This is a genomic window from Streptomyces cadmiisoli (assembly GCF_003261055.1).
Taxonomy (GTDB): Bacteria; Actinomycetota; Actinomycetes; order Streptomycetales; family Streptomycetaceae; genus Streptomyces; species Streptomyces cadmiisoli.
Window position 1 is genome coordinate 4,590,854 of record NZ_CP030073.1, and the last position, 115,343, is coordinate 4,706,196.

The 115,343-nt window shown below is 69.7% G+C and carries 101 protein-coding genes and 2 tRNA genes (1 of these 103 cut by a window edge); 44 read left to right on the forward strand and 59 right to left on the reverse strand.

Features of this window, described 5'->3' with window-relative positions; translation table 11 throughout:
* The 7 genes from gyrA to dnaA form a co-directional block, all read right to left on the reverse strand.
* On the reverse strand, positions 1–300 hold the start of the coding sequence (gene gyrA / locus DN051_RS19750) for a DNA gyrase subunit A (RefSeq protein ID WP_112439196.1). Its footprint begins 2,289 nt before the window's first position; the window shows 300 of its 2,589 coding nt (coding positions 1–300); its start codon is at positions 298–300; the stop codon falls past the left edge of the window.
* Positions 301–342: 42 nt separating this feature from the next.
* Complete coding sequence (gyrB, locus tag DN051_RS19755) at positions 343–2,403, reverse strand: DNA topoisomerase (ATP-hydrolyzing) subunit B (protein WP_199314958.1); 2,061 nt, start codon at positions 2,401–2,403, stop codon at positions 343–345.
* Between the two features lie 437 nt (positions 2,404–2,840).
* Positions 2,841–3,368 (reverse strand): DciA family protein, encoded by a 528-nt coding sequence (locus tag DN051_RS19760; RefSeq protein ID WP_053762771.1) that lies wholly within the window; start codon positions 3,366–3,368, stop codon positions 2,841–2,843.
* A complete protein-coding gene (recF, locus tag DN051_RS19765) occupies positions 3,365–4,486 on the reverse strand; it encodes a DNA replication/repair protein RecF (protein WP_053762772.1) in 1,122 nt (373 codons plus the stop codon). The genes DN051_RS19760 and recF overlap by 4 nt, the downstream gene beginning before the upstream one ends.
* Positions 4,487–4,548: 62 nt before the next feature.
* Positions 4,549–5,424: a phosphogluconate dehydrogenase (NAD(+)-dependent, decarboxylating) gene (gene gnd / locus DN051_RS19770; RefSeq protein WP_112439197.1), complete on the reverse strand. Its 876-nt coding sequence runs from the start codon at positions 5,422–5,424 to the stop codon at positions 4,549–4,551.
* Between the two features lie 200 nt (positions 5,425–5,624).
* Positions 5,625–6,755, reverse strand: a complete 1,131-nt coding sequence (dnaN, locus tag DN051_RS19775; RefSeq protein ID WP_053762773.1) for a DNA polymerase III subunit beta — start codon at positions 6,753–6,755, stop codon at positions 5,625–5,627.
* Between the two features lie 858 nt (positions 6,756–7,613).
* Complete coding sequence (gene dnaA / locus DN051_RS19785) at positions 7,614–9,602, reverse strand: chromosomal replication initiator protein DnaA (RefSeq protein WP_079001791.1); 1,989 nt, start codon at positions 9,600–9,602, stop codon at positions 7,614–7,616.
* A 376-nt stretch (positions 9,603–9,978) separates the two neighbouring features.
* Here dnaA and rpmH point away from each other — a divergent pair, with 376 nt between their 5' ends.
* From rpmH to DN051_RS19830, 9 genes are all read left to right on the forward strand, one after another.
* A complete protein-coding gene (rpmH, locus tag DN051_RS19790; RefSeq protein WP_003956500.1) occupies positions 9,979–10,116 on the forward strand; it encodes a 50S ribosomal protein L34 in 138 nt (45 codons plus the stop codon).
* A 21-nt stretch (positions 10,117–10,137) separates the two neighbouring features.
* Positions 10,138–10,509: a ribonuclease P protein component gene (gene rnpA, locus DN051_RS19795; protein ID WP_079001793.1), complete on the forward strand. Its 372-nt coding sequence runs from the start codon at positions 10,138–10,140 to the stop codon at positions 10,507–10,509.
* The gene (gene yidD, locus DN051_RS19800; RefSeq protein ID WP_053762775.1) at positions 10,506–10,859 is read left to right on the forward strand and encodes a membrane protein insertion efficiency factor YidD; all 354 of its coding nucleotides are present in this window, start codon (positions 10,506–10,508) and stop codon (positions 10,857–10,859) included. The genes rnpA and yidD overlap by 4 nt, the downstream gene beginning before the upstream one ends.
* 3 nt (positions 10,860–10,862) lie before the next feature.
* A complete protein-coding gene (gene yidC, locus DN051_RS19805) occupies positions 10,863–12,176 on the forward strand; it encodes a membrane protein insertase YidC (RefSeq protein WP_053762776.1) in 1,314 nt (437 codons plus the stop codon).
* A 15-nt stretch (positions 12,177–12,191) separates the two neighbouring features.
* A complete protein-coding gene (locus DN051_RS19810) occupies positions 12,192–12,704 on the forward strand; it encodes a Jag family protein (RefSeq protein WP_053762777.1) in 513 nt (170 codons plus the stop codon).
* Positions 12,705–12,812: 108 nt separating this feature from the next.
* The gene (gene rsmG, locus DN051_RS19815; protein WP_053762778.1) at positions 12,813–13,529 is read left to right on the forward strand and encodes a 16S rRNA (guanine(527)-N(7))-methyltransferase RsmG; all 717 of its coding nucleotides are present in this window, start codon (positions 12,813–12,815) and stop codon (positions 13,527–13,529) included.
* 307 nt (positions 13,530–13,836) lie between these two features.
* Positions 13,837–14,910, forward strand: coding sequence for a ParA family protein (locus tag DN051_RS19820; protein WP_079001797.1), 1,074 nt, complete (start codon positions 13,837–13,839; stop codon positions 14,908–14,910).
* Positions 14,907–16,010, forward strand: coding sequence for a ParB/RepB/Spo0J family partition protein (locus DN051_RS19825; protein WP_112439198.1), 1,104 nt, complete (start codon positions 14,907–14,909; stop codon positions 16,008–16,010). Before DN051_RS19820 ends, DN051_RS19825 begins: the two co-directional genes overlap by 4 nt.
* A gap of 320 nt (positions 16,011–16,330) precedes the next feature.
* On the forward strand, positions 16,331–16,948 hold the full coding sequence (locus DN051_RS19830; RefSeq protein ID WP_112439199.1) for a GNAT family N-acetyltransferase: 618 nt from the start codon (positions 16,331–16,333) through the stop codon (positions 16,946–16,948).
* A gap of 92 nt (positions 16,949–17,040) precedes the next feature.
* Here DN051_RS19830 and trxA read toward each other — a convergent pair whose 3' ends face one another.
* The 7 genes from trxA to DN051_RS19865 all read right to left on the reverse strand — a co-directional run bounded on the left by trxA (position 17,041) and on the right by DN051_RS19865 (position 26,917).
* Positions 17,041–17,373, reverse strand: a complete 333-nt coding sequence (trxA, locus tag DN051_RS19835; protein ID WP_003991504.1) for a thioredoxin — start codon at positions 17,371–17,373, stop codon at positions 17,041–17,043.
* Between the two features lie 42 nt (positions 17,374–17,415).
* Positions 17,416–18,384, reverse strand: a complete 969-nt coding sequence (trxB, locus tag DN051_RS19840; protein WP_112439200.1) for a thioredoxin-disulfide reductase — start codon at positions 18,382–18,384, stop codon at positions 17,416–17,418.
* Between the two features lie 182 nt (positions 18,385–18,566).
* Complete coding sequence (locus tag DN051_RS19845) at positions 18,567–19,535, reverse strand: anti-sigma factor family protein (protein ID WP_112439201.1); 969 nt, start codon at positions 19,533–19,535, stop codon at positions 18,567–18,569.
* Positions 19,532–20,257 (reverse strand): RNA polymerase sigma factor SigM, encoded by a 726-nt coding sequence (gene sigM, locus DN051_RS19850; RefSeq protein ID WP_112439202.1) that lies wholly within the window; start codon positions 20,255–20,257, stop codon positions 19,532–19,534. The genes DN051_RS19845 and sigM overlap by 4 nt, the downstream gene beginning before the upstream one ends.
* A gap of 28 nt (positions 20,258–20,285) precedes the next feature.
* Positions 20,286–22,007: a protein kinase family protein gene (locus DN051_RS19855; protein WP_112439203.1), complete on the reverse strand. Its 1,722-nt coding sequence runs from the start codon at positions 22,005–22,007 to the stop codon at positions 20,286–20,288.
* 139 nt (positions 22,008–22,146) lie between these two features.
* Positions 22,147–24,465 (reverse strand): murein biosynthesis integral membrane protein MurJ, encoded by a 2,319-nt coding sequence (gene murJ / locus DN051_RS19860; protein ID WP_053762786.1) that lies wholly within the window; start codon positions 24,463–24,465, stop codon positions 22,147–22,149.
* A gap of 43 nt (positions 24,466–24,508) precedes the next feature.
* Positions 24,509–26,917: a DUF6049 family protein gene (locus DN051_RS19865; RefSeq protein WP_112439204.1), complete on the reverse strand. Its 2,409-nt coding sequence runs from the start codon at positions 26,915–26,917 to the stop codon at positions 24,509–24,511.
* A 254-nt stretch (positions 26,918–27,171) separates the two neighbouring features.
* On the opposite strand from DN051_RS19865, the gene DN051_RS19870 reads away from it, so the two are divergent.
* Positions 27,172–28,611, forward strand: a complete 1,440-nt coding sequence (locus DN051_RS19870) for a CCA tRNA nucleotidyltransferase (protein ID WP_112439205.1) — start codon at positions 27,172–27,174, stop codon at positions 28,609–28,611.
* Positions 28,612–28,750: 139 nt separating this feature from the next.
* Here the strand turns inward: DN051_RS19870 and DN051_RS19875 are convergent, their stop codons facing one another.
* From DN051_RS19875 to DN051_RS19890, 4 genes are all read right to left on the reverse strand, one after another.
* On the reverse strand, positions 28,751–29,212 hold the full coding sequence (locus DN051_RS19875) for an LppU/SCO3897 family protein (protein ID WP_053762789.1): 462 nt from the start codon (positions 29,210–29,212) through the stop codon (positions 28,751–28,753).
* A gap of 124 nt (positions 29,213–29,336) precedes the next feature.
* Positions 29,337–30,599 carry an MFS transporter gene (locus DN051_RS19880; protein WP_053762790.1) on the reverse strand — a complete coding sequence of 421 codons (1,263 nt, stop codon included), beginning with the start codon at positions 30,597–30,599 and terminating at the stop codon, positions 29,337–29,339.
* A gap of 79 nt (positions 30,600–30,678) precedes the next feature.
* On the reverse strand, positions 30,679–31,761 hold the full coding sequence (locus DN051_RS19885; RefSeq protein WP_053762791.1) for an inositol-3-phosphate synthase: 1,083 nt from the start codon (positions 31,759–31,761) through the stop codon (positions 30,679–30,681).
* Between the two features lie 45 nt (positions 31,762–31,806).
* Positions 31,807–32,490: a PadR family transcriptional regulator gene (locus DN051_RS19890; RefSeq protein ID WP_053762792.1), complete on the reverse strand. Its 684-nt coding sequence runs from the start codon at positions 32,488–32,490 to the stop codon at positions 31,807–31,809.
* A 374-nt stretch (positions 32,491–32,864) separates the two neighbouring features.
* Here DN051_RS19890 and DN051_RS19895 point away from each other — a divergent pair, with 374 nt between their 5' ends.
* On the forward strand, positions 32,865–35,606 hold the full coding sequence (locus DN051_RS19895) for a transglycosylase domain-containing protein (protein ID WP_112439206.1): 2,742 nt from the start codon (positions 32,865–32,867) through the stop codon (positions 35,604–35,606).
* Between the two features lie 108 nt (positions 35,607–35,714).
* Positions 35,715–37,214, forward strand: coding sequence for a glycosyltransferase family 87 protein (locus DN051_RS19900; RefSeq protein WP_199314959.1), 1,500 nt, complete (start codon positions 35,715–35,717; stop codon positions 37,212–37,214).
* 117 nt (positions 37,215–37,331) lie between these two features.
* Here DN051_RS19900 and DN051_RS19905 read toward each other — a convergent pair whose 3' ends face one another.
* The 3 genes from DN051_RS19905 to DN051_RS19915 all read right to left on the reverse strand — a co-directional run bounded on the left by DN051_RS19905 (position 37,332) and on the right by DN051_RS19915 (position 40,061).
* Positions 37,332–38,363, reverse strand: coding sequence for an alanine racemase (locus tag DN051_RS19905; protein ID WP_053762794.1), 1,032 nt, complete (start codon positions 38,361–38,363; stop codon positions 37,332–37,334).
* Between the two features lie 74 nt (positions 38,364–38,437).
* The gene (locus DN051_RS19910) at positions 38,438–39,559 is read right to left on the reverse strand and encodes a lipid II:glycine glycyltransferase FemX (RefSeq protein ID WP_053762795.1); all 1,122 of its coding nucleotides are present in this window, start codon (positions 39,557–39,559) and stop codon (positions 38,438–38,440) included.
* A 190-nt stretch (positions 39,560–39,749) separates the two neighbouring features.
* Positions 39,750–40,061, reverse strand: a complete 312-nt coding sequence (locus tag DN051_RS19915) for a hypothetical protein (RefSeq protein ID WP_053762796.1) — start codon at positions 40,059–40,061, stop codon at positions 39,750–39,752.
* Positions 40,062–40,322: 261 nt separating this feature from the next.
* Here DN051_RS19915 and rpsF point away from each other — a divergent pair, with 261 nt between their 5' ends.
* The 4 genes from rpsF (at position 40,323) to rplI (ending at position 42,044) form a co-directional block, all read left to right on the forward strand.
* Complete coding sequence (gene rpsF, locus DN051_RS19920; protein ID WP_004985983.1) at positions 40,323–40,613, forward strand: 30S ribosomal protein S6; 291 nt, start codon at positions 40,323–40,325, stop codon at positions 40,611–40,613.
* Between the two features lie 77 nt (positions 40,614–40,690).
* Positions 40,691–41,284 (forward strand): single-stranded DNA-binding protein, encoded by a 594-nt coding sequence (locus tag DN051_RS19925; protein WP_112439208.1) that lies wholly within the window; start codon positions 40,691–40,693, stop codon positions 41,282–41,284.
* A 58-nt stretch (positions 41,285–41,342) separates the two neighbouring features.
* Positions 41,343–41,579 carry a 30S ribosomal protein S18 gene (gene rpsR, locus DN051_RS19930; RefSeq protein ID WP_003949403.1) on the forward strand — a complete coding sequence of 79 codons (237 nt, stop codon included), beginning with the start codon at positions 41,343–41,345 and terminating at the stop codon, positions 41,577–41,579.
* 18 nt (positions 41,580–41,597) lie between these two features.
* The gene (gene rplI / locus DN051_RS19935) at positions 41,598–42,044 is read left to right on the forward strand and encodes a 50S ribosomal protein L9 (protein WP_112439209.1); all 447 of its coding nucleotides are present in this window, start codon (positions 41,598–41,600) and stop codon (positions 42,042–42,044) included.
* Positions 42,045–42,279: 235 nt separating this feature from the next.
* On the opposite strand, the gene DN051_RS19940 is transcribed toward rplI, so the two are convergent.
* Complete coding sequence (locus tag DN051_RS19940; RefSeq protein ID WP_112439210.1) at positions 42,280–43,617, reverse strand: MATE family efflux transporter; 1,338 nt, start codon at positions 43,615–43,617, stop codon at positions 42,280–42,282.
* Between the two features lie 460 nt (positions 43,618–44,077).
* On the opposite strand from DN051_RS19940, the gene dnaB reads away from it, so the two are divergent.
* A complete protein-coding gene (dnaB, locus tag DN051_RS19945) occupies positions 44,078–45,553 on the forward strand; it encodes a replicative DNA helicase (RefSeq protein WP_053762800.1) in 1,476 nt (491 codons plus the stop codon).
* A gap of 76 nt (positions 45,554–45,629) precedes the next feature.
* Positions 45,630–47,015 (forward strand): serine hydrolase domain-containing protein, encoded by a 1,386-nt coding sequence (locus DN051_RS19950; protein WP_112439211.1) that lies wholly within the window; start codon positions 45,630–45,632, stop codon positions 47,013–47,015.
* Positions 47,016–47,190: 175 nt separating this feature from the next.
* Here DN051_RS19950 and DN051_RS19955 read toward each other — a convergent pair whose 3' ends face one another.
* Positions 47,191–47,643, reverse strand: coding sequence for a GNAT family N-acetyltransferase (locus tag DN051_RS19955; protein ID WP_112439212.1), 453 nt, complete (start codon positions 47,641–47,643; stop codon positions 47,191–47,193).
* Positions 47,644–47,652: 9 nt separating this feature from the next.
* On the reverse strand, positions 47,653–48,111 hold the full coding sequence (locus tag DN051_RS19960; protein ID WP_053762803.1) for a MarR family winged helix-turn-helix transcriptional regulator: 459 nt from the start codon (positions 48,109–48,111) through the stop codon (positions 47,653–47,655).
* Between the two features lie 138 nt (positions 48,112–48,249).
* Here DN051_RS19960 and DN051_RS19965 point away from each other — a divergent pair, with 138 nt between their 5' ends.
* Both DN051_RS19965 and DN051_RS19970 read left to right on the forward strand, forming a co-directional pair.
* Positions 48,250–49,458 (forward strand): MFS transporter, encoded by a 1,209-nt coding sequence (locus tag DN051_RS19965; RefSeq protein WP_112439213.1) that lies wholly within the window; start codon positions 48,250–48,252, stop codon positions 49,456–49,458.
* 168 nt (positions 49,459–49,626) lie between these two features.
* The gene (locus tag DN051_RS19970; RefSeq protein WP_112439214.1) at positions 49,627–50,049 is read left to right on the forward strand and encodes a GlcG/HbpS family heme-binding protein; all 423 of its coding nucleotides are present in this window, start codon (positions 49,627–49,629) and stop codon (positions 50,047–50,049) included.
* Between the two features lie 72 nt (positions 50,050–50,121).
* Here the strand turns inward: DN051_RS19970 and DN051_RS19975 are convergent, their stop codons facing one another.
* Positions 50,122–50,988 carry a GNAT family N-acetyltransferase gene (locus DN051_RS19975; protein ID WP_112439215.1) on the reverse strand — a complete coding sequence of 289 codons (867 nt, stop codon included), beginning with the start codon at positions 50,986–50,988 and terminating at the stop codon, positions 50,122–50,124.
* A 1,581-nt stretch (positions 50,989–52,569) separates the two neighbouring features.
* Between DN051_RS19975 and DN051_RS19980 the strand changes: the two genes are divergently transcribed.
* Positions 52,570–53,970 (forward strand): globin domain-containing protein, encoded by a 1,401-nt coding sequence (locus DN051_RS19980; protein WP_425471786.1) that lies wholly within the window; start codon positions 52,570–52,572, stop codon positions 53,968–53,970.
* Between the two features lie 89 nt (positions 53,971–54,059).
* Here the strand turns inward: DN051_RS19980 and DN051_RS19985 are convergent, their stop codons facing one another.
* The 5 genes from DN051_RS19985 to DN051_RS20005 all read right to left on the reverse strand — a co-directional run bounded on the left by DN051_RS19985 (position 54,060) and on the right by DN051_RS20005 (position 57,793).
* The gene (locus tag DN051_RS19985; protein ID WP_053759314.1) at positions 54,060–54,542 is read right to left on the reverse strand and encodes an NUDIX domain-containing protein; all 483 of its coding nucleotides are present in this window, start codon (positions 54,540–54,542) and stop codon (positions 54,060–54,062) included.
* Positions 54,543–54,631: 89 nt separating this feature from the next.
* Positions 54,632–55,537: a LysR family transcriptional regulator gene (locus tag DN051_RS19990; RefSeq protein ID WP_053759315.1), complete on the reverse strand. Its 906-nt coding sequence runs from the start codon at positions 55,535–55,537 to the stop codon at positions 54,632–54,634.
* Between the two features lie 227 nt (positions 55,538–55,764).
* Positions 55,765–56,922 (reverse strand): cystathionine gamma-lyase, encoded by a 1,158-nt coding sequence (locus DN051_RS19995; protein ID WP_112439216.1) that lies wholly within the window; start codon positions 56,920–56,922, stop codon positions 55,765–55,767.
* Positions 56,919–57,410 (reverse strand): low molecular weight protein-tyrosine-phosphatase, encoded by a 492-nt coding sequence (locus tag DN051_RS20000; RefSeq protein ID WP_112439217.1) that lies wholly within the window; start codon positions 57,408–57,410, stop codon positions 56,919–56,921. Before DN051_RS20000 ends, DN051_RS19995 begins: the two co-directional genes overlap by 4 nt.
* 5 nt (positions 57,411–57,415) lie before the next feature.
* Positions 57,416–57,793, reverse strand: a complete 378-nt coding sequence (locus DN051_RS20005) for a phage holin family protein (RefSeq protein WP_112439218.1) — start codon at positions 57,791–57,793, stop codon at positions 57,416–57,418.
* Between the two features lie 59 nt (positions 57,794–57,852).
* Between DN051_RS20005 and DN051_RS20010 the strand changes: the two genes are divergently transcribed.
* The 4 genes from DN051_RS20010 to DN051_RS20025 all read left to right on the forward strand — a co-directional run bounded on the left by DN051_RS20010 (position 57,853) and on the right by DN051_RS20025 (position 60,293).
* Entirely contained in the window at positions 57,853–58,170 is a 318-nt protein-coding gene (locus tag DN051_RS20010; protein ID WP_112439219.1) for a cupin domain-containing protein, read from the forward strand.
* Between the two features lie 179 nt (positions 58,171–58,349).
* A complete protein-coding gene (locus DN051_RS20015; RefSeq protein ID WP_053759319.1) occupies positions 58,350–58,562 on the forward strand; it encodes a DUF5326 family protein in 213 nt (70 codons plus the stop codon).
* 469 nt (positions 58,563–59,031) lie between these two features.
* On the forward strand, positions 59,032–59,757 hold the full coding sequence (locus tag DN051_RS20020) for an IclR family transcriptional regulator (RefSeq protein ID WP_112439220.1): 726 nt from the start codon (positions 59,032–59,034) through the stop codon (positions 59,755–59,757).
* Positions 59,758–59,855: 98 nt separating this feature from the next.
* Positions 59,856–60,293, forward strand: a complete 438-nt coding sequence (locus tag DN051_RS20025; RefSeq protein ID WP_053759321.1) for an SsgA family sporulation/cell division regulator — start codon at positions 59,856–59,858, stop codon at positions 60,291–60,293.
* A 383-nt stretch (positions 60,294–60,676) separates the two neighbouring features.
* Here the strand turns inward: DN051_RS20025 and DN051_RS20030 are convergent, their stop codons facing one another.
* The gene (locus DN051_RS20030; protein ID WP_053759322.1) at positions 60,677–61,936 is read right to left on the reverse strand and encodes a YibE/F family protein; all 1,260 of its coding nucleotides are present in this window, start codon (positions 61,934–61,936) and stop codon (positions 60,677–60,679) included.
* 931 nt (positions 61,937–62,867) lie between these two features.
* Here DN051_RS20030 and thiC point away from each other — a divergent pair.
* Positions 62,868–64,679: a phosphomethylpyrimidine synthase ThiC gene (thiC, locus tag DN051_RS20035; protein WP_053759323.1), complete on the forward strand. Its 1,812-nt coding sequence runs from the start codon at positions 62,868–62,870 to the stop codon at positions 64,677–64,679.
* 309 nt (positions 64,680–64,988) lie between these two features.
* On the forward strand, positions 64,989–66,491 hold the full coding sequence (locus tag DN051_RS20040; protein WP_112439221.1) for a VWA domain-containing protein: 1,503 nt from the start codon (positions 64,989–64,991) through the stop codon (positions 66,489–66,491).
* 182 nt (positions 66,492–66,673) lie between these two features.
* Here the strand turns inward: DN051_RS20040 and DN051_RS20045 are convergent, their stop codons facing one another.
* From DN051_RS20045 to DN051_RS20055, 3 genes are all read right to left on the reverse strand, one after another.
* Entirely contained in the window at positions 66,674–67,540 is an 867-nt protein-coding gene (locus tag DN051_RS20045; RefSeq protein ID WP_053759325.1) for a hypothetical protein, read from the reverse strand.
* Between the two features lie 194 nt (positions 67,541–67,734).
* Positions 67,735–68,844: a metallophosphoesterase gene (locus tag DN051_RS20050; protein ID WP_107093936.1), complete on the reverse strand. Its 1,110-nt coding sequence runs from the start codon at positions 68,842–68,844 to the stop codon at positions 67,735–67,737.
* A gap of 301 nt (positions 68,845–69,145) precedes the next feature.
* Positions 69,146–70,258: a LacI family DNA-binding transcriptional regulator gene (locus tag DN051_RS20055; protein WP_053759327.1), complete on the reverse strand. Its 1,113-nt coding sequence runs from the start codon at positions 70,256–70,258 to the stop codon at positions 69,146–69,148.
* A gap of 487 nt (positions 70,259–70,745) precedes the next feature.
* On the opposite strand from DN051_RS20055, the gene hisC reads away from it, so the two are divergent.
* The 5 genes from hisC to DN051_RS20080 all read left to right on the forward strand — a co-directional run bounded on the left by hisC (position 70,746) and on the right by DN051_RS20080 (position 79,713).
* Positions 70,746–71,825, forward strand: a complete 1,080-nt coding sequence (gene hisC / locus DN051_RS20060) for a histidinol-phosphate transaminase (protein ID WP_053759328.1) — start codon at positions 70,746–70,748, stop codon at positions 71,823–71,825.
* A gap of 440 nt (positions 71,826–72,265) precedes the next feature.
* Entirely contained in the window at positions 72,266–73,771 is a 1,506-nt protein-coding gene (locus DN051_RS20065; protein ID WP_112439222.1) for a cytochrome ubiquinol oxidase subunit I, read from the forward strand.
* Positions 73,772–73,791: 20 nt separating this feature from the next.
* The gene (gene cydB, locus DN051_RS20070; protein WP_112439223.1) at positions 73,792–74,811 is read left to right on the forward strand and encodes a cytochrome d ubiquinol oxidase subunit II; all 1,020 of its coding nucleotides are present in this window, start codon (positions 73,792–73,794) and stop codon (positions 74,809–74,811) included.
* An 88-nt stretch (positions 74,812–74,899) separates the two neighbouring features.
* Positions 74,900–78,490: a thiol reductant ABC exporter subunit CydD gene (cydD, locus tag DN051_RS20075; RefSeq protein WP_112439224.1), complete on the forward strand. Its 3,591-nt coding sequence runs from the start codon at positions 74,900–74,902 to the stop codon at positions 78,488–78,490.
* A 158-nt stretch (positions 78,491–78,648) separates the two neighbouring features.
* Positions 78,649–79,713, forward strand: a complete 1,065-nt coding sequence (locus DN051_RS20080; protein ID WP_053759331.1) for a M23 family metallopeptidase — start codon at positions 78,649–78,651, stop codon at positions 79,711–79,713.
* 136 nt (positions 79,714–79,849) lie between these two features.
* On the opposite strand, the gene DN051_RS20085 is transcribed toward DN051_RS20080, so the two are convergent.
* From DN051_RS20085 to DN051_RS20115, 7 genes are all read right to left on the reverse strand, one after another.
* Complete coding sequence (locus tag DN051_RS20085) at positions 79,850–80,737, reverse strand: HAD hydrolase family protein (protein ID WP_199314622.1); 888 nt, start codon at positions 80,735–80,737, stop codon at positions 79,850–79,852.
* Between the two features lie 254 nt (positions 80,738–80,991).
* Complete coding sequence (locus tag DN051_RS20090) at positions 80,992–81,894, reverse strand: LLM class flavin-dependent oxidoreductase (protein ID WP_053759332.1); 903 nt, start codon at positions 81,892–81,894, stop codon at positions 80,992–80,994.
* Positions 81,895–81,936: 42 nt separating this feature from the next.
* Complete coding sequence (locus DN051_RS20095; protein ID WP_053759333.1) at positions 81,937–82,395, reverse strand: hypothetical protein; 459 nt, start codon at positions 82,393–82,395, stop codon at positions 81,937–81,939.
* 6 nt (positions 82,396–82,401) lie between these two features.
* The gene (locus DN051_RS20100; RefSeq protein WP_053759334.1) at positions 82,402–82,950 is read right to left on the reverse strand and encodes an RNA 2'-phosphotransferase; all 549 of its coding nucleotides are present in this window, start codon (positions 82,948–82,950) and stop codon (positions 82,402–82,404) included.
* A gap of 120 nt (positions 82,951–83,070) precedes the next feature.
* Entirely contained in the window at positions 83,071–84,018 is a 948-nt protein-coding gene (locus tag DN051_RS20105; protein ID WP_112439225.1) for a MerR family transcriptional regulator, read from the reverse strand.
* Between the two features lie 13 nt (positions 84,019–84,031).
* On the reverse strand, positions 84,032–85,789 hold the full coding sequence (locus DN051_RS20110) for an SDR family oxidoreductase (RefSeq protein ID WP_112439226.1): 1,758 nt from the start codon (positions 85,787–85,789) through the stop codon (positions 84,032–84,034).
* Positions 85,786–86,628, reverse strand: a complete 843-nt coding sequence (locus tag DN051_RS20115; protein WP_112439227.1) for a M24 family metallopeptidase — start codon at positions 86,626–86,628, stop codon at positions 85,786–85,788. Before DN051_RS20115 ends, DN051_RS20110 begins: the two co-directional genes overlap by 4 nt.
* A gap of 248 nt (positions 86,629–86,876) precedes the next feature.
* Between DN051_RS20115 and DN051_RS20120 the strand changes: the two genes are divergently transcribed.
* The 6 genes from DN051_RS20120 (at position 86,877) to DN051_RS20145 (ending at position 91,103) form a co-directional block, all read left to right on the forward strand.
* Positions 86,877–87,866, forward strand: coding sequence for an ABC transporter ATP-binding protein (locus DN051_RS20120; RefSeq protein ID WP_053759427.1), 990 nt, complete (start codon positions 86,877–86,879; stop codon positions 87,864–87,866).
* Entirely contained in the window at positions 87,856–88,773 is a 918-nt protein-coding gene (locus DN051_RS20125) for an ABC transporter permease (protein ID WP_053759338.1), read from the forward strand. The genes DN051_RS20120 and DN051_RS20125 overlap by 11 nt, the downstream gene beginning before the upstream one ends.
* On the forward strand, positions 88,770–89,681 hold the full coding sequence (locus DN051_RS20130) for an ABC transporter ATP-binding protein (protein ID WP_053759339.1): 912 nt from the start codon (positions 88,770–88,772) through the stop codon (positions 89,679–89,681). The genes DN051_RS20125 and DN051_RS20130 overlap by 4 nt, the downstream gene beginning before the upstream one ends.
* A 10-nt stretch (positions 89,682–89,691) precedes the next feature.
* Entirely contained in the window at positions 89,692–90,411 is a 720-nt protein-coding gene (locus DN051_RS20135; protein ID WP_053759340.1) for an ABC transporter permease subunit, read from the forward strand.
* A 95-nt stretch (positions 90,412–90,506) separates the two neighbouring features.
* Entirely contained in the window at positions 90,507–90,752 is a 246-nt protein-coding gene (locus tag DN051_RS20140; RefSeq protein WP_053759341.1) for an SGM_3592 family protein, read from the forward strand.
* 264 nt (positions 90,753–91,016) lie between these two features.
* Positions 91,017–91,103: transfer RNA gene (locus DN051_RS20145), tRNA-Ser, on the forward strand.
* Positions 91,104–91,343: 240 nt separating this feature from the next.
* Here the strand turns inward: DN051_RS20145 and DN051_RS20150 are convergent.
* The 9 genes from DN051_RS20150 to DN051_RS20190 all read right to left on the reverse strand — a co-directional run bounded on the left by DN051_RS20150 (position 91,344) and on the right by DN051_RS20190 (position 101,334).
* A complete protein-coding gene (locus tag DN051_RS20150; protein WP_053759342.1) occupies positions 91,344–92,168 on the reverse strand; it encodes an HAD family hydrolase in 825 nt (274 codons plus the stop codon).
* A complete protein-coding gene (gene serS / locus DN051_RS20155; RefSeq protein ID WP_112439228.1) occupies positions 92,165–93,442 on the reverse strand; it encodes a serine--tRNA ligase in 1,278 nt (425 codons plus the stop codon). Before serS ends, DN051_RS20150 begins: the two co-directional genes overlap by 4 nt.
* Before the next feature lie 546 nt (positions 93,443–93,988).
* Entirely contained in the window at positions 93,989–94,921 is a 933-nt protein-coding gene (pheA, locus tag DN051_RS20160; protein ID WP_053759344.1) for a prephenate dehydratase, read from the reverse strand.
* 93 nt (positions 94,922–95,014) lie between these two features.
* Positions 95,015–96,325, reverse strand: a complete 1,311-nt coding sequence (gene efeB, locus DN051_RS20165; RefSeq protein WP_053759345.1) for an iron uptake transporter deferrochelatase/peroxidase subunit — start codon at positions 96,323–96,325, stop codon at positions 95,015–95,017.
* Positions 96,326–96,333: 8 nt separating this feature from the next.
* A complete protein-coding gene (locus DN051_RS20170; protein ID WP_112439229.1) occupies positions 96,334–98,304 on the reverse strand; it encodes a copper resistance CopC/CopD family protein in 1,971 nt (656 codons plus the stop codon).
* Between the two features lie 13 nt (positions 98,305–98,317).
* A complete protein-coding gene (locus tag DN051_RS20175; protein ID WP_053759347.1) occupies positions 98,318–98,773 on the reverse strand; it encodes a copper chaperone PCu(A)C in 456 nt (151 codons plus the stop codon).
* Positions 98,770–99,420, reverse strand: coding sequence for an SCO family protein (locus tag DN051_RS20180; RefSeq protein ID WP_053759348.1), 651 nt, complete (start codon positions 99,418–99,420; stop codon positions 98,770–98,772). The genes DN051_RS20175 and DN051_RS20180 overlap by 4 nt, the downstream gene beginning before the upstream one ends.
* Before the next feature lie 111 nt (positions 99,421–99,531).
* Complete coding sequence (locus DN051_RS20185) at positions 99,532–100,290, reverse strand: YcnI family copper-binding membrane protein (protein WP_112439230.1); 759 nt, start codon at positions 100,288–100,290, stop codon at positions 99,532–99,534.
* A 234-nt stretch (positions 100,291–100,524) separates the two neighbouring features.
* Entirely contained in the window at positions 100,525–101,334 is an 810-nt protein-coding gene (locus DN051_RS20190) for a hypothetical protein (protein WP_053759350.1), read from the reverse strand.
* Positions 101,335–101,600: 266 nt separating this feature from the next.
* Between DN051_RS20190 and DN051_RS20195 the strand changes: the two genes are divergently transcribed.
* The gene (locus DN051_RS20195) at positions 101,601–102,053 is read left to right on the forward strand and encodes an ATP-binding protein (protein WP_053759351.1); all 453 of its coding nucleotides are present in this window, start codon (positions 101,601–101,603) and stop codon (positions 102,051–102,053) included.
* A 167-nt stretch (positions 102,054–102,220) separates the two neighbouring features.
* Here DN051_RS20195 and DN051_RS20200 read toward each other — a convergent pair whose 3' ends face one another.
* The gene (locus tag DN051_RS20200) at positions 102,221–103,696 is read right to left on the reverse strand and encodes an aminopeptidase P family protein (protein WP_053759352.1); all 1,476 of its coding nucleotides are present in this window, start codon (positions 103,694–103,696) and stop codon (positions 102,221–102,223) included.
* A 77-nt stretch (positions 103,697–103,773) separates the two neighbouring features.
* Complete coding sequence (locus DN051_RS20205; protein ID WP_079000941.1) at positions 103,774–105,282, reverse strand: PP2C family protein-serine/threonine phosphatase; 1,509 nt, start codon at positions 105,280–105,282, stop codon at positions 103,774–103,776.
* Between the two features lie 501 nt (positions 105,283–105,783).
* On the opposite strand from DN051_RS20205, the gene DN051_RS20210 reads away from it, so the two are divergent.
* Together DN051_RS20210 and DN051_RS20215 are read left to right on the forward strand one after the other, a co-directional pair.
* Positions 105,784–106,449: a bifunctional DNA primase/polymerase gene (locus DN051_RS20210; protein WP_053759354.1), complete on the forward strand. Its 666-nt coding sequence runs from the start codon at positions 105,784–105,786 to the stop codon at positions 106,447–106,449.
* A gap of 55 nt (positions 106,450–106,504) precedes the next feature.
* The gene (locus DN051_RS20215; RefSeq protein WP_053759355.1) at positions 106,505–107,077 is read left to right on the forward strand and encodes a hypothetical protein; all 573 of its coding nucleotides are present in this window, start codon (positions 106,505–106,507) and stop codon (positions 107,075–107,077) included.
* A gap of 250 nt (positions 107,078–107,327) precedes the next feature.
* Here DN051_RS20215 and DN051_RS20220 read toward each other — a convergent pair whose 3' ends face one another.
* The 3 genes from DN051_RS20220 to DN051_RS20230 all read right to left on the reverse strand — a co-directional run bounded on the left by DN051_RS20220 (position 107,328) and on the right by DN051_RS20230 (position 110,120).
* Complete coding sequence (locus DN051_RS20220; RefSeq protein ID WP_053759356.1) at positions 107,328–108,293, reverse strand: DUF5926 family protein; 966 nt, start codon at positions 108,291–108,293, stop codon at positions 107,328–107,330.
* A 221-nt stretch (positions 108,294–108,514) separates the two neighbouring features.
* Positions 108,515–109,153 carry an ATP-binding protein gene (locus DN051_RS20225; protein ID WP_112439231.1) on the reverse strand — a complete coding sequence of 213 codons (639 nt, stop codon included), beginning with the start codon at positions 109,151–109,153 and terminating at the stop codon, positions 108,515–108,517.
* A 139-nt stretch (positions 109,154–109,292) separates the two neighbouring features.
* Positions 109,293–110,120: a glycerophosphodiester phosphodiesterase gene (locus DN051_RS20230; protein ID WP_053759358.1), complete on the reverse strand. Its 828-nt coding sequence runs from the start codon at positions 110,118–110,120 to the stop codon at positions 109,293–109,295.
* Between the two features lie 256 nt (positions 110,121–110,376).
* Here DN051_RS20230 and DN051_RS20235 point away from each other — a divergent pair, with 256 nt between their 5' ends.
* Positions 110,377–111,855, forward strand: coding sequence for a S1C family serine protease (locus tag DN051_RS20235; protein ID WP_053759359.1), 1,479 nt, complete (start codon positions 110,377–110,379; stop codon positions 111,853–111,855).
* A gap of 61 nt (positions 111,856–111,916) precedes the next feature.
* Positions 111,917–112,004: transfer RNA gene (locus DN051_RS20240), tRNA-Ser, on the forward strand.
* 116 nt (positions 112,005–112,120) lie between these two features.
* Here DN051_RS20240 and DN051_RS47290 read toward each other — a convergent pair.
* Both DN051_RS47290 and DN051_RS20250 read right to left on the reverse strand, forming a co-directional pair.
* On the reverse strand, positions 112,121–112,246 hold the full coding sequence (locus tag DN051_RS47290; protein ID WP_281289022.1) for a hypothetical protein: 126 nt from the start codon (positions 112,244–112,246) through the stop codon (positions 112,121–112,123).
* A 113-nt stretch (positions 112,247–112,359) separates the two neighbouring features.
* On the reverse strand, positions 112,360–113,094 hold the full coding sequence (locus tag DN051_RS20250; RefSeq protein WP_112439233.1) for a GntR family transcriptional regulator: 735 nt from the start codon (positions 113,092–113,094) through the stop codon (positions 112,360–112,362).
* Between the two features lie 319 nt (positions 113,095–113,413).
* On the opposite strand from DN051_RS20250, the gene DN051_RS20255 reads away from it, so the two are divergent.
* Complete coding sequence (locus tag DN051_RS20255; RefSeq protein ID WP_112439234.1) at positions 113,414–113,605, forward strand: hypothetical protein; 192 nt, start codon at positions 113,414–113,416, stop codon at positions 113,603–113,605.
* Between the two features lie 148 nt (positions 113,606–113,753).
* On the opposite strand, the gene DN051_RS20260 is transcribed toward DN051_RS20255, so the two are convergent.
* Entirely contained in the window at positions 113,754–114,485 is a 732-nt protein-coding gene (locus tag DN051_RS20260; protein ID WP_112439235.1) for a hypothetical protein, read from the reverse strand.
* Between the two features lie 200 nt (positions 114,486–114,685).
* Positions 114,686–114,961 (reverse strand): hypothetical protein, encoded by a 276-nt coding sequence (locus DN051_RS20265; protein WP_199314624.1) that lies wholly within the window; start codon positions 114,959–114,961, stop codon positions 114,686–114,688.
* Between the last annotated feature and the right edge of the window lie 382 nt (positions 114,962–115,343).

Sequence of the window (115,343 nt, forward strand, 5' to 3'; positions counted from 1 at the left end):
CAGCGCGTCGTAGATCGAGGAGTCGCCGTGCGGGTGGTAGTTGCCCATGACGTCGCCGACCACACGGGCGCACTTGTAGAAGCCGCGCTCGGGGCGGTAGCCGCCGTCGTACATCGCGTACAGCACACGGCGGTGGACGGGCTTGAGGCCGTCCCGGACGTCCGGCAGCGCTCGGGAGACGATGACGGACATCGCGTAGTCGAGGTAGGAGCGCTGCATCTCCGTTTCGAGCCCGACGGGCTCGACGCGGAGGGTCTGGCCCTCGTCCTCAGGCGTGACAGGAGTGTTCTCGTCGGCCATTGCTGGTGAAGATCCTTCCTGATGCGGTCAGCTGAGACCGACTCAGATGTCGAGGAAGCGGACGTCCTTGGCGTTGCGCTGGATGAACTGGCGGCGCGCCTCCACGTCCTCACCCATGAGGACCGAGAACAGCTCGTCGGCCTGGGCGGCGTCGTCGAGGGTGACCTGGCCGAGGACCCGGTGCTCCTGGTCCATCGTGGTGATGCGCAGCTCCTCGGCGTTCATCTCGCCGAGGCCCTTGAAGCGCTGGATCGAGTCCTCCCTGATGCGCTTGCCGCGCTGGCGGCCCATCTCCAGCAGCGCGTCGCGCTCGCGGTCGGAGTAGGCGTACTCGATGTCCTCGCGGCCCCACTTGATCTTGTACAGCGGGGGGCGGGACAGGAACACGTGGCCCGCCTCGACCAGCGGCCGCATGAACCGGAACAGGAAGGTCAGCAGCAGCGTGTTGATGTGCTGGCCGTCGACGTCGGCGTCGGCCATGAGGATGATCTTGTGATACCGGAGCTTCTCGATGTCGAAGTCCTCGTGGACCCCGGTACCGAAGGCGGAGATCAGCGCCTGGATCTCCTGGTTCTGCAGGATCTTGTCGATCCGCGCCTTCTCGACGTTGAGGATCTTGCCTCGGATGGGCAGGATCGCCTGGTACTCCGGGTTGCGGCCGGACTTGGCGGAACCGCCGGCGGAGTCACCCTCGACGATGAAGATCTCGCACTTGATGGGGTCGTTCGACTGGCAGTCGGACAGCTTGCCCGGCAGCGAGGCGCTCTCCAGCAGGCCCTTGCGGCGGGTCAGGTCGCGGGCCTTGCGGGCCGCCACGCGCGCGGTGGCCGCCTGGATGCCCTTGCGGACGATCTCCGCGGCCTCGTTCGGGTTGCGGTCCAGCCAGTCGTTGAGGTGCTCGTAGACCGCCTTCTGGACGAAGGTCTTCGCCTCCGTGTTGCCCAGCTTGGTCTTGGTCTGGCCCTCGAACTGGGGCTCGCTGAGCTTGACCGAGATGATCGCCGTCAGGCCCTCGCGAATGTCGTCACCCGTGAGGTTGTCGTCCTTCTCACGCAGCAGCTTCTTGTCGCGCGCGTACTTGTTGATCAAGTTGGTCAGCGCGGCGCGGAAGCCCTCTTCGTGCGTACCGCCCTCGTGGGTGTGGATGATGTTGGCGAACGAGTACACGCCCTCCGTGTAGCCGATGTTCCACTGCATCGCGACCTCGAGGGACAGGCTCTTGTCCCGGTCCTCGGCCTCAAGGTCGATGACGGTGGGGTGCACCACGTCTCCCTTGCGGGAGTTGAGGTACTTCACGAAGTCGACGATGCCGCCCTCGTAGTGGTACGTGACGGTCTTGGGCTCCTGCTTCTCGTCCGCGCCCGCCTCGTCCGCGCCGGCCGTCGCCTTGGCCGACTCGCGCTCATCGGTGAGTTTGATCGTCAAACCCTTGTTGAGGAACGCCATCTCCTGGAAGCGCCGCGAGAGCGTCTCGAAGGAGTAGTCGGTGGTCTCGAAGATGTCGGGGTCGGCCCAGAAGGTCACCGAGGTGCCGGTGTCGTCGGTCTCTTCGTGCTTGGCCAGGGGAGCCGTCGGGACGCCCAGCTTGTAGTCCTGCGTCCAGCGGAAGCCGTCGCGCTTGATCTCGACGGAGATCTTGTTCGACAGGGCGTTGACCACGGAGACGCCGACACCGTGCAGACCGCCGGAGACGGCGTAGCCGCCACCGCCGAACTTGCCGCCGGCGTGCAGCACGGTCAGCACGATCTCGACGGCGGGCTTCTTCTCGACCGGGTGGATGTCCACCGGGATGCCGCGACCGTTGTCGATCACGCGCACACCGCCGTCGGGCAGGATCGTGACGTCGATCGTGTCCGCGTGGCCGGCCAGCGCCTCGTCGACCGCGTTGTCGACGACCTCGTACACGAGGTGGTGCAGTCCGCGCTCACCGGTCGAGCCGATGTACATACCGGGTCGCTTGCGGACCGCGTCCAGCCCTTCGAGCACGGTGATGGCGCTGGCGTCGTACGAGGCCGTCACCTCCCCGTTGGGGGTCTTGGCCGCGCCGGTCACGCCGGTGTCGGTGGACGGGATGTTCTCGTTGGGGTTGCCGGAATCGGCCACGAAGCGCCCTTTCTGGCACAGCACGAGCCGGGCTCGTCGGCGGGTTGCCGGAGCGGCTGCGGCATGTTGCGTTGGTAAGCCCTGATCAGCGTTGCTCAGCTTTTCCCGGGCGGTCCCCACGATTGGGGCGGGATTACGTTCCAGTCTACCGGTAGCGCCGACAGTGATGGGGGTTTGCCGGTACCTGAGTCCGCATGTGCCGCCCTGAACCATCCTCTTCCGGGTACCGATATGCGGAAGGGGGCTCCAAGAGGCTCACAGCGGCACTCAGCGCTTCCGGGTGTCAACCCTTCGCTACTCCGCGGTCAGGTCGATATTCGCAACTGTGTCCGTTCTGGGGGTGCGGAGTGGCCCGCGGTCGCGCGAATGCGGGTACGACGGGTCCACCGACCCCTCAGAAGTGATGTCGGTCACCTTTTGGCAGGCGGGCCCGCCGGTCAGCCGTAGGTGTCGCCGGGACCGGTGCTGCCGGGGGCGCGCAGAGATCCGTAACGGCGGACGGGACCGCTCGGCCCGAACACCTTGATCTGCTTGACCGCGCCATGACCGAGGTCCTCGTTGAGGCGCGCGACCAGCGTCGGCGCGAGGAGACGCAGGTTCGTCGCCCAGGCCGTGGAGTCGCAGCGCACGATCAGGACCCGCTCGTCCTCGTCGTACCTCTCCGGGACGCAGTGCTTGGCCACGTCCTCGCCCACGATCTGCGGCCAGCGGCCCATCACGCCGCCCACCGCGGCGGGGGCCTCCCAGCCGCGCTCGCTGATCAGCCGGTTGATCGCCGCGCCCAACGCCATGGGGTCACGGCCGTCGGCTCGCGCGCCGGAGCGCAGTCCGCCGCGCCGTGCCTGCTTCTTCTGCTGCGCGGCGTCCCCACGCGCGCGTGCCGCCTCCTTGGCCGCCCGCAGCGCCACGCGCGCGAGGTCGACTCCGGAGGGCCGCTCCCCGGGCGCCTGCCCGTCGCCGCTCATACGCGCTCCACCGCCCCGTCGGCCACCGCGTACCGGGCGCCCGTCAGCACGTGCGGTACGTCGTCGTCGACCGCGGCGGTCACCAGGACCTGCTCACCGGGCGCGACCAGTTCGGCCAGCCGCTCACGGCGGCGGGTGTCCAGCTCGGCGAAGACGTCGTCGAGGATCAGCACCGGCTCGTTGCCCTCGGCCCGCAGCAGGTCGTACGACGCGAGTCGCAGCGCCAGCGCGTAGGACCAGGACTCGCCGTGGGAGGCGTATCCCTTGGCCGGCAGCTGACCGAGTTTGAGATTCATATCGTCCCGATGGGGACCGACGAGGGTCACGCCCCGTTCGATCTCCTGCTTGCGGGCGTCCGCCAGCGCGGCCATCACCTGCTCGTACAGGGCCTCGCGCGTGTGGGCGTCACCGGGCGACGACGGCTTGTACTCCAGGGCGACGGGTCCGCCGCCCGGCGCCAGCTGCTCGTACGCCTTGTCGGCGAGCGGCTGGAGCGCCGCGATCAGGTCCAGACGGTGGGCCAGCAGTTCGGCACCGGCCCGCGCGAGGTGCTGGTCCCACACGTCGAGGGTGGACAGGTCCATCGCCCGGCCCCCGTGGCGGCGGGCCAGCGCGGTCGACTTCAGCAGGGTGTTGCGCTGCTTGAGGACCCGGTCGTAGTCGGAGCGGACGGCGGCCATGCGCGGGGAGCGGGCGGTGATCAGCTCGTCGAGGAAGCGGCGCCGCTCGCCGGGGTCGCCCTTGACCAGGGCGAGGTCCTCCGGCGCGAACAGCACGGTACGCACGATGCCGAGCACGTCACGCGGTCTGACCTGCGACGACCGGTTGATGCGGGCGCGGTTGGCCTTGCCCGGGTTCAGCTCCAGCTCGACCAGCTGCTGCCGGTCGCCCTGGCGGACCTGCGCCCGGACGACCGCGCGGTCGGCGCCCATACGGACGAGCGGGGCGTCGGAGGAGACGCGGTGGCTGCCCAGGGTGGCCAGGTAGCCGACGGCCTCGACGAGGTTCGTCTTGCCCTGTCCGTTGGGGCCGACGAAGGCCGTGACACCCGGGTCGAGCGGGACCTCGGCCCGGGTGTACGAGCGGAAGTCGGCCAGCGACAGATGCGTGACGTGCATGGTCGGTCGCCGACCTCCCGCGGCGTTGTGGATCCCGGCCTCGTGGCCTGTGGATCTGTGGATTACTTCTTCTCGACCGCGTGGCCGCCGAACTGGTTCCGCAGCGCCGCGATCATCTTCATCTGCGGGGAGTCCTCCTGTCGCGAGGCGAACCGCGCGAAGAGGGAGGCCGTGATCGCGGGCAGCGGCACGGCGTTGTCGATGGCGGCTTCCACAGTCCAGCGGCCCTCGCCGGAGTCCTGTGCATAACCCTTGAGCCCGTCCAGGTGCTCGTCCTCGTCGAGGGCGTTGACCGCGAGGTCGAGGAGCCAGGAGCGGATGACGGTGCCCTCCTGCCAGGAGCGGAAGACCTCCCGGACGTCGGTCACCGAGTCGACCTTCTCCAGCAGCTCCCAGCCCTCGGCGTAGGCCTGCATCATGGCGTACTCGATGCCGTTGTGGACCATCTTCGCGAAGTGGCCCGCGCCGACCTTGCCCGCGTGCACCGCGCCGAAGTCGCCCTCCGGCTTGAGCGCGTCGAAGAACGGCTGCACCTTGGCGACGTTCTCCGCGTCGCCGCCGTACATCAGCGCGTAGCCGTTCTCCAGGCCCCAGACACCGCCGGAGACGCCGCAGTCGACGAAACCTATGCCCTTGGCGGCCAGCTCACCGGCGTGCTTCTCGTCGTCGGTCCAGCGCGAGTTCCCGCCGTCCACGACGACGTCGCCCGGCTCCAGGAGCTCGGCCAGCTCGTCGATGGTCGACTGGGTGGGCGCCCCGGCGGGGACCATCACCCACACCACCCGCGGGCCGGGGAGCTTGCCCACAAGCTCCTCCAGGCTGTGGACATCGGCGAGATCCGCGTTGCGGTCGTATCCGATGACGGTGTGGCCTGCGCGGCGGATCCGCTCGCGCATGTTGCCGCCCATCTTGCCGAGGCCGACGAGACCGAGCTCCATCAGTTGTGTTCCTTAAGTGCGACTGGTTTGCGACGTGGCGTGAGGCACTCTCGTACCCGTGTCCGAGCCTAAACCCGGACTCTCGCGCACAGCTGTGGGCACAGGCGCTCAAACGTACGCCCTCACCTGCGGCTTCGCCCGCCCCGTGATCCACAGGACCCGGAGGCCTGTGGATCACCGGGACCGTCGCGCGCCCGGCGTCAGCCGCTGAGCCGCACCGGCATGATCAGGTACTTGTAGGCCTCGTCCGCCTCGGCGTCCAGCGCCGGCTTGCCGCTGAGCAGCGCGGGCTTGGTGGACGTCGTGAAGGACAGCTGGGCCACCGGCGAGTCGATGGCGCTCAGGCCGTCCAGCAGGAACGTCGGGTTGAAGGCGATGGAGATGTCGTCGCCCTCCAGCTGGGCGTCGACCCTTTCCACAGCCTGTGCGTCGTCGCTGGAGCCGGCCTCCAGGATCAGCACGCCCTGCTCGAAGCTGAGCCGCACCGGGGTGTTCCGCTCCGCGACCAGGGCCACGCGCTTGACCGCCTCGACGAACGGCGCGGTCTCGATCACGGCGACGCTGTTGAACTCCGTCGGGAACAGCGTGCGGTACTTCGGGAGGTCGCCCTCCAGCAGGCGGGTCGTGGTGCGTCGCCCCGCGCCCTCGAAGCCGATCAGGCCCTCGCCCGCACCCGAGCCGGACAGCGCCAGCGTGACGCTGTCGCCGCTGGTGAGCGCCTTGGCGGTGTCCAGGAGCGTCTTGGCGGGCACCAGGGCGACCGCGGAGGCGTCCGGGTTCTCCGGCTTCCACAGGAACTCGCGGACCGCGAAGCGGTACCGGTCGGTGGAGGCGAGCGTGACCCGGTCGCCCTCGATCTCGATGCGCACACCGGTGAGGACGGGCAGCGTGTCGTCACGGCCGGCCGCGATGGCGACCTGGGAGGCCGCGGCGGCGAAGACCTCGCCGGGGACGGTGCCCGTGGCGTTCGGCATCTGCGGCAGTGCCGGGTACTCCTCCACAGGCAGGGTGTGGAGTGTGAATCGCGAGGAGCCGCAGACCACCGTCGCCCGTACACCGTCTGTGGAAATCTCCACCGGGCGGTTGGGGAGGGCGCGGGAGATGTCGGCGAGCAGCCGGCCGGAGACGAGGACCGTGCCCTCCTCCTCGACCTCCGCCTCGACCGAGACCCGGGCGGAGACCTCGTAGTCGAAGCTGGACAGGCTCAGCTGGCCGTCCTCCGCCTTCAGCAGCAGGCCGGCGAGGACAGGCGCCGGCGGACGGGCCGGAAGGCTGCGTGCCGCCCAGGCCACTGCCTCCGCGAGTACGTCGCGTTCCACCCGGATCTTCACTGTTGCCGCCTCCTGCTGTTGCCGGCGCTTCTCGCCCTGCCTGGCTTCGTCGTCTGTCTCGGTGTCGTCGTCCCCGGCGAGGGGAAGGCCACCGGGGAACAGTCTGACGCACCGCACTGACAGTAGGTGCCTCTCGGGGTCAAGTCGTGACGAGGGGCAGCCGGGCGCCGAAGAGCGAGTTGTGCACAGGACCCACTTCGAAACGGATTCTTCGCTCTTACTGGTCGGGAGTAGTAGTAGGGGCTGTGGATACCGTGGATAACTACGTTTTCCCAGCTCAGAGCGGAAATTTTGTCCACTGGCCCTGTGGGCGACGGCGGTGGACAACCGGGGCCCGCTGTGGAGAACGGAAAGTTCTGCACACCCCGTGCACAGGGAGAGGCGACTTCTCCCCAGCGCTGTCCCCAGCTTTACCCACCTTTCCCACAGGCCAACCCGGCACCTTGGTGTGACGCCTTTCACTCGACCCGGTGACGAGGCGCGTCGCGTTGCCGAACAGTGGACAGAGATGTGGAGAAGACCGCGATCGCTGGGGACAACCCGGCTCAACCTGTGGGTTGGTGGTGGACAACTCGGTGCACAGGTTGTGGATCACCGCGCTGTCCACAGTCTGTGGAGATCCTTCGTCCACCAATCCACAACCACCTGACCTGGTCTGATGGTCTTTCAACCGGGGCGGCTGTGGAAATTATCTGGACAACTTCCCGGTCCCCAGGATGTGGACGGCAGAAACTCACCGAATCTGTGGAGAGCGGCCGTAACCCGGCACGTATTCGAACAGCGGGTGGCGGCGGGACGACGAAGGGCGCCCCGGGGATCCGTCCCCCGGGGCGCCCTGACGCCGTGACTGCGGCTCGGTCAGCCGTTCTTGATGCGGTTGGTCAGCTCGGTGACCTGGTTGTAGATGGAGCGCCGCTCGGCCATCAGATTGCGGATCTTGCGGTCGGCGTGCATCACCGTCGTGTGGTCGCGGCCGCCGAACAGCGCGCCGATCTTCGGCAGCGACAGGTCCGTCAGCTCGCGGCACAGGTACATCGCGATCTGCCGGGCCGTCACGAGCGCCCGCCCGCGCGAGGTTCCACACAGGTCTTCCACCGTCAGACCGAAGTAGTCGGCCGTCGCGCCCATGATGGCCGTCGAGGTGATCTCGGGCGCCGAGTCCTCACCCCCGGGGATCAGGTCCTTCAGGACGATCTCCGTCAGACCCAGGTCGACCGGCTGCCGGTTGAGCGACGCGAACGCCGTCACACGGATCAGCGCGCCCTCCAGCTCGCGGATGTTGCGCGAGATCCGGGAGGCGATGAACTCCAGCACCTCCGGCGGGGCGTTGAGCTGCTCCTGCACCGCCTTCTTGCGCAGGATCGCGATCCGGGTCTCCAGCTCGGGCGGCTGGACGTCCGTGATCAGGCCCCACTCGAAGCGGTTCCGCAGCCGGTCCTCGAGCGTCACCAGCTGCTTGGGCGGCCGGTCGCTGGACAGGACGATCTGCTTGTTCGCGTTGTGGAGCGTGTTGAAGGTGTGGAAGAACTCCTCCTGCGTCGACTCCTTGTCCGCCAGGAACTGGATGTCGTCGACGAGCAGGATGTCCATCTCGCGGTAGCGCTTGCGGAAGCTGTCGCCCTTGCCGTCGCGGATGGAGTTGATGAACTCGTTGGTGAACTCCTCCGAGCTCACGTAGCGCACGCGCGTGCCGGGGTACAGGCTGCGCGCGTAGTGCCCGATCGCGTGCAGCAGGTGCGTCTTGCCGAGTCCCGACTCCCCGTAGATGAACAGGGGGTTGTACGCCTTCGCAGGCGCCTCGGCGACGGCGACCGCGGCCGCGTGCGCGAAGCGGTTCGAGGCGCCGATGACGAACGTGTCGAAGAGGTACTTCGGGTTCAGCCGCGCGGTCGGCTCGCCGGGGCCGCTCGCCGGCGCGGGCTTCGCGGCCAGCGGTCCCGGGGCACCGCTCGACGCGGGCAGTGAGGCGCCGACCGGACCACCGCGATGCGCCTGCGCGCCGCCCGACGGCGGGTCGGGCAGCTCGCGCCGGGTGTCGCGCTGGTCGTAATCGCCGTGCCCCGGGTCGTAGTCGGAGCGCTGCTGGTCGTACGGGGGGCGCTCGCCGCCCTGCGGGCGGTAGTCCTGCGCGGGCGGCCCGTAGGAGTCCTGGCCCGCGGACCCGTAGGAGTCGCGGGGCGGTGCGCCGTACGAGTCCTGCGGTCGGTTGCCGTAGGAGTCCTGCGCGTGTGATCCGTAGGACTCCGGTCCGTGTGATCCGTAGGAGTCCTGCGGGCGGGAGCCGTACGCGTCCTGCGGCGGGGTGGCGTAGGGGTCCCGCTCCGGGAAGCCGAGGCGCGGCTGCTGCCAGCCGTACTCGTCCTGCGTCGGCCGCGGCCAGGCGCCCGGCTCCGGCCGCTGGTACTCCGACGGGTAGGCGGGACGGGGCGTGGGCAGCTGGTCACCGGACGGGCCCGGGTGCTGTTCGGCGCGGTGCCGTCCGTAGCCGTCGTACTGGCCGGCCGGCGGCGAGGGGAGCTCCGGCTCCTCGTAGCGCTGCTGGGGCGGGACGGTCGGGGCCGGAGGCTCGCCGGCGGAGTCGTCGACGGTGATCGCGATCCGGATCGGGCGGCCGCACTCACGGCTCAGCGTCTCGCTCACGATCGGCGCGAGCCGGCCTTCGAGCACGCCCTTCGCAAACTCGTTCGGTACGGCGAGCAGGGCGGTGTCGGCGACCAGCGCGAGCGGCTGGCAGCGCCGGATCCAGTGCTCGTCCTTCGCCTCCACACCCTGTGCGCGGCCCTCACCGAGGAGCTGCTCGAGAACTCGTGGCCACACTGCGGCAAGATCGGCAGGTACGTCAGCCACAGGGCACGCTCTCTCACGGGTCCCACGAACGTGTGGTTGTGGGACGGGTCGGGATGTAAATCGGGTTCCGCAGGGATATGGGAACGAATCGGAGTCCAGCCACGGTAGTCAGGGCGACGGGTACGGTTCAAGTTGTTGTCCCCAGCCTGTGGACAGTGTCTCCCCGGCACCGCTGGTTTGACCGGATGGCGTAGCCGCGCGTACCGTAACCAGGTCGAGTTGTCGATGGCTGCTGCCGCCTGCCTCCGATGGGCACAGATCGCGTTCAAGGTGATCGGAAAGCGGTGCACTCGGGCGTTACTGCGAGCTACTCGTGGGCGCACGGTGACAGCCAGGACGGCACCCCGCCACCTTCGATTTCTTCTGGAGCCCCCGAGTGAGCAAGCGCACCTTCCAGCCGAACAACCGTCGTCGCGCGAAGACCCACGGCTTCCGGCTGCGTATGCGCACCCGTGCCGGCCGCGCGATTCTCGCGTCCCGCCGTAGCAAGGGTCGCGCCCGTCTGTCCGCCTGATTCCGATCAGGTCATGACGTCGTGCTGCCCACCGAGAACCGGCTGAGGCGGCGCGAGGACTTCGCGACCGCGGTGCGGCGAGGACGCCGGGCAGGACGCCCACTCCTCGTCGTCCACCTTCGTAGCGGTGCCACGGACCCGCACGCGCCTGGGGAGAGCGCTCCCCCGGTGCGTGCGGGTTTCGTCGTGAGCAAAGCTGTGGGCGGCGCGGTGATACGCAACAAAGTGAAGCGCAGACTGCGTCATCTGATGCGCGAACGAGTCGACCTACTGCCCCCCGGTAGCCTGGTAGTCGTACGAGCGCTGCCCGGTGCGGGCGACGCCGACCACGCAGAGCTGGCCCGAGACCTGGATGCCGCTCTACAGCGGCTGCTGGGAGGGGGCGCGCGATGAAGTACCCACTGCTGGCGCTGATCAAGCTGTACCAGTGGACCATCAGCCCGCTGCTCGGGCCGGTGTGCAAGTACTACCCGTCGTGTTCCCACTACGGCTACACGGCCATAGACCGGCACGGGGCCCTCAAGGGCACCGCACTCACGGCCTGGCGCATCCTGCGTTGCAATCCGTGGTCGCTGGGCGGCGTGGACCATGTCCCGCCGCGCAAGCGTCCGCGGTGGCACGAAATGCTGCGCAACACATGGCGCGCACGCAAGGGCGGGCCCTCCGCCGCCGAACCGGCCACCGACGGGCACGGCCCGTCAAGCCCGGCCGCAGAGACCCCGTCCCATGCCCAAGGAGCATGATTAGTGGACACGATTGCCAGCCTCTTCAGCTTTATCACCACACCCGTCTCGTGGGTCATCGTCCAGTTCCACTCGCTGTACGGTGCGATCTTCGGCCCTGACACGGGCTGGGCCTGGGGCCTGTCCATCGTGTCCCTCGTGGTGCTGATCCGTATCTGCCTGATCCCTCTCTTCGTGAAGCAGATCAAGGCGACTCGGGCGATGCAGACGCTCCAGCCCGAGATGAAGAAGATCCAGGAGCGCTACAAGAACGACAAGCAGCGTCAGTCCGAAGAGATGATGAAGCTGTACAAGGAGACGGGCACCAACCCGCTCTCCTCGTGCCTTCCCATCCTGGCGCAGTCGCCGTTCTTCTTCGCCCTCTACCACGTGCTCAACAGCATCGCGTCGAACGACACCATCGGCGTGATCAACGAGCGCCTGCTGGCGAGCGCGCAGAAGGCCCACATCGTCGGCGCTCCGCTCGCCTCGAAGTTCACGGACAGCGCCAGCACGGTCGAGGCGCTCGGCTCCACGATCACCGATGTCCGGGTCGTCACCGCCGTCATGATCGTTCTGATGTCGCTGTCGCAGTTCTACACGCAGCGCCAGCTGATGACGAAGAACGTCGACACCTCGGTGAAGACGCCGTTCATGCAGCAGCAGAAGATGCTCATGTACATCTTCCCGGTGATCTTTGCCGTCTTCGGCATCAACTTCCCGGTCGGTGTCCTCGTCTACTGGCTGACCACCAACGTGTGGACCATGGGCCAGCAGATGTACGTCATCCACAACAACCCGACCCCGGGTTCCAAGGCCCAGGCCTCCTACCTCGACCGCCTGTACAAGCACGTCACGAGCAACGGCAAGACCCGTGGCCGGCGTGAGCGGGCCATCGTCAAGGCCATCGTCGCCAAGGGCCGGGACCGCAACGACTACGAGCGCAAGTTCATCAACGGTCTGAACAAGGCCGGGCTCGCCGCCCAGGCCGACGGCTCCGTCGTCAAGAGCGAGGGCGCAGTGGCCACCGCCGAGGACGGGACGTCGACGTCCACGTCGACCGCCACCGCTGCCAAGCGACAGCAGCCCAAGCGGCAGAGCAAGTCCCAGCGCCAGTCCGGACCGAAGGCCGCGGGTGGCGCGGAGACCTCTTCGTCGGCCATCTCGCTGAGCAAGTCCGACGAACCGGAGGACGCGAAGCCGTCCGGGTCCGCCGACGCCAAGCCGTCCGGGTCCACCGGAAAGGCGGCTTCCAAGTCCGGAGGCGGCTCTCGCAGCCGGGCCCAGTCCGGTCAGCGCAAGGGTCCGCAGCGGCCCAAGTCCCCGTCCAAGAAGTAAGAAGGAGTCCATCCCGTGACGGAAGGCACCACCTCCGCCGCTGCCGAGGGCGCAGAAACCGTGAACCGCTTGGAGCAGGAGGGCGACATCGCGGCGGACTACCTCGAGGGTCTGCTGGACATCGCCGATCTCGACGGTGACATCGACATGGACGTCGAGGGCGACCGCGCCGCTGTCTCGATCATCAGTGACGCGGGCAGCCGTGACCTGCAGAAGCTGGTCGGCCGGGACGGTGAGGTGCTGGAGGCGCTCCAGGAGCTCACGCGTCTGGCAGTGCACCGGGAGACCGGTGACCGCAGCCGGCTGATGCTGGACATCGCGGGATACCGGGCCAAGAAGCGCACGGAACTCTCCGAGCTCGGCGCCAAGGCCGCAGCCGAAGCCAAGAGCAGCGGCGAGCCCGTGAAGCTCGACCCGATGACACCGTTCGAGCGCAAGGTCGTGCACGACGCGGTCAAGGCCGCCGGTCTGCGCAGTGAGTCCGAGGGCGAGGAGCCGCAGCGCTTCGTCGTCGTGCTGCCTGCTTGATCGGTTTCTACGCTCCACCGGCCCCGTCTGTTGCGCAGACGGGGCCGATCTTTGTCAGCCTGGTGGTCAGCGCCCAGTGCGCTGTTGCGGTACGGAAGGACGGTCCCCGTGACGGAGGCAGCGGAGCTCCCCCCTGCGCCCGAGCAGGCACGCGAGGTGTTCGGTGATCGCTTCGCGGATGCGGTGAGGTACGCAGAACTCCTGGCCGAGACGGGAGTGCAGCGTGGGCTGATCGGCCCACGCGAGGTGCCCCGACTCTGGGAGCGGCATCTGCTGAACTGCGCCGTGCTCTCGGAGGTCGTCCCCGAGAGCGTGACCGTGTGCGATGTGGGCTCGGGTGCCGGTCTGCCCGGCATCCCCCTGGCGCTGGTACGGGACGACCTGAAGATCACCCTCCTTGAGCCATTGCTTCGGCGTACGAACTTCCTGACGGAGGTCGTCGAACTTCTCGGGCTCGACCATGTGACGGTCGTCCGTGGGCGGGCCGAGGAGGTCATGGGCAAGCTTCCGCCGGTCCATGTGGTGACCGCACGAGCCGTGGCCCCGCTGGACCGACTGGCCACCTGGGGCATCCCCCTGCTGCGGCCCTACGGCGAGATGCTGGCTCTGAAGGGCGACACCGCCGAGGAGGAGCTGAAGAGTGCCGCCACGGCGCTGACCAAGCTCGGCGCGGTCCAGACATCCATCCTCCATGTGGGCGAAGGAGTCGTGGATCCGATGTCCACGGTCGTACGGGTGGAGGTCGGGGAGAGCCCGGGCGGCGTCCGCTTCGCAGCCAAGCGGGCGAAGGCGGCCCGGACGGGACGGACGCGGCGACGCCGCTGATCCGTCCTGCGGACGAGACGTACTCCACACAAGCTGCCAAACCTACGTAGGCCGGAGTGTCGCGACGTTCCGGTCCCGGCCGGTGGGCATCGTGTTTCACGTGAAACGTCGCTCACTGCTCCACGGCATCATCAGTCGCGGCCGGGCCGCAGCTGAACCCCGCGACCGTAAGCCTCTCGGGGCTCTCGATGAGGAGGTTCCTACCGCTTCCGATGACACTCCGTCCCCTCTTCGGGGCACGGAGCTGTCCACAGAGGTGGATTTCTCCACAGAACACCAGGCCTCACTGGTTCACGACCCCGAAGACATGGGAGGCTCTGTTCATTGCGAGCCTGAAGTCGAGGAGAGTGAATCCTTGCGGTCCGACGCCAACATCGCGGGACCGATGACCGATCCGGTCCCCGGTCCCCGTACCGAGTCGCCAGGGGACGATGTTTCACGTGAAACACCGCCTCCTATGGACGACACTCCCATCGGTCGTGCTGCCCAATTGGCGGTCGAGGCCCTGGGCCGGGCCGGTGAGGGACTGCCACGACCCGAGCAGACCAGGGTCATGGTGGTCGCCAACCAGAAGGGCGGTGTGGGCAAGACCACGACAACCGTCAATCTGGCCGCTTCCCTGGCTCTGCACGGTGCCCGTGTCCTGGTGATCGACCTCGACCCGCAGGGCAACGCGTCCACCGCGTTGGGGATCGATCACCACGCGGAGGTCCCTTCGATCTACGACGTGTTGGTCGAGAGCAAGCCCCTCTCCGAGGTGGTTCAGCCGGTCCCCGATGTTGAGGGTCTCTTCTGCGCCCCCGCCACGATCGATCTCGCCGGTGCGGAGATCGAGCTGGTGTCCCTGGTGGCGCGGGAGAGCCGGCTGGAGCGGGCGATCCAGTCCTACGAGCAGCCGCTGGACTACATCCTCATCGACTGTCCGCCCTCGCTCGGCCTGCTGACGGTGAACGCCCTTGTGGCCGGCCAAGAGGTTCTCATCCCGATCCAGTGCGAGTACTACGCACTGGAGGGCCTGGGGCAGCTTCTGCGCAACGTCGACCTGGTACGGGGGCACCTCAACCCCACGCTCCATGTCTCGACGATCCTGCTCACCATGTACGACGGCCGGACCCGGCTTGCCTCACAGGTCGCCGACGAGGTGCGCAGTCACTTCGGCGACGAGGTGCTCCGCACGAGCATCCCTCGCTCGGTCCGCATCTCCGAGGCGCCGAGCTATGGGCAGACGGTGCTGACCTACGATCCAGGTTCGAGCGGTGCCCTCTCCTATCTTGAGGCGGCCCGAGAAATCGCGCTGAAGGGTGTCGGCGTCAGCTATGACGCGACGCACGCCCACATCGGCGCTCAGAGCAACCAGAGCATGGTGGAGGGGATCCAGTGAGCGAGCGACGGAGGGGTCTGGGACGTGGGCTTGGCGCCCTGATCCCTGCGGCTCCGACCGAGAGGATGCCGGCGCAGACCCCTGTGGGAGGCGTTACGTCCGCACCCCCCACAGCTGTGCCGTCACTGCCCAGTGAGCGCGGGGTTGCCGCGGCCAAGGTGACTACGCTGCCGCCTGTTTCACGTGAAACAGGCGAGCCGGCCATGATCGGTGCCGTCGCCGAGACGCCTGCACCTCCCATCGGCGCGCACTTCGCCGAGATCCCGCTCGACTTCATCACACCGAATCCGCGGCAGCCGCGTGAGTTCTTCGACGACGACGCGTTGCAGGAGCTCGTCACCTCCATCCAGGAGGTCGGACTCCTCCAGCCCGTCGTCGTACGGCAGATCGGTATCGACCGCTTCGAGCTCATCATGGGTGAGCGGAGGTGGCGGGCCTGCCGTGAGGCGGGGCTGGAAGCGATCCCGGCGATCGTGCGGGCCACGGATGATGAGAAGCTCCTTCTGGATGCCCTGCTGGAGAACCTGCATCGCGCGCAGCTCAACCCGCTGGAAGAGGCAGCCGCGTACGACCAGCTCCTCAAGGACTTCAACTGCACGCACGACCAGCTGGCGGACCGCATCGGCCGTTCCCGCCCGCAGGTCTCCAACACGCTGCGACTGCTCAAGCTGTCGCCGACGGTTCAGCGCCGGGTGGCTGCTGGAGTGCTCTCCGCCGGACACGCACGGGCTCTCCTGTCCGTGGAGGACTCGGAAGCGCAGGACCGTCTGGCACAGCGGATCGTGGCCGAAGGGCTCTCGGTGCGGGCCGTCGAGGAGATCGTGACCCTGATGGGGTCGCGGCCCACGGCGGTTCAGCGCTCCAAGGGTCCCCGGGCCGGGTCCCGGGTCTCCCCGGCGCTCAGTGACCTCGCTACGCGCCTCTCGGACCGCTTCGAGACGAGGGTGAAGGTCGACCTGGGGCAGAAGAAGGGCAAGATCACCGTCGAGTTCGCCTCGATGGAGGACCTGGAGCGGATCCTCGGCTCGCTCGCTCCCGGCGAAGGCCCCGTCCTTCAGAAGAGTCTTCTGGACGACGACTCCGAGGACGCGGAGGAGTGAGCCTCCGACAGGAGTGATTCCTCGCGCAAGCGTCAGTGCGGGCCGTGTCCGGTGTGTACCGGAACACGGCCCGCACTTTGCTTTTTGGTGGTATCGACGGAATCGCTTCGTGGATACGATGCGAACGGGTATGGCGCATCCACCGGGCAGTACGTCTATGGGGAGGCGGGAGCCATGCGAACGATGAGCCGGACCGGACTGGTGAGCGTGGCACTGGGACTCGGCGCCGTCGGCGGTTTCGTCGGCAGCCTGCTCAGGGAACGGAGCGCACTGACTGCCGCCCGCGGATTGGCGGGCGAGGGAAGCGAGGAACAGCCTTCATGGGGCGCCGGCTCGTACCGCTCACACTGGACAACCTTCAGGACCTCCCCAAGCGCTGCCGCACGTGTGTCTTCTGGGAACTGGACCCAGTCAGTGGTGAGGCAGCGGTAAGAGCGGGCACCTCGGCCCTGGAGAAGGAAGGGTGGATCTCCGCCGTTCTCCTGGACTGGGGCTCCTGCGGACGCGTGGTCTATGTCGATGAGGCGCCGGTGGGCTTCGTGCTGTACGCGCCTCCGGCTTACGTTCCGCGTTCCACGGCGTTCCCGACGAGTCCGGTCTCCCCGGACGCGGTGCAGCTGATGACCGGGTTCATCGCGCCCGGGTACCAAGGTCAAGGGCTCGGGCGGGTCATGGTCCAGACGGTCGCCAAGGATCTGCTGCGACGCGGCTTCAAAGCCATCGAGGCGTTCGGCGACGCCCGATGGAAGGAACCCGCCTGTGTACTGCCTGCTGATCATCTGCTGGCGGTCGGCTTCAAGACGGTGCGGTCCCATCCGACTCATCCCCGGATGAGGCTGGAGCTGCGGACAACGCTGTCCTGGAAGGAAGACGTGGAGCTGGCATTGGACCGCTTGCTCGGGGCGGTCCAGAAGGAGCCCGCCCTCCGGCCGCTCTAGGACGTCCCCACTCACACGAATGGGCCAGCCCGGAAGGGCTGGCCCATTCGTGTTTCACGTGAAACATCCGCCGTCAACCGGACAGGGCGAGTTCACTCGGCGATGAAGTCCTCAAGGTCGCGAACGATCGCGGCCTTCGGCTTGGCACCGACGATGGTCTTGGCGACCTCGCCGCCCTGGTACACGTTCAGGGTCGGGATCGACATGACACCGTACTTCGCCGCCGTACCGGGGTTCTCGTCGATGTTCAGCTTGACGACCTCGATCTTGTCGCCGTACTCGGCAGCGATGGCCTCAAGGGACGGCGCGATCTGGCGGCACGGGCCGCACCAGGCGGCCCAGAAGTCCACCAGGACAGGCTTGTCGCTCTTGAGGACGTCCTGCTCGAAGGAATCGTCGGTCACATTCTTCAGGGTGCCGGCCACGGCGGGCTCCTAACTGGTTGGTGCGTGTGGGGTGTGGGGAATTCAGACGGTGGTCTTCTCGGACTCGGCCTTCTCCGCGTCCGCGAGGGCGGCCAAGTAGCGCTCGGCGTCGAGGGCGGCGGAGCAGCCGGTGCCGGCAGCGGTGATCGCCTGACGGTAGGTGTGGTCCACCACGTCACCGGCGCCGAAGACACCCGTCAGATTGGTGTGCGTGGAGGGCGCGTCGACCTGGAGGTAGCCCTCCTCGTCGAGGTTCAGTTGGCCCTTGAAGAGCTCGGTGCGGGGGTCGTGGCCGATCGCGATGAACAGACCGGTCACCGCCAGCTCGGACAGCTCGCCGGTCTTGACGTTGCGCAGCTTCAGGCCGGAGAGCTTCTGGTCGCCCTGAACTTCCGCGACCTCGCTGTCCCAGATGAACTTGATCTTCGGGTCACCGAAGGCACGGTCCTGCATGGCCTTCGAGGCACGCAGAGAGTCCCGGCGGTGGACGATGGTCACGGACTTGGCGAAGCGCGAGAGGAAGGTGGCCTCCTCCATTGCGGTGTCGCCGCCGCCGATCACGGCGATGTCCTGGTCCTTGAAGAAGAAGCCGTCACAGGTGGCACACCAGGAGACGCCGCGGCCGGAGAGAGCGTCCTCGTTCGGCAGGCCCAGCTTGCGGTGCTGGGACCCCGTGGCGACGATGATCGCCTTCGCCTTGTGGACCGTGCCCGCGGTGTCGGTGACGGTCTTGATCTCACCGGTCAGATCGACGGAGACGACGTCGTCGGGCACAAGCTCAGCGCCGAAACGCTCGGCCTGGGCGCGCATGTTGTCCATGAGCTCCGGGCCCATGATGCCGTCCTGGAAGCCCGGGAAGTTCTCCACGTCGGTGGTGTTCATGAGCGCACCACCCGCGGTCACGGCACCCTCGAACACCAGGGGCTTCAGCGACGCGCGTGCGGTGTACAGACCCGCCGTATAGCCGGCAGGCCCGGAGCCGATGATGATCACGTTACGGACGTCGCTCACGGCGGGATTCCTCGTCTCTGGACTGCGTCGTTCGACCGGTGGGAGTGCCTTTCAGAACTCTCACACCACCCAACGGATCCTAAGGGGCGCGCATTCCCGTTGTGCCCGGGCACACGGGGTGCCGTCACTTGGGAGATACCCGCGGATCGAGAGACCAGGCAACAGGCGGGACGCGGCTGTTCTCAGGGGCGTGTGTACGACTCTTGGAGCAGCACCTTGGCGGTGGTCGACGACTGATCCACACACGTTGCATCGACGATGTAGGCGGTGACTCGCGCGGGGTTCGTGGTGTCCGGCACAACCACGAGCAGAGCCTTCGTCCCCTCGTAGACCCCGGACTCGCTCGCCAGCGCGGTCCGAGTGCGTTCGATGCTGTTCTGGACGCACTCCGGGACCTGGACCGGCGGCTGCTTGAAAATGCGGTTGCGGTCGTTGCCCGGGGCGGACTCGACGTTCAGCTCGTCCGGGGTGCGAGACCCGCTCCCGGAGCTCTGCCCCTTGGCGAGGAGATCGGCGACCTGCTGCTCCAGCCCGCCCTTGGAGAACGTGTCGGACGAGCTGGACTGCTGATGTGCCGTGGTCCCGGGCTCCGACCCGGTCAGCGACGACACCAGTACGGAACCCAGCCCGAGAGCGGCAGCAGAGAACACTGCCCCCAGGACGACCGCCCTGCGGCGTCCTCCACGCTTGCGGTCCTTGCGGCCCGGACCCGTCGTGGAAGTGCGTGCGCGACCCGAGGGCCGATCCCCGGCTACCGATGTTTCACGTGAAACATGCGTGTCGACGTCCGGGTCGGAGACGCCCGGGGCTGTCTCGGCGGAAGCGACGCCCTTCGGTCCACTCGATGCGGTGGCGTCCACGTGATCGGGTCCGACGTCGAGCCCGTCGAGGGCGGTGGCATTGAGCAGCGCCTCCGCGGCGAGAGCGGCGTCGATCCTTTCAGCGACGTCGTCCGGCATACGCGACGGGCCCGGCAGGGTCCCCAGCAGCCCTCGGATCTCCTCGAGAGACGCGAGGACATCGGCACAGAGCTCGCACGCGTCGAGATGCCGTCGTACATCCGCGGTCCGGGACGGGGGGAGCAGGCCCTCGGTGAGGTCGGAGATCTCCATGACGTCCGGGTGCCCGGCCGTGTCCGTCGTGGATGTCACGCTCGCCCACCTCCGCCCTTCACAGCAGCTGAATCGCTTGGCCCTGCGCCCCGCGGACCCGTGTCGTGCGGTTCCGCTGCCGGTGGGACGGATGTCCCCTGCGCCCGGTTCCGTCCCGCGGCGGACTCTGTTCCGTCACCGCGCTTTTCCGGACGCAGATGGGTGAGCAACGGAAGGAGTCTGGCTCTGCCTCGCGCACAGCGACTCTTCACCGTCCCCGTCGGCACATCGAGGATGCGGGCGGCTTCGGCGACCGGGTAGCCCTGCATGTCGACGAGGACGAGAGCGGCGCGCTGATCGTGCGGGAGCGTGCCGAGCGCTTCCAGGAGCTGACGGTGGAGGTCGTTGCGCTCGGCGGGCGCCGACGCCGACTCGTGCGGCTCCAGCAGCTGCTCCAGGCGCTCGGTGTCGTCGACCGGAGAGGTCTTCCGGGACGCCGCCTTGCGCGCCCGGTCGAGGCAGGCGTTCACCGTGATCCGGTGCAGCCAGGTCGTGACCGCCGACTGTCCTCGGAAGGTGTGGGCGGCCCGGTAGGCGGATACGAGCGCGTCCTGGACGGCGTCGGCGGCCTCTTCGCGATCCCCCAGGGTGCGCAGCGCGACCGCCCAGAGCCGGTCGCGGTGCCGTCGGACGATCTCACCGAAGGCGTCGGGATCGCCCTCCACATGGCGGGCGAGCAGATCCTGATCGCTGGCCGCGTCGTACCCGGCGCCTTCCACCATCGGGACCCCCTCCCTCTTCGGTGAGACGTCAGCCCTTGAACTTCACGTCGGTGAGGGCCTGCTTGTAGCCCGGGTCGCTGTATGCGTCACCGCCGGCGTGCGGCAGCGCGGTGAACCACACGAGCACGTACCGGGTCTTCACCGGCTTGGTGGCCTTCACCGTTGCGGAGGTGCCCGAGGTCGTGACAGTACCCATCTTCTGCATCGAGCTGATGGGAGTGGACGAACTCATCGAGTCGGTCGCGTACAGGCTGACCGTGGTGTGGTCGCCCGCGAAGCCCAGCCCTATCGACGCGGACGCCACGGTCTGCTCCGAGCCCAGGTCGTAGACGATGCCGACGCCGGGTTTGAAGGCGGGGTTCATCTCGGGACCGTCGCGGAAGCTCAGCGTGCGCCAGTAGGTCGAGCTGTCACTGTCGTACGTCTTGGACACGTCCTCCGGAGCCTGGGTGGACCCCTTGGCGACGTATTCCTGCGCGCCCGCGACAGTGATCGGCTTCGCCGGCTTGGGTGCGTCCTGGCTCTTGTCGTTCTCGTCCGTCGTCTGCGTCTTGTTGGTGTCGTCGGTCTGGCTGCCGCGCTCCATCAGGGCGTCCGCGAGCTGCCAGCTGCCGAGGCCGAGCGCGGCGATCAGGAGGGCCGAGACGGACCACTTCAGCGCCTTGCCGGTACGGCTCTGCAACGGCGGGGGCGGAGAGGGCACCTGCTGGGTGGCGCGAGACGATGCCGGGCGGCCGTACGTGCCCTGCTGGTACGTCGTGCGCTGGTACTCCGGAGGGGCGGTGAACGCGGGCTCCGGCGGGCGGATGCGGGGCATCTCGCCGATCGCCTTCACCAGCTCCTCCGGCGTGGTGCAGGGGGACTCGTGCCGGGAGGCGGTCGCGCCGTCGTTGGCGAGCGCGCGCATGGCGAGCTCCGACAGGCCGCGGTGGACGCCGGCACGCACCTGGTCCGGGGCGATGAGACCGACGTCCTTGGGCAGCCCGGCCAGTCCGTAGGCGTCGCTCTCGTACGGCCAGCGCTGGGTCAGCGAGGCGTACAGCAGTGCGCCGACCGCCTCCGTGTCGGTGCGCTGCGGGGTGTCGGAACTGATCCCGCGCAGCGCGGCGTTGACGGCGAGGCCGCGGATGCGCCACTGGCCGCTGGAGGTGCGCAGGACGGCGTTGGGGTTCAGCCGAAGATGCGCGAGGCCCTCACGGTGGGCCGCCGCCATGGCCGAGGAGACCTGGCTGACCATGTGGTAGGCGTCGTGCGGCTCCAGGGGCCCCGAGGAGAGCAGCGTGGTCAGTTCCGTGGCGTCCGGCAGCCACTCGTGGACGACGTACACGACGTCGTTCTCCTCGACGGCGTCGAGGACCTGGACGAAGCGGGGGTCGCCCAGGAGGGCGGACGAGCGGGCGGCGGCCAGGACCGAACGGGCCCGGGCATGGTCCGCCGGCAGGACGTGGACGCCCACCGCCCGTCGCAGTTTCTCGTCGACCGCACGCCAACTGCTGAATCCGTCCAGACGGGTGACGCAGTCCTCGAGTCGGTAGCGTCTGGCGAGTTTGTGCCCGCTGTGCAACTCGGGCGTCGAAGCCTTCGGTCCGGGACTCTCGGTCCCACTGCTTCCCTGTGCCTCGTCGCGCTCCGTGTCCCGCTCCCGGTTGTTGGCCACCCCGTCGGCCGTGGACTGGTCCGCCTTGGCGGTCAGCGGCTCGTCGCCGCTGTTGTCTGCCACGTCGACGGCAGCCGTGCTCCGTTCCGCCACCGTCGTTCCTGCCTCCCCATCCATCGCGCGCCGTACGACTCCGTTGCGCGCCGTCCGACGCCGAAACCAATTGTGCCCACAGTCCGCCGCTATGCACGACACGCGGCGGCGGATGATGGTTGTGCGCGTACCCCCTGATTCAGCGGCCCAGACGTCCGCGGACCATGCCGACGAGCGAGTTCAGCTCCTCGATCCGCATCCGGCGGGCGGCGATGTAGAACGTGCCCAGCAGCACGACACCGCCGGCCAGCAGGGCGGCGGAGGAACCGGCGACGCCTTGGCCGAGGACCAGGGTCACGCCGTAGCAGGCCGCACCGCCGACCAGCGCGGCCGGGAGCGAGGCGATGCTCAGGCGCGTGTACGTGCGCCGTACCCGGCCGCCGTCGAGGTCACCGCCCAGCCGCTTGCGCAGGCGGCGCCAGGCGACGCCTACTCCGATCGCGTACGCGATGCCGTAGGAGGCGGCCATGCCGACGACCGCCCAGCGGGACGGCACCAGGAAGAAGCACAGGGCCGAGGCGCCGGCGTTGACGGCGGCCACGATGACCGTGTTGTAGAACGGGGTGCGGGTGTCCTCGTACGCGTAGAAGGCGCGCAGGACGACGTACTGCACGGAGTACGGGATCAGGCCGAGTCCGAAGGCCATCAGCATGAAGCCCATGTTGGTGGCCGCGCTGGTGCCGGAGGTGCCGAACATCAGCGTGCACATCGGGATGCCGAGCGCGAGGAATCCGAAGGCGATCGGCACGATGGCGACTGCCGTCGTCCGCAGACCCTGGGAGATGTCGTCGCGCACGGCGCCGGCGTCGTCCTCCGCCGCGGAGCGTGCGAGCCGGGGCAGCAGCGCGGCCATCAGGGAGACGGTGATGATGGCCTGGGGCAGGCCCCAGATCAGTTGGGCGTTGGCGTAGGCGGCGAAGCCCGTGCCGTCGACCGGCGAGTCCTTGCCCGCCGCGGTGGAGAGCTGGGACACCACGATCGCGCCCGCCTGGTTCGCGAGGACGAACAGGACGGTCCACTTGGCGAGCGTCACGGCCTTGCCGAGGCCGTGGCCCTTCCAGTCGAAGCGGAGCCGCGGCCGGAAGCCGGTCTCGCGCAGGTACGGGATCATCGCCAGGGCCTGCACGACGAGGCCGAGCAGAACGCCGATGCCGAGGAGCCGTTGACCCTCCGGCGGGATGTTCGTGACCGTCATGCCCGAGTGCTCGGCGGTCCCGTAGACCCAGAGGAACATGGCGAGCGTGACGATGATGACGATGTTGTTCAGGACCGGAGTCCACATCATCGCGCCGAAGCGGCCACGGGCGTTGAGGATCTGACCCATCACCACATGGATGCCCATGAAGAAGATCGTGGGCAGGAAGTAGCGGACGAAGGTGACGCCGACCTCGTTGGCGGCGGGGTCACTGGCGACCGCGTCCGACAGCATGCGGATGAGAAGCGGCGCGCCGAGGACGGCGAGCACGGTGAGCGTGCCCAGTGCCACCATGACCAATGTCAGAAGCCGGTTCGCGTAGGCCTCGCCGCCGTCCTCGTCCTCCTTCATGGCCCGGACGAGCTGCGGCACGAAGACGGAGTTGAGTCCACCGCCGACCGTCAGGATGTAGATCATGGTCGGTAGCTGGTACGCGACCTGGAAGGTGTCACCGAGCAGACCGACGCCGAGGGCCGACACGATCATGGCCGACCGGACGAACCCCGTGATGCGGGAGACCATCGTGCCCGCCGCCATCACCGCGCTCGACTTCAGCAGGCCGGCCGCGCGGCCGCCCTTCTTCGCCGTGGTGGCGGAGCCGCGAGCGGGCGCGGGTGTCTCCTCCTGCGCAGGTGGCGCCGTGGGCGCGGATGCCTGATACGTCTGCGGCGTCCCGGCACCGCCGTACGGCCCGGCCGCGGCGTTCGGCGCGCCGTACTGACCGGCCGGCACCCGGTCCATGGCGGGTGCGGCGGTCGGTCCCGGTACGGCCGGGTGACCGGTCGCCGGGTTGACGGCGCCCTGCTGCTGGTCCCGGAAGAGGTGCGCGAAGGCGTCCGGCTCGTGGCGCTCGCCGCCGGCCTGCGCCACCAGGTCGTCGACACCCACGTACTGCGTCGTACGGGGGTCGTCGCCGTAGGGCAGGTACTGCGTGGGGCCCGACGGCTCGGGTGGCGGCGTCTGGGCCCAGACCCGCGGGTCGGGCGCGTACGGCGACTGGGGCGGCTGGGCGTACAGCTGCTGCGGCGACTGGTACGTGCCCGGGGGCGGCGGCGGGTGCGCGGCCCGGTCGTAGAGCGCCTCGGACACCGGGTCCTGGGCCGCGAGGTCCTGGTCCCGGTAGGGGTCCTGATCGTAGGCGTCCTGGAGATACATGTCCGCGGGGTGCTGCGGCGGTACCTGGCCCGGCTCCGGCGGCGGGCCCTCGGGGCGACCCGAGCTGCCCGCGGCCTGGCCGCGGTCACCGTCGTACGGCGCGTTCATGGTTACCCCACCTCATCGTCCCGGGCCCACCGGCCACGACATGTCAACGGTCCACTCTCTCACCCGTCCCGGACGGGTCCGCGTTTTCCGTTGGGGTGTCCGGTGTCGGGTCACTCGGCTGCTTCGGGTCGTCTGCCCCGAGCAGGGTGCCGGACTCCTCCTTGAGACGGTCGCCGGGGCCTTGCGGGTTCTGCGAGGCGGCCGTGGAACCGTCCCCGGCATCCGGGTCGCCGGTGCCGGCCAGGTCGTCCTCCTCGGCCTCCCGGGCGGCCGCACGCTTGCGCTGGGTGTACATCCGGAAGCCGGCGAGGACGAGCAGCAGCACGCCGCCGCCGATGACCAGCATCACCGTGGCGGTGATCTCGGTGACCTTGACGTCGAAGGTGACGGGCGCGCCGTAGGCCTGGCCGTCCTCGGTGAACAACTGGGCCACCACGGTCACCCGGCCGTTGGCGTTGGCGGAGGTGGTGAACTTCACCGACTGGCTGTGGCCGCCGGAGACGGTGACGGGCTGCTCCGAGTAGGCCTTGCCGCCGATCTCCAGACGGGTCGGGCTGGTCGAGGTGAGCCTAAGCACCAGCCGGTCCACGCCCTGGACCAGGTTGTTCTGCACGGTCACCGGGATGATGGCGCTGCGGCCGGAGAGCTTCGTCTCCGACTTGTCGATCAGGATGACCTGGTCGGTCAGCACGTCGAGATACGTCTCCACACCGTCGCGGAAGTTCCGCGCCTGGACGACCCGGCCCCGCCACGACGTGGACATCTCACGGTTTATGGCCCGCCCGAAGGGAGTCACCACCCGGGACTGGTCGCTGAGGATCACCTTGAAGCCGTCGAGCTTCTTCTGCGTCTGCGCGATCTGTTCGAAGGCCCTGCGGGACAGTTCCTGCTTGCGCAGCCCGGACGGATAGTCCGCCGACGACGGCACCTTCCTGGTCGCGCCGGCGTCCGGCTTGGCCTTGGCGGCCGCGGAGAGCCCCTGCGCCTCGCTCCAGCCACCGTTCTGCAGGGCCGCGACCGCCTCGGCCATCGCTCGGGCCTCGCTGGCGGTGGCCGTGCGCTGCGGAGCGACCACGATGCTCCGCTGCTGATCCGTCTGCAGGTTCAGCGCGAGGCTCTGCGCGAGGAACTTCTGCACGGCGAGGGTCTTGCTGGACGCCTTCGTCAGATCGCCCTGGAACGCCGTGGACAGCCGCGCGTCAGCGACCACCGCCGTGGTGCCGCCGCCGATGGGACGGGCCGCGGACGGCGTGTACGGCAGCCCGCCGGTCTCCTCCAGGCTGTCGCTTCGCGTGATCACCTTGTCGGCGCCGGCGGAGGTGGCGACCTTCACGATCGACGGGTCCACGGCGCCGTCCACGGGCCAGGCGAACTCCGTGTTCGGTGTGACGTGGAGCACGGTCCGCACCGTGAGGGCGGCGACATCGGTGGCTGCCTTGAGCTGGCCCAGCGAACCGGTGACGTCCGTGCCGTTGTGGGCGAGGGAAGCCAGATCCGGATCGGCGAAGGGCAGGGCGACGACCTCCTTGTTCGCCACCGCCTTCTGGAGCCCGGCCAGCCACTGTTTGGCGACCGCCTGCTGCGTACCGGCCGTGGTGGTGTCACCCTCGCCCTGGACCCGGTAGCCGCGGGTCATCGCGTCGACGGAGGCCAGGAGGTCCGGGTCGATGACCCAGGTCACGTCGAGTTCCCGGCCCAGGGAGACGAGCTGCTCCAGGCGTCCGCCGGGGGAGATCTCCTTGGCGAGGTCGTCGTTGAGGAAGACCGGGGTCTGCTGCTCGTTGGAGCCCGTCTCCGCCGTCATGTGGGCGGTGGACACCAGCGGCCACATGACCGTCGTCCGTGTCTTCGGGTCCGCTTCCTCGGGCTGCCACGGCAGGAACGTCCGCTGGATGCCCAGCACCTGCTCCCAGGGCTGCGAGGCCGTCTCACCGGAGAGCGAGACCCCGATCTGGTAGACACCGCTTCCGCCGAGGTCCAGCTCGTCGACCGGGACGGAAATGCTGAAGCGCTGGGCGACGCCGGGGGTCAGCTCGGCGAACTCCTGCGAGAAGGAGTCGTCGACCGCCGTGCCGTCGACACCGGGGGCGTAGTCCTTGTGCCTTGCCGCGCTGTCGATCTCCGACCGCGTATCGAGCTCGGAGCCCACTCGCAGGTCCACGTGCGCCTCGGTCACCGACTGCTTGCCGTTGTTGGTCACCGTGCCCGAGACGGTCACGGTGTCGCCCTCGCTCGGCGCGCTGGGGCTGAGCGAATCGAGCGCCACCGCCACCGTGCGGGAGGCAGAGGCCGTCTGTACGGAGGTCTCGGCCCCGGCATGCGCGGCTGAGGCGGTGGGCAGCTGCATCAGGCCCGCCAGCAGTGGCGCACTGGCCAGCAGAGCCGTGGTGCGCCTCATCCACCGGCGGGCAGGTGAGGGACTCGTCCCCTGGAAGTCTGCCGCCTCGGCCACGCGCTCGCCCGTCCCTCGTCGTCAGTGGTCGTCGGAATGTGCGTCCAGGCATGGTAACGATGTGCGCCGAGGGGAAGTGCCACGGACCGCCTTGCAAGATCGGGACAGCGGGCCCGCTGTCCCGTATGTGAGCCTATAAAGGGGAACGCTTCCGTACGTCGGGAGGGCAGGCCTTGTGCCCGTATCGGCGAGGGTGTTCGCGGGCGATTAATCGAGGCGCTCGCGGGCGTCCGGGCCACGTACCCTTTTCTGTTGTGCCGAACGCCAACGATGAAACCACCGCTCTGAGCCAGGAGTGGCACCGCGCGGAGAACGAGCCGCCGAGTGTCGCCCCGGTCGCCGACGATCTCGCCCGACGTTTCCAGGAGGCCGGGTTCTCCCTTGCCCTGGTCGGCGGCTCGGTCCGGGACGCATTGCTGGGCCGGCTCGGCAACGACCTGGACTTCACGACCGACGCCCGCCCCGAGGACGTCCTGAAGATCATGCGGCCGTGGGCGGACAGCCTCTGGGACGTGGGCATCGCCTTCGGCACGGTCGGTGCCCAGAAGGACGGCTACCAGATCGAGGTGACCACGTACCGGTCGGAGGCGTACGACCGGACGTCACGCAAGCCCGAGGTGTCGTACGGCGACTCCATCGAGGACGACCTGGTCCGTCGTGACTTCACCGTGAACGCGATGGCGGTCGCCCTCCCGGAGCACAGGTTCGTCGACCCGTACGGAGGCCGCGACGACCTCGCGGCTCGCGTTCTGCGGACTCCCGGAACTCCTGAGGACTCCTTCTCGGACGACCCGCTGCGCATGATGCGCGCGGCCCGTTTCGCGGCGCAGCTCGACTTCGAGGTCGCGCCCGAGGTCGTCGCGGCGATGAAGGAGATGTCCGGGCGCATCGAGATCGTCTCGGCCGAGCGGGTGCGGGACGAGCTGAACAAGCTCATCCTGTCCGCCAACCCGCGCAAGGGGCTGGCGCTGCTGGTCGACACAGGGCTCGCCGATCATGTCCTGCCGGAGCTGCCGGCCCTGCGGCTGGAGAGTGACGAGCACCACCGCCACAAGGACGTCTACGACCACACGCTGATCGTGGTGGAGCAGGCGATCGCGCTCGAAGAGAACGGGCCGGATCTGGCGCTGCGCCTCGCCGCCCTGCTGCACGACATCGGCAAGCCGCGTACGCGTCGCTTCGAGAAGGACGGCCGGGTCTCGTTCCACCACCACGAGGTGGTCGGGGCGAAGATGACCAAGAAGCGCATGACGGCCCTCAAGTACTCCAACGAAATGGTGAAGGACGTCTCACGCCTCGTGGAGCTGCACCTGCGCTTCCACGGCTACGGCACGGGTGAGTGGACCGATTCCGCGGTCCGCCGCTATGTAAGGGACGCCGGCCCTCTCCTCGACCGTCTGCACAAGCTGACCCGCTCGGACTGCACGACGCGGAACAAGCGCAAGGCGGCGGCGCTCTCACGGGCGTACGACGGCCTGGAGGAGCGGATCGCCCAGCTTCAGGAGCAGGAGGAGCTGGACGCCATCCGGCCGGACCTCGACGGCAACGAGATCATGCAGATCCTGGGCATCAAGCCGGGGCCGGCGGTGGGTCAGGCCTACAAGCACATGCTGGAGCTCCGGCTGGAGAACGGGCCGATGGAGCACGACGCCGCGGTGGCCGCGCTCAAGGAGTGGTGGGCCCAGCAGAGCTGAGGCTGTGGAACCCGGCGATGTTTCACGTGAAACATGACGCGCGGACGGGAGCTGTACACAGACGCGGAGGGGCGATGTTTCACGTGAAACATCGCCCCTCTCGCCGATCGGCGCCAGTCCCTCATGAGGTCCGAGGGCTCTACTTGGCCGGGTAGTCCTCCAGGCAGAGGGTGAAGTCGCTACTGCCGCCCGTCTCGGTGTACTCGCTGTACTTCGTACGGTCGCAACCGCTCGACGTGCCGTCCTTCTTGTCGGCGACCTTGTACTTCGCCTTGGAGTCGCCGCAGTCCACGACCTCCAGGCCCGGGTCGGTGATGCTGTCCGGGTTGGAGATGCTCATGCAGTCGCCGACCGACGCCGTGTTGGCGTCGTCCCGGCTGGCTATGAAGCCACCGATCACGACACCGGCGACCACGACACCGACCACCACGTTCTTGATCGTCTTGAAGCTGAGCTTGCGGCGGGGCTGCTCCGGCGGGACCGGGGCGTACGGGCCGGGGAAGCCGGGCTGGGGCGGCTGTGGGGCCTGGGGCTGTCCCTGCGCGTACGGGTTGTTCTGGCCCTGCGCGAATGGATTGCCCTGGGGCGGCGGAGTAGTCACTTGGGGTCCCCCCTAGACATGGATGTGTGGCGCGAAGGACTCGCGCACATAAGACCCACGTAAGTTATCGGCACCCACTGACATGGTCATACCCGGGAGACGGTCTGTGGCACTGGTGTGACACTCAGCGGCGTTCAAAGCGACTCATAGCCACCGCAACCGCCCCGTAGAGCGCTGCGACGGTCAGTACCAGCGCCGTCGAGCGCCCGTCCGGGGGCAGCATCAGCGCGGCGATTCCGGCGGCGCCTACGAAGGCGATGTTGAACAGGACGTCGTAGAGGGAGAAGATCCGGCCGCGGTAGCCGTCGTCGACGGAGGACTGCACGACGGTGTCGGTGGCGATCTTCGCGCCCTGCGTGGTCAGCCCGAGGAAGAAGGCCGCTGCCATGATCGGGACCGTGGTGAAGGGAAGACCGAGAGCGGGTTCCAGGACCGCGGCGGTCGCGGCGCACACGACGATCCACCGGCCGGGGCCGAGCCGCCCGGCCGCCCAGGGCGTCAGCACGGCCGCCGTGAAGAACCCGGCGCCGGAGACCCCGACGGCCACCCCCAGGAGCGCCAGCCCCTCCTCCGGATCGCTCGACAGGGCGTAGCGGCAGAGCATCAGCAGCATGACCGTCAGGGCGCCGTAGCAGAAGCGCATCAGTGTCATCGAGGCGAGAGCCCAGGCGGCTTCGCGCCGTGCCGGCGCGGCGAGGTGGCGGACCCCGGCCACGAGGTCGCGAGCCGTTCCCCTCAGTGCCGCCGTCAGCCGGGGCTGAACCAGTTCACGGTCCGGGCCGAGCAGTTCCCGGGCCATGCGCAGCGACGCCAGCGCCGAGCACAGATACAGCGCGGCGCCGACCAGTACGACAGCGGCGTCGGAGTCGGCGATCAGCAGCCGTACGACGAAGGCGAGGCCGCCGCCGGCGGTCGCGGCCAGGGTGCCGGCGGTCGGCGAGAGGGAGTTCGCGATCACCAGACGGTCGGCGTCGACGACGCGGGGCAGCGACGCGGACAGACCTGCGAGGACGAAGCGGTTGACGGCGGTGACGCAGAGGGCGGAGACGTAGAACAGCCAGTCCGGGACGGGGCTGATCATCAGGACGGCCGTCGCCGAGGCCAGCGCGGCGCGCAGCAGGTTGCCGTACAGAAAGACCTGGCGGCGGCGCCAGCGGTCCAGCAGGGCGCCGGCGAAGGGGCCCACCAGGGAGTACGGGAGCAGCAGGACAGCCATGGCCGACGCGATCGCCGTGGCCGAGGTCTGCTCCTCGGGGGAGAAGACTACGTAGGTCGCGAGCCCGACCTGGTAGACGCCGTCGGCGCCCTGGGACAGCAGTCGCACGCCGAGCAGGCGCCGGAAGTCCCGGAAGCGGAGCAGGACGCGCAGATCGCTTACGACGGCCATGGGGCACAGCCTCACATACGGCGAGGGTCCCCTGGCGTCATGCCCAGGGGACCCTCAACCGACCGTGAACGGGGTGGCCTCAGCGCTCGACCTCGCCCTTGATGAACTTCTCGACGTTCTCACGGGCCTCGTCGTCGAAGTACTGCACCGGCGGGGACTTCATGAAGTACGAGGAAGCCGACAGGATCGGGCCACCGATACCCCGGTCCTTGGCGATCTTCGCGGCGCGCAGGGCGTCGATGATGACACCGGCGGAGTTCGGGGAGTCCCAGACCTCGAGCTTGTACTCCAGGTTCAGCGGGACGTCACCGAAGGCGCGGCCCTCGAGGCGCACGTAGGCCCACTTGCGGTCGTCGAGCCAGGCGACGTAGTCGGAGGGGCCGATGTGGACGTTCTTCTCGCCGAGGTCCCGGTCGGGGATCTGCGAGGTGACGGCCTGCGTCTTGGAGATCTTCTTGGACTCCAGGCGCTCGCGCTCGAGCATGTTCTTGAAGTCCATGTTGCCGCCGACGTTCAGCTGCATCGTGCGGTCCAGGACGACGCCCCGGTCCTCGAACAGCTTCGCCATGACGCGGTGCGTGATGGTGGCGCCGACCTGCGACTTGATGTCGTCACCGACGATCGGGACACCCGCCTCGGTGAACTTGTCCGCCCACTCCTTGGTGCCGGCGATGAAGACCGGGAGAGCGTTGACGAAGGCGACCTTGGCGTCGATGGCGCACTGGGCGTAGAACTTCGCCGCGGCCTCGGAACCGACGGGCAGGTAGCAGACGAGGACGTCGACCTGCTTGTCCTTGAGGATCTGGACGACGTCGACCGGCTCCTCGGCGGACTCCTCGATGGTCTCGCGGTAGTACTTGCCGAGGCCGTCCAGGGTGTGGCCGCGCTGCACGGTCACGCCCGTGTTGGGCACGTCGCAGATCTTGATGGTGTTGTTCTCGGAGGCGCCGATGGCGTCCGCGAGGTCGAGGCCGACCTTCTTCGCGTCGACATCGAACGCGGCGACGAACTCCACGTCACGCACGTGGTAGTCGCCGAACTGGACGTGCATCAGGCCGGGGACCTTGGACGCCGGGTCGGCGTCCTTGTAGTACTCGACTCCCTGCACCAGCGACGCGGCGCAGTTGCCCACGCCGACGACGGCTACGCGAACCGAACCCATTCCGGTTGCTCCCTGTGTGTACTCGGTGAGGCCCTGACAGGGACCTCACGTGGCGGTGTCGTCGGGCGAATCCGGCCGGGAGGTGTCCCCGGGCCGGGGCAGGTCGCCCGACGCTCCAGATGTGGTGTCCTGCTGAGCGGACCCCCCGGCGGCGGAACCCCGAAGGTCCCGCCCGGCCCGCTCGCTCTCGATGAGCTCGTTCAGCCAGCGCACTTCGCGCTCCACGGACTCCATCCCGTGGCGCTGGAGCTCAAGCGTGTAGTCGTCGAGGCGCTCCCGGGTACGGGCCAGGGAGGCGCGCATCTTCTCCAGCCGCTCCTCGAGCCTGCTGCGACGGCCCTCCAGTACGCGCATGCGTACGTCACGGGACGTCTGCCCGAAGAAGGCGAAGCGGGCGGCGAAGGTCTCGTCCTCGTACGCGTCCGGCCCGGTCTGTGAGAGCAGCTGTTCGAAGTGCTCCTTACCTTCCGCCGTCAACCGGTAGACGATTTTGGCGCGTCGTCCGGTGAGGGGAGCGGCGAGGGCGTCCTCGGAGGTGTTCCCCGGCTCCTCGATCAACCAGCCGTTGGCGACCAGCGTCTTGAGGCAGGGATAGAGCGTCCCGTAGCTGAACGCACGGAACACACCCAGTGATGTGTTGAGTCGTTTGCGCAGCTCATAGCCGTGCATAGGAGATTCGCGGAGCAGGCCGAGTACGGCGAACTCGAGGATCCCGGAACGCCGGCTCATCGTCGCCTCCCCTCTGCCGCGGTCGGACCGTGACGGTCTTTATCTCGTTCTGATGTATCGACTCGATACATCACGACGATAGAACGCTCCCCCGGATGCGACAAGAGGGGGAATCGTGAACGGCGTCACATCACTGATTCGTTGGAAGCAAGTTGCCTGATTTGGGGTGAACTTCAGTGCTCGGTGGGTTTTGGTGCTGCGTAGTCTGTGCGGCATGCACACCACCGGGAACCGAGTTGCGTCTGGGGGCGTCCCCGTCCCCGGTGAAGTACGGATGAATGGCGAACCGGCCGCATCCGTACTTCGGGGGGACCGGAAACCAGCCGCCGTTTCCAGGCGCGCCAGGGTGCGCCTGCCCTAGGAGTAGTCGTTCGATGAGCGAGCACCGTCGCAAACCGCAGCCGCCGCAGGGAGGCGGACGAGCCGCGGCCCGACGCGGCCAGTCCGGTTCGTCTCCCGGCCGCCGCGCGGCACCGCGAGGCGCCACCGGGTCTCCTTCCGACTCGTACGGGTCGGATTCCTATGGGTCAGGAGGCGAGGAGCCGTCTTACGGCGGCCGCGCCGAGGCCCGGCGCGCTGCGCAGAGAAGCAGTAGTAGTGGTGGCCGCCGCAGGGCGGCCGAACCCGGCCGAGGTGGCCGGCGTGCCGCACCCGGCGGCCCGCCGGGATCGGGCCGGGGCCGTGGGCGGGTTACGGACCCGGGCCACAAGCGCCTGATCGACTACCCGCGCGCGGGCAAGTACGGCTGGCGTCGCTGGATGCCGTCATGGAAGCTCGCGTCCGGGCTGTCCCTCGCCTTCTTCGGCAGCATGGTGGCCGTCGCGGGTGTCGGTTACGCCATGGTGAGCGTGCCTAAGGTCGCGCAGACCGCCGAGGCGCAGAACAACGTCTATTACTGGTCCGACAACACCGAGATGGTGTCGACGGGCGGCGAGACGAACCGGCAGATCATCAATCTGTCGCAGATCCCCAAGGAGATGCAGAACGCCGTCATCTCGCAGGAGAACAAGACCTTCTGGACCGACAGCGGCATCGACCCCAGGGGCATCGCCCGAGCCGTGTTCAACATGGCCCGGGGCGGTGACACCCAGGGTGGCTCGACGATCACCCAGCAGTACGTGAAGAACGCGATGCTGGACGACCAGTCGCAGACGGTCACCCGTAAGTTCAAGGAGCTGTTCGTCTCGATCAAGGTGGGAGCCTCGGTCGACAAGGACGAGATCATGGCGGGTTACCTGAACTCCGCCTACTACGGCCGCAACGCCTACGGGATCCAGGCCGCCGCGCGTGCGTACTTCGACAAGGACGCCATCGACCTGAACGCCGGCGAGTGCGCCTTCCTGTCGGCCGTGCTCAAGGGCGCCACGTACTACGACCCGGCGGGCGCCCCCTCCATCGACCCGGTCGGGGCCACCGCGGAAGCCAACAAGAAGCGGGCCCTGCTCCAGATGCAGGACACCCTGGACAAGATGGTCGAGTACGGCCACCTGGATGCCGCGGACCGGGCCAAGTACAAGGAGCTTCCCAAGGTCCAGAACCCGCGCTTCAACACCGCGCTGAGCGGCCAGGTCGGCTACCTCGTCGACTTGGCGAACGCCTATCTCGTCAACAACGAGGAGACCGGGATCTCGGAGCAGGAGCTCCGTGAGGGTGGTCTCTCGATCAAGACGACCTTCGACAAGAAGAAGGTCGGTCAACTGGAGAAGGCGGTCACGAAGGTCTACAAGGCCAACATCGACCCCAAGAAGCGCCCCGACACGGACACCCACGTCCAGTTCGGCGGTGCCTCGGTGGACCCGGAGACCGGGGCCATCGTGGCCATCTACGGCGGTTCGGACGCCACCAAGCACTTCACCAACAACGCCGACGAGACCGGTGCCCAGGTCGGTTCGACGTTCAAGCCGTTCGTGCTGGCGGCAGCCATGAAGTGGGGCGTGCGCGACCCGGAGCTGGAAGCGGTGCAGGCGCAGGACGAGCGGACCAAGGTGTCCCCGAAGAGCCTGTACAGCGGCAAGAACAAGCTCAAGATCAAGGACTACGACGGGTCGGTCTGGCAGAACGAGAAGGGTGAGGAGTGGCTCCAGGTCAACGACGGTGACGAGTCGCGGGGTGAAGCGCCTGACTACCGGATCGATCTGCGTGAGGCGATGCAGTTCTCGGTGAACTCGGCCTTCGTCCAGCTCGGCATGGACATCGGTCTGGACAAGGTGAAGGAGGCCGCGGTCGACGCGGGGGTCCTGGACAGCAGCCTGGCCGGCACGGACTTCCCCTCGTTCTCTCTCGGCATCTCCAAGCCCAGTGCCATCCGTATGGCGAGTTCGTACAGCACCTTCGCGGCGAGCGGCAAGCAGAACAATCCGTACTCGGTCCAGAAGGTCACGAACAAGGACGGCCTGGTCTTCGAGCACGAGGGCAAGACCAAGCAGGCGTTCGAATCTGCGGTGGCCGACAACGTCACCGACGTCCTGAAGACCGTGGTCGACAAGGGTACGGGTACCAAGGCCCAGCTGCCGGGCCGTGACGTGGCCGGCAAGACCGGTACCACCGACGGAAACAAGTCGGCCTGGTTCGTCGGCTACACCCCGCAGTTGTCCACCGCGATCAACATGTTCCGGTACCCGGACGACGAGACGATCAAGAACCGTACGTTCCTCGAGATGTACGGAACCGGTGACCAGGAGTCGATCCACGGTGCCTCGTTCCCCGCGGAGATCTGGCACGACTACATGGCCGAGGCGATGAAGGGCAAGAAGGTGGAGAAGTTCCCGACGCCCGAGCCCATCGGTGAGGTCATCAACGAGGCGCCGTCTCCGACCCCCACGCCGACGCCCACCGAGACCGAGGAAGAGACCACGCCGCCCCCGTCTCCGACGGAGTCCGAGACCGACGTCGACCCGAGGCCCACCGACGAGGAGACCTGCGGCTTCTTCAACTGTCAGGACAACGGCGGCGGCAACAACAACGGCGGCGTCGACTCCGGAGGCACGGACGGCGGTGTGACCGATGATCCGACGCCCACGGAGACGGACGGCGAGGATGACAGCGGCGGCGGCAACAACAGCGGGGGCAACAACAACGGCAACCCAGGCGGCATTTTCGGGGGTAACAGCACGTAGCCGCCGTATCGCCCGACAAGGGTGTTTCACGTGAAACATGGGCCGCCGCACCCTCAGGGTGCGGCGGCCCTCGGCGTACCCCGGGACGCGTACGGCAGGATGTGCCCCATGCCCAGTGCAGAAACGACGCAAGCGAGCGCGCGCGAGCCGGAGCCGGTGCGGCCCACCACGGTCGACCCGGTCGCCGCGAGCGGCAGTGAGCTGATCGGCGGTCCCGTCGGGCGGCGCGCCCTGCTCGGCACGTCCTGGTGGACCCCGGTGCGGGTGATCGCGCTCGTGGCGATCGGCATGTTCGCCCTCGGGCTGGTCCAGAAGGCGCCCTGCTACAACGGCGCCTGGTTCTTCGGGGCGAGCTCGCAGTACACGCATGCGTGCTATTCAGACATTCCGCATCTGTACAACGGGCGTGGATTCGTGGACGGGCTCATCCCGTACTTCGACCGGCTGCCCGGCGACATGGAGTACCTCGAGTACCCGGTGCTGACCGGAGTGTTCATGGAGGTGGCCTCCTGGCTCACCCCCGGCAGCGGCAGCATCCAGCACCAGGAGCAGTGGTACTGGATGGTCAACGCCGGGATGCTGATGGTCTGTGCGGCCGTCATCGCCGTCTGTGTGACGCGCACGCATGCCCGGCGGCCCTGGGACGGTCTGCTGGTCGCTCTCGCCCCCGCCTTCGCGCTGACCGCCACCATCAACTGGGACCTGCTGGCGGTCGCTCTGACGGCCGCGGCGATGCTGATGTGGTCGCGGGGTCGTTCTCTCGCTTTCGGCGTCCTCCTGGGGCTTGCGACGGCCGCCAAGCTCTACCCGCTCTTTCTGCTCGGGCCGCTTCTGGTGCTGTGCTGGCGCGCCGGCAAGTGGCGGGACTTCGGCAGGGCGCTGGGCGGCGCGGTCGTCGCCTGGCTGGTGGTGAACCTGCCGGTGATGCTGTTCGCGTTCGAGGGCTGGTCGAAGTTCTACACGTTCAGCCAGGAGCGGGGCGTCGACTTCGGGTCCTTCTGGCTGATCATGGCGCAGAACTCCAGCGACCCGCTGAGCACCGAGACCGTCAACACGCTCGCCACGCTTCTGATGCTGCTGTGCTGCGTCGGTATCGCGGTCCTCACCTTCACGGCCCCGCGCCGGCCGCGCTTCGCCCAGCTCGCCTTCCTGATCGTCGCGGCGTTCATCCTCACCAACAAGGTCTATTCACCGCAATACGTCCTGTGGCTGGTCCCCCTGGCGGCGCTGGCCCGGCCCAGGTGGCGGGACTTCCTGATCTGGCAGGCGTGCGAGGTGGCGTACTTCCTCGGCATCTGGATGTACCTCGCCTACACGACCAGCGGGGACGCCCACAAGGGCCTGCCGACCGACGGCTACCACTGGGCGATCGGCGCCCACCTGCTGGGGACGCTGTACCTGTGCGTCATCGTGGTGCGCGACATCCTCATGCCGGACCGGGACGTCGTGCGCAGGACCGGCGAGGACGACCCCTCGGGAGGAGTGCTCGACCGGGCGGAGGACGTCTTCGTCCTCGGCCCCGCGGCCCGTCCGCCCCGGCACGCCGGCCACTTCGAGGGACCCCCGGTGGAATGGGGCAAGGAGAAGGCCGTCGAAGGTTCGCTCTGAGCGAACGCCCCTGGTGGGTGCCGGCCGGTCATGCGGAAGGCCGTACACGGAGGTTCCCGTGTACGGCCTTCCGGCTGTACGGGGCGGCGCTCGCCTCGGGTGAGCGGTGCCGCTCGGTCAGCGGTCCACGATCCGGTCGAACTGCGTGGTGGTGTGCCGCAGATGGGCGACCAGCTCGTCGCCGACCGAGGGCTCGGGAGCGTCGGACGGCACGAACAGGATGGAGACCTGCATGTGCGGCGGCTCCGCGAACCAGCGCTGCTTGCCGCCCCAGACGAACGGAGAAAGGTTCCGGTTGACCGTGGCGAGGCCGGCCCGGGCGACGCCCTTGGCGCGCGGCATGACGCCGTGCAGCGCCTTCGGGGCTTCCAGGCCCACCCCGTGCGACGTGCCGCCCGCCACGACCACCAGGAAGCCGTCGGAGGCCGTCTTCTGCTGCCGGTAGCCGAAACGGTCGCCCTTGGAGACCCGGGTGACGTCCAGGACCGCACCGCGGTACTCGGTGGCCTCGTGGTCCCCCAGCCACAGCCGCGTGCCGATACGGGCGCGGAAGCGGGTCTGCGGGAACTGCTGCTGGAGCCGGGCGAGTTCGTCCGCCTTGAGGTGGCTGACGAACATCGTGTGCAGCGGCAGCCTGGCCGCGCGCAGGCGGTCCATCCAGCCGATGACCTCCTCGACGGCGTCGGAGCCGTCGGTGCGGTCCAGCGGCAGGTGGATCGCGAAGCCCTCCAGCCGGACGTTCTCGATCGCGGCGTGCAGCTGCGGAAGGTCCCGCTCGCTGATGCCGTGCCGCTTCATCGAGGACATCACCTCGATGACCACGCGGGCGCCCACGAGGCCGTACACGCCGTCCACCGACGACACCGACCGAATCACCCGGTCGGGCAGCGGCACCGGCTCCTCGCCGCGCCGGTACGGCGTCAGCACCAGCAGGTCACCGCCGAACCAGTCCTTTATCCGCGCGGCTTCGTACGTCGTGCCGACGGCGAGGATGTCCGAGCCCAGCCGAGTGGCCTCCTCCGCCAGCCGTTCGTGGCCGAAGCCGTAGCCGTTGCCCTTGCAGACCGGGACGAGGCCCGGGAACTGCTCCTGCACGTGCTTGTGATGCGCCCGCCAGCGCGCGGTGTCGACGTAGAGCGTGAGCGCCATGGCCGGACCTGGAACCTTTCTCGTGGCTGCGGTGTATCAGAGGTGTGAACGCTATCGAAGCAAACGTCCGGGTTTCAGCGGCGCGACATGTAGATGTCGAGCGCCTTGTGGAGCAGCTTGTTCAACGGGAAGTCCCATTCGCCGAGGTACTCGGCAGCCTGCCCGCCCGTGCCGACCTTGAACTGGATCAGGCCGAAGAGGTGGTCCGTCTCGTCGAGCGAGTCGGAGATGCCGCGCAGGTCGTAGACGGTGGCGCCGAGCGCGTAGGCGTCGCGCAGCATCCGCCACTGCATCGCGTTCGAGGGCCGGACCTCGCGGCCGATGTTGTCGGAGGCGCCGTAGGAGTACCAGACGTGCCCGCCGACGATCAGCATCGTCGCCGCCGAGAGGTTCACGCCGTTGTGCCGCGCGAAGTACAGCCGCATGCGGTTGGGGTCCTCGGTGTTGAGGGCCGTCCACATGCGCTGGAAGTACCCCAGCGGGCGGGGCCGGAAGTGGTCGCGCACGGCCGTGATCTCGTACAGCCGCTGCCACTCCTCCAGGTCCTGGTAGCCGCCCTGGACGACCTCGACACCGGCCTTCTCGGCCTTCTTGATGTTGCGCCGCCACAGCTGGTTGAAGTTCGCGTGCACCTCTTCCAGGGAGCGGTTCGCCAGCGGCACCTGGTAGACGTACCGGGGCTGCACGTCGCCGAAGCCGGCGCCGCCGTCCTCACCCTGCTGCCAGCCCATCCGACGCAGCTTGTCCGCGACCTCGAAAGCGCGCGGCTCGATGAAGTCCGCCTCGATGTCCCGCAGACGCTTCACGTCCGGGTTCTGGATGCCCTGCTTGATGGAGGGGGCCTCCCAGCGCCGGATGATCACCGGCGGGCCCATCTTCACGGAGAAGGCGCCCTGCTGCTTGAGGTGGGCCAGCATCGGCTGAAGCCATTCGTCCAGGTTCGGCGCGAACCAGTTGATGACCGGGCCCTCGGGCAGATAGGCGAGATAACGCTTGATCTTGGGCAGTTGGCGGTAGAGGACAAGGCCGGCGCCGACCAGCTCACCGGTCCGCTCGTCGAACCAGCCGAGGTTCTCCGACCGCCATTCCGCCTTGACGTCCGCCCAGGCCGGGACCTGCATGTGGCTAGCCGACGGCAGGGTCTGGATGAATGCCAGATGCTGCTCGCGACTGATGGTCCTCAGGGTCAGGCTCATTCGGGGCGCTCCTCGGGCTGGTGTGTCCCCATGGGAACAGGGGCTCCGGCTCTAGCGCCGAAGCCTACTGCGCCGTGCGAGCGCCCCGGCTGGGCGTACGGCACCTTCGCCCCGGCCTGTCGCGGCCGGGGCGGTGATCGGTGTGCCCCGAAGGGCTGTGAGAGATGTCGGGAGGGCGGCGTCTACCGGGTCAGCCGATGCCGCCGAAGAGGCCGCCGTGGGCCATACCCAGGAAGAAACCGAAGGCCGAGGCACCGAGGCCCATGATCAGCGCGAAGCGTTGGCGGGTCGTCTCCGAGATCCACTGCCCGGACGCACCGGTGAGGATCCCGACCAGACCGGTCCAGGAGCTCAGCAGATGCAGGCTGGGGAACATCGCCGTGATGAAGGCGGTCACTCCGAGCACCGCGGTCACCCAGACCAGGGTGTCCTGGACGGGGTGGCGCTTCTCGTCCGTGGCGAAGAGAGATCCGGCAGTGTTGGGTCGCAATACCTGTGCCATAGGGCACCTCCTGCGGAAGGCGGCGCATCGTAGCGCCATACACACCCGATGTGTACAGATTGACGGCCCCCAGGGCCTGATTTCAACCGGAAGCCGGTGTGCGGGTACTCTGTACCGTCTGCGCGGTTGTCTGCCCGGACCACGGCAGGGGAGCCCCATCGGGCCCCGTTGTCAGTGGTGGCGGATACCGTTGCGTACGCATCACAACCCTCCTGCCACGGAACGACCGTGGCCGCTGAGTCCAGAGGAGGTGGGTTCCACATGCGTCACTACGAGGTGATGGTCATCCTCGACCCCGATCTCGAGGAGCGTGCTGTCTCCCCGCTGATCGAGAACTTCCTTTCTGTCGTCCGTGACGGCGGCGGAAAGGTCGAGAAGGTCGACACCTGGGGCCGTCGTCGTCTCTCGTACGAGATCAAGAAGAAGCCCGAGGGCATCTACTCGGTCATCGACCTGCAGGCCGAGCCTGCGGTCGTCAAGGAGCTCGACCGCCAGATGAACCTGAACGAGTCGGTCCTCCGGACCAAGGTCCTCCGTCCCGAGACCCACTGAGCTCCGCTCAGCTGATCTCGGGATTCGAGTAGCAGCACCAGCAGCCAGCAGCAGCAAACCCGCCGAGAGGTTCCCCCATGGCAGGCGAGACCGTCATCACGGTCGTCGGCAACCTTGTCGATGACCCCGAGCTGCGCTTCACCCCTTCCGGTGCGGCGGTCGCGAAGTTCCGTGTCGCGTCCACTCCCCGCACCTTCGACCGTCAGACGAACGAGTGGAAGGACGGCGAGAGCCTCTTTCTGACCTGCTCGGTCTGGCGCCAGGCGGCGGAGAACGTCGCGGAGTCGCTCCAGCGAGGCATGCGCGTCGTCGTGCAGGGCCGGCTGAAGCAGCGGTCCTACGAGGACCGTGAGGGTGTCAAGCGCACGGTCTACGAGCTGGACGTCGAGGAAGTCGGCCCCAGCCTGCGCAACGCCACGGCCAAGGTCACCAAGACCACGGGCCGCGGTGGTCAGGGCGGTTACGGCGGTGGCGGTGGCGGCCAGCAGGGCGGCGGCTGGGGCGGCGGCTCCGGCGGCGGCCAGCAGGGCGGCGGCGCTCCTGCCGACGACCCCTGGGCGACCGGCGCTCCCGCCGGTGGCAACCAGGGTGGCGGCGGCTGGGGCGGCGGCTCCGGCTCCGGCGGCGGCAGCGGCAACGGCGGCGGCTACTCGGACGAGCCCCCCTTCTGAGCAACCAGCTCAAAGGGCGGGTCGCACCCAAACTTCTTGATCACACAGGAGAAACACCATGGCGAAGCCGCCTGTGCGCAAGCCTAAGAAGAAGGTCTGCGCATTCTGCAAGGACAAGGTCACGTACGTGGACTACAAGGACACGAACATGCTGCGGAAGTTCATTTCCGACCGCGGCAAGATCCGTGCCCGCCGCGTGACCGGCAACTGCACGCAGCACCAGCGTGACGTCGCCACGGCCGTCAAGAACAGCCGTGAGATGGCGCTGCTGCCCTACACCTCCACCGCGCGATAAGGGAAGGGTGACCGACTCATGAAGATCATCCTCACCCACGAGGTCTCCGGCCTCGGTGCCGCGGGCGACGTCGTCGACGTCAAGGACGGTTACGCTCGCAACTACCTGATCCCGCGGAAGTTCGCGATCCGCTGGACCAAGGGCGGCGAGAAGGACGTCGAGCAGATCCGTCGTGCTCGCAAGATCCACGAGATCCAGACCATCGAGCAGGCCAACCAGGTCAAGGCCCAGCTCGAGGGCGTGAAGGTCCGTCTGGCCGTTCGCTCCGGCGACGCCGGCCGTCTCTTCGGTTCCGTCACCCCGGCCGACATCGCCTCGGCGATCAAGGCTGCCGGCGGTCCCGAGGTCGACAAGCGCCGGATCGAGCTCGGTGCTCCGATCAAGACGCTCGGCGCCCACGAGACGTCGGTGCGTCTGCACCCCGAGGTTGCCGCCAAGGTCAGCATCGAGGTCATCGCCGCGTAAGCGTCGCGCTCGCTGAAGCAGTGAGTGGGGGCCACACCCTGTGGGGTGTGGCCCCCACTCGACATTTCAGGGGCGGCGTCGAAGCCGGTGCCGGGACTTGGGACCATCACGAGCCGGACAGGGTCGTGTGTTTCACGTGAAACATGGTCAATCGGGTGCCGGGTGCCGGGTGCCGGGTGCCGCCGTGCGGGGTGAGGGTGCGGATTTCCTCAGGGCGTCTCCGCCTCTCGGCGTCTCAGCGTGTCGCGCCGGTGACGAGCCAGTGGCCGGAGCGCTCTCGCAGCCAGAGGGTCAGCATCCGCACGGTCATCATCAGTGACATGGCGAGCCACAGTGCGGTGAGTCCTCCACCGAGCGTGGGGACGAGGAGGGCCACCGGGGTGAAGACGGCCAAGGTGAGGATCATCGCCCAGGCGAGGTAACGGCCGTCGCCGGCGCCCATCAGAACGCCGTCCAGGACGAAGACCACGCCGCAGATCGGCTGTGACAGGGCCACCACCAGCAGCGCGGGGAGCGCGGTGTCCTTGACGATGGAGTCGCTGGTGAACAGGGGAAGGAAGGCCGGGCGGGCCACGACCACCAGGAACCCGAGTACGACACCGACCGCGATTCCCCACTGGACCATGCGACGGCAGACGTCGCGGGCGCCACGTACGTCGCCCGCACCGAGATGACGTCCGATGATGGCCTGTCCCGCGATGGCGATGGCGTCGAGCGCGAAGGCGAGCAGGCTCCACAGGGACAGGATGATCTGGTGGGCGGCGATGTCGGCGTCACCGAGTCGGGCGGCGACGGCCGTGGCGATCAGCAGGATCGCCCTCAGGGAAAGGGTGCGTACCAGCAGCGGTACGCCGGCCTGGGCGGATGCCCTGATCCCGGCGGTGTCCGGGCGCAGCGAGGCACCGTGCCTACGTGCTCCCCTGACGACGACCACGAGATAGGCGGCGGCCATGCCGCATTGCGCGATCACGGTGCCCCAGGCCGAACCCGCGATGCCGAAGCCGGCGCCGTAGACGAGGACGGCGTTGAGGACGGCGTTGGCGATGAAGCCGGCGACGGCGACGTAGAGCGGTGTCCTGGTGTCCTGTAGTCCGCGCAGAACACCGGTCGCCGCGAGGACGACGAGCATGGCGGGTATGCCGAGGGACGAGATGCGCAAGTACGTGGTCGCGTACGGGGCTGCCGTGTCGGACGCGCCGAAGAGGTCCACGAGGAACGGGGCGGTGGGCAGGACGACGGCGATGACGCCGGCGCCCAGGAGCAGCGCCAGCCAGATGCCGTCCATGCCCTGACGGATGGCGGCCGGGAGTTCACCCGCGCCCACGCGCCGGGCCACCGCCGCCGTGGTGGCGTAGGCGAGGAACACGAAGATGCTCACGGCGGTCGTGAGCAGGGCTGAGGCGACGCCGAGTCCGGCGAGCTGTGCCGTACCGAGATGGCCGACGATCGCGCTGTCCACGAGGACGAAGAGGGGCTCGGCGACCAGGGCACCGAAGGCAGGTACGGCCAGCGAGACGATCTCTCGATCATGCTGTCGCCGGACAGCTCTGGGGGTCGCGGGAGCCTGTGTCATGGGCACCAATCTAATCGTCCACAGGTAAGAGATGCAAAGCAATAGTGACCCTTACCTCGCACATCACGGTGTGTGCGCTCGCGCACTGTTCGAAGAGATCTTGGGCTGACTGGGCAACTTTTTCTTCTGCACAGCCGGTGGATGGGAAACGGGCAGGTCACGGGGCTTCCCCAGGATGGACTTCGGGCTTGTTCACAGCCCTGTCCACCGCGTCGTGCACAGGTTTCGCGGAGTTCTCCACAGCATCGGGCCAGTCGTCCACATGGCCTGTGGATAACCAGATTGGCTGACGGTGCCCGGGGGCCTACCGTGGTCCGGCGCCCGCTCCGTTCGTCGGCCGTGGAAACGTCACGAAACCGATGCGTCAGAACCGGAGCTGGCCTTCTCGTTTTGTCAGTGCCGTGCCGTAGAAAAGAGAGGCACGGCGAGGTCCGCTCGGCGGACGGGAGGAGGTGGCTCGGTGAGTATTTCCGAGCCCTTGGACGACCCGTGGGCCGAGAGCGGGCCCAGTGATCGTCTGCCCTCCCGCCGCCGCGGTGACGGTGGGCCGACACGCGACGAGCAGCACGAACGCGGCCGGGACAGCGGGGCCTGGGAGGGTGGCGGTTCGTCCTTCGAACGCGTCCCGCCCCAGGACCTCAACGCCGAGCAGTCCGTGCTGGGCGGCATGCTTCTGTCGAAGGACGCCATCGCCGACGTCGTCGAGATCCTCAAGGGCCACGACTTCTACAAGCCCGCGCACGAGACGATCTTCCAGGCGATCCTCGACATCTACGCCAAGGGCGAGCCGGCCGACCCGATCACGATCGCGGCCGAGCTCACCAAACGCGGCGAGATCAACAAGGTCGGCGGCGCATCGTATCTGCACACCCTGGTCCAGACGGTCCCCACGGCGGCGAACGCCGAGTACTACGCGGAGATCGTTCACGAGCGCGCCGTGCTGCGCCGCCTGGTGGAGGCCGGAACCCGTATCACCCAGATGGGATACGCGGCCGACGACGACGTCGACGAGATCGTCAACCGCGCCCAGGCGGAGATCTACGCGGTCACCGAGCAGCGTACGAGCGAGGACTATCTGCCCCTCGGCGACATCATGGAAGGCGCGCTCGACGAGATCGAGGCGATCGGCTCGCGCACCGGTGAGATGACCGGGGTGCCGACCGGTTTCACGGACTTCGACTCGCTCACCAACGGCCTGCACCCGGGCCAGATGGTCGTCATCGCCGCGCGCCCCGCGATGGGCAAGTCGACGCTCGCGTTGGACTTCGCGCGGGCGGCATCGATCAAGCACAACCTGCCCAGCGTCATCTTCTCGCTCGAAATGGGCCGCAACGAGATCGCGATGCGTCTGCTGTCCGCCGAGGCCCGGGTCGCGCTGCACCACATGCGGTCCGGCACGATGACCGACGAGGACTGGACGCGTCTGGCCCGCCGTATGCCGGATGTCTCCGCGGCGCCGCTCTACATCGACGACTCCCCGAACCTGTCGATGATGGAGATCCGCGCCAAGTGCCGCCGCCTCAAGCAGCGCAACGACCTCAGACTGGTCGTCATCGACTACCTCCAGCTGATGCAGTCCGGCGGTTCGAAGCGGGCCGAGAGCCGTCAGCAGGAGGTCTCGGACATGTCCCGGAACCTCAAGCTCCTTGCCAAGGAGCTGGAGCTTCCGGTCATCGCGCTCTCCCAGCTGAACCGTGGCCCCGAACAGCGCACCGACAAGAAGCCGATGGTCTCGGACCTGCGTGAGTCGGGTTCCATCGAGCAGGACGCCGACATGGTCATCCTGCTGCACCGCGAGGACGCCTACGAGAAGGAGTCGCCACGTGCGGGCGAGGCCGACCTGATTGTGGCCAAGCACCGAAACGGACCGACCGCGACGATCACGGTTGCCTTCCAGGGCCACTACTCGCGGTTCGTGGACATGGCGCAGACCTGATCCACCGGCCGCCGAGCGGCATCGGGCCGGGGGAAATGGACTCGACGTCGGCCGGTCGGCCCGATGGACTGTGGGCATGACGACATCTCAGGAAGAACTGCTCCCCGGCACGCGCAGGGCACTGCTGCATCGCATCGCCGTGGCGCAGTCCGAAGGGCGTTCTCCGTCGCTGGTCGCGGCGGTCGTGCGGGACGGTCGAGCCGTCTGGCACGGTGCACGGAGCTCGGTGGACGGGCAGGCGCCGGACGAGAACGTGCAGTACCGGATCGGCTCGATCACCAAGACGTTCACCGCGGTGCTGGTGCTGCGTCTGCGTGACGAGGGCCTTCTCGGCCTCGGCGACCGGCTGGAGAAGCACCTGCCCGGTACGGGCGCGGGCGAGGCCACCATCGCCGAACTGCTGGCCCACACCAGTGGCCTGGCCGCCGAGTCTCCCGCACCGTGGTGGGAGCGCAGCCCCGGAGCGCTGCGCCCGGAACTCGAGGACGTGCTCGGCGAGCGTCCTTTCCTGCACCCGGCCGGGCGGCGGTTCCATTACTCGAACCCCGGCTACACGCTGCTGGGCGCCTTGGTCGAGAAGCTGCGCGGGGCCTCCTGGGAGGAGGTACTCCGGCGGGAAGTGCTCGAGCCCCTGGGCCTCGGCCGTACGAGCGCACAGCCGTCCGCGCCGCACGCCGGCGGTTGGGCGGTGCATCCCTGGGCCGATGTGCTGTTGCCGGAGCCCGCGGAGGATCTCGGCAGGATGGCGCCGGCCGGTCAACTCTGGTCGACCACCGGTGACCTGGCCCGGTTCGCCGTGTTCCTGGCGCAGGGCGACGATCGCGTGCTGCGCGCGGAGACCGTACGGGAGATGCGGGTCCCCGCCGCGCCCCCGGAGGCCGCGGATGTCGCAGACCGCGTCACCTATGGGCTCGGACTTCAGATCCAGCACCGCGACGGGCGGATGCTGGTGGGCCACTCGGGTTCGCTGCCCGGCTTTCTGGCGAACCTCACCATCAGCGTCGCGGACGGCCTCGCGGCGGTGGTGCTGGCCAACTGCACCTCCGGTCCGCAGTTGGCCGCGGTCGGCGCGGACCTCGTACGCATCGTGGCCGAGGCGGAGCCACGGATTCCCGAGCCGTGGCGCCCGCTTGCGGAGGTCGACGCATCGGTCCTGGAGTTGGCGGGCCAGTGGTACTGGGGAACGTACGCGTTCGCCCTGCGACTGACCGGTGAGGGAGGAGTGACGCTGGAACCCCTGTCCGGCAGGGGCCGTGGCTCACGCTTCCGGGCCGACGGCAACGGCACCTGGACGGGCCTGGAGGGCTACTACGCGGGAGAGGTTCTGCGGCCCGTACGACGGCCCGACGGATCCGTGAGCCACCTGGACCTCGGATCGTTCGTGTTCACTCGCCAGCCGTACGAGGAGAGCGCTGAAGTGCCCGGCGGAGTCGATCCGGAGGGATGGCGGGGGATCGGCTAGCCCTCACCGCCGGCGCCGATACGGGAAGGGCTGGGGTTTCACGTGAAACACAGCCCTTCGGCAGACCGGGCCCTTCGTGGACAGTGCCCTTCGTTGAGCGCGGCCTTAGCTGAGCGTGGCTCTCGGTGAGCCCAGCCCCCGGTCGGCCTTCCGGTTCAGCAGTCGGCCCTCGGGCTCAGAGGGGGAGCTTGAAGCCCACGTGGGAGGCCGTGAAGCCGAGTCGTTCGTAGAAGCGGTGGGCGTCCGTCCGTGAGGTGTCGGACGTCAGCTGCACCAACTGACAGCCCTGGCGGCGCGACTCGTCGATCGCCCACTGGATGAGCTGTGTGCCCAGGCCGCTGCCGCGCTCCCGGGCATGGATCCGTACACCTTCGATGATCGACCTCGTGGCGCCGCGTCGGGACAGCCCAGGGATGATCGTGAGCTGGAGCGTGCCGACCACCTGGCCCTCGCGGACGGCGGCCATCAGGTGCTGGTTCGGGTCGGAGCTGAGCCGCTCGAGCGCCACCAGGTACGGGGCGAGGTCGTCGGGGCACTCGCGCTGCGCGCCCAGCGGGTCGTCCGCGAGCATGCCGACGACGGCGGGGATGTCGTCGGCCACCACGGCTCGTATCTCAAGATCTCCCATGCCCGCACCCTATGCGGGGACGTTCACCGACTCCACGACCCGGACCAGCGGGGCCAGCTCAGGGACCTTGGCGGCCTCGTCGAGCGCCTCGCGCAGCGCGGTGTCATTGGTCGGCCTCGCCGCGTCCAGCAGGTTCCGGCCCGCCTCGGTGACGTTGGTGTAGATACCGCGTCGGTCGGTGGGGCACAGGTAGCGCTCCAGCAGACCGCGGTCCTCCAGCCGGGTGACCAGGCGGGTGGTGGCGCTCTGGCTGAGCACCACCGCGTCCGCGACCTGCTTCATCTGCAGGTGTCCGCCCTGGCCGTCGTGCTGCCGGCTGAGCACGTCGAGCAGGGAGTACTCGCGCACGCTGAGGTCGTGGCTGGACTGCAGGGCGCGCTCGATGTGCGCCTCGATCCTCCCGTGCAGCAGGGAGAGGGCACACCAGCCCTGGGCGAGGGCGGTGAGCGCGGGGTCCGTCGCTGTCATTGGCGTTCTCCTCCCGGAGCGGCTGAAACCAGGATAGAGCAAGGGTGCAATAGTCTGCGGTTGCATATAACCCGCGTCTGCAATTATTGTGGACGCACGCAAAGCGCTCCTGCAATCTTCTGGGAAGGGTATCCCCCCATGCCTCTCGCGCTTCTGGCCCTCGCGATCGGGGCCTTCGGAATCGGTACGACCGAATTCGTGATCATGGGCTTGCTGCCCGAGGTCGCCGGTGACTTCGGGGTCTCCATCCCGACGGCCGGCTACCTGGTGACCGGCTACGCCCTCGGCGTGATGTTCGGCGCCCCGCTGATGACCGTTCTCGGCACCAAGATCTCCCGCAAGCGGATGCTGATGGTGCTGATGGGCCTGTTCATCGTGGGCAACGTGCTCTCCGCCGTCGCCCCCGTCTTCGGGATCATGCTGCTCGGCCGTGTGGTCGCCTCCCTCGCCCACGGTGCCTTCTTCGGCATCGGATCGGTCGTCGCGGCCGACCTGGTCGCCCCGGACAAGAAGGCCGGAGCCATCGCGATGATGTTCACGGGCCTGACCGTCGCCAATGTGGTGGGTGTCCCGCTGGGCACGCTGATCGGGCAGTCCGTCGGCTGGCGGATCACCTTCGCCGTCGTGGCCCTGCTGGGCGTCGTCGGTCTGGTCGGCGTCGCCAAGCTCGTCCCGGACACGCCGAAGCCCGAGGGCGTACACCTGCGCCACGAGCTGGCCGCCTTCAAGAACGTTCAGGTCCTGCTCGCCATGGCGATGACAGTCCTCGGCTTCGGCGGTGTCTTCGCGGCGATCACCTACATCGCGCCGATGATGACCCAGGTCGCGGGCTTCGCGGACGGCTCCGTCACCTGGCTGCTGGTTCTCTTCGGCCTCGGCATGGTCGGCGGCAACCTGGTCGGCGGCAAGTTCGCAGACCGCGCCCTGATGCCGATGCTGTACGTCTCCCTCGGCGCCCTGGCCCTCGTGCTCGCGCTGTTCACCCTCACAGCGCACGACAAGATCCTCTCGGCCGTCACCATCGCGCTGATCGGCGCTCTGGGCTTCGCCACGGTCCCGCCGCTGCAGAAGCGGGTCCTGGACCAGGCGCACGGTGCCCCCACCCTGGCCTCGGCGGTGAACATCGGCGCCTTCAACCTGGGCAACGCCCTCGCCGCCTGGCTCGGCGGTCTCGTCATCGCGGCCGGGCTCGGATACACCGCCCCGAACTGGGTCGGCGCCGTCCTTGCCGCAGCGGCCCTGGTGCTCGCCTTCCTCTCGGCCGCCCTGGAGCGGCGGAACGGCACTCGCAGCACCGTCGTGACATCCGGTGCTCCCACCGAGCAGCCGGCCGCCGTCCACCACTGACCGGGATCGGGCGGCACGGGCCAGGGCCGCCCCCGCGCCGCCCAGTCGCCCCTCGTTCCCCCCACCCAGCCGCTCCCTGATTCCCCCCACCCAGCCGCTCCCTGATTCCCCCCACCCAGCCGCTCCCTGATTCCCCCCACCCGTCACCTGTCCTAGGAGAAACCCCGCATGAGCACCACCGCCGCCACCGCTCCGCTGACCATCCAGGACGCCGAGGTCCTCGTGGCCGCGGCCCGCAGTGCCGCCGAGGCCGCCGACGCCACCGTGAGCGTCACCGTCCTGGACGCCGGAGGCCATCTGCTGGCGTTCCGGCGCGACGACCAGGCTGTGCTGATCTCCGGAGAGACCAGCACGCGCAAGGCGTACACCGCGCTTCAGCTGAACGCACCGACCGCCGACCTGGTCGACGCGGTCAAGCCCGACGGCCCCTTCCACTCCCTGACCACGGCGCTCGACCGCCCGCTGCTGTTCATCGCGGGCGGTGTGCCCCTCCTTCGTGACGGGCGGCTGATCGGCGCGATCGGAGTCGGCGGCGGCGCCCCGGAGCAGGACCACGACTTCGCCACGGCTGCCGCGCAGGAACTCGTCTGACGAGGCTCTGGAGCCTGTCTGAACAGGAAACGCCGGTCCCCCGTCGGGGACCGGCGTTTCCTTGCGGGTGTCTCAGCCGGCGGCCACGGTCAGCGGGGCGAAGCGCCGGTTCCAGTCGCCGGGCAGCTCCGCGACTCCGTACGTCATGACGGCGTTGAAGGCCACCGGAGCCAGGCCCCGCTCCACCGCCCACGCCCGCAGTTCCTCGTGTCGTACGTCGATGTCGGTGCGCAGCGGGCGATCGGTGTGGGCGGCGAGAGAGGCGATCAGTGCCTTCGCCGTCTCGGTGTCCCGTGCGATCAAGGGGCCGACGACGTGCGTGTCCATGTTGGGCCAGACGGCCGCGTAGCCGATGATCCGTCCGTCCTCCTCGGCGACGCGCACCTGATCGGCGAAGGCCGGCAGCCGGGTGATGATGTGGGTGCGGTCGGCGCCGAACACCTCCGCGTCCAGCCGAAGGAGCGTGGTGAGGTCCTCGGCGGTCGCTGAGCGGGTGGCGATCGCAGGTTGGGGGCCGCCCGGCATGAAGCGGCCACGCAGCATTTCGGCGCGGCCGGTGACCTTGAAACCGAGTTCCTCGTACAGGGGGAGCCCGTTCGGTGTGGCGTGCAGAGTGAGTGGTGTGGTGCCTGCCAGAGAGACCACATGGTGCATCAACCGACGCCCGACGCCCTGGCGGGCGTGGCGCTGAGCGACCAGCACCATGCCGACGGCCCACAACTCCGGTCGTTCCTGCGGCCCGTATTCGGTGATCGCGCAGGCGGCGACAAGCCCTCCGGCGGGGTCGTCGATGCCGTATCCCTTCCCGGCGGTGAGGAGGAAGCCCCATTTGTGCTCCTCGCGCGGCCACCCCCGGTCCTCGGACAAGTCTGCGCAGGCGGCGAGGTCGCGAAGCGTCAGACGGCGGATCGGCAGAACAGCGAGAGAAGGCGTAGGCACGCAGGTCAGGCTCGCTGAACCATGCCCCCGTCGTCCACCTGTTTCGGAAGAGACGTAGGCCCTTTTAGCCATGTCACAGGGTGCGGTGGGGTGGGCGGACATGCGCGGGATGTTTCACGTGAAACGTCGGAGAACGGCGGGCATCCATCAGGCTCGACACAAGACGGACGACATGCCCCACGAACCCCGAATCCCATGACGGGACTTCATCGGGCGGGGACCTGTTCGCAGCTGTATCGATCTTCGTCGCGGGCAATGCCGGCCCCGGTGACGGCTCGGGCAACCCACGTCCATGTGGGGAGGGATCTGTGGGATGCCTATGAATTGGTCCGGCACGCCCGGTAATTGAGGGAGTTGCTGGTTCGCCCCTTGGTGAAATTCATGGTGAGTCAAGGTGGGACTTGTGTGGGGCGCGCGGGCCGGTATGGTCGACTCCGGTTCCCTTTCGGGATGTTGCACCCTTGCCGTTCGGACATGCAGGAGAGCAGGGGAGCCTAACGGGACGGAGAGATCGAAGACTCGCATTCCGGGGTAAGCGGCCGAGGGGTCCGAGCGACATGGGACGCTGCTGTGAGAGGGCTGCGGCTAATGTCACACTCTCGCCTTACTTGTCCGTACGAACCGCGAAACCGGTTGAATATGGCCGCGTTGGCCGTGACAGCGAACGGGGAAGGGCAGCCGGCCGCCGGGGGGAAGTAGGCATCTTCCGACCGAGGAAGTGCGCAGACCGACCGAGAGATGTTCGAGGCGAGGCACACGATGGACGCTCCGACCACCGCGTCGGCCGACAACGGCGCTTCAGGCAGCGGGAGCGGCTGGTTCACACCACGCAAGCAGCCGGTGCAGGCCCCGGGCAGCGTGCGGGACACTGCGGACGGCCGGCGCCTGGCCGCGATGCGGCCTGTGGGCAGGGGCACTTCGGGCGGCGCTCATCAGACACCGCCGGACGGGGCCGCCGCACGGAACGGCACTCCACGGGCGACAGTGCCGCAGCCGCAGCCGCAGCCGCAGCCGCAGCCCCAGCCGCAGCCGCAGCCCCAGGCCACGGACGCACGGAACACGGCCCGCCACTCCGCCCCGCCCGGCCTCGGGATGCCGGAACCCGGCCGGACCGCGGCAGGTGTCGGTACGGATCGTGAGGATCACGAGCGAATAGGCGCGACGGCATCAGCCCCCGCACCGGCCCCCGCACCGAGTCGTGCCGAAGGGCTGCCCTCCGAGCATCCGACGGCCATGACGGGCGCACCGCCCGCCGCCGGGTATCGCCCGAACCCCGAGACTGCGCCCACCCAACACGGCCGCGTCTCGGAGGCGCCACCGGCCCACGGCGCCCCTGTCTCCGAAGCTCCACCGACTCAGCGCGGCCCCGCCCCCGAGGCGCCACCCGCCCAGCGAGCCCCCGTCCCGCAGGCGGCGCCCGCTCCACCCGCCGTCTCCACGCCCCAGCCCGCGCCCGCTTCACAGCCCGTCTCGGCGCCCCAGCCTTCCCCCGCTTCACACGCCGTCTCCGTGCCGCAGCCTTCCCCCGCGCCACACACCGTCTCCGTGCCGCAGCCGCCGCCGACGGCCCACCGGGCCGCGCTGCCGGCCGAGGTGCCGCCCGCGGCTCAGCACACGGGCGGCGCCCGCCTCGCAGCGCCGCCCGCGCCCGCCGACGCCCCGCCGGCCGGGCAGCGCGTGCCCGTGCAGCGGACCGCGCCGGCCGAGCACCACGAGGCCTCGGTCTTCGGCTCCGCTCCTCTCGGCACGGCACGGCAGAGCGAGTCCGCCGCTTCCGGCCGGCAGCCGCACCAGGCCGCCCCGACCGAGCACGCCCGGAGCACCGGCCCCGCCCCTCAAGCGGCGCCGCCCGCGTCGCAGCCGGAGGCCTCCCCGGACGCCGTACTCATCCGACGGACCATGGCCACCGTGGCCCCCGTGGCCGACAAGGTCACGTCGTACTTCTACGCGCTGCTGTTCGTCCGCCACCCCGATCTGCGGCCCCTGTTCCCCGCCGCGATGGACGCCCAACGGGACCGTCTGCTCAAGGCGCTGCTCACCGCAGCGGAGCACATCGACAACACCGACGTCCTGGTCCCGTATCTGCAGAACCTGGGCCGGGGTCACCGCAAGTACGGCACGCTCCCCGAGCACTATCCGGCCGTCGGTGAGTGTCTGATCGGCGCGCTGAGCCGGTACGCGGAGTCCGTCTGGGACACGGAGACCGAAGCGGCCTGGGTGAGGGCGTACACCACCATCTCGCAGGTCATGATCGACGCGGCGGCCGCGGACGAGCTGCGCGCCCCGGCCTGGTGGCACGCGGAGGTCGTCGCGCACGACCTGAGAACGCCGGACGTCGCGGTCGTCACCGTCCGCCCGGACCAGCCGTACCCCTTCCTCGCCGGGCAGTACACGAGCGTGGAGACCCCGTGGTGGCCCCGTATCTGGCGGCACTACTCCTTCGCGTCGGCGCCCCGCTCCGACGGGCTGCTCAGCTTCCATGTGAAGGCGGTCCCGGCGGGCTGGGTCTCCAACGCGCTGGTGCACCGCGCCCGCCCGGGTGACGTCATCCGCCTCGGCCCGCCGGCCGGTTCGATGACCGTGGACCACACCACCGACAGCGGACTGCTGTGTCTGGGCGGGGGCACGGGCATAGCGCCCATCAAGGCACTGGTCGAGGACGTCGCCGAACACGGCGAACGACGGCCCGTCGAGGTGTTCTACGGAGCCCGCACCGACCACGATCTGTACGACATCGACACGATGCTCAGGCTTCAGCAGACGCATCCCTGGCTGTCGGTCCGCGCGATCATCGACCAGCAGGCGCATCTCCAGCTCCCCGACGCCATAAGGGAGTACGGCCCCTGGATCGAGTACGACGCCTACCTCTCCGGTCCGCCGGGGATGATCCGCAGCGGTGTGGACGCGCTGCGGGACATCGGTATCCCGTCGAACCGCATACGCCACGACTCGGTCGAGGAACTCGTCGCCACCGGAAGCTAGCGCCACGACTCGGTGGAAGAACTCGTCACTGCCGGAAGCCGACGTGCCCCGACAGGCCTCTCCCGGCGCCGCCCAGGGGAGCGGGCAGGTCAGCCCAGATCGGGAGCGTGCATGGCCCGTACGCCCTCGATGTTCCCGTCGAGGTAGTGGCGCAGGGACAGCGGCACCAGGTGGACCGAGGCGATTCCGACGCGGGTGAACGGCACCCGCACGATCTCGTACTCACCGGCGGGCTCCTCCACCTCCGGGCCGTGCCGCAGGGACGGGTCCATGGACTCCAGCCGGCAGACGAAGAAGTGCTGCACCTTCACTCCGGTCGCGCCGCCGTCCTCACCGATGTGCTCGACGGTGTCCACGAAGCAGGGCACGACATCGGCGATCTTCGCGCCCAGCTCCTCGTACACCTCACGGTGCAGGGCGTGGACGACGGTGGCGTCCTCCGGCTCGACTCCGCCACCGGGAGTGACCCAGTACGGGTCCACGCCGGGCTTGGTGCGCTTGATCAGGATCAGGTCGTCGCCATCCAGGAGAACGGCGCGGGCGGTGCGCTTGACCACGGGTCGGACGGTCATGGGAGAAATGTGGCCCGGCTGGTTCCACGTGAAACATCGCGCAAGGTCACCGGCCGAGCCCCGTGCGTGAGGCCGCACGGCCGCGCGAATCAGCACCACTCCGAGGCCGCGTGCTGAAGCCACTCATGGGCCCGCGCGATGTGCGGCATGGCCAGCGTGCCGGTGCGGACGACCAGGAAGTATGTCCGCAGCGGTGGTACCGGCGGATCGTGCAGGGCCACCACATCACCGCGTTCCAGGGCGGCGGCGCAGAGGTAACGGGGCAGCACGGCCAGCCCCGCGCCCGCCACCGCGCAGGCGAGGACGGCGCGCAGATCCGGGACGATGACGGTGCCGGAGGCGGCCGGTCGGGAGTCGAAGACTGAGGCCCAGTAGCGGGAGGCGAACGGCAGCGACTCGTGCACCTCGACGACGGGCAGGTTCTCCAGGGCGAGCGCGCCCTTGTCGCGCAGCGTTCCGAGTCCGACCTGTTCCGCCCACCGAGGAGCGGCGACCAGCACGTGCTCCTCGTCGCACAGTGTGGTGGCGGTGAGCAGCGCGCCGCGCGGGCGGGCGGTGCAGATGGCCAGATCGTGGTGGCCGGCGGCCAGCCCCTCCAGGGTTTCCTCGGCGTTGCCGAAGGAGGCGCGCAGCGCGAAGCCCTGTCCGTCCTCACCGGTCAGCTCGACGAGCGCGGGCAGTGCCCGCTCGGCGGTGAACTCGGGAGGGCCGGCCAGATGCAGGGTGCGCAACGACGAGTCGTCGTCGAGCCCGCTCTCGGCTATCTCCACCAGGGCGTCGAGATGGGGCGCGGCCTTGTGCGCGAGCTCGTCGCCGATGGAAGTCGGTGTCACTCCGCGCGCCTGCCGCAGGAACAGCGGGCGGCCGAGCTGTCGTTCCAGGGTGCGGATCTGCGAGGTGACGGCCGGCTGGGAGAGTCCCAGCAGGGCGGCGGCACGAGTGAAGGAGCCGGCCCGGTGCACGGTGACGAACGTGCGCAGCAAGGCCAGATCCATGGCGTGCTCTCCCGTCCCCTGCACATCTCCGGCCCCCGAGCAGGGTCCAACTATAAATAAGTCGATAGGTCGCTGTCGCTACTGTGATTGGACACTGACACAGAGTCAACTAGCCTTGGCTGCGCGGTTCTTCACGCGCGGAACCGAGGACGGTCCGAGCCACGAGGGGGGAGGCTCGGACCGTCCGTTCTACGTAGAGGGCAGCCCGCCGGGCGTCCGGGAACCGATCACTTCGCCGACTCGTGCAGCGCGCTCAGCACGTCCGCGACAAGATCGTTGGGATTCTCGGCACCGACCGAGAGCCGGATGAAGCCCTCCGCGACGGCGTCCCCGCCCCAGCGCCCCCGTCGCTCGGCCGTGGAGCGCACCCCGCCGAAACTCGTGGCGTCGTCCACGAGCCGCAGCGCGTCGAGGAAACGGTCCGCCCGCTCGCGGGTGGGCAGGGTGAAGGAGACCACGCACCCGTAGCGGTGCATCTGTTCTGAAGCGATCTTGTACGAGGGGTCGCTCGGCAGCCCCGGGTAGCGCACCTTGAGGTCCTCGGGCCAGTCGCGCAGCGCCTCGGCGACGGTGAGCGCGCTGGCGTTCTGCCGTTCCGCACGCAGTTCCAGCGTGGCGATCGACCGGTGCGCGAGCCAGGCTTCCATCGGCCCGGGGATCGCACCGACGATCTTGCGCCAGCGGCGTACCGCCGCCATGGCCGTCCGGTCCCGGCCCGCGACGTAACCCAGCAGGATGTCCCCGTGCCCGGTCAGCTGCTTGGTGCCGCTGGCCACGGAGAAGTCGGCGCCGAGCTCCAGCGGGCGCTGTCCGAGCGGGGTCGCGAGGGTGTTGTCGACGGCGACGAGGGCGCCGCGCGCGTGGGCGGCCTCGACGAGCCGGCGGACGTCGCACACGTCCAGCCCGGGGTTGGACGGCGTCTCGATCCACAGCAGTTTCGCGCCGTCGAGAACGCCGAGCTGGGCGTCGCCGCCGGTCGGCGCGGTGCGCACCTCGATGCCGTACGCCTCCAGCTGGGCGCGGACCAGGGGCAGCACCTGGTAGCCGTCGCTGGGCAGGACGACCGCGTCACCGGCACTCAGCTGGGAGAAGGCGACCGCCGAGATGGCGGCCATGCCGGACGCGAAGACCAGGGTCTCCACATCGTCCCGGCCGGGCGCCTCCAGCTCGCTGATCGCCTGTTCCAGGTGGGTCCAGGTCGGGTTCTCGTCACGGCCGTAGGTGTACGGGCCCGTGGGGTCGCCGGGCAGATGGAAGTGCGCGGCGAACACGGGCCCGGGCAGGGTCGGCTCGTGTTTCACCGGCTCGGGCAGTCCGGCCCGCACCGCGCGCGTGCCGTCGCCGAGACCCCTCGTCCCACCCGTGGTGTTGGCTGAATCGTTCATCCCGCGTGTCCTTCCACCTGCTCACGTACCGCGGCGAGCAGTCCCTCACTCGCCGCCTCCACCATCTCAAGGCACTCCTCGAAGCCGTCCATCCCCCCGTAGTAAGGGTCCGGGACGTCGAGGTCGTCGCCCACGGCGGGGTCGTACGAGCGCAGCAGCCGCACCTTCGCCGCGTCCTGCTCGGTGGGCGCGAGGCGGCGCAGCGCCTTGAGATGGCCTTCGTCCAGGGCGATGACGAGATCGAGCCGGGAGAACCACGACGCCTGGAACTGCCGCGCCGTGTGCTCGGTGCCGTAGCCGTGCTCCCGCAGGACGGCCACGGTGCGCGGGTCGGCCGGATCACCCTCGTGCCAGCCGCCCGTGCCGGCGCTGTCGACCTCCACCGTGCCGTCGAGTCCGGCCTCCGCGACGCGGGTGCGGAACACGGATTCGGCCATCGGGGAGCGGCAGATGTTGCCGGTGCAGACGAAGCAGACGCGGTAAGTCATGGAGTTCAGTCTCCGTCGGGAAGAACGAGGTTGAGTGCCCAGGAGACGATCGAGATGATCAGGGCGCCCAGGACGGCGGTCCAGAAGCCGTCGACGTGGAAGCTCAGGTCGAGTTTGTCCGCCACCCACGAGGTCAGCAACAGCATCAGCGCGTTCACCACCAGGGTGAACAGGCCGAGCGTGAGGACGAGCAGCGGCAGGCTCAACAGCGTGACTATCGGCTTGACCAGGAAGTTCACCAGGCCGAAGATCAGCGCGACGACGATCAGCGTGCCGACCTTCCTGCCCGTGCTGTCGCCGGTCAGGGTGATCTTGTCGAGCAGCCACACGGCGACCGCCAGGGCGCCCGCGTTGGCGATCGTCTTGACTACGAAATTCATCATGTGTCTGATCGTGGCAGACGAGATCGGCTACGAGTACGGGCGTGAGGCGACGAGTGGTGATGAAGGCATTCCGGCTGGATGAACTGGAGGCGGAGCGCGCCGCCAACGACGGCGCCTACCTGCAGTTCTTGCGGGAGCGGAACATGTCGGTCGGCCTGTACGCGCTCGATGCGGGCGAGCACGATCGACAGCAGCCGCACAACCAGGACGAGGTGTACTTCGTCGTGAGCGGACGCGCGGCGATCACCGTCGGCCTGGAGACCAGCGAGGTGGCCCGCGGCAGCGTGGTGTACGTCCCGGCCGGGGTGGCCCACAAGTTCCACCACATCAGCGAGGACCTGCGGGTGCTGGTGGTGTTCTCTCCGCCGGAGAGCTGACCCGCGGTCCCCGGGTTCCCTAGGGGATCGGTCAGGGGAGGACAAGGGCTGTGAGCCCTCCGCCGGACCACGGGTCGGCCCTAGCCTTGAGGGCAGGACGTCACAGGATCCGACCGGGACCCGAGGGCTCGAAGGGAGCCCCGCGGCCGGCGGGCGAAGAGAGAGAAGGGCAAAGGGCGATGCGAGAGATCTTCGCGGGTCTGCCGTGGTGGGTGAAGTGGATCGCGGTGCCGGTCATCGCCTTGGTCGTGTTCGGCGGGCTGATAGCCAGTGTCGTCGGCTTCGTGATCGGACTGCTGTTCAAGCTCCTGGTCTTCGTGGCACTGGTCGGCGGGCTCATCTACGTCGTACGGAAGTTCACGACGAACTCCAGCTCGCGAGGTGACTGGTGACAGGAGAGGGTGACGGGGGCCGGTAACAGGAATCGCCTGTTCCCTCGGGCGGGGGAAGTTTGTGCACGGACCGTCTGCGAGCGGTGGCAGACGGTTAGAGTCCGGAACTCGACGCGGGGGACGACCCCACGAGCGGCGTACACCCCCGTACCCCCCACCCGTGTTCCCCGGCACGGCCCGCCCTCTCGCGCTTCGGGAGTGACCCTTGGCCACGGTAGACACCGCGCCCGCAGATTCGCACGCACCTCCCCGCCCCGGACGACCGCCCCTCCCGGCGCCGCAACTGCGCGTCAGACCCCCCGAACAGCCGTCCCCTTCCCGGCCCGCCTCGTCCCGGCCCGTCCCGGACCGGACCCGTCCGGCGATCAGCGCCTCGGCCGTGGGCCGGACGGCGCACCCCCCGCCGAGCACTTCGGCCTCACCTCCGGTCCCTCCCGCTCCCCAGCAGACGGCGACCCTCATCGGATCCGTGCAGCGCGCGATGCGGCTGCTGGAATGCGTCGCCGGACACGAACACGGCGCCCCCGCCAAGCAGTTGGCCCGCGAGGCCGGCCTCGCCCTGCCCACGACGTACCACCTGCTGCGCACCCTGGTGCACGAGGGCTATCTGCGCCGCGACAGCGGGCTGTTCTTCCTCGGTGAGGCGGCGGAGCGGCTGAGCAGCAGAGGGGCACAGGAGAAACGTCGCAGCACGATCGTCGACGCCCTCGACCAGTGGCGCGATGTGATCGGCGTACCGGTGTACTACGCGATCTACCGCGACGGCGAGATCGAGATCATGTGCGTCTCCGACACCCCGGGCAATCCGGCGGTCGAGGAATGGGCCGATTTCCGGGAGACCGGCCACGCGCACGCGATCGGCCAGTGCCTGCTGTCGCAGCTCGACGAGGACACCCGCCGGGCCCACCTCGATCGCTATCCCGTGCAGTCCATCACCCCGTACACGGTCCGTGACGACCGCGCGTTCCTGCAACGCCTCGACCGCACGGCCCGGATGCAGCCGGTCATCGAGCGCCAGGAGTACGCGCTGGGCACGGTGTGCGCGGCGATTCCCATCACGCTGGGCACCACGGTCGCCACGATGGCCATCTCCCTCCCCGGCCACCAGGCGGACCGGCTGCTGCCCGCGGCACGCCAGTTGCAGAGCGAGATCGGCCGTCTTCTGGGGTCACTGGCCCTCTCTATCAGTATCTGAAAACTCACTCCTTGTGATCTGGTGTGTACGTTCAGCAAGATGCCACCAGTGACAGAGGTTGATTCCCGGCCAGTCGACGGCAAATGACGGGGTAGGCGATGCGCGAGTCCGTACAGGCAGAGGTCATGATGAGCTTCCTCGTTTCCGAGGAGCTCTCCTTCCGCATTCCGGTGGAGCTGCGCTACGAGACGTGCGATCCCTATGCCGTGCGGCTGACCTTCCACTTGCCCGGTGATGCCCCGGTGACCTGGGCTTTCGGCCGGGAGCTGCTGATCGACGGGGTGGGCCGCCCCTGCGGCGAGGGCGATGTGCGGGTCTCGCCGGTCGAGCCGGAGTCGCTGGGCGACGTGCTGATCCGGCTTCAGGTCGGCGCCGACCAGGCGCTGTTCCGGTCCTCGACCGCTCCGCTCGTCGCCTTCCTCGACCGCACGGACAAGTTGGTGCCGTTGGGACAGGAAGGCGCGCTCGCCGAGTTCGACGCCCATCTCGACGAGGCACTGGACCGCATTCTGGCCGAGGAGCAGAGCGCGGGTTGAGGCGTTGCTCAAGGGGCGGGTGGCGTAACGCTTCGCCTGAGCTCCGAGGGGGTGTGGGACGGCGAAGGAGCGGGCACCGGTGGTCGGGCAGGAACGCTTCACCCCGAGGCCCCACAGGGGCCCTTGAGAGGCTTCAGGGAGCGTCTGCGCCGGGCCCGTGGGTTCCCTCACCCGTTGCCCGCCCTCGTCGGGCCCTCGGGGCGGCACCCGGTTCGCGCTCGTCGCCGCAGCCGCCTCGGCGTAGCCGCCCCGCCGCGGCCGCCGTAGACGTGACGGCGGGGGCGCGGGCGACGTGGCTCCGCGTCGGGGCCCGGCCGAGCGGCGTCCGGCGTGCCCGCGTCCGCGCTCACGCCGTCATGCGCGTCAGTGCCTGCCCGGTCGCCTCAGCGCTTGCGCCGCCGCCCCCTCGTACCGCGTCCCGCCGCCTGGCCGCCGCCGGCCGCGGCCGACGCCATCTCCTTCGTGGGCCGGTCGGCCGAGACGACCAGGGCCGCGAGCGTGGTGGTGACCGGTACGGAGGCCACCAGACCGATGGAACCCACCAGCGTGCGCACGATCTCCTCGGCGACCAGCTCGCTGTTGGCGACCGTGCCCACGCTGCTCTGCGCGATGGAGAACAGGAGCAACAGCGGCAGAGCGGCACCGGCATACGCGAGGACCAGCGTGTTGACCACCGAGGCGATGTGGTCGCGGCCGATGCGGATGCCCGCCCGGTACAGCCCGCGCCATCCCATCGTCGGGTTGGCCTCGTGCAGCTCCCAGACCGCCGAGGTCTGCGTGACCGTCACGTCGTCGAGCACACCGAGCGAACCGATGATGATGCCCGCCAGCAGCAGGCCGCTCATGTCGATCGTCGGGTACAGGCCGTGGATCAGACCCGTGTTGTCGTCCGTGTTGCCGGTGAGCGCGGCCCAGTCGATGAACAGCGCACCCAGGGCGCCGATGAGCAGCAGTGAGATCAGCGTGCCGAGCACGGCCACCGACGTTCTCGCCGACAGGCCGTGGCACAGGTACAGGGCGACCAGCATGATGGCGCTCGCCCCGACCACCGCCACCACCAGCGGATTGGAGCCCTGCAGGATCGCAGGCAGGATGAAGAAGTTCAGCACCAGGAAGCTGATGGCCAGTGAGATCAGCGCCATGACACCGCGCAACCGGCCGACCACCACGACCGCCAGCGCGAAGATGCCTGCCAGCACCGACATCGGGAACCTGCGGTTCACGTCGGTGACCGAGTACTGGAGGTCCTTGGGCGCCGAGGGCTCGTAGGCGACCACGACCTGCTGGCCCTCGTGCAGCTGCCGTGACTGGTCCGGCTGCACGATCTCGGTGAACGTACGGCCCTTGTCCTTGCCGGTGTCGATCCGGATGGTCGCCTTCTTGCAGTTGCCGTTCGCCTGCTGCTGGGCGGAGGATCCCTCGGCGGTGGAGGTGTCGCCGTTCGGTGTGTCCGCCGAGGCGTTGACCGAGGCGCAGTCCAGCTCCTCGACCTTGGCGACCGTGGCCTGCTGGGTCTGCCGGTCGAAACCGACACCGGTGCGCTCGTGCGGGGGCGCGCCGCCGGGCCAGAGCACCGCGAGCCCCACCACCACGGCCGTGGTGAAGGGGATCAGAACCGCGGCGATGATCTTGCGTAGGTGCATGGAGACCGGGGCGGCCGGCCCATGGCTGTGGGAGTGGCCGTGCCCGCCACCGGGTCCGGATCCGTGCCCGTCGCTGCCGCCGGGGCCCGGGCCGTGACCGTGCCCACCGCCGCCGTCGGAACCGGGCCCCCGACCCCCGTTGCCCCAGTCGCCTCCGTCGCCCCCGGATCCGTGCCCGAAGCTGTTGCCCGCACCGTGGCCGTGGTCATGGCCCTGGCCGGGAGTGCCGCCGGCCGAACGGTCATCACCGGTGCCGAAACCGCTTCCGCCTCCCGAAGCGCCGTCTCCGCCGGGCCCGTAACCCGCACCCCTGCCGGATGCGGGGTCACCGCCGGCGCGGTAACCCGACGCACGGCCGACACCGGAGCCGCCATGACCAGAGGCCCCATGACCGGAGCCGCGATGACCGGCGCCCCCGCCGTATCCGCCGCCGTCCCCGTATCCCCTGCCGTCGTCGTAACCGGCGCCAGGACCATGTCCGGATCCGTCGTCGTAACCGGCTCCCGGACCTTGTCCGGCTCCGTCGCCGTATCCGCTCCGGGACCCCATCCCCTCGCCGACCCGACGCCCGTTGCCCGGTGCGGCGGCCGGTCCGGAACCCAAACCGGGACCCGTGCCGGAGCCGTTTCCACGCGGGGGGTCGGGCGGCTGGAACGGGCGCTGCTGATTCGTGGTCACCGCCCGATCATCGCAAGAACGACCGGGGCCCCCTGTTCACCGCGCCCGAATTGACGCTAGCGTGGAGGGACCTTTGTACACGCGGGAGCTCGGAGCACCGGGCTGAGAGGACGCTGACCTCCGTATTCGCGATGTTTCACGTGGAACATCACTCGGCACGAGTGATGTATCCCATGGAACTTCGGCCAACGGAAATCGCTGCGTCGACCGCCGAACCTGTTACCGGGTAATGCCGGCGTAGGGAGACGGTCTCATGGCCAACAAGGACGCACGCACGCCTGCCTCCACGCAGACCTCCGTCGACGGAGAGAACACGGAGGCCGGGAAGTCCATCGGCTGGCACAAGTCGTACGTCGAGGGCTCACGCCCCGATCTGCGGGTGCCGGTCCGTCAGGTGCATCTCACCAACGGGCAGTCGGTCACGTTGTACGACACCTCGGGTCCGTACACCGATCCACTGGTCGACACCGATGTCCGCCGCGGTCTGTCGCCGCTCCGGGAGAACTGGATCATCACCCGCGGTGACACCGAGGAGTACGCGGGCCGTCCCGTCCGCCCCGAGGACGACGGGATCAAGCACACCTCGCCGCGCGGCGGTCTGCGCAATCTCGATGCTGTCTTCCCCGGCCGCCCGCGTCTGCCGCGTCGTGGCCGCGACGGGACGGCGGTCACGCAGCTCGCGTACGCACGCCGCGGGGAGATCACGCCCGAGATGGAGTTCGTGGCTCTCCGGGAGAACGTCTCGCCGGAGGTCGTCCGCGAGGAGATCGCGGCGGGCAGGGCCGTGTTGCCCGCCAACGTCAACCACCCGGAGATCGAGCCGATGATCATCGGCAAACGTTTCCTGGTGAAGGTCAACGCCAACATCGGCAACTCGGCGGTGACCTCGTCCATCGAGGAGGAGGTCGAGAAGATGACCTGGGCGACCCGTTGGGGCGCCGACACGGTCATGGACCTCTCCACGGGCCGCAACATCCACACGACCCGCGAGTGGGTGCTGCGCAACTCCCCCGTCCCCATCGGCACGGTGCCGCTCTATCAGGCACTCGAAAAGGTCGACGGCAAGGCCGAGGAACTCACCTGGGAGATCTACAAGGACACCGTCATCGAACAGGCCGAGCAGGGCGTGGACTACATGACGGTCCATGCCGGTGTACGCCTGCCGTATGTACCGCTGACGGCGAACCGGAAGACCGGCATCGTCTCCCGGGGCGGGTCGATCATGGCCGCGTGGTGCCTGGCGCACCACAAGGAGTCGTTCCTGTACGAGAACTTCGAGGAGCTGTGCGAGATCCTCGCCGCCTACGACGTCACCTACTCGCTGGGTGACGGACTGCGGCCGGGTTCGATCGCGGACGCCAACGACGAGGCGCAGTTCGCCGAGCTGCGAACGCTCGGGGAACTCAACCGGATCGCGAAGCGTTTCCATGTTCAGACGATGATCGAGGGCCCGGGGCATGTCCCGATGCACAAGATCAAGGAGAACATCGACCTTCAGCAGGAGATCTGCGATGAAGCTCCGTTCTATACGCTCGGCCCGCTGACGACGGACGTCGCGCCTGCGTACGACCACATCACCTCCGGCATCGGTGCCGCGATGATCGCCTGGTGGGGCACGGCGATGCTGTGCTATGTCACGCCCAAGGAGCACCTGGGCCTGCCCAACCGCGACGACGTCAAGACCGGTGTCATCACCTACAAGATCGCGGCCCACGCGGCGGATCTCGCCAAGGGGCACCCGGGCGCACAGGAGTGGGACGACGCACTGTCCGACGCGCGCTTCGAGTTCCGGTGGGAGGACCAGTTCAATCTGGCCCTCGACCCGGACACCGCACGGGAGTTCCACGACGAGACCCTGCCGGCCGAGCCTGCCAAGACGGCCCACTTCTGCTCGATGTGCGGGCCGAAGTTCTGCTCGATGAAGATCAGCCAGAGCATCGCGGAGCGCTTCGGCGGTGGGGTGGCCGAGGGCGCGACGGCGGAGGAGGTCGCCGAGGGCATGATGCGCAAGTCCAAGGAGTTCGCGCAGGCGGGCCACCGGGTGTATCTGCCGATGGCGGACTGACGGTCGCAGCCGTGGATCCGTGCTCCGGGCTGCCGCCCGATGGGAACCGCCCGGAGCACGGGCCTCCGAGAGCCCACTGCTTAGGAACCGCCGGGAACGCACGGCTTGGGGGCAGCCAGGAGCCCGCGGCTTGGGGGCACCAGGAACTCTCGGCTTGGGGGTAGCCAGGAGCCCACTGCTCAGGAACCGCCGGGAACCACAGCCCGAACTCCATCGGGAACGAACCGTTTCCGGGCTTCCGGGTACGCACTGCTTCCGGCTTCCGGGAACGCACCGCTTCCGGGTCTTCGGCTCGGCAGACTGGGACGCATGGCTGCGACTTCACTGAGCAAGGGCGCGAACCTTCCCGTCGAGGCTCGCGCGGTGCGTGTCGAGCTCTCCTGGACCGAGGGACCCGGCGTTCCCGACATCGACGCCTCCGCCTTGCTGCTCACCGCGGCGGGCCGCGTCCGGGACGACGGCGACCTCGTGTTCTACAACCAGCCGAACCACGCCTCCGGAGCCGTCACCCACCTGGGGAAGAACCGAGTCGGCGGGGTCACGTCGGACACGATCGCGGTGAGTCTCGGAGCGCTGGAGCCTGCCGTGGAACGGCTCGTGCTGTGCGCGTCGGCCGACGGCGGGACGTTCGGCCAGGTGCCCGGACTGACGCTGAAGCTGCTCGACGACGAGACCCGGAACGAGCTCGCCCGCTTCGCCATGGAGGCCGGGACGGAGACCGCCTTCATCGGAGGGGAGTTGTATCTGCGCCAGGGCCGGTGGAAGTTCCGCGCGGTCGGCCAGGGATACGCCTCCGGGCTGGCGGGCCTGGCCACCGACTTCGGCATCACCGTCGACGACGCTCCCTCGCCCCCACCGGCCCAGCCCATGCAACCCACGCAACCCACGCAACCTTCGCAACCGGCCCAGCCCGCCCAACCCGTCCGACCGCCGCAGCCGACCCGACCGCCCCGTCCGGCCGCTCCCGCCCCGTCCGCACCGCTTACACGACCCTCCAGCCCACCCACCGCACAACCGGCCACATCACCCACCGCCTCCCCCGCCCCGCGAATGACCAAGGGCGAGGAACATCTGCCGGTGGACATGCGCAAGCGGTTGTCCCTGCGCAAGCAGCAGGTGGCGGTCAGTCTGAGCAAGCACGGCGTAGCCGGGACCACCGCGCGCGTCATCCTGGTGCTCGACGCCTCGGGCTCCATGTCGTTCCTGTACTCCGGCGGTGTCGTGGCGGACGTGGTGGAGCGCATGGCCGCCGTCGCCGCCCAACTGGACGACGACGGCGAGATGCAGGCCTGGACCTTCGCCTCGAACGCGGCCCGGCTGCCCGATCTCCGCCTCGCGGAACTGCCCGACTGGCTGCGGCTGCACGTCCGGGTCGGTGAACTGAGCCTCTTCGGCCGCAGAAAGCCGAAGAAGGGCCTCCAAGCCGATCAGGTCGACATGCGGACGATCGGCATCCAGAACGAGGAGCAGAAGGTGATCGCGCAGGTGCGCGCGTACGTCCGGGACAACCCGGCCGCGGTTCCGACCCTTGTGCTGTTCTTCTCGGACGGAGGCGTCTACCGCGACGCGCAGATCGAACGCGAACTGCGGGAAGCGGTGGAGGAGCCGATCTTCTGGCAGTTCGTGGGGCTCGGGCGGGCCAACTACGGAGTGCTGGAGCGCTTCGACACCCTGCCCGGCCGCCGCGTCGACAACGTGGGCTTCTTCGCCGTGGACGACATCAGCTCGGTCCCCGATCAGGAGCTGTACGACCGTCTCCTGTCCGAGTTCCCGAGCTGGATCACCGCGGCCCGCCAAGCGCGCATCCTGTGACCTGCCCGTGCCGAGCCGCCCGCCCGCGCAGCCGTGCCCGAGCAGCCGTACCCGCGAAGGAGGGCGCCACAGGAGCGCGCGCCCGATCGGGCACACGCTGAAGGAGCGCACGCCGAAGCCGCCGTTCGGCGAACGGCGGGGTGTTCGGCTTGCGCTCCGCTCAGGGGGCGCAAGCCGAGGGCTCACTCCGGCTTGTGCTCGGGTCCCCCGAAGTCCGGACTCGAGTAATCCGGGCTCGTGTAGCTCGGGCGGGAACTCGCGGCCGGGCCGTCGCCGGGGCTGGTGAAGCCCGGCCGGTCGTAGCCGAGGTGCGGGATGCGGCTCGTCGGTGCCGGCGGAGCCGTGCGACGCAGCGCGGCCGGGCCGGGCTCGGCGAGCGCCTCGCGCAGGAACGGCAGGATGCCGTTCTCCAGCAGGGCTTCTCGCCAGGTTTCCCTGGCCTTGGCCACCTCCCCGCTGAGCGCGCCGTACGGACCGGACTCCAGCGAGGGCCGGTTGCGCAGGGCGGTGAGCAGCAGTCCGACGGCGGCGACCAGGATCGCGACCGCGGTGAGGGCGCCGAAGACCCACCCGGTGGTGAGCATGGTCTCGGCGAACGCCGGCTCGGGGGTCAGCATCTTCAGGATGTAACCGACGAGCAGGAAGATCGCCGCGGCCGTTCCGGCCAGGACGGGGGCGAGGACCGCGACGACGGCGACGGCGCCCGCGCCGGCGGTCTCGGCGACCTCTCCCATGGTGGCGGCGAGCCCCACCGCGCCCGTGTCGGGCTCCGAGGAGCCGGAGTCGCGGGCGGACGACGGGGTGGACGGCGCCGGTCGGCGCAGTTCCTCGCGGACCTTCACGTAATGCTGGTACTCGGTCGCCGCGGCCGCCGTGATGAGTGCGGAGGCGTTGAGCGCCATGGTGCGCAGCTGTTCGGGGTTGAGCCGCTGTCCGACAGCGGCCAGTTCCGGGCGGTGGTGTGCGGAGCGCAGCGCCTCATCGAGGAGCCGCTCGTAATCCTGGCGGTCCTCGCTCAGCAGGTGCTGCGGAACGCTGTTCATGTGCATCCCCCGATGCTCCGTAGGGCTTGGGGCTCGCACGCTGACGAGCCGTCGGGCAGAAACGGAGGGGAGCCTGCTACGGATAAAGCCGATGGTAGAGCGGTGACCGTGCGCCATGACAGGGGGTTTCCAGAAATTGGGCCCCGGTCCGCGCCGTCGTACGCCCGTCAAACGCCGGTGACACTTGTCCCGGCGAACCCTCAGACGGTCAGGGGAAGTTGCTGGACCAGCAGCTTTCCGGCCATCGTCACGCCGCCGTCCATCGCGATGGCGAGCCCGTCGGCGTAGACGTGCGGTCCTTCGACCACGGGACCGGAGTTGTCCTCGCCGTCCTCGGAGCCGACCTCGCCCAGCAGATAGGGAATGGGGCTGTGGCCGTGAACGATACGGGTCCCGCCGTACGTATCGAGCAGTGAGCGAACGGCGTCGGCGCCGCCCTCATCGCGGAAGGAGAACCGCTTGGTGAACTTGCGGAAGAGGTCCCAGACCTCGTCCGCGTCGTTACGGGTGAGGGCCTCACGGACGTTGTCGTTGACGGCTTCGATGGAGTCGCCGTAGTCGAGGTAGGCGGTGGTGTCGGAGTGGACGAGCAGATGGCCGTCCGTCTCGGTCAGCGCGTCGAGGCGGGCCATCCACTGGAGGTGGTGGTCCTGGAGGCGGTCCATGTCGGTCTTCTGGCCGCCGTTGAGCAGCCAGGCCGCCTGGAAGGTGGCGGTGCCCGCGCCCGAGTTGACCGGTGTGTCGCCGAACCGTTTGGCGCCGAGGAGCAGCAGTTCGTGGTTGCCCATCAGCGCCTTGCAGTACCCGCCGGCTGCGGCGGCCTCCGCGGACAGCCGCATCACCAGGTCGATGACGCCGATGCCGTCCGGACCGCGGTCGGTGAAGTCGCCGAGGAACCACAGCCGGGCCGTACCCGCGCACCACTGGCCGGCGGCGTCGATGAGGCCCTTCTCCTGAAGGGCTGCCACCAGTTCGTCCAGGTAGCCGTGCACGTCGCCCACGACGAAGAGGGGTCCGGGCCCGGTGCCGGGCTCCGGGGCGGCGGCGGGTGCCGGGACGCCGGTCGGGTCGACGGTGACCTGCAGTGTGTCACCGCGGTTGATGACGGGCAGGTCGCGTTCGGTGGGGGTGTAGCCCTCCGGGTGGACGACCGGCTCCGTGACGGGGCCGGCGGCCGCGCCGGGATGCGCGCCGGGGACGTACGGACCGGGCTGGTGGACGTACGCGGGCACCCGGAAGTCGCGCAACGTCGCCGTGCGCTCCACCTCGGGTCCCTGACCGGCCCCCTGAGTCATCGACCCCTCCACCATCGCGCCGCGTCTGCACCGCTTCGGACTGCCTGGTCGCAGCGGCCCGCGGTGCCGTGGGCCCATCATAGGAATGCGGATCGCGCTGTGTGATGACCCAGGGGTGGTGAATCGGAGCAAGACTCCAGTTCACCGCGGCATTCGCCCCGATTGGGCAGGGCTTTCCCGCCTTGGCGACCGCGGGGCAGCCCCCCGATTTTTCCGGGTGACCGCCCCGTGCCGCCCTGCCCTTTTCGGGTGATCGGCCCCGGGCCGCCCGCCGGTTGCCGAGTTCGGCGCGAGCGTCCCGGGCCGCCCTTCGGCCCTACCCTTCGTCGGGCGACCGCGGCGGGCTGACCGTGGTGCGTGGCGACCGGCGTTGCGACGAGGTCCGCACGATCAGCTCGGTCGGTATCACCTGCTCGACCGGCTGGTCCGACTCGACTCCTTCGATGGCGTCGATGAGCAACTGGACCACGGCCGTGCCGATCCGCCGCGGCTTGAGGGACAGCGTGGTGATGGGTGGCTCGGTGTTGGCGTACACGGTCGACTCGCTGCAGCAGACCAGCAGCAGATCGTCCGGTACCCGCAGCCGGTAGCGGCGGGCGGCGGCGAGCAGGTCGGTGCCGTTCGGGTCGAACAGTCCGTAGACGGCGTCCGGACGGTCCGGGCGGGCCAGCAGCCGGTCCGCGGCGACGGCGCCCGCGCACGGGTCGTGCGCCGGATAGGCCTCGTAGACCGGGTCCTGGCCGACACGTTCGCACCAGCGCAGGTACGCCGTGGTCGACAGATGTGTGTACGTGTCCGTCGTGGTCCCGGTCAGCAGGCCGATCCGGCGGGCGCCGGCGTCGGCCAGATGATCGAGGATGCCGAGGACGGCGGCCTCGTGGTCGTTGTCCACCCAGGCGGTGACCGGCAGGGAGCCGGCCGGCCGGCCGTCGGAGACGACGGGTAATCCCTGCCGGACCAGTTCGCTGACGACCGGATCCTGGTCGGACGGGTCGATCACGACGGTCCCGTCGAGCGCGACGTTCGACCACACGTCGTGACGGGAGGTCGCGGGGAGGATGACGAGCGCGTAGCCGCGGGCGAGCGCGGCGGAGGTGGCGGCGCGCGCCATCTCCGCGAAGTACGCGAACTCGGTGAAGGTGAAAGGTTCATCCCCGTATGTCGTCACGGTCAGACCGATCAGTCCGGACTTGCCGGTACGGAGGGTGCGGGCGGCGGCCGAGGGGCGGTACCCGAGTCGGTCGGCGACTTCGCGGACATGTCGGCGGGTGGCGTCGGGGAGCCGGCCCTTGCCGTTGAGGGCGTCGGAGACGGTCGTGATGGAGACCCCGGCGGCGGCCGCCACGTCTCTGATGCCCGCCCGGCCCGGCCGGCTGCCCCGACGTGAGGTTTCCGCGCGGCTCACCTGGTGCTTCCCTGCTGCTGTCATGGCGAGCCGATAGTAGGGCTCACGCGGTGGGGTAGTGCGGACGCATATGCATTCGTTGACAGGCACGTTTCTGCAAGGTCATATAGCGTCAAATGCCTTGGAAAACAAGAGAGTTGCATCTTCCTGGTGCAGTACGTGACTTGTCGGCGCGCGCGTGCCTGCCAAGTGGCCGATGTTTCGAAGAGGTCTCAACTCACCTGCACGGGTGATGCGCGCTAGGGCGTGAGCCACCGGCGCATAGATATATGTGCGACGCGCCCCCCGATTCGTGCACCTTCATACGATGATGCCCCTGATGCCTGTGGGACAGATGGGGCTCCTCTGCCGAGACCGAGCGTCGGCCTTCGGCCACGCGTCGGTGGCGTCGGCGGCGCCGGTGGAGAGCGAGGTTGCCCCGCCCCATACGCAGCCGAGCCGAATCCTCTTAAGGTGAGAAGTATTGGAGCCGGCGGCGGTCAGGCCGCCGGTGGTTGTGAGGAGGACTGCGGTGAGCGAGACGAGCCCGAAGCTGCGCGCCGAGTTGGAGGGGATCCCCACCTACAAACCGGGCAGGCCGGCCGCGGCGGGCGGCGCCGTGGCGTACAAGCTGTCCTCCAACGAGAACCCGTATCCGCCGCTGCCCGGAGTGATGGAGGCCGCGACCGCCGCGGCCTCCTCCTTCAACCGCTACCCCGACCTGGCCTGCACGGACCTCATGAACGAGCTGTCCGACAGGTTCGGCGTCCCTCTGGAGCATCTGGCGACCGGGACGGGCTCGGTCGGTGTCACCCAGCAGCTGGTGCAGGCCACCAGCGGGCCCGGTGACGAGGTGATCTACGCGTGGCGCTCCTTCGAGGCGTACCCGATCATCGCTCAGATCAGCGGCGCGAAGTCGGTGCAGGTGCCGCTGACGGCGGGCGCGGTGCACGACCTGGACGCGATGGCCGACGCGATCACGGACCGGACCCGGCTGATCATCGTCTGCAACCCCAACAACCCCACGGGCACGGCCGTGCGGAGGGCCGAGCTGGAGCGGTTCCTCGACCGGGTGCCGAGCGATGTGGTGGTGGCGCTCGACGAGGCCTACTACGAGTTCATCCGTGACCCCGAGGTGCCGAACGGGATCGAGCTGTACCGGGACCGGCCCAACGTGTGCGTGCTGCGTACGTTCTCCAAGGCTTACGGCCTCGCCGGCCTGCGTGTCGGCTTCGCCGTGGCCCACGAGCCGGTGGCGGCGGCGCTGCGCAAGACGGCCGTGCCGTTCGGCGTGAGCCGGATCGCGCAGGACGCGGCGATCGCCTCGCTGCGGGCCGAGGACGAGCTGTTCGGCCGCGTCGGCACGCTGGTCTGTGAGCGCAACCGCGTCGTCGAGGGGCTGCGCGCCCAGGGCTGGACGCTGCCCGACACCCAGGCGAACTTCGTCTGGCTGCCGCTGGGGGAGCGGGCGGCCGCCTTCGCGCAGGCGTGTGAGACGGCGGGCGTCATGGTGCGGCCCTTCCCGGGTGAGGGCGTACGCGTGACGATCGGGGAAACCGAGGCGAACGACGTCGTGCTGAAGGTGGCGGACGCGTTCCTCAAGGAGAGTTAGGCGATCCAGACGGTCTGAGAGATCCACGAGGTCCACGGGAACTACGAGGCCCGGGGGATCTTGGGGACTTCGGGAGCCGCGCGGGCTCGCGAGGTGACACTCGTCACTTCGTGAGCCCGTCCTGTCTGCAGGGCGACGCGAAGGCTGATCGAGGACGCCGTCGTCGGTCCATGAGGTGACCGTGCCGCGAGCGGTGATCTGGTATGCGCCCGTTTCACGTGGAACAACGCTGTTGCCGGGCTGTGGATTCAACGACGTGTTGAAGTGGCCGCCGGGGGCTTGACGGCGTAGGGGACCCCCCTTCGAAGGTCGAAAACCGGTGCGTCATAATTGCTTGTGAATGTGAACGCGTTCACAAGCGTGTCCCGGTTGCTCCCGTCCTGTGTGTGGCAAAAGGGGCAGATTGCCGCAGTGTCCACGGCGACGTAAGGAGAGACGACGTGGAATTGGCCTTGGCTCCGGAAACTCTGGCGCGCTGGCAGTTCGGCATCACCACCGTCTACCACTTCCTGTTCGTCCCCCTGACGATCTCGCTGGCCGCCCTGACGGCGGGCCTGCAGACCGCCTGGGTCCGCACGGAGAAGGAGAAGTACCTCAAGGCGACCAAGTTCTGGGGCAAGCTGTTCCTGATCAACATCGCCATGGGTGTCGTGACCGGCATCGTGCAGGAGTTCCAGTTCGGCATGAACTGGTCGGACTACTCCCGCTTCGTCGGTGACGTCTTCGGTGCTCCTCTCGCCTTCGAGGCGCTCATCGCCTTCTTCTTCGAGTCCACCTTCATCGGCCTGTGGATCTTCGGCTGGGACAAGCTGCCGAAGAAGATCCATCTGGCCTGCATCTGGATGGTCTCGATCGGCACGCTGCTGTCGGCGTACTTCATCCTCGCGGCCAACTCCTGGATGCAGCACCCCGTCGGGTACCGCATCAACGAGGAGAAGGGCCGTGCCGAACTGACCGACTTCTGGCTGGTCCTGACCCAGAACACCACGCTCAACCAGGTCTTCCACAGCTTCTCCGCGGCCTTCCTGACGGGCGGCGCCTTCATGGTGGGCATCGCCGCCTTCCATCTGATGCGCAAGAAGCACATCCCGGTGATGCGGACCTCGCTCCGGCTCGGTCTGGTCACCCTGGCGGTCGGCGGTCTGTTCACCGCGGTCAGCGGCGACACCCTCGGCAAGGTCATGTACGAGCAGCAGCCGATGAAGATGGCCGCGGCAGAGGCGCTGTGGGAGGGCGAGAGCCCGGCGCCCTTCTCCGTGTTCGCCTACGGGGACGTCGACAAGGGGCACAACAAGGTCGCGCTGGAGATACCGGGTCTGCTGTCCTTCCTGGCCCACAGCGACTTCGAGTCGTACGTGCCCGGCATCAACGACACCAATGAGGCCCTCCAGGAGAAGTTCGGCCCCGGTGACTACAAGCCCATCGTCCCGGTCGCCTACTGGGGCTTCCGCTGGATGATCGGCTTCGGCATGGCGTCGTTCAGCGTCGGCCTGCTGGGGCTCTGGCTGACCCGCAAGAGGTTCCTGCTGCCGTCCGCCCTGCGCACCGGGGAGGACGAGGTCCCCCATCTGGTGCTGCTGAGGAAGCCGCTCGGGTCGAGGTTCAGCCGGCTGTACTGGCTTCTGGCGCTCTGGACGATGGCCTTCCCGCTGATCGCCAACGCCTGGGGCTGGATCTTCACCGAGATGGGCCGCCAGCCGTGGGTCGTCTACGGCGTGATGCAGACCCGCGACGCGGTCTCCCCCGGTGTCTCCCAGGCCGAGATCCTCACCTCGATGATTGCCTTCACCAACCTGTACGCCGTCCTCGCCGTGATCGAGGTCAAGCTGCTCGTGAAGTACGTGAAGGCCGGCCCGCCCGAACTCACCGAGGCCGACCTCAACCCGCCCACGAAGATCGGCGGCGACCTCCGTGACGCCGACAAGCCGATGGCCTTCTCCTACTAGGCCGAGGGAGCTGCACAGTCATGGAACTGCACGACGTCTGGTTCGTCCTGATCGCCGTCCTGTGGACCGGCTACTTCTTCCTCGAAGGCTTCGACTTCGGGGTGGGCGTCCTCACCAAACTGCTCGCCCGCAACCGGCCCGAGAAGCGGGTTCTGATCAACACGATCGGCCCGGTCTGGGACGGCAACGAGGTGTGGCTGCTCTCGGCCGGCGGCGCGACCTTCGCCGCCTTCCCCGAGTGGTACGCCACGCTCTTCTCGGGCTTCTATCTGCCCCTGCTGCTGATTCTGCTGTGCCTGATCGTGCGCGGGGTCGCCTTCGAGTACCGAGCCAAGCGGCCCGAGGAGAACTGGCAGCGCAACTGGGAGCACGCGATCTTCTGGTGCTCGCTGATCCCGGCGTTCCTGTGGGGTGTGGCGTTCGGCAACATCGTCCGGGGCGTGAAGATCGACCAGGACTTCGAGTACGTCGGAAGCCTCTGGGAGCTGCTCAACCCCTACGCGCTGCTCGGCGGTCTTGTGACGCTGACCCTCTTCACCTTCCACGGTGCGGTGTTCACGGCCCTCAAGACCGTGGGGGAGATCCGCGAGCGGGCACGGAAGCTGGCGCTGCGAGTCGGCCTCCTTGCGACGGCGCTGGCCGTGCTCTTCCTGCTGTGGACCCAGGTCGACAGCGGGGACGGCAAGAGCCTGATCGCCATGGTCGTGGCGGCCGCCGCCCTGGTCGCGGCACTGCTGGCGAACCAGGCCGGGCGGGAGGGCTGGTCGTTCGCACTGTCCGGCATCACGATCGTGGCCGCTGTGGCGATGCTGTTCCTGTCGCTCTTCCCGAACGTCATGCCGTCCTCGCTCAACGCGGAGTGGAGCCTGACGGTCAGCAACGCCTCGTCGACGCCGTACACCTTGAAGATCATGACCTGGTGCGCCGGTGTCGCCACGCCGATCGTCCTGCTCTACCAGTCCTGGACCTACTGGGTGTTCCGCAAGCGGATCGGAACGCAGCACATCGCCGCGGGCGCGTCCGCCGGATCAGCGCACTGAGTCCGACAGGGGCATGTTTCACGTGAAACATGCCCCTTGAGACCAGTTCAGGTCCCTTCAAGCCTCTTGAGAAGAGGGTGTGTTTCACGTGAAACCGATCGACCCGCGACTGCTCCGATACGCCCGCGCCACACGGTTCTTCCTGGTGGCGGTCGTCGGCCTGGGTGCCGTTGGTTCCGGGTTGGTCATCGCGCAGGCGATGCTCATCGCCGAGACGGTGGTCGGAGCGTTCCAGCACGGAATGTCCGTCACCGAACTGCGCACACCGCTGCTGTTGCTGGTGGTCGTGGCCTGCGGGCGGGCACTGGTCTCCTGGCTGACCGAACTCGCCGCTCACCGGGCGAGCGCGGCGGTGAAGTCCGAGCTTCGGTTGCGGCTGCTGGAGCATGCCGCCCGCCTGGGTCCCGGATGGCTGAGCGGACAGCGCACCGGCTCGCTGGTCGCCCTGGCCACTCGCGGTGTTGATGCCCTGGACGACTACTTCTCGCGCTATCTGCCGCAGCTGGGTCTCGCGGTCGTCGTGCCGGTGGCGGTACTCGCCCGGATCGTCACCGAGGACTGGGTGTCCGCCGCCATCATCGTGGGCACGCTGCCGCTCATTCCCGTCTTCATGATGCTGATCGGCTGGGCCACGCAGTCCCGCATGGACCGTCAGTGGCGACTGCTGTCGCAGTTGTCGGGGCACTTCCTGGACGTGGTCGCCGGGCTGCCGACCCTGAAGGTGTTCGGACGCGCCAAGGCCCAGGCCGAGTCGATCAAGCGCATCACCGGTGAGTACCGGCAGGCGACGATGCGGACGCTGCGGATCGCGTTCCTGTCCTCGTTCGCGTTGGAGTTGCTCGCCACCATCTCCGTCGCGCTGGTCGCGGTGACCATCGGTATGCGCCTCGTTCACGGCGAGATGGATCTGTACATCGGGCTCGTCATCCTGATCCTCGCGCCGGAGGCGTATCTGCCGCTGCGACAGGTGGGCGCGCAGTACCACGCGGCGGCCGAGGGGCTGGCGGCAGCCGAGGAGATCTTCGCGGTGCTGGAGACACCGGCACCTGAGTCGGGCACCGGCGCCGTGCGTGAGGGTGCTCTGGACTTCGAGGGCGTGACCGTCCGCTATCCGGGGCGTGGCGACGACGCGGTGTCCGACGTCAGCTTCACGGTCGAGCCGGGGGAGACGGTCGCGCTGGTCGGACCGAGCGGTGTGGGCAAGACGACACTGCTGAACGTGCTGCTCGGGTTTGTGCGGCCCACCGGGGGGCGGGTGCGGATCGGGGGAGTCGATCTCTCCGAGGTGGATCTGGAGCAGTGGCGGTCGCGGATCGCATGGGTGCCGCAGCGGCCGCACCTGTTCGCCGGGACGATCGCGGAGAACGTGCGACTCGCCCTTCCCGGCGCGGACGACGACGCGGTGCGGCGGGCGCTGGAGGACGCCGGCGCGCTCACGTTCGTGGCCGCCCTCCCCCACGGTGTCGAGACGGTGCTCGGCGAGGACGGGGCCGGACTGTCCGCCGGGCAGCGGCAGCGCATCGCACTGGCCCGCGCCTTCCTCGCCGACCGGCCCGTCCTGCTGCTCGACGAACCGACCGCGGCGCTCGACGGAGCGACCGAGGACGAGGTTGTCGAGGCGGTACGGCGCCTCTCGGCGGGCCGCACCGTGCTCGTCGTGGTGCACCGGCCGGCACTGCTGGACGTCGCGGACCGGGTGGTGCGGCTGGCCGAGGCCCCTCTGACGGCAGAGGTGGCACCCGAAGGCTCTGCGCTCGGCGCGCACCGGATCGAATCCGTTCCGACCCTCGGGCGCGGGGCGTCCGGCGTGCACCTGATCGAACCCGTTCCGGCACCTGAGCGCTCAGCTTCCGGTGCGCACCCCGTCGAAACCTCCTCGGCACCTGAGACGGGCGAGCACACGAAGGCCGCCGAACCCGCGGCGCACGGCGGTGGTGTTCTGGCTCGTGTCCGCGCCATGTCCGGTGCCCGCCGCGGCCGGCTCGCTCTCGCCCTGCTGCTCGGCAGTCTGGCGCTCGGCAGTGCCGTCGGGCTCATGGCCACCTCCGGCTGGCTCATCTCGCGGGCCTCGCAACAGCCGCCCGTGCTCTATTTGATGGTCGCCGTGACGGCCACGCGTGCCTTCGGTATCGGTCGGGCCGTGTTCCGGTACGCGGAGCGGCTGGTGTCGCACGACGCCGTGCTGCTGATGCTGGCCGACACCCGCGTCGCCGTGTACCGCCGGCTCGAGCGGCTCGCCCCCGCCGGCCTGCGCCGGGCCCGCCGGGGCGACCTGCTCTCGCGGCTCGTCTCCGACGTGGACGCCCTCCAGGACTACTGGCTGCGCTGGCTCCTCCCCGCCGGCTCCGCGGTCGTCGTCTGCGCGGCCTCGGTCGGCTTCACCGCGTGGCTGCTGCCCGAGGCGGGGGCGGTGCTCGCGGTCGGTCTGCTCGCGGCCGGGGCGGGCGTCCCCCTGGTCACCGGCGCCGTGGCGCGTCGGGCGGAGCGCAGGCTGGCCCCGGCCCGCGGAGCGCTCGCGACGCGGGTGACCGACCTGCTCACCGGCACCGCAGAACTGACCGTCGCCGGTGCGCTGCCCGCCCGTACCGCCGAGACCCGGCGGGCCGACGCGGCGCTCACCGGGATCGCCTCGCGCGCCGCCACCGCCACCGCGCTCGGTGACGGGCTCACCGCGCTCGTCTCCGGAGTGACCGTGGCCGCCGCCGCGCTGGTGGGGGTCGAGGCCGTCGCCGCCGGTCGGCTGAACGGGCTCCTGCTGGCCGTGGTCGTCCTCACCCCGCTGGCCGCCTTCGAGGCCGTGCTCGGGATGCCGCTCGCCGTGCAGTTCCGCCAGCGGGTGCGCCGAAGTGCCGAACGGGTCCACGAGGTTCTGGACGCCCCCGAACCCGTCCGCGAACCCGAGCGGCCCCGTCAGGCGCCCGCCTCGCCGTTCCCGCTCGTCCTCAAGGGCGCGGCGGCCCGGTACGCGGGACAGGACCGGGACGCGCTCGCGGGAGTGGACCTGACGCTGGAGAAGGGGCGCCGCGTCGCGGTCGTCGGACCTTCCGGCGCCGGCAAGACGACCCTGGCGCAGGTTCTGCTGCGCTTCCTGGACGCGGACGCCGGCTCGTACACCCTGGGCGGCGTGGACGCGTACGCCCTGGACAGCGACGACGTGCGGCGGGTCGTCGGGCTGTGCGCGCAGGACGCGCACCTGTTCGACAGCTCGGTGCGCGAGAACCTGCTCCTCGCGAAACGGGACGCGACGGAGGACGAGTTGCGGGACGCGCTCGCGCGGGCCCGGCTGCTCGACTGGGCCGACGGACTGCCCGAGGGCCTGGACACCGCCGTCGGCGAGTACGGTGCGCGGCTGTCCGGCGGGCAGCGGCAGCGGCTCGCGCTGGCCCGGGCGCTGCTGGCCGACTTCCCCGTCCTGGTCCTGGACGAGCCCGCCGAGCACCTGGACCTGCCCACCGCCGACGCGCTCACCGCGGATCTGCTGGCCGCGACGGAAGGCCGTACGACGGTGCTCATCACGCACCGGCTGGCCGGTCTGGAAGCCGTCGACGAGGTGATCGTGCTGGACCAGGGGCGGGTGGCGCAGCGCGGTTCGTACGCGGAGCTGGCCGGGGCGGACGGCCCGCTGCGGGCACTGGCCGCGCGGGAGGCGGAGTCGGAGCTGCTGGTCGGGGTGCGGTAGGACGGCCGTGGAGCACCTCGTCGCGTCCGACCCGGCGTCAGATGTGTTCCACGGCAACCCCGTTCGGCCGGTGTCGCTGCTCCATCCGGGGCGGTGGGTCCCCCATGCGTACGACTTGAACAGGACCGGGGCGGCCCTCACGGTCCACGATCGCTGGCATGCGCTCGTATCGCCGCTTTCCCCTGCTCGTTCCGGTGCTGTTGTGCGCGCTCGCCGTCCTCGCGGCGCGGCCCACCGAGGAGCCCCGGCACGGCCCGCACCAGGCCGGTGGGGGCGGTGTCGGCGCCGAGGTGGCACGGCTGTACGAGGAAGCGGCCGTGGCGGCTCAGGAGTACGAGGAGGGGCGGCGGGAGGCCGAACTGCAGCGGTCACGCGCCCAGCGGTACGAGGAACTCCTCGAACGCGAGCGGCGGGAGGCTGCGGTGCTGCGGGAGGACCTGGGCCGGATCGCACGGGCCCAGTACCGCACCGGCGGGGACGTCCCCATCACCGCCCGGCTCATCCTCACCGACGATCCCGAGGAACTGATGCACGGTCAGCACGCCGTGTGGCAGGCGGACCTCGCCGTCAACAACGCGATCGGCAAGAGCAGCCGCGCGCAGGCCCGGCTCGCGGAGGACGAGGAGAAGGCCGAAGCCGCGTGGAAGGCGCTGGAGAAACGAAACACCGAACTCGTGGAGCTGAAGCAGAGGATCGAGCGGAAGCTCGAACGCGCGCGCGGGCGGTTGCAGGGGCAGGCGAACGACTCCGCCGCCGCGGGCACCTGTCGAGGTGCCGTCCGCCTCGACCGGCCGAAGGCGGTCAGGGTGTCCCTGCCTCCCCCGTGGGTCGCCCCGGTGGAGACGTACGAGATGTCGGCCGAGTTCGGCAGCGGCGGTTCCCACTGGGCGCGACGGCACACCGGGCAGGACTTCGCCGTGCCGATCGGTACGCCCGTGCGGGCGGTCGGCGAGGGCACGGTGATGAAGGTGTCGTGCGGGGGCGCTTTCGGAATCCAGATCCTGATCGCCCACCCCGAGGGCTACTACACGCACTACGCGCATCTCGCCTCGGTCGCCGTCGACCAGGGCGACCGGGTGGGCCCGGGACAGTGGATCGGGCAGGCGGGCACGACCGGCAACTCGACCGGCCCTCATCTGCACTTCGAGGTACGGGTCACGCCGCAGCTGGGGTCCGGTGTGGACCCGGTGCCGTGGCTGGCGGCACGTGGGGTACACCTGTGACCGGACGGGACCAACCGTACGACCGGGGCGGCCGAGGAGTCCGTCGGTGACCGGGCGCGACCAGCCCCATGTCCGACGCGCCCGTGCGGTGCGCCCGTGACCGGGCACCCGGCCGGGGTGCCCGTGGGAGCGCCGGCTACATCTGCTCCGCGAGCATCCGCTCGATCACGACCGCCACACCGTCGTCGTTGTTGGCGACCGTGCGTCCGGACGCCGCGGCGACGACGTCCGGGTGCGCGTTGCCCATGGCGTACGACTGCCCGGCCCAGGTGAGCATCTCGACATCGTTCGGCATGTCGCCGAAGGCGACGACCTGCTCGTGCGAGATGCCCCGTTCCGCACAGCACAGGGCGAGCGTGCTGGCTTTGGACACACCCGGCCCGCTGATCTCCAGCAGAGCGCTGGGGCTGGAGCGGGTGACGTTCGCGCGCTCACCGATGGCCAGGCGGGCCAGCGTGAGGAAGCCGTCCGGGTCCATCTCGGGGTGGAACGCGAGGATCTTCAGCACCGGCTCACCCGCGCCGGGGGCGTCCGGCGCCAGGAGTTCCTCGGCCGGTGCGAGCCCGTCCGGGGTCTCCATGTGGAGCTTCGGGTAGCCGGGCTCCTGGTAGAAGCCGTAGGTCTGCTCCACGGCGTACACCGTGCCCGGCGCCGCGTCGCGCAGCAGGCGGACGGCGTCCAGGGCGTTGTCCCGGGCCAGCTCGCGGACCTTCACGAACCGGTGGGTGCCGGGGCCGCCGTGCAGGTCGACCACCGCGGCCCCGTTGCCGCAGATCGCCAGGCCGTGCCCGTGGACATGCTCGCTGACGACGTCCATCCAGCGGGCCGGGCGGCCGGTGACGAAGAAGACCTCGATACCCGCCTCCTCCGCGGCGGCGAGAGCGGCCACGGTGCGTGGGGACACCGATTTGTCGTCGCGCAGCAGCGTGCCGTCGAGGTCGGTGGCGATCAGCCGGGGCGGAACCGCGGCCGCCGGGGTCGCGGGCTGTCGAGTCGCTGAGGTCACCGGGCCATTCTCGCGCATATGCCTGCACGGTCGTGCGGCGGTCCGCACAGGTGAGTGGAAACCGCCCTCACCTGCGCGTTCTTCGCCGGTACGTGCCCCGCTCGTGCGTCACGCACGTGTGAACGGTGTTCCCCGGCGGGACGCAGTCGCCGTCGCGCCCCGCCCCGCCATGGGCTCGCGTCCGCGGACGTGTCACGCCAACCGCGCCGGGGCTTCCATGGCGGGGACGCGATCGCGCCCCGCCCCGCCATCGGCTCGCGCCCGCCGACCCGTCACGCCAACTGCGCCGGGGCCTCCATGGCGATCTGCTCGAAGACCTTCTGTTCCGCGGCGAAGTCCGAGTCGGGGATGGGCCAGTGGATCACCAGCTCCGTGAAGCCGAGTTCCTTGTGCCGGCCCGCGAAGTCCACGAACGCGTCGAGGGACTGGAGCGGCCGGCCGCGGTCGGGGGTGAACCCGGTGAGCAGGATCCTGTCCAGCGTGGCGGCGTCGCGGCCGATGTCGGCGCATGCGTCGGCCAGGCGTTCGGCCTGCCCGCGAAGGGCCTGCACCGACTGTTCGGGCGTGCCGTTCTCGTACAGCCTGGGGTCGCCGGTCGTCACCCACGCCTGTCCGTAGCGGGCCGCGAGCCGCAGCCCGCGCGGACCGGTGGCGGCCACCGCGAAGGGCAGCCGGGGGCGCTGTACACACCCCGGGATGTTGCGCGCCTCGTGCGCCGAGTAGAAGTTGCCCTCGTAGGACACCGAGTCCTCGGTCAGCAGGCGGTCCAGCAGAGGCACGAACTCGCCGAACCGGTCGGCACGCTCACGTGGCGTCCAGGCCTCCTGCCCCAGAGCGGTGGCGTCGAAGCCGGTGCCGCCCGCGCCGATGCCGAGCGTGATCCGTCCGCCGGAGACGTCGTCCAGGGAGACGAGTTCCTTGGCGAGGGTCACCGGGTGCCGGAAGTTCGGGGAGGTGACCAGGGTGCCCAGGCGCATCCGGTCGGTGACGGCGGCCGCGGCGGCCAGCGTCGGCACCGCACCGAACCACGGGCCGTCACGGAACGTCCGCCAGGACAGGTGGTCGTAGGTGTACGCGGTGTGGAACCCGAGCTGTTCCGCTCGCTGCCAGCCCGACCGGCCGCCCTCGTGCCAGCGGAGATACGGGAGGATGACGGTGCTCAGGCGCAGACTCATGCCATCGAGACTATGTGGCCCCGTGGGTTTCACGTGAAACGCTCACCGTACGCGCCCACTCAGCCACGGCGTGAGGACGATCATCGGGATCCATTCCTTGTGGGTGCGGTCTCCCGGCAGTGGCACGACCAGACGGTGGCCGGGCGGGAAGCGGTGGGCCGTGACGTGCGCGAGGCCGCTGAACAGGGAGCGCACGAAGTCGGGGACGTCGTCGCGCGGGATGTCGTGGAACTCCACACCCTCGACGGTGACCAGCGCGTCGTCCTCCGGATACAGCCGCACACCGACCACGGGCACGCCACCGAAGTCGACGAACGCCTCATGGGGCAGTGATCCGTCCGGGTCGGCGACCACACCGACACCCGCGGCGGTGCGGCGGGAGGTCTGGTCCGCGCCGATGTCGTGGGTGACCTCGATCTCGCGGGCGTATTCCTCGGCGATGGCGCGAAGGGCCGTGACCGCTGCCTCGGTGGTGGGGAGGTGGTCCATGCCAAGGATCATGCAGGGTCAGTGCGACTCGGGGAAGCGCAGGTACCGCGGTGGCACGCCCTGCGTCAGCCACACGCCGTTGGCGCTGACCCGGAAGACATGGCCGTCGTCGTACATGGCGCCCGCGTCCACCGCCAGGACGACGGGCCGGCCCCGGCGGGCGCCGACGCGGGTGGCGGTCTCCCGGTCGGCCGAGAGGTGCACGTCGTGGCGGGTCATGGGTCTGAGCCCCTCGGCGCGGATCGCGTCCAGGTTGCGGGCCACGGTGCCGTGGTAGAGGTACGGCGGCGGGGCCGCCTCGGGCAGTCCGAGGTCCACCTCGACGGTGTGTCCCTGGCTGGCGCGGATCCGGGTGCCGTCGATCGCGAACCGCCTCTTGTCGTTGTGGGCGACCACGTGGTCGAGTTCTTCCCGGGTGAACCGGAACCCGTGTGCGGCCGCCGCCGCGATCAGGGTGTCGATCTCCACCCAGCCTGCCTCGTCCAGCACGAGGCCGATGCGCTCGGGCTGGTGGCGCAGGTGCTTCGCGATGTACTTCGACACCTTCACGGTGCGTCTGTCGTCCATCCCACCAGCGTGCCGGGCGAGACATGGATCACGCACATGATTTTGTACGGAATGTTTGATCCACAACCAACTGGAGTTATCCACAGGGGATTTGGCGAGGCTGTGGACAACTACCCGGTGTTATTTGTCCTCTTCATCAATAAATCTTCCATTCATACGCGTTCCGGTAAGGCGGTCCAAGCTCCGTGCCCGCACCTCCCGTTCCGCGGCGAGCGCGATGAACTCGGCGGAGTGCTCTTCCCCGACCGCCGCCTCGACGGCCCGCATTGTGTTGACCGGCAGGCGCACCAGCCTCGTCCCGTCGGTGCCCGCGTCCCCGGTGCGGGCCCCGAGGTGCCGGCGCAGGTTCCGCGAGGCCAACAGGCGCATCGCACGGGCCAGTTCGGCGTCCACGGTGTGCCGGGCCAGCGGACGCAGCCGGCGTACCAATGAGGCCGCCTCGGCGGCGTCCGCGTCGCTCGGCGGGTGCGGTCCGCCGAGGTAGCGGGCGAATACGTACTCGTCGGTGAACTCCAGGAAACGGGCGGCGATGTGCTCCACCTGCGCCCTCAACTCCCGTAGATGCCCGGAGATCGCGGACAGCGGCACCCCGGCCGCATGCAACTCCACGGCCACGGCCAGCTCTTGAGGGCTGGGCACGACGAACACGTCGGGGTCCCCGGGCACCGGCTCCAGTACCCCGAGTTCGACGGCCTGGGCGATCGCCGCGTCGTCCGGTGCGCCGCCGAAGCGTTCGGCGAGCCCGGCGCGGGAGATCCGGGACGGTTCCTCGTCGGTCCACGGTCCGTCCACCTCGGCGGCCAGGCCGAGGACCCCGCCGAGCCCGCGCCCGGTGTCATGGGCCTCCAGGAGCTCCTTGATGGACGCCAGGGTGTATCCGCGGTCCAGCAGGTCGGCGATCTGGCGCAGTCGGGTGAGATGCGTGTCGGTGTAGAAGCCCGCGCGGCCGCGCCGCTCCGGGCGGGGCAGGACGCCCCGGTCCTGGTAGGCGCGGATGGTGCGGACGGTGGTGCCGGTGAGGTGGGCGAGGTCCTCGATGCGGTAGGCGGCGGGCGGCGGCTCACTCATCGCCCGGCCCCGTTCACAACGGCGGTTCCATCCGCGCGACCGCCCGCGACGCGCCCGGCAGGAACCGGGACAGCAGACGGGCACCGCGTGCCTCCGGGGTCACCGGGACCACCGCCGCGTTGCGGACCACCGCCTTCAGGACGGCGTCGGCCACCTTCTCCGGCGGGTAGTTGCGCAGCCCGTACATGCGCGCGGACTTCTTCCGGCGCCGTTTCTCCTCCTCCGCGTCCACGCCCGTGAACCGAGCCGTGGACGTGATGTCGGTGTTGACGAAGCCTGGGCAGATCGCCGTCACACCGATGCCCCGCCCGGCGAGCTCGGCGCGCAGGCACTCGCTCAGCATCAGCACGGCCGCCTTGGAAGTGCTGTACGCGGGCAGCGCCTTGGACGGCTGGTACGCCGCCGCCGAGGCGATGTTGACGATGTGGCCGCCCTGCCCGCGCGCCGCCATCTGCCGGCCGAACAGCCGGCATCCGTGGATCACGCCCCAGAGATTGACGTCGAGGACCTTGCGCCAGTCCTCCGGGGTGGTGTCCAGGAAGGAGCCGGACAGCCCGATCCCGGCGTTGTTCACCAGGACGTCGACCACGCCGTACTCCGTGGCGACCTTCTCCGCCAGCTTCTCCATCGCCTGCCCGTCGGACACGTCGACGACCTCCGGCCAGGCGGACGGGGACCCGATCAGCCGGGACATCTGAGCCGTACGGGCCGCCGACTCCGCGTTCCGGTCCGCGGCGATCACGCGGGCGCCCGCCTCGGCGAACGCGAACGCCGTGGCGCGCCCGATGCCGCTGCCCGCGCCCGTCACCAGCACGAGTTGCCCGGCGAACCGGTCGGCGTACCGGCCGGTCGCCTCGATCACCTGTCGGCCTCCCTCGTTGGCGAGCACGAACTCCTCGATCCAGGCGGCCAGTCGATCCGGCCGGGTGCGCGGCACCCAGTGCTTGGCGGGCAGTGTGCGGCGCGTCAACCGCGGCGCCCAGACGTCGAGTTCGTCGTAGAGCCGCTCGGAGAGGAACGCGTCGTCGACGGGCGTGATCAGCTGCACGGGCGCGTGCGCGTACGCGTCGGTGCGGGGCCTGGCCAGCCGGCGGCGGATGTTGTCCCGGTACAGCCAGGCGCCGTTCGCCGCGTCCATGGGCAGCGACGAGGTCGGGTAGTCGCCGGCCGGGACCTTCTCGACCCGCCGGAGGATGCCCGGCCAGCGCCTGCCCAGGGGCCCGCGCCAGGCCAGTTCGGGCAGCACGGGCGTGTGCAGCAGGTACACGTACCAGGACTTGGCGCCCTGTCCGAGGAGCTGGCCGACCCGGCGCGGGGTGGGGCGCCTGACGCGCTGCTTGATCCAGTGGCCGAAGTGGTCCAGGGACGGTCCGGACATCGAGGTGAAGGACGCGATGCGGCCCTCGGTGCGCTTGACGGTCACGAACTCCCAGGACTGCACGGAACCCCAGTCGTGGCCCACGAGGTGCACCGGCCGGTCCGGACTGACCGCGTCCGCGACGGCGAGGAAGTCGTCCGTCAGCTTCTCCAGCGTGAACCCGCCGCGCAACGGCCGCGGAGCCGTCGACCGGCCGTGCCCCCGGACGTCGTACAGCACGACGTGGAAGCGGTCGGCGAGGCGGGCGGCCACCTCGGACCACACCTCCTTGCTGTCCGGGTAGCCGTGCACCAGCACGACCGTCGGCTGCTCGGGGTCCCCGAGCTCGGCCACGCACAGCTCGACCCCGCCGGTGGACACCCGGCGCTCCCGCGCACCGCTCAGCACCGTCACTTCTCCTCCGCCCAGCGCCGCACGTGTGGCAGATCGTCGTCCAGCCAGAACGCGCTCTCCGCGGGATCCCCGGAGTCGGTGACGACCAGGATCTCCTCGAACTTCGCGCCGGTGCCCCGGAACCCGAGGTGCGGTTCGACCGCCCACAGACCCGGTCGCGGCGGATGGTCTGAGAAGCGGTACGGCGACCACAGCGGTGACCATCCCTCGCGGTGACCGTGCAGCGCATCGGAGGCCAGCCCCTTCAAGGACCGCGTGCCGAACCCGAACAGCCGCGGTGACCAGCGGCGCTCGCGCACCCGGTCGACCTTGTGGGCGATCACTCCGAAGGGGTACGCGCGATGACGGTTGGCACAGCCCTGGCGGACCATGAGGCGGTCCACGTCCTCGTAGATCTCGCGCAGCGGGCGGCGCTCGCGCACCTCGCGCAGGATCAGCTCGCGGTGTGCTTCCAGGTCGGCCATCAGCCGGTCGTGCACGGGGTTGATGCCGAGAGAGCCGGAATAGCCGATGTCCGCCGTGTGGCCCTGGAACACCGGCGCCATGTCGAGGATGAACGGCATTCCCGGCTCCAGCCGCCGATTCGTCGGGAAGAACTGCAACGGGACGCGGAAGTCCACGAACGCGGTGCGGTCGCCGAACCAGGCGAAAGGCAGATGGAACCAGTCCCGCACACCGCGCTCGCGCAGCCACGCGCGTTGCATCCGTGCCGCCTCACGCTCGGTCACGCCCGGCTTCAGCTGGGCCGCGACCGCCTCCGCGCACTCGTAGGCGAGACGCTGCACCCTGCGGAACCCGCGCAGCTCCGCAGCGCGTTCACCGGTCGCTGCCGTAGTCATGCCACCCCGTCCCACTGGTCGCGGTACGTGCTCGTAACTTGACATCGGTGAATGTGACAGTTGTTAGAGGCCGCGTCAATAGGGCCGCCTCCCGGCTGTGGACAACCGCGCCGACGCGGACGACCGGGTGCGCGCCCTCGGACCTCAGGGGGACCCTCAGGGTCCCGTACGCCTGGAGTCTGATACCAAGACGGCTCTCGGGTCTGACGACGTCCGCGGCCCGTGTCACTACTGTCGACGTCGTGACTGTGATCGCGACCGAAAGCCTGAGCAAGCGGTTCCCCCGGGTGACCGCGCTTGACCGGCTCTCCGTGGACGTCGGGCCCGGTGTGACCGGACTCGTCGGAGCCAACGGAGCCGGCAAGTCCACACTGATCAAGATCCTGCTGGGTCTGTCCCCCGCCACCGAGGGCCGCGCCGAAGTGCTCGGACTCGACGTCGCCACCAAGGGCGCCGCCATCCGCGAGCGCGTGGGGTACATGCCGGAGCACGACTGCCTGCCGCCGGACGTCTCGGCCACCGAGTTCGTCGTCCACATGGCGCGCATGTCCGGCCTGCCGCCCACCGCCGCGCGCGAGCGCACCGCGGACACGCTGCGCCACGTCGGCCTCTACGAGGAGCGGTACCGCCCCATCGGCGGCTACTCGACCGGCATGAAGCAGCGCGTCAAGCTCGCGCAGGCCCTGGTCCACGACCCGCAGCTGGTCTTCCTGGACGAGCCGACCAACGGCCTGGACCCGGTCGGCCGTGACGAGATGCTCGGCCTGATCCGCCGCATCCACACCGACTTCGGCATCTCGGTCCTGGTCACCTCGCACCTGCTCGGTGAGCTGGAGCGCACCTGTGACCACGTCGTCGTCGTCGACGGCGGCAAGCTCCTGCGGTCCAGCTCCACCCGGGACTTCACACAGAGCACCACGACCATCGCCATCGAGGTCACCGACAGCGACGAGCACCCGGACGGCACGCAGGCGATGCGTGAGGCGCTCCACGCGCGCGGGGTGACCGTCGACTCGGGCAGCGGCCTGCCCGGCGCCGGACACATCCTGCTGCTCACCGCGGCGGGCGAGGACACCTACGACCTGGTCCGCGACACCGTCGCCGACCTGGGCCTCGGCCTGGTGCGCATGGAGCAGCGCCGGCACCACATCTCGGAGGTCTTCACCACCGACACGGACACCGGCACGGACACGGACACCGACGAGCAGCGGAAGGAGGCGGTGGGCCATGGCAGTTGAGCAGCCCCTGCGGACACCGGCACCCCCGACGGGCGACCAGACCCGCATCCACAACATCGGCTACCGCTCCTACGACGGCCCCCGCCTGGGCCGCGCCTACGCCCGCCGATCCCTCTACTCGCAGTCCCTGCGCGGCGCCTACGGCCTCGGCCGCTCGGTGAAGTCCAAGGTCCTGCCGATGCTGCTGTTCGTGGTGATGTGCGTGCCCGCGGCCATCATGGTCGCCGTCGCGGTCGCCACGAAGGCCGACGAACTGCCCGTCCAGTACACGCGCTACGCGATCATCATGCAGGCCGTCATCAGCCTGTACATCGCCTCGCAGGCACCCCAGTCCGTCTCGCGCGACCTGCGCTTCAAGACGGTACCGCTGTACTTCTCGCGGCCCATCGAGACGGCCGACTACGTCCGCGCCAAGTACGCGGCGCTGGCCACGGCGATGTTCGTCCTCACCGCCGCGCCGCTCCTCGTCCTCTATGTGGGCGCCCTGCTGGCCGAACTCGACTTCGCCGACCAGACCAAGGGATTCGCGCAGGGACTCGTCTCCGTGGCACTGCTCTCACTGCTCTTCGCCGGAATCGGCCTGGTCATCGCCTCGGTCACGCCCCGCCGCGGCTTCGGCATCGCGGCCGTGATCGCCGTGCTGACCATCAGCTACGGCGCGGTCTCCACGCTCCAGGCCATCGCCGAGGTGCAGAACAGCTCCGGGGCCGTCCCGTGGATCGGCCTGTTCTCCCCGATCACGCTCGTCGACGGGGTGCAGTCCGCCTTCCTCGGCGCCGACTCGGCGTTCCCCGGAGGCGTCGGCCCGACGAACGCCGAAGGCCTGGTCTACGTCCTGGTCGCCCTGGGCCTGATCGCCGCCGCCTACGCCCTTCTGCTGCGCCGCTACCGAAAGGCGGGCCTGTGACCACGCTCTCCATCGACCACGTCTCCCGCTGGTTCGGCAACGTGGTCGCCGTCAACGACATCACCATGACGATCGGCCCCGGCGTCACCGGCCTGCTCGGCCCGAACGGCGCCGGAAAGTCCACCCTCATCAACATGATGGGCGGCTTCCTGGCCCCCTCCACGGGCACGGTCACCCTCGACGGGCAGCAGGTCTGGCGCAACGAGAAGATCTACCGGCACATCGGCGTCGTCCCCGAGCGCGAGGCCATGTACGACTTCCTCACCGGCCGCGAGTTCGTCGTCGCCAACGCCGAACTGCACGGCCTCGGCGCCAGGGCGGCCCAGAAGGCCCTCGCCACGGTCGAGATGGAGTACGCCCAGGACCGGAAGATCGCCACGTACTCCAAGGGCATGCGCCAGCGCGTGAAGATGGCGTCCGCGCTGGTCCACGAGCCGTCGCTGCTCCTGCTGGACGAGCCCTTCAACGGGATGGACCCGCGCCAGCGCATGCAGTTGATGGACCTGCTGCGGCGCATGGGCGACGAGGGCCGCACCGTGCTGTTCTCGTCGCACATCCTCGAAGAGGTGGAGCAGCTCGCCTGGCACATCGAGGTCGTCGTCGCCGGTCGGCACGCGGCCAGCGGCGACTTCCGCAAGATCCGCCGTCTGATGACCGACCGGCCGCACCGCTATCTGGTGCGCTCCAGCGACGACCGCGCCCTCGCGGCGGCGCTGATCGCCGACCCGTCGACGGCCGGCATCGAAGTGGATGTCGTCGAGGGCGCGCTGCGCATCCAGGCGGTCGACTTCGGCCGCTTCACGGCCCTGCTGCCACGCGTCGCCCGGGACCAGGGCATTCGTCTGCTGACGGTCTCGCCGTCCGACGAGTCGCTCGAGTCCGTGTTCTCGTATCTGGTCGCGGCGTAGGAGGCCGAAGATGTACGACCCCACAGTCGCCCGGCTCACTTATCGGGCCCTGCTCGGCCGGCGCCGGGCCCTCATCCTCGGCGCGCTGCCCCTGCTGCTGATCGCCATCTCCGTGGTGGTGCGGGCCCTCGCCGGCGCCGACGACCAGACCGCGGCCGACCTGCTGGGCGGGCTGGCGCTCGCCACGATGGTGCCGATCATCGGCGTCATCGCGGGAACGGGCGCGATCGGCCCGGAGATCGACGACGGCTCGGTGGTGTACCTGCTGTCCAAGCCGGTGAAGCGGCCCACGATCATCTTCACCAAGCTGATCGTCGCCATCGCGGTGACCATGGTCTTCTCGGCCGTGCCCACGTTCATCGCCGGTCTGATCCTGAACGGCAACGGCCAGCAGATCGCCGTCGCCTACACGGTGGCGGCCCTGGTCGCCTCCATCGCCTACGCGGCCCTGTTCCTGCTGCTCGGCACGGTGTCCCGGCACGCGGTCGTCTTCGGCCTCGTCTACGCACTCGTCTGGGAGGCCCTGTTCGGCTCCCTCGTGGCCGGGGCGCGCACGCTGAGCGTCCAGCAGTGGTCGCTGGCGGTGGCTCACCGGGTCGGCGAGGGCGACCTGGTGACCTCGGACGTCGGGCTCCCGACCGCAACGGTACTGCTGGTGGCGGTCACGGTGCTCGCCACCTGGTACGCCGGGCAGAAGCTGCGGTCGCTGACGCTCGCCGGGGAGGAGTGACGGCGGTACGGACGTGAAGCCCCCGCTTTGACGGGGGCTTCATCTCCGCCCGGGCACACTGGGCGAACGGGCACGAACGGTTGGGAGGAACGGGGATGGCAGGGCAGCAGCCGAAGAGCGACGACGACCGCGATCCCGCCGGGCACGACGCCTGGGACGAGGTGGTCCTGGACGAGGAGTTCGTACAGGCCGCCGACACGTCCGAGCCGTCCGCGCGGGCCCGCATGCTGGCCGAACGCTGGCGGCGGGAGGAGCCCGAGCCGCAGCCGTGGCGCTCCGACGAACCGCCCGCCGGCTGGTTCTTCAGCAAGGCGCGTCGCCGCAGGTGGCGCCGCCGCTGACCGCCGTCCGCCGCCAGTAATTCGGTGGCGTCCAACTCCTCGCCCCGGCACAGTGGTTGTGTTCACGACGTCGGATCGAGCCGACGCCATGTTCGGGGAGAGGAGTCGGGCGATGCCCATGCACGGCAGTACGCCCGGTTCCCGGCAGGGCAGCCCGCGGCGGGCTCCGGAGTAGCCCCAACGCTCCGTCGAGTCCGTCCCGCACGGGGGGCGCCCGGGGCGGCCGCTTCGAGCACGCGACGCACTCGCGTGGGCCGCCCACCCGGAGGATTGGCCGAGTGGTAAGGCACTGGCTTGCTAAGCCAAGGTCGGGTCTGAAAGCCCGCGCACGTTCGATTCGTGCATCCTCCGCGACACGCTGTACCGATAGACCCTGAGCCGCGACTCGCGGTACTGAAAGGCCTTGTGCCGCGACACGCTGTACCGATAGACCCTGAGCCGCGACTCGCGGTGCCGATAGACCCTGAGCCGCGACTCGCGGTACTGAAAGGCCTTGTGCCGCGACTCGCGGTGCCGAAAGATCTTGAGCCGCGACACGCGGTACCGGAACACGCCGCGGCGACCCGGACGGTCCGTCCGGGTCGCGAAGGGCTACGCCCCCTGCGCCAGCAACCGCTCCAGGACCACGGCGATTCCGTCCTCCTCGTTGGAGGCCGTCACCTCGTCCGCCACCGCCTTGAGTTCCTCATGGGCGTTGGCCATGGCCACGGCGCGGCCCGCCCAGGCGAACATCGGTATGTCGTTCGGCATGTCGCCGAAGGCGATGGTGTCCGCCGCCTTCACCCCGAGACGGCGGGCGGCCAGCGACAGCCCCGTGGCCTTGGACAGCCCGAGGGGGAGGAGCTCGACGATGCCGTGGCCGGCCATGGTGACGCCGACGAAGCCGCCCGCGGTCCGCGCGGCGACATCGGCCAGCTCGTCGTCCGACAGCGTCGGGTGCTGGACGTAGATCTTGTTCAGCGGTGCCGACCACAGGTCCGCCGCGTCCGTGAACGGCGTCGCGGGGAGGCTGCCGTGCAGCGCGTACCCGGGGCCGACGAGCACTTCGCCGTCCAGCCCGTCGCGGCTGGCCGCGAGGAACAGCGGACCGACCTCCGCCTCGATCTTGGCCAGCGCCACCCCGGCCAGCTGCCGGTCCAGGGTCACGGACGTCAGCAGGCGGTGCGCGCCGGCGTCGTAGACCTGGGCGCCCTGGCCGCAGACGGCGAGGCCCTGGTAGCCGAGGTCGTCGAGGATGTGGCGGGTCCAGGGGACCGCGCGTCCGGTGACGACGATGTGGGCGGCGCCCGCCGCGGTGGCCGCGGCGAGCGCGTCACGGGTACGCCGGGAGACCGATTCGTCGGAGCGCAGCAGCGTGCCGTCGAGGTCGGTCGCGATCAGCTTGTACGGGAAGGTTCCAGCCGGGGCCGTGCTCACTTGGCCACCGGCTCCAGGACCTCTCGGCCGCCGAGGTACGGACGCAGCACCTCGGGAACCCGCACGGAGCCGTCGGCCTGCTGGTGGTTCTCCAGGATCGCCACGATCGTGCGCGGGACGGCGCACAGCGTGCCGTTCAGCGTGGCCAGCGGCTTGACCTGCTTGCCTTCGCGGACGCGGATCTGGAGGCGGCGGGACTGGAACTCGGTGCAGTCCGACGTGGAGGTCAGCTCGCGGTACTTGCCCTGTGTCGGGATCCACGCCTCGCAGTCGAACTTGCGCGAGGCCGAGGCACCGAGGTCACCGGAGGCGACGTCGATCACGCGGAACGGCAGCTCCAGCGCGGTCAGCCACTGCTTCTCCCAGTCCAGCAGGCGCTGGTGCTCGGCCTGCGAGTCCTCGGGAGCGACGTACGAGAACATCTCGACCTTGTCGAACTGGTGGACGCGGAAGATGCCCCGGGTGTCCTTGCCGTGCGAACCGGCCTCGCGGCGGAAGCAGGGCGAGAAGCCCGCGTAGCGCAGCGGCAGTCGCTCGGCGTCGATGATCTCGTCCATGTGGTACGCGGCGAGGGCGACCTCGGAGGTGCCGACGAGGTACAGGTCGTCCTTGTCGAGGTGGTAGACGTCCTGCGAGGCCTGGCCGAGGAAGCCGGTGCCCGCCATGGACTGGGGGCGCACCAGGGCCGGGGTGAGCATGGGTGTGAAGCCGGCGGCCGTGGCCTGGGCCATCGCCGCGTTCACCAGGGCCAGCTCCAGGAGGGCGCCGACGCCGGTGAGGAAGTAGAAGCGGGAGCCGGAGACCTTCGCGCCGCGCTCGACGTCGATGGCGCCGAGCAGCTGGCCGAGTGCCAGGTGGTCCTTGGGCTCGAAGCCCTCGGCGGTGAAGTCGCGGATCTCGCCGTGCGTCTCCAGGGTGACGAAGTCCTCCTCGCCGCCGACCGGGACGTCGGTGTGCACGAGGTTGCCGAGCTGGAGGAGCAGCTGCTGCGTCTCGGCGTCGGCGGCGTCACGCTCGGCGTCCGCCGCCTTGACGTCCGCCTTGAGCTGCTCGGCACGCTTCAGCAGCTCGGTCTTCTCGTCCGCGGAGGCCTTGGGGATCAGCTTGCCGAGCCCCTTCTGCTCGGCGCGCAGTTCGTCGAAGCGGACGCCGGACGACCTGCGCCGCTCGTCGGCGGACAGGAGAGCGTCGACGAGCGCGACGTCCTCTCCACGGGCGCGCTGGGAGGCACGCACACGGTCGGGGTCCTCACGGAGCAGGCGAAGGTCAATCACGGGCTCAAGGCTACCGGTGCGGGGTGAGAGCCCACGACTCACTATTCCGAAGTGCGGCCTACGTTCCGTTATGCGTCAATTGCCGGTCGTGTCAATAATGATCTTCGTGGTCCCTTGATCGAGCCGCTCCACGGGCGTCCGGTTGACCGGATTTCCTTGCGGTGGAAGGGACTTGGGGATCCGGTTGTCCACAGGAATCCACACCCCCGGATGGTTATCCACAGGCTGTGCGGAAGATCTGTGGACATCGGAATTGATCACTTCGAATTCGACTCGCAGCACACGGGATTCCCGTGACAAACCTCACTTACGCCCACTTTCGAGTGGAAATGCTTCGCTCCAAAGAGTTGCGAGCGGGAAACGAGTGGACGACGGGCGGCCTGCGCTCCGGTGGACGCGATGGGGTCTTCAGGCCGATTTGTCGACTCGATCGCCTTCTTCTGTCGACTTGTCCCCAGGTCGAGATGCGGACCTGTGGATAACGCCTGTGGATAACGAAAATATGCAGGTCGGACTGACCGAAAGGATTCTAGGCCCGCCGCGGCCCTAGAACCGACCGTCCTGGCAGCGGGCCACCCAGTCGGCCGCGGACGCGAACTCCTCGTCCGACGTGCCCTTCAGCAGGGGCCGCAGGTTCGCCGTGGCCGCGTCCGCGCGCGGGTACGAACCGAGGAAGCGCACCTGGAGGCAGATCCGCTTGAGCCCCATCAGGGCCTCGGCGACCCGGCGGTCGGAGATATGGCCCTCGGCGTCGATGCAGAAGCAGTAGTTGCCGATGCCGGCACCGGTGGGGCGCGACTGGAGCAGCATCAGGTTGATGCCCCGGGTGGCGAACTCACCGAGCAGATCGCGCAGCCCGCCGGGGTGGTCGTCACGCTGCCACAGCACGATGGACGTCTTGTCCACCCCGGACGGCGCGGCGGGCCGGGCGGGCCGGCCGACCAGCACGAAGCGCGTCTGGGCGTTCTCCGCGTCGTGGATGCCGGTCTCCAGGGCCTGGAGGCCGTACCGGGCCGCCGCGAACTCGCCGGCGAAGGCGGCGTCGTACCGGCCCTCCTGCACCAGGCGCGCGCCGTCCGCATTGGAGGCGGCGGACTCCCAGACGACGTCGGGCAGATTCGCCTTGAGCCAGTTGCGCACCTGGGGCTGGGCGGCCGGGTGGGCGGTGACCGTCTTGATGTCCGACAGCTTCGTACCCGGTCTGACCAGCAGCGCGAAGGTGATGGACAGCAGCACCTCGCGGTAGATCATCAGAGGCCGGCCGGCGACCAGTTCGTCGAGCGTGGTGGTGATGCCGCCCTCGACGGAGTTCTCGATCGGCACGAACGCGGCCTCGGCCTCCCCCGCGCGCACCGCGTCGAGCGCGGACTGCACCGACACGTACGGGATCAGCTCCCGGGTCGCGGCCTCCGGAAGAGTGCGCAGGGCGACCTCGGTGAAGGTGCCCTCGGGGCCCAGATACGCATAGCTCGCTGGCATGTCCTCACCCTAATGGGCCTCCGGAAAAGCGGCTCGCACGTCTCACGCCGCCCCACCGGGCCGCGCGCCCCTGCGGCGCGCCCTCCGGCCCCCTCACGCCTCCAGCAGGTCCTGGCCCACGTACGTCCCCTCCGCGGCCCCACCCGGCACCGCGAACAACCCGCTCGCCTCGTGCCGGATGAACGGGGACAACGCGTCCCCCCGGTCCAGCTTCCGCTGCACCGTGACGAAGCCGCGCAGCGGATCCGCCTGCCAGCAGACGAACAGCAGCCCCGCGTCCGGCACCCCGTCGGGGCCGATGCCGTCGTGGTAGGAGAACGGCCGCCGGAGCATGGCGGCGCCACCGTTCTGGTCGGGCCGGGTGATCCGGGCGTGCGCGTTGATCGGGACGACAAGGCTGCCCCCGGCGTCCGTCTTCTCCAGGTCCATCTCCGTCGTCTCGGAGCCCCCCGACAGCGGCGCCCCGTCGGCCTTGCGGCGTCCGATGACGTCCTCCTGCTCCTTGACCGAGAGCTGCTCCCAGTCGTCGAGGAGCATGCGGATACGGCGTACGACGGCGTAGGAGCCGTCGGCCATCCAGGCGGGGCCGTCCGCGCCGGACGCCGGCACGAAGATCCGTTCGTCGAAGTCCGGCTCGGCCGGCTTCGGATTGCGCGTGCCGTCGATCTGGCCCATCAGATTGCGCGCCGTCATGGGGTGCGAGGTGGCCCCGGGCGAGCGGTTGAAGCCGTTCATCTGCCAGCGGACCCGGGCCGCGCCGCCCGCGTCCTGCTGGATCGCGCGCAGCGCGTGGAAGGCGACGAGCGCGTCGTTCGCGCCGATCTGCACCCACAGGTCGCCGTTGCTGCGCGCCCGGTCGAGCTGGTCGGAGGAGAAGTCGGGCAGCGGGTCCAGCGCGACCGGGCGCTGCTTCTCCAGCCCGGTACGGCCGAAGAAGCTGTGCCCGAAGCCGAACGTGACGGTCAGGCCGGACGGCCCGGCGTCGCGCGCGACATCCGTGTCCCGCTCGGCCGACGGCTCGCCCGCCATCAGGCGCCGGGCCGTCTGCGACCAGCGGCGCAGCAGCGCGGCGGCCTCCTTGCGGCCCGCGCCCGCGGCCAGGTCGAAGGCGACGAGGTGGCCGCGGGCCTGCAGCGGGGTGGTGATGCCGGGCTGATGTTTCCCGTGAAACATCACCCGGTCGGCGCCCACCGAGGTGAGCGGCGTCGCCGGCGCGGGCGCCGCGGCGTATCCGACGGCACCGCCCGACGCCCCGAGCACCAGCCCGGTGGCGCCGGCGGTGCCCAGCAGGGTCCGCCGCGAGATGCCCTGGCCGGCGGAGGTGTTCCGGGCGGTGTCCCCGTCCGGCCCCGTGCGGGACGTCCGGGCGTGCGGAACGGACTGGTCAGCCGTGTGGTCAGCCATGGTGGGGGTCAGCCGATCTGCGCGTTCTTGGAGACGGTCGTCTGGTCGATGTCGGAGGTCCGTACGGTCACGGCGATCTTCCAGTCGCCCGCCATGGGGATCTGCACTCCGCTCGCCGTCCAGTGCCCGGTGGTGATGTGGTCCGGGACCACGGGCAACGGCCCGATGTCCTTGGCCTCCAGGGTGAAGGCGACCTTCACCTCGGGGATGTCGAAGGCACGGCCGTTGGGTCGCTGCACATAGACATGCATCTCGTTGCCGCCGACCTGGGCGGGGTCGATGTCGAGCCGTACGACACCCTTGCCGTCCGCGCCGCCGGTGTCGAAGGCCATGTCCAGCGTCAGCGCCCCCGTGTCGGCGCCCGCGGACGAGGACGAGGCGGCCGCTTCGGCCGCCTCCACCGTGCGTCCCGGCTCCGTCGCGGTCAGCGCGGTGGTCACCGCGAGCAGCACGACCGCGACGCCCGCCTCGGCCAGCACCGAGCGCCGCAGGCCGTGGCGGACCGGATCCGCGTCCCGGACCCGCTTCTGCCGCGCGGCGTCCACGGCGGCCCGCTGCCGGGCGAGCTGCGCCGACCGCTTCGGATCCCCGGCACCGCCGCCCTTGGCGTCGCCGTTCCTCGCGGTCTTGGTGGCCTTCGTGTCGCCGCTTCCCTTGCCCTTGCCGCCGTCCGACGCGGCTCGCGCGCCGCCACCGGAGCCCGCTCGCGCCGTGACCCGCTCCCGCTGCTTCCCGCGAACGGCGGTCACGGAGTCCGCCAGCCGCGCGGTCCACCGCCGCGAGATCCAGGCGACACCGACCAGCAGCGCCACGAGCCCGACCTTGACCAGCAGCAACTGGCCGTACCGCGTGCCGGTCAGCGCCGACCAGGAGCCGACCTGCCGCCACGACTGGTACAGGCCGGTCGCCACCAGCGCGATCACGCTGCCGAACGCGACATGCGAGAACCGCCGTACGGCGGCTGCGTCCACGGGCAGTTCGGCGGGCGCCCGGTACAGCGCGACGAGCAGGGCGCACAGCCCGCCCAGCCAGGCCGCCACGGCGAGCAGGTGCACCACGTCGACCGGCATGGCGATCCCCGCCTGCAACCCGGCCGAGGCGTGTTCGGACATGGCCCAGGTCGCGGCGATCCCGGTGGCCACGACGCCGCCGCCGACCGCCAGCCCGAAGGTCAGGTCCCGCTTCTCCTCCTCGTCCCGCTTGTCGTACGCCCCGAAGAGCACGGCGATGAACAGCGCGCCCGCCGCGATCAGCAGCAGCCGGGACACCAGGGCCGCGCCCGTCTTGGTCTGGAGCACCTGCCCGAGCAGGTCCAGGTCGAAGACGTCGCCGAACTTCCCGGACGTCGTGTACGAGCCGCGCAGGAGCAGCAGCCCCAGGGTGGCCGCGGTCAGCGCGACCCAGCCCGAGACGACGAGCCGCTGGACGGCCCGTACGCCGGAGCCCCGCGGCCAGCAGGTCAGGACGAAGGCGGCGCCGCCGACCAGCACGATGAAACCGGCGTACGACACGTACCGGCCGAAGCCGTACAACTGGCCCACGACCCCGTCCCCGGCCGTCCGGTCGGACAACGCGACGGAGGTGGCGGAGGGAGCGCCGATGGAGAAGGTGTAGGCGCCGGCGACGGGATGGCTGTCGGCCGACACGACCTGGTAGGTCACCGTGTACGTGCCGTCGGGCAGGCCGGAGTGCAGTTTCACGGCGTACGTCGTGCCGCTGACGGCGGTGGCCGGGCCGGTGTCGGCGCGCTCGCCCTTGGGGCCGAGCACCCGCAGCGAGTCGTCCGTGACCGAGACGGGTTCGGAGAAGCTGAGCGAGATCCGCGCCGGGGCCTTGTCGACCACCGCCCCCTGCTGGGGGTCGCTGCCGGTCAGCGCGGCGTGCGCGGAGGCCGGCGCGGCGCCGGCGAACAGCAGGCCGGCGGCGGCCAGGAGCAGCAGCACCAGGCTTCCGACACGGGAGGCGATGGTCTGGGTCAAGGCGGTCCCTCCCTCAGTGCCCGGTCTTCGGGTTGTATGTCGCGGGCTTCACCGGCATGTCCACCGTCACGGGGTCGGCGGCGGCGAAGTGCAGTTTCACCGAGACCGTCTCACCCTGCCTCGGCTTGCGCTTCAGCTTCTCGAACATCAGGTGGCTCCCGCCGCTCTTGAACACGAGTTGACCGTTCGCGGGCACGGGGACCTTGCTGACCTCCTGCATCCGCTGCCCGACCGTCTCGTGCAGGGTCACCTCACCGATGTCGCTGGTGACGGAGGTCAACTGGGCAGCCCGGCCGCCGGTGTTGGCGATGGTCAGGAACCCCGCCGCCATGGAGTCCGAGACGGGCTGCGGCATGTAGGCGGAACTGACGGAGAGGGCCGCGGCCGCGTCGTCGGCGTCCGCGCCGCAGCCGGCCAGGGCGAGCGACCCGGTCAGCAGCAGCGCGGTGAGGGCGGTGCGGGACCTCACGGGGCTTCCCCCGTGACGAGCTTGGGGAGGTCCTTGGTGTAGTCGTCGACGGTGGCCTCCTCGCCGTAGACCACGTAACCCGCGTCGGTCTCGGGGGAGAAGGCGATGACCTGGGTGCCGTGCGTGGAGACGATCTTGCCCTTCTCCTTCTTCGGCGGGTCGATCGAGATGCCGAGGCTGCGCGCACCGGCCTGGATGGTGGAGAAGTCGCCGGTCAGGCCCACGGCCTGCGGGTCGATGCCCTTCAGCCACTTGCCGAGCGCGGACGCGGTGTCCCGCTCCGGGTCGGTGGTGACGAACACGACCTGGAGCTTGTCCTGCTCCGCCTCGGACAGCTGCTTCTTGGCGACGGCGATGTTGTTCATCGTCAGGGGGCAGACGTCGGGGCAGTTGGTGTAGCCGAAGTAGATCAGAGTCGGCTTGCCGGCGGTCTCCTCGCGGAGGTCGTACGCCTTGCCCCGGGTGTCGGTCAGGACCAGGTCCGGCTTCTCGAACGGCTGGTCGAGAACGGTGGCGGCCTTGTCGGAACCGGGCTCCTCGGACACCACGGTGATGGGTGACCCGCTGTCGTCGCCGCTGCCGCAGGCGGACAGGGTCAGGGTGGCGGCGGCGAGCAGCGCGGCCGCCGCGAACGTCTTCTTACGCATAGAGATAAGTCCCAGAACTTCCGGTCGGTCGGGTCTGCGGCACATGCCGGCGCCGGACGATGCCTTCGGCGTCGCCGGGCACCGGCGTGTGCCCGCGGAGCGGTGCGGGGATCAGGCGTCGCTGCGCCGGCGCCCGGCCAGCACGCCGTACGCCACACCCGCGGCGCCGACCACGATGCCGACCACGCCGAGGACGCGGGCGGTGGTGTCCGTGCTGTCGGCGGGCTCCTCGGCGGCCGCGGTCGTGGCGGAGGCCGAGGTGTCATCGCTCTGTTCGGCGCTCTTGTCGGCCTCGTCCTCCGGCCCGGACGAGCCGTGGCCGTGACCGCCCTCCTCGGCCTCGGAGAGCTTCAGCACGGGAGCGGGGTTCTCGGGCTCCTCCTGGCCCTCCTGCGGGACCTCGATCCAGCGGACGACCTCGTCGTTGGAGTAGGTCTGGATCGCCTTGAACACCATCTCGTCGGCGTCCTCGGGCAGCGCGCCCACGGAGACGGGGAACTTCTGGAAGAAGCCGGGCTCCACGCCGTCGCCCTCGGCGGTCCAGGTCACCTTGGTGACCGCCTCGGTGATCTGCCGGCCGTGCGCCTCGATCGGCTTGTCCAGCTTGGACTTGGTGACCTTGATGTCCCAGCCCTGGACCGGCTGCGGCATCACCGAGGACAGCGGGTGCTCGACCGGGAAGTTGACCTCGAGCTTCGTGGTCGAGGCGTTGTCGCGCTCGTTGGGGACCTTGAAGCCGATGGTCGCGTAGTCGCCCTTGGCGGCCGCACCCTCGGGCTGCACGCTGACGTGCGCCAGGGCGGGGGAGGACAGGACGACGACGGCCGAGGCGGCAAGGGCGCCGACGGCGGCGATACGGGAAGCCTTCATGAGCGGTGAGCACTCCACTTCGATTGACGATCCGGGATGACGATCCGGTGGCAAAGAGGGGTACGCGCGCGTGGCGGTGCCCGTTGAGGACTCCCCCGGGAAACCGGGCCGGAAATCCGGGCGCACGGGTACACGCGCGTGCCGCGCGACGGCGGCACCCTCCGGCCGGATCCGTCCGCTCCGCACGGATGCGGGGGATCGAGTGGATTCGAGCGGTGTGGCGGTCGCGTCGCGTCAGGCGGCGAGAGCGAACGCGGCGGCGGGCGGGCCGCGCCGGACGACCGTGTGCTGGAGTGCGGCGGTGCGGGGCTCGGGGCCCGTCGAGACGGCCGCCCGCCGGAAGCGCGGGCCGGCCTCCGGAGCCTCCGGGAGCCCGGCACGCAGAGCGCGCACCAGCGCGAGCGCCCCGCGCAGGGACCGGACCAGCGCTCCCTCGGTGACCGAGTACGCCGAGAGTTCCGTCAGACGCAGCAGGGCGAGGTCGCCGCGGCGCAGCAGCCAGCCGGCGGCCATCGCCGCGAGGACATGGCCGAGCAGCATCGGAACGGACGGCAGCAGCGAGGCCGGCGAGTCGGCGGCGGTCGAGACGGCGTCCGCCGGGTGGTGGGCGCCGCTCGGGGCCGGGGCGATGCGCGCGTCGGCGAGGATCCGCCGGGCCTGCGCCGGGCTGATCGCCGCGGCCGTGGTTCCGCACACCAGCCGGGCCGCCCGCTCGACCAGGGAGGCCTCGTGCGCCGACTTCACGGCGGCCGCCGTGGCCCCCGTGCCGTGCTGGGCCAGCCCGAACAGCATGTGCAGCAGCGTCTGTCCGACCGCGAGCAGTGCCGCGATCCCCGCCGTCGAGCGCATCCGTCCGGCCAGCGGCGCGGCCACCACGACCACCGCGAGGAAACCCGCCCCGAGCGTCCACAGCGGAACCGTGGCGCAGGACGCGAACGCGTGCCCTCCCGCGGACAGCACGACGCAGACCGCGGCGAACACCGCGGCCCGCAGAATCCGGAGGCCGGCTCCGGAGCGCACCGTGCGCGGATCGGGGGCAGTCATGGCGCGCTCATCATCCCATTGGGCTCATCGCGCCCCCACGGCAGGTCCGCAAGGTTCCCTACGATCCGGAAGATCCCGCTCTGCCCCGGTCCGGGCCTGTCCGGGCCCTGTCCGGCGCCCCTCTGGCACACCCCGGTCGCACATACACCGTTCGCCACCCGGGGCGCATCCACCATATGGGCGGCATCACGTCGGATCCGCGCTTACACAGGGGTGCGCGCGGCAATACGTAACGGTATGTCGAGCCGCGGCCGGGAGGCTGGAGCATGAGCATCTGGTGGTCACTCCATCTGCGGCGCGAGGCCGCGAGCGTGCCGCTCGCCCGCCGGCTCCTGCTCGGCACGATGGAGACGGCCGGTGTCGACCCCGACGTCTCCTACGACCTGTCCGTGGCGCTCACCGAGGCCTGCGCGAACGCCGTCGAGCACGGTGGGGACACCGCGCACGGCCGTTCCACCGGGGCGTACCGGGTCACCGCCTATCTCGACGGTGAGAAGTGCCGGATCGAAGTCGCCGATTCGGGGCCCGGATTCACCCGGGTGCAGGCCACCGCCGTGCCCGCCCGCGCCGACGCCGAGCACGGCCGCGGTCTGTGTCTGATCGAGGAACTGGCCGATCACGTCCAGATCGGCACCAGCCCGGGGCTCGGCGGGGCCGTCGTGAGCTTCGACAAGATCCTCAAATGGCGCGAGAACTCGCCCCTGCTGACGGCCTCCTGAATCCGGCTGAAGCCGGCGGCCCGGTCCGCACGGCGACGGCCGGGCACCCGATCGGTGCCCGGCCGTGGACCGGACCCCGGAGCGCGAAGCCCCGGAGCCCGCCACCTCTGAAGCCTGCCGACCCCGAGGTCGGTCAGCTCCTGAGGTTCATCACCTCTTGAGGTCGGTCAGCCCTTGAGGGCGGCCATCCACTCCTCCACCTCGGCGGAGCGCCTCGGCAGACCCGCGGACAGGTTCCGGTTGCCGTCCTCGGTGACCAGGATGTCGTCCTCGATGCGGACGCCGATGCCCCGGTACTCCTCGGGCACCGTCAGGTCGTCCGCCTGGAAGTACAGGCCGGGCTCCACCGTCAGGCACATCCCGGGCTCCAGGACACCCTCCACATACGTCTCGGTCCGCGCCGCGGCGCAGTCGTGGACGTCCATGCCGAGCATGTGGCCGGTGCCGTGCAGCGTCCAGCGGCGCTGCAGGCCCAGTTCCAGCACCCGCTCGACCGGGCCCTCGACCAGGCCCCACTCGACGATCCGTTCGGCCAGCACGCGCTGCGCCGCGTCATGGAAGTCGCGGTACTTCGCGCCCGGCTTCACCGCCGCGATACCGGCCTCCTGGGCGTCGTACACCGCGTCGTAGATCTTCTTCTGGACCTCGCTGAACCGGCCGTTGACCGGCAGCGTGCGCGTGACGTCCGCGGTGTAGTACGTGTGCGTCTCCACACCCGCGTCCAGCAGCAGCAGGTCACCGGAGCGCACGGGCCCGTCGTTGCGCACCCAGTGCAGGGTGCAGGCGTGCGGTCCGGACGCGCAGATGGAGCCGTAGCCGACGTCGTTGCCCTCCACGCGGGCGCGGAGGAAGAACGTTCCCTCGATGTAGCGCTCGGAGGTGGCCTCCGCCTTGTCGAGGACCTTCACCACGTCCTCGAAGCCGCGCACGGTCGAGTCGACCGCCTTCTGGAGCTCGCCGACCTCGAAGTCGTCCTTGACCAGGCGCATCTCGGAGAGGAAGACCCGCAGTTCGTCGTCGCGCTCGGCGGTGACCTTGTCGGTCAGGGCGGCCTCGATGCCGGCGTCGTAGCCGCGCACGACCCGGACCGGCCCGGTGGCCTCGCGCAGGGCGCCGGCCAGTTCGCGCACGTCGGAGGCCGGGATGCCGTGCAGCGTCGCGGCCTCGGTCAGCGAGTGGCGGCGGCCCACCCACAGCTCGCCCTGGCCGGAGAGCCAGAACTCGCCGTTCTCGCGGTCGGAGCGGGGCAGCAGGTAGATCGTCGCGGTGTGGCCCTCGGCGCCGGGTTCGAGGACCAGTACGCCGTCCTCGGTCTGGTTGCCGGTGAGGTACGCGTACTCGACGGAGGCCCGGAAGGGGTACTCCGTGTCGTTGGAGCGGGTCTTCAGATTGCCCGCGGGGACGACGAGGCGCTCGCCCGGGAAGCGCGCCGACAGGGCGGCGCGGCGGGCGGCGGTCTCGGCGGCCTGGGCGATCGGCTGCAGGTCACGCAGCTCCGTGTCGGCCCAGCCGGTCCTCATGCTCTCGGCGAGTTCGTCGGAGACGCCCGGGTACAGGCCGTTCTTGCGCTGCTTCATCGGCTCCGCCGACTCGGTTTCCGAGGTCTCCGGGGTCTCCGGATTGAGCTCGTCCGCCACGGTCATCCTCCTCGATACGGCACTGGACCCCCACCATCGTACGTTCGCCCGCTCGGGAGCCCTGGGCCGCGACCGTGACCGCCTCACTCGAAGCGCGCGGCCAGCAGGACCACGTCCTCCTCGCTGTCCACCGCGTCCGCTCCGTCCGGCAGGACGGTCCGCAGCACGTGGTCCACGATCGCCTCGGGATCGCGCCGTTTGGCGCGGGGCAGACCGGCCGCCGCGGCGTGCAGCCGGGCGAAGGCGCGGTCCACGGAGTCACCGGTGCGCTGGAGCAGCCCGTCGGTGTACAGCAGAACCGTCTCTCCGGGTTCGGCCTGCACCTCCACGCTCGGCGCCTCCCAGCAGGCGAGCATCCCCAGCGGCGCCGAGACGGAGGTCTCCACGAACTCCGTGCGCCGCTCGCCGATCAGCAGCGGCGGGCTGTGCCCGGCACCGGCCAGCGTGATCTTGTGGAGGGCGGGCTCGCAGTAGGCGAACAGCGCGGTGGCCGAGCGGGCCGGCTCCGTCAGCCGCAGCAGCAGCTCCAGGTCGGACAGGACGGCGACGGGGTCCTCGCCCTCCATCACCGCGTACGCCCGCAGCGACGCCCGCAGCCGTCCCATCGCGGCGACGGCGCTGGGCCCGGAGCCGGTGACCGAGCCGACGGTGAGGCCGAGGGCGGCGTCCGGCAGCGGCAGCGCGTCGTACCAGTCGCCGCCACCGCTCGGACCGGTGCGGTGCCGGGCGGCGAGCTGGACGCCGGAGACGCGCGGCAGCCGGGAGGGCAGCAACTCCTCGGCGATCGTCGCCATGCACGCGCGCGTGCGCTCGACCTCCAGGAGCCGCGCCAGGTGTTCGGTGGCGTACCGGGTGTAGAGGCGGACGAGGTGCCGGCGGCGCTCGACCGGTTCGGCGGGTTCGTCGTAGAGCCAGACGGCGGCGGCGAGCCGGCCGGTGCGCTCGGAGGACAGGGGGAGGGCGTAACTGGCGGCATAACCGAGGCGGGCGGCCACCTCGCGGTGACGGGGGTCCAGCCCCTTCTCGGCGAACAGGTCGGGCCGCACGATCTCGCGGACGGCGCGGGCCGGACCGGCCGGTGCGTCGAGCAGTTCGCCGTGGGGCGTCGCGCCGCGCGGCACGGTCTCGAGGTGCCCGATGTCGGCGTGGTTGAGGCCGAGACCCACGGTGGAGCGGGGGCCCAGTCCGTCGGCGGGTTCCAGGACGGCGAGACCGCGCCGGGCGCCCACCAGGGCGGCACCGGCGCGCAGCACTTCCTCGAGTGCCTTGGGCAGCGTGTTCGTGCGGGCCAGGCGTTCGGTGAGTTCGTGCAGGGTCGTGAGGTCCGAGACCCAGCCGGCCAGGCGGTCCTGGAGGAGCGCTCCCGGGCCGTTGGCCACGGGGTGCGCGACCGGGGCGGAGGGGGCGACAGTGTGTGCCGGTGCGGGAACCGTTGAATCGATTCCGGCCACTTTCGGAGGGTGCGGGGCGTTCATGGCGTCCGGCTTTCCGACCGGTGCGTTTTGCTCAAAAGCATCGCGAACCCCCATGTCATTCTGCGCCGCTAGCAGTGTCTCCACATGTACACGCACTCGTGAGGAGATGTCCAGCATTGTCCTGCCGGGATTCCTGGTGTCCGTGAGGTCGTGGTGTTCCCGGGTCGGATCTCCCGGGATCTCTTGCGGAAAACGGAAGTTGGCTGAAAACTGCCTCGGGTAAGGGATTATTGCGGTCGACTGGGCTTGCTCGACGGAGCGTCACAGCGGTCGTGATGGGTACGTACTCGGAGAAGGCCAGGGGTGGTTGGGGACCACCCGGAACCTGGCGACGGACCCGGGCGTCTTAACCACCGACGACCGAGCCCCATCCTCCCGTGGCGGCGGCGGAGAGAAATACGCGGGACGGCAAACGCCATACTTCGCCACCCCACGCCGGCCCATGCTTGTGCCAGACGCGGTATGGGCGCGAACGCAGCCAGCTCGGCCCATAGGGGTTCCCCGTGCTCGGGAGCGCGGGTGTGATGCGCCATTAGGTACGCACAGTGAAGTGATCGACACATGATGTGATGTGGTCCACGGTGTTGCCAGGCGTGCAACGGAAAGGAACGAGCGCTCATGCGCGAGATCCTCGGAAGGCGACGCAGGCTCCTGTCCAGGCGGAACAACGGGAGGCCTGAGGTGATCAGCGCGGCCCTGACCTTCGCGACGGAATGGAAATGGCCCGTACTCCCGGGCGTCACGGCGGACCCGCAGGGCCGGTCCCGCTGCGGCTGCCCCGACCCCGAGTGCACGGTTCCCGGAGCGCACCCCTTCGACCCCGGCCTGCTCGCGGCCACCACGGACGAGCGCATGGTGCGCTGGTGGTGGAGCAACCGGCCCACGGCTCCGATCATCCTCGCCACCGGCGGCACGGCGCCCTGCGCGGTCAGCCTTCCGGCTGCCGCGGCCGCCCGCGCCCTCGACGCGCTCGACCGCACGGGGATGCGTCTCGGCCCGGTGCTCGCCTCGCACACCCGCTGGGCCCTGCTGGTGCGGCCGTACTCCATGGAGCAGTTGGGCGAACTGCTCTACGCCAAGGACTTCGTGCCCGGCTCCCTGCGCTTCCACAGCGAGGGCGGCTATCTGGCCCTGCCCCCGTCCGAGACGGGCCAGGGGCAGATCCGCTGGGAGCGGGCGCCGCTGCCCGGTTCGGCCGCACCCTGGGTGCCCGACGTGGAGGCCGTGGTGGACGCGGTGGTCGAGGCCCTCACTCGTACGGGTGTGAGCGCGCCCGAGTTCTAGGGGTGTCGGGCGCGCGCGGAACGGAGCGTCCGATCGGCTCGTTATCGTCCCTTTCATGAATGTCCGCCTGCTCGCCCTCGCGGGCGTCGTGACGTGCGTGATCGCACTGCCACTGGCCATGGCGTCCGCGGGGCCCGTGGGCGACCCGGACCCCGCCCCCGTACGCCCCGGCCCGCGCGGAGACGCCAAGGGGCCCGACGCCATCGCGCCCCGCGCCGGCGCGGGTGCCGACGGCGCCGCGGCGTCCGGGGGCTCCCCGTCGCTGCTCGGTCTGGGCCTGGCGACCGCCGCCCGCTGCGGTCCCGAACTCACCTCCCCCGGCGGCATCGAGGCGCAGACCTGTGTCCTCACGCAGGGCGAGGAGACCTGGGCGCGCAGTTACTACCGCAACGCGACCGGTGAGGCCCTGGACGCGGTACTGAGTCTGCTCGGGCCCGGAGACCGCGCGGTGCAGATGCGGTGCGCCGTGGACGCGGACGACGAGCCGGCGAGCTGTGAGACACCCCGCGAGCGGACCCGAGGCGGTCCGGCGGCGTACTCGGCGATCGCGGAGTACGCGGCACGCGGCGGACAGGGGCCGCTGCTGCTGCGCTCGGGCAGCAACTCGGCGCCGCCTACGGGCGGTTGATGCCCGACGCCGTTGCGTGAGCGGCACCGGACACACAAAGACCCGGTTGCTGGCGACGGGGGATGCACCAGCAACCGGGCTACTCGAACGGTAACAAGAGATCGGCTGTTCGCAAATTCGATCTCAGATTTTCCTCGGCTATTCGGACACCGACTGGCCATTTAGGGCCGGGAGTTGAGGTCCGGGGCACCGTCGCGGTGCCGGGTTCGGCTGACCGACCGGTCAGCCGAACCCGGCGTTCCGCTCCGGGTCAGCTGAGGGTGACCTGCCGGTTGGTCAGGCCGCCGCGCGCCCGCCGCTCGTCCCCGGTCAGGGGCGCGTCCGTGGCCAGAGCCGCAGCGAGCCGCTCGGCGAACTCGGCCGCGGGCTTCTCGATGTCCTCGGCGGTGACGGCGCTCGGCAGGTCCCACACCGGCACGGTCAGCCCGTGCGCGCGGAAGGAGCCGACGAGACGCGTGCCCTCGCCGAGGTTCGACCGCCCGGCCGCGTGCAGCCGCGCGAGGGCGTCCAGCAGCTTCTCCTCCGGGTGCGGCATGACCCAGCGCAGATGGTTCTTGTCGGGGGTCTCGCACCAGTAGGCGGCGTCGACGCCCTGGAGCTTGACCGTCGGGATGGCGGCGGCGTTGGCCCGCTCCAGGGAGGCCGTCACCTCCGGTGTGGCGTTCTCCGCGTCCGGCACCCAGAACTCGAAGCCCGAGTGCACAACTGGCTCGAAGGCGCCCTTCGGGTCCAGCAGGTCCTGGAGCCGCGGGCCGTCGGCCGGGGCGCGGCGGGCCTGCACCGGGGAGCCCGGCTTGGCCTCCAGGGCCTGCTGAAGGGTGTCGGCGAGGTCGCGGCTGATGTCGCCGGAGGACGTGTCGTTCTGGAGGCCGAGCAGGATCGAGCCGTCCTCGCGGCGCAGCGCGGGCCAGGCCATCGGCAGGACCGTGGCGAGCGTGACGGACGGGACGCCCTCGGGCAGGCCGTCCTTCAGGGACAGCTCGACGGTGGCCGCCGGGACCAGCTCGCGCAGCGCGACCCAGTCGCATTCGCCGGGCAGCCCTTCGAACGGGCGCTGCACCAGCTCGGTCACGGCGTGGGCGGCCTCCCGGCCGTGGCAGGCCTTGTAGCGGCGGCCGCTGCCGCAGGGGCACGGCTCACGGGCGCCGACGACCGGGATCTCTCCGTCCGTGAGCTGCGGGCGCGTGGCCTTCGTCTGGGGGCGCTTCTTGGCCATGGTGGGTGTCTCCCGGTTACGGCTCGTCTGGTACGGGCGGGAGCCTAGCCGCTCGTACGCGGGCTGACGGGACCCTGTGCGCGGCGGGGGTGTTGTGGGCGGGCGGAGTGGGCCCGGACGGCGGGGTCCGCGGGGGCGGCCGGGGCGGCCGGGAGGGCCGGTCCGCCGGGATCGCGGGATCACGCGGGGGCACGTATCGCCCGGCCGGCGAGGGAAGCCGCTCAGTCCAGGTCGTCGAACGGGTCCGTGAAGGCCAGGTCCGGCAGGGCGGCGGAGACGGTCGGGGCCGTGGCGCGCGCGAAGTCGTCGCGACGGTGGCCGGCGTCGGGATCGTGCACGTCCTCGTGGACCACGACCCACACCGTGACCTCGCCGCGGGCGTCGTCCCGGACGCCCCAGTCGTCGGCCAGTGCCGTGATGATGTTCAGTCCGCGGCCGCCGTGCGCGGTGACCGACGGGGTCGCGGGGGCCGGCCGTGTCGGTCCGCCGCCGTCCGTCACCTCGACGACCAGCCGGCCGCAGGGGTCGACGCGCCACGCGGCCCGCACCGCACCGTCACCGGCCAGGGCGCCGCCCAGTGGCCGGCCGTGCTTGCAGGCGTTGCTCAGGAGCTCGGAGAGTATGAGTACGGCGTCGTCGACGACCGGTTCCGCGACCCCGCCCCGGCGCAGCTGGTCCCTCATGCGGTGCCTTGCTTTTCCCACGCCCGCAGGGCCATGGGGTACGGCCATGCTCGACGACGTGGGCACCTCCTGTGCCACCACCAACGCCACCCCCGAGACCTCCTTCGCCCCACGCCACGGTGTGGATGCCCCAACGGCCTGTACCGGAAACCGGCCAATCCAGGTCCGGGGACGCATTCGCAACGATCGAACACGGAGCGAACGCGCCGGTGCACTCCCCGTAATGGGACCTGCATGGCATGGCCGAATTTCGATGGTGTGGCCGAGACGCGAGGATGGTGCAGGCGAAGGGCCGGGTCAAGGTTGGTTTCATGGGTCAGCGACCCAGAAGCTCCAGGACCGCCCGGGGCCGGTTGGTGATGATGGCGTCGACGCCCAGGTCGACGCAGAGAGCCACGTCCTCCGGCTCGTTCACCGTCCAGACGTGCACCTGGTGCCCGGCTCGTTTCAGTCGCTCGATGCAGAGCGGGTGACTGCGCACGATCCGGATCGAGGGGCCTGCGATCCGGACACCCGCCGGCAGCTTGCCGTCCCGCAGCCGGGGCGAGACGAACTGCCGCAGATAGACCGTCGGCAGCGTCGGCGAGGCCGTCCGTACGCGGTGCAGGGAGCGGGCCGAGAAGCTCATGACCCGCACCTGGGACTCCTCCGGGTCGGCCGGGGCGTCGAGCCCGAACCGCTTCAGCAGGAGCAGCAGCCGCTCCTCGACCTGTCCCGCCCAGCGTGTGGGGTGCTTCGTCTCGATCGCCAGCTCCACCCTCCGCCCGGCGTCGGCGACCAGGGCGAGCAGCCGTTCCAGGGTGAGGACGGAGGTCTCGGCCGGGTCCTCCGGGCGGTGCTCCCAGTCCGGCTCCTCGTCCCGGTGGCGCGGGGAGCCGCGGTGCTTCCACGAGCCGAAGTCCAGGGCGGCGAGGTCGGCCAGCTCCAGCGCCGAGACCGCGCCGCGGCCGTTGGAGGTGCGGTCGACCCGGCGGTCGTGGACGCAGACGAGGTGGCCGTCGGCGGTGAGGCGCACATCGCATTCGAGGGCGTCCGCTCCGTCCTCGATCGCCTTCCTGTACGCGGCCAGGGTGTGCTCGGGGGCGTCCTCGGACGCCCCGCGGTGGGCGACGACCTGGATCGTGTGCTCTCGTGCGTGACTCACCGCGTCATGGTGCCACCGCGACGGGGTAGTCGTCGGTCGGAGGCATTGGGGATGCGTCCCTTAAGTCTGACAGGTCCTATATAAAGGAAGGTCGTGGACCCACAGCGACCGCTTATCGTGCTCTGACGGCCTGTGGGAAAAGCTGACGGCATACAAAAGCACATGCGAGCACATGCACAGCTGCACCGCGCCCGGACCGTCGCCAAGCGTGCACGAGCCCGACCAGAACAACAGCCGTGGATCGAGGAGAAAAGCTGTGAGCACCGAGAACGAGGGCACTGCGGTTCCCCCGGCCCCGTCCGCACCTCCCGTGCCGGTGGACACCCCCGCAGCCTCCCCGCAGCAGACCGCGCCCCCCGCCGACCCGCCCACGGCCCCGATCCCGGCCGTGCCGCCGACGGCGCCGGGCGGGCCCGAGCAGCGGACGCACTATGCCCAGGGAGCGCCGGCCTACGGCGCGGCGGCATCCGCGGGCGGCGCCCCGAACCATGGGCCCGAGGGGCCCGGCACGCCTCCCGAGGGCGGCTGGCCGCCCCCGCCGCCGCCCACCCCGGGGTACGGGGGCGGGGCCGGTGGCGGTTCCGGCTGGGGCGAGTCGTACCAGCCGCCTGCGCCGAAGCCGGGCAAGCGGCGCGGCGGTCTGCTCGCCGCGGTGCTGGTGGCCGCGCTGGTCGCGGGCGGCCTGGGCGGCGGCCTCGGCTACGTCCTGGCCAAGAACGACGACAGCAGTTCCACCACCGTCTCCGCCTCCGACAGCGGCGGCGACCTCAAGCGCGATCCCGGGACGGTCGCGGCCGTGACCGCCGGCGCGCTGCCGAGCACGGTCACCATCGAGGCCGAGAGCAGCAGCGGCGAGGGCGGCACCGGCACGGGCTTCGTGTTCGACACCGAGGGCCACATCGTCACCAACAACCACGTGGTGGCGGAGGCGGTCGACGGCGGCAAGCTCTCGGCCACCTTCCCGAACGGCAAGCGGTACGACGCCGAGGTGGTCGGCAACGCGCAGGGCTACGACGTCGCGGTCATCAAGCTGAAGAACGCGCCCTCGGGCCTCAAGCCGCTCACCCTGGGCGACTCCGACAAGGTCGCCGTCGGTGACTCGACGATCGCGATCGGGGCCCCGTTCGGCCTGTCCAACACGGTGACGACCGGCATCATCAGCGCCAAGAACCGCCCGGTGGCGTCCAGCGACGGCACGGGCAGCCAGGCCTCGTACATGAGCGCGCTCCAGACCGACGCCTCGATCAACCCCGGCAACTCCGGCGGCCCGCTGCTGGACGCGAAGGGCAACGTGATCGGCATCAACTCGGCGATCCAGTCCAGCGGCAACGGAGGCTTCGGCACCGGCCAGTCCGGCTCCATCGGCCTCGGCTTCGCCATCCCGATCAACCAGGCGAAGTACGTCGCGCAGGAGCTGATCAAGTCCGGCAAGCCGGTGTACGCGAAGATCGGCGCGTCCGTCTCGCTCCAGGACAACATCAACGGCGCCAAGATCACCGACACGGGCGCGGGCGGCGGCGAGGCGGTCGAGGCGGGCGGCCCCGCGGACCAGGCCGGTCTCAAGCCCGGCGACGTCATCACCAAGCTCGACGACACGGTGATCGACAGCGGCCCCACCCTGATCGGCGAGATCTGGACCCACAAGCCCGGCGACAAGGTCACGCTGACCTACGAGCGCGACGGCAGCACCAAGACCGTGGACGTCACCCTGGGCTCCCGCGTCGGCGACAGCTGACCCACGCGAGCCCGCCGATCCGGTTACTCTTGTCCCGCGCCGTACGTGATCGGCGGCGCGGGGTGGGTTGCCCGAGCGGCCTAAGGGAACGGTCTTGAAAACCGTCGTGGCGCAAGTCACCGTGGGTTCAAATCCCACACCCACCGCCATGTGAAACGGCCCCTGACCAGGAATGCTGGTCAGGGGCCGTTTCACATGCGGGCTGTCCGCTAGTCACCGCGATTCCCCGTCGTTCCCCGAGCGATCGGGCACGGCAGGGGCACGGTCAGAGGTTGTCCCTGAGCCACTTGCTGCCTCGGTCGTTGAGCCCGGCCCGGGCGCCCTCACCGGTCAGTACAACGACGAGGAGTTCGTCGTTGGAGTCGATGTGGCCCTTCAGAGTGTCGCGCACCTCGACTGCGGTCTTGGTCGTCTTGACGATCCAGGTGGAGTCGAGGTGGTGCCACCACGTGCCCAGTCCCTTGATCGCTTCGAAGAGCGAGTCATAGTCCTGGCCAGGGCTGTTCAGCTGCTCAGGCGGTACTCCAGGACGTACGAACCGGCGTCCAAGAGCATCTGGTTGACCTCCACCGGGCGCTCGTCCTCGGTGTAGGCGGTGCGGCAGATCTCCAGGACCGGAGTGCCGGCCGCGAGGTTCAGGGCGGTGCGCTCCTCCTCGCTCGGCATCCGTGCCCGCAGCTCCTCGGAGAAGGCAACCGGTTCTGCTCCCAGCTCGGCCAGACGGGCGTAACTGCCTCCTGGGCCCGTGTTCGGCTGGGCGATCGCCGTCTCTCGGACCAGATCCGCGGGGAGGTACGACGTCGCGATCTGCACCGGGCGGTCCTCGACGACGAACTTACGGCTTCGCACGATGACGGCTGCCCCGGGGCCGAGGTTCAACAACCGCCCGATCTGGCGCGGAGCTTCGGCCTCGTAGACCTGGACGTCGGTCACCAGGGCGCGCTGGGCCACGTCGGCAGACCAGATGGACTGACCCGCGTCCCGGCGGGATTTGGAGAGGCGGTCGTTGGCCACGCGGCGGATCGGCTTGAACTCCCGCACATACGTTCCGGATCCGGGTCGCGCGACCGCCAGGCCCTCGCTCACGAGGATCTTCAGTGCCTGGTTGGCGGTCATCTTGGCGACGCCGTACGTCTTCACCAGCGAGGGTTCGCCGGGCAACCGATCGCCCGGTACCAGCTCGCCGGACTCGATCCGTGCCCGGAGATCGTCGGCGATCTGCCGCGCAGTCTCGGGCATTGTCTCTCCACTCTTCGATGCTCCCTAGGGTGGTCAGCCTACCTGCCCCTCTTCCGGACGCACGAACGCGTACCCGATCACTTCCCGAACCCACGCTCCTCCGCAGGTCCGTTGACATCCCTAGGGAGGTTTGGCTTCAATCTCCCTAGGGAGGTTAATGCTCCCTGAAGAAGGGCGGCGCCCCTACCGCCAAGCAGATGCGCCGCCCCACCCCTCTTCCAAGGGAGCCTCCATCATGCCTGTCTCACTGATCCACCCCGTCCGACGGATCGGTGCTTTAGCACCCCGGATCGTTCGACGTACGGCTCGTAGCTGCGCGGTGTGCGGCACGACGCGCTGCCAGAACGTGCAGGCCTGCCGTACGGCCTTCGGCACCACCGAGTGGCTGGAGTGCCCGGCCTGTGCGGGCAGCGGATACGACACCGCCGGGTTCCAGCTCTACTGTCCCGACTGCGGCGGCGCAAAGGTTCTGGAGGTCGAGATCGTCGATGCTCAGGGGGTGGCCGAATGACGGTGTTCCCCGTCGCCCCTGAGGCCGTGGCCGGTGCTGCGGCCTCCATGGGCACCGACCCGCTGACCCTGGCGACCTGCTCAGGGTCGATCGAGCCCCGCCTGCGGAGACCGTCGAGCCCCGCCTGCGAGACCGTTCTCGGCGGGGCTCACCGAACGTTCTCCGGGGCGCTCTCGTCGTTCGGGCTGAAGATGACGATCCGCTCGATCAGGTCCCCGTTCGTGTGCAGGACCTCCCAGCCGATCGTGCTCCTCCCGCCCGGGAAGACCGAGTCCCAGCGGAAGTGGATGAACTGCCTGTTCGGGTAGTGGCTTTCGACCGTGACGCTCACCGGCGCGGTCTTCTGCCGCACCATGCCGACGTAGTCGTTGAGGGCGTCGCGGCCCACGACGACCTCGTCGGGCTCCGGCTCCATGAGCGTGACGTCCGCGGTGTAGACGTCCGCCATCGCCTCGGCGCGCTCGGCCGGGTCCGGGATCGTCCAGGCCTGGAGGTGCTTGGCTATGAGCAGCCGTGCCCGGTCCGAGGCGCCGGTCAGGGTCAGGTCCAGCTGGGCGATCCGCCCGTCCGCGTCCAGGGCGGCGGCGACGTCGCCGGACACGGAGAACCTCCCGCCGTGCAGGTCCACGCCGGTCTCGTGCCACTTGCCGGTCAGGGAACCGTCCGCGTTCACCGCGACGGCCCAGGAGTGCTCGATCGCCTTGCGCCTGGCCGCTTTCCTCCGGTGGAAGGTGATCACCCGCTCCCGGCCCCGGGCGAGTTCTCCGCCGTGCAGCAGCAGCACGTTCTCCGCGAAGAGGCCGCGGAGGGCGTCGAGACGGCGGATGTCACCGTCCGCCGAGTCGATGATCTCGAAGTAGCGGTCGAGGGGGGTCGTCATCGTTGTCTTCTCTCCCGGGCGAAGCGGTCCGGGCCGTGCGCTCTCGGCGCCGGGACCGCGGGAAACCGTGCGGCGGTGGGGAGCCGACGTGCCGTGCCGACTTCGCGCGCCCGATGTGACGTGCTGAGCCGCGAGGTATTTGACGCTTCAAGTGTGCAGAAGTGTGGTTGAAGCGTCAAATACCTCGGGCATGTGTGTCGTCAGGCGTCGGCGTCGGCACCGGACGTGGTGACGGGCTCGACGGCCTTTTCCGGAAGGCGGGCCGCGACCAGTTGCACCACGACGAGGATGGTGATCGCCACCACCAGCCAGGTCGCCTGGTGCAGCACGCTGCTCATGGTGTCGCCGTTGATCACGCAGGCGAGTACGGCAGCCAGGGTGAGCATGGTCGTCTGACGGCTGTCGGTTCCGCGTGCGACGGTGCGAAGCGGGTGGACGTCGAGCACGGACAGTCCACCGGGACCGAGGATGGGCATGGTCCTCCTTGGTTGCTCGGAGGGCGTGCCCTGGGACGGGTCTCCGAGAGCGTGTCGGCTCTGCGGAGTCGGTCGTCCGGAATCGGAGCACGGCCCTGACGGCAAATCCCCGCCGGCGTTGGTCCGAATGGTGTGCGCGTCGACGATGGGGAGACCAACTCCGGCTCGACGAGGTCAACGGAAGGGTGATTCCCGAATGCTTGACCTGCGGTGACGCTCGGCTATATCACAAGGTACTGGTGTATACCGGTGTGACTCGGTTGACACGCCATGTCACACGCGGCGCTTTCGAGTGTTTCCCGGGGCGGCGATCCGGCCCGAGCGGACCCACGGCACCTCCCGAGCGGACACACCGCACCACCCCGAGCGGACCCTGACGGCG

Coding starts and splice junctions, on each gene's coding strand:
- DN051_RS19890 (WP_053762792.1), bottom strand. CDS start 32,490: ATGAGCCGGCGTTCCGGGATCCTCGAGTTCGCCGTACTCGGCCTGCTC.
- DN051_RS19910 (WP_053762795.1), bottom strand. CDS start 39,559: ATGAGCCTGACCCTGAGGACCATCAGTCGCGAGCAGCATCTGGCATTC.
- DN051_RS20260 (WP_112439235.1), bottom strand. CDS start 114,485: ATGACGACCCCCCTCGACCGCTACTTCGAGATCATCGACTCGGCGGAC.
- DN051_RS19900 (WP_199314959.1), top strand. CDS start 35,715: ATGCCCAGTGCAGAAACGACGCAAGCGAGCGCGCGCGAGCCGGAGCCG.
- DN051_RS20180 (WP_053759348.1), bottom strand. CDS start 99,420: ATGCGTAAGAAGACGTTCGCGGCGGCCGCGCTGCTCGCCGCCGCCACC.
- DN051_RS20040 (WP_112439221.1), top strand. CDS start 64,989: ATGGCTGCGACTTCACTGAGCAAGGGCGCGAACCTTCCCGTCGAGGCT.
- DN051_RS19820 (WP_079001797.1), top strand. CDS start 13,837: ATGGGAGGCTCTGTTCATTGCGAGCCTGAAGTCGAGGAGAGTGAATCC.
- sigM (WP_112439202.1), bottom strand. CDS start 20,257: ATGGTGGAAGGCGCCGGGTACGACGCGGCCAGCGATCAGGATCTGCTC.
- DN051_RS19880 (WP_053762790.1), bottom strand. CDS start 30,599: ATGGCCGTCGTAAGCGATCTGCGCGTCCTGCTCCGCTTCCGGGACTTC.
- cydB (WP_112439223.1), top strand. CDS start 73,792: ATGGAACTGCACGACGTCTGGTTCGTCCTGATCGCCGTCCTGTGGACC.
- DN051_RS20115 (WP_112439227.1), bottom strand. CDS start 86,628: ATGACTACGGCAGCGACCGGTGAACGCGCTGCGGAGCTGCGCGGGTTC.
- DN051_RS20095 (WP_053759333.1), bottom strand. CDS start 82,395: ATGATCCTTGGCATGGACCACCTCCCCACCACCGAGGCAGCGGTCACG.
- DN051_RS20010 (WP_112439219.1), top strand. CDS start 57,853: ATGAAGGCATTCCGGCTGGATGAACTGGAGGCGGAGCGCGCCGCCAAC.
- DN051_RS20195 (WP_053759351.1), top strand. CDS start 101,601: ATGAGCATCTGGTGGTCACTCCATCTGCGGCGCGAGGCCGCGAGCGTG.
- DN051_RS19895 (WP_112439206.1), top strand. CDS start 32,865: ATGAGCGAGCACCGTCGCAAACCGCAGCCGCCGCAGGGAGGCGGACGA.
- DN051_RS20080 (WP_053759331.1), top strand. CDS start 78,649: ATGCGCTCGTATCGCCGCTTTCCCCTGCTCGTTCCGGTGCTGTTGTGC.
- DN051_RS20100 (WP_053759334.1), bottom strand. CDS start 82,950: ATGGACGACAGACGCACCGTGAAGGTGTCGAAGTACATCGCGAAGCAC.
- DN051_RS20030 (WP_053759322.1), bottom strand. CDS start 61,936: ATGCACCTACGCAAGATCATCGCCGCGGTTCTGATCCCCTTCACCACG.
- DN051_RS19990 (WP_053759315.1), bottom strand. CDS start 55,537: ATGGATCTGGCCTTGCTGCGCACGTTCGTCACCGTGCACCGGGCCGGC.
- DN051_RS20090 (WP_053759332.1), bottom strand. CDS start 81,894: ATGAGTCTGCGCCTGAGCACCGTCATCCTCCCGTATCTCCGCTGGCAC.
- DN051_RS20205 (WP_079000941.1), bottom strand. CDS start 105,282: ATGCTGGACATCTCCTCACGAGTGCGTGTACATGTGGAGACACTGCTA.
- rpsR (WP_003949403.1), top strand. CDS start 41,343: ATGGCGAAGCCGCCTGTGCGCAAGCCTAAGAAGAAGGTCTGCGCATTC.
- DN051_RS20025 (WP_053759321.1), top strand. CDS start 59,856: ATGCGCGAGTCCGTACAGGCAGAGGTCATGATGAGCTTCCTCGTTTCC.
- recF (WP_053762772.1), bottom strand. CDS start 4,486: ATGCACGTCACGCATCTGTCGCTGGCCGACTTCCGCTCGTACACCCGG.
- efeB (WP_053759345.1), bottom strand. CDS start 96,325: ATGGCTGACCACACGGCTGACCAGTCCGTTCCGCACGCCCGGACGTCC.
- DN051_RS20265 (WP_199314624.1), bottom strand. CDS start 114,961: ATGCCCATCCTCGGTCCCGGTGGACTGTCCGTGCTCGACGTCCACCCG.
- yidD (WP_053762775.1), top strand. CDS start 10,506: ATGAAGTACCCACTGCTGGCGCTGATCAAGCTGTACCAGTGGACCATC.
- DN051_RS20050 (WP_107093936.1), bottom strand. CDS start 68,844: ATGGTGGAGGGGTCGATGACTCAGGGGGCCGGTCAGGGACCCGAGGTG.
- rplI (WP_112439209.1), top strand. CDS start 41,598: ATGAAGATCATCCTCACCCACGAGGTCTCCGGCCTCGGTGCCGCGGGC.
- DN051_RS19940 (WP_112439210.1), bottom strand. CDS start 43,617: ATGACACAGGCTCCCGCGACCCCCAGAGCTGTCCGGCGACAGCATGAT.
- DN051_RS20225 (WP_112439231.1), bottom strand. CDS start 109,153: ATGCGTCCCCGGACCTGGATTGGCCGGTTTCCGGTACAGGCCGTTGGG.
- rpsF (WP_004985983.1), top strand. CDS start 40,323: ATGCGTCACTACGAGGTGATGGTCATCCTCGACCCCGATCTCGAGGAG.
- DN051_RS20005 (WP_112439218.1), bottom strand. CDS start 57,793: ATGATGAATTTCGTAGTCAAGACGATCGCCAACGCGGGCGCCCTGGCG.
- DN051_RS19965 (WP_112439213.1), top strand. CDS start 48,250: ATGCCTCTCGCGCTTCTGGCCCTCGCGATCGGGGCCTTCGGAATCGGT.
- DN051_RS20045 (WP_053759325.1), bottom strand. CDS start 67,540: ATGCACATGAACAGCGTTCCGCAGCACCTGCTGAGCGAGGACCGCCAG.
- DN051_RS20185 (WP_112439230.1), bottom strand. CDS start 100,290: ATGAAGGCTTCCCGTATCGCCGCCGTCGGCGCCCTTGCCGCCTCGGCC.
- DN051_RS19995 (WP_112439216.1), bottom strand. CDS start 56,922: ATGAACGATTCAGCCAACACCACGGGTGGGACGAGGGGTCTCGGCGAC.
- DN051_RS19885 (WP_053762791.1), bottom strand. CDS start 31,761: ATGGGTTCGGTTCGCGTAGCCGTCGTCGGCGTGGGCAACTGCGCCGCG.
- DN051_RS20085 (WP_199314622.1), bottom strand. CDS start 80,737: ATGCGCGAGAATGGCCCGGTGACCTCAGCGACTCGACAGCCCGCGACC.
- murJ (WP_053762786.1), bottom strand. CDS start 24,465: ATGAACGCGCCGTACGACGGTGACCGCGGCCAGGCCGCGGGCAGCTCG.
- DN051_RS20000 (WP_112439217.1), bottom strand. CDS start 57,410: ATGACTTACCGCGTCTGCTTCGTCTGCACCGGCAACATCTGCCGCTCC.
- DN051_RS19905 (WP_053762794.1), bottom strand. CDS start 38,363: ATGGCGCTCACGCTCTACGTCGACACCGCGCGCTGGCGGGCGCATCAC.
- DN051_RS20220 (WP_053759356.1), bottom strand. CDS start 108,293: ATGGCCAAGAAGCGCCCCCAGACGAAGGCCACGCGCCCGCAGCTCACG.
- DN051_RS20125 (WP_053759338.1), top strand. CDS start 87,856: ATGGCAGTTGAGCAGCCCCTGCGGACACCGGCACCCCCGACGGGCGAC.
- DN051_RS19925 (WP_112439208.1), top strand. CDS start 40,691: ATGGCAGGCGAGACCGTCATCACGGTCGTCGGCAACCTTGTCGATGAC.
- DN051_RS20055 (WP_053759327.1), bottom strand. CDS start 70,258: ATGACAGCAGCAGGGAAGCACCAGGTGAGCCGCGCGGAAACCTCACGT.
- DN051_RS20190 (WP_053759350.1), bottom strand. CDS start 101,334: ATGACTGCCCCCGATCCGCGCACGGTGCGCTCCGGAGCCGGCCTCCGG.
- gnd (WP_112439197.1), bottom strand. CDS start 5,424: ATGGAGCTCGGTCTCGTCGGCCTCGGCAAGATGGGCGGCAACATGCGC.
- DN051_RS19760 (WP_053762771.1), bottom strand. CDS start 3,368: ATGAGCGGCGACGGGCAGGCGCCCGGGGAGCGGCCCTCCGGAGTCGAC.
- DN051_RS19950 (WP_112439211.1), top strand. CDS start 45,630: ATGACGACATCTCAGGAAGAACTGCTCCCCGGCACGCGCAGGGCACTG.
- DN051_RS19830 (WP_112439199.1), top strand. CDS start 16,331: ATGGGGCGCCGGCTCGTACCGCTCACACTGGACAACCTTCAGGACCTC.
- DN051_RS20105 (WP_112439225.1), bottom strand. CDS start 84,018: ATGAGTGAGCCGCCGCCCGCCGCCTACCGCATCGAGGACCTCGCCCAC.
- DN051_RS20210 (WP_053759354.1), top strand. CDS start 105,784: ATGCGCGAGATCCTCGGAAGGCGACGCAGGCTCCTGTCCAGGCGGAAC.
- pheA (WP_053759344.1), bottom strand. CDS start 94,921: ATGCCAGCGAGCTATGCGTATCTGGGCCCCGAGGGCACCTTCACCGAG.
- DN051_RS19970 (WP_112439214.1), top strand. CDS start 49,627: ATGAGCACCACCGCCGCCACCGCTCCGCTGACCATCCAGGACGCCGAG.
- DN051_RS20250 (WP_112439233.1), bottom strand. CDS start 113,094: ATGCCCGAGACTGCGCGGCAGATCGCCGACGATCTCCGGGCACGGATC.
- DN051_RS20140 (WP_053759341.1), top strand. CDS start 90,507: ATGGCAGGGCAGCAGCCGAAGAGCGACGACGACCGCGATCCCGCCGGG.
- DN051_RS20135 (WP_053759340.1), top strand. CDS start 89,692: ATGTACGACCCCACAGTCGCCCGGCTCACTTATCGGGCCCTGCTCGGC.
- DN051_RS20200 (WP_053759352.1), bottom strand. CDS start 103,696: ATGACCGTGGCGGACGAGCTCAATCCGGAGACCCCGGAGACCTCGGAA.
- DN051_RS19985 (WP_053759314.1), bottom strand. CDS start 54,542: ATGACCGTCCGACCCGTGGTCAAGCGCACCGCCCGCGCCGTTCTCCTG.
- DN051_RS19960 (WP_053762803.1), bottom strand. CDS start 48,111: ATGACAGCGACGGACCCCGCGCTCACCGCCCTCGCCCAGGGCTGGTGT.
- DN051_RS19955 (WP_112439212.1), bottom strand. CDS start 47,643: ATGGGAGATCTTGAGATACGAGCCGTGGTGGCCGACGACATCCCCGCC.
- thiC (WP_053759323.1), top strand. CDS start 62,868: ATGGCCAACAAGGACGCACGCACGCCTGCCTCCACGCAGACCTCCGTC.
- DN051_RS19915 (WP_053762796.1), bottom strand. CDS start 40,061: ATGGCACAGGTATTGCGACCCAACACTGCCGGATCTCTCTTCGCCACG.
- DN051_RS20215 (WP_053759355.1), top strand. CDS start 106,505: ATGAATGTCCGCCTGCTCGCCCTCGCGGGCGTCGTGACGTGCGTGATC.
- DN051_RS20015 (WP_053759319.1), top strand. CDS start 58,350: ATGCGAGAGATCTTCGCGGGTCTGCCGTGGTGGGTGAAGTGGATCGCG.